At 65.7% G+C, this 115,343-nt stretch carries 110 protein-coding genes and 1 pseudogene (2 of these 111 cut by a window edge); 57 read left to right on the top strand and 54 right to left on the bottom strand.

Annotated features, from left to right (window positions below; translation table 11 throughout):
- Nucleotides 1-759, bottom strand: the 5' portion of a protein-coding gene (locus HCA61_RS10625; protein ID WP_169688159.1) for an SDR family oxidoreductase. It extends 18 nt beyond the left edge of the window; the window shows 759 of its 777 coding nt (coding positions 1-759); its start codon is at nt 757-759; its stop codon lies beyond the left edge, outside the window.
- 174 nt (nt 760-933) lie between these two features.
- Entirely contained in the window at nt 934-1,548 is a 615-nt protein-coding gene (locus tag HCA61_RS10620; protein WP_169688158.1) for a TetR family transcriptional regulator, read from the bottom strand.
- A gap of 238 nt (nt 1,549-1,786) precedes the next feature.
- Here HCA61_RS10620 and HCA61_RS10615 point away from each other — a divergent pair, with 238 nt between their 5' ends.
- Nucleotides 1,787-2,302: a flavin reductase family protein gene (locus tag HCA61_RS10615; RefSeq protein WP_169688157.1), complete on the top strand. Its 516-nt coding sequence runs from the start codon at nt 1,787-1,789 to the stop codon at nt 2,300-2,302.
- A 47-nt stretch (nt 2,303-2,349) separates the two neighbouring features.
- Here HCA61_RS10615 and HCA61_RS10610 read toward each other — a convergent pair whose 3' ends face one another.
- The 6 genes from HCA61_RS10610 to HCA61_RS10585 form a co-directional block, all read right to left on the bottom strand.
- Nucleotides 2,350-3,816: an FAD-dependent oxidoreductase gene (locus HCA61_RS10610; protein ID WP_169688156.1), complete on the bottom strand. Its 1,467-nt coding sequence runs from the start codon at nt 3,814-3,816 to the stop codon at nt 2,350-2,352.
- A gap of 38 nt (nt 3,817-3,854) precedes the next feature.
- Nucleotides 3,855-5,021: a 3-hydroxy-9,10-secoandrosta-1,3,5(10)-triene-9,17-dione monooxygenase oxygenase subunit gene (gene hsaA / locus HCA61_RS10605; RefSeq protein WP_169688155.1), complete on the bottom strand. Its 1,167-nt coding sequence runs from the start codon at nt 5,019-5,021 to the stop codon at nt 3,855-3,857.
- Between the two features lie 85 nt (nt 5,022-5,106).
- Nucleotides 5,107-6,033, bottom strand: a complete 927-nt coding sequence (gene bphC, locus HCA61_RS10600) for a biphenyl-2,3-diol 1,2-dioxygenase (protein ID WP_169688154.1) — start codon at nt 6,031-6,033, stop codon at nt 5,107-5,109.
- A gap of 39 nt (nt 6,034-6,072) precedes the next feature.
- Nucleotides 6,073-7,251 (bottom strand): acyl-CoA dehydrogenase family protein, encoded by a 1,179-nt coding sequence (locus HCA61_RS10595; RefSeq protein WP_169688153.1) that lies wholly within the window; start codon nt 7,249-7,251, stop codon nt 6,073-6,075.
- Nucleotides 7,252-7,420: 169 nt separating this feature from the next.
- On the bottom strand, nt 7,421-8,287 hold the full coding sequence (locus HCA61_RS10590; protein ID WP_169688152.1) for an alpha/beta fold hydrolase: 867 nt from the start codon (nt 8,285-8,287) through the stop codon (nt 7,421-7,423).
- Between the two features lie 85 nt (nt 8,288-8,372).
- Nucleotides 8,373-9,272 (bottom strand): IclR family transcriptional regulator, encoded by a 900-nt coding sequence (locus HCA61_RS10585; protein WP_240959169.1) that lies wholly within the window; start codon nt 9,270-9,272, stop codon nt 8,373-8,375.
- A gap of 321 nt (nt 9,273-9,593) precedes the next feature.
- Between HCA61_RS10585 and HCA61_RS10580 the strand changes: the two genes are divergently transcribed.
- The 3 genes from HCA61_RS10580 (at nt 9,594) to HCA61_RS10570 (ending at nt 12,831) form a co-directional block, all read left to right on the top strand.
- Entirely contained in the window at nt 9,594-10,505 is a 912-nt protein-coding gene (locus HCA61_RS10580; RefSeq protein ID WP_169688151.1) for an LLM class F420-dependent oxidoreductase, read from the top strand.
- The gene (locus tag HCA61_RS10575) at nt 10,502-11,647 is read left to right on the top strand and encodes an NADH:flavin oxidoreductase (protein ID WP_169688150.1); all 1,146 of its coding nucleotides are present in this window, start codon (nt 10,502-10,504) and stop codon (nt 11,645-11,647) included. Before HCA61_RS10580 ends, HCA61_RS10575 begins: the two co-directional genes overlap by 4 nt.
- Nucleotides 11,648-11,781: 134 nt before the next feature.
- Complete coding sequence (locus tag HCA61_RS10570; protein WP_169688149.1) at nt 11,782-12,831, top strand: ferredoxin--NADP reductase; 1,050 nt, start codon at nt 11,782-11,784, stop codon at nt 12,829-12,831.
- Between the two features lie 72 nt (nt 12,832-12,903).
- Here the strand turns inward: HCA61_RS10570 and HCA61_RS10565 are convergent, their stop codons facing one another.
- The 5 genes from HCA61_RS10565 to HCA61_RS10545 form a co-directional block, all read right to left on the bottom strand.
- Complete coding sequence (locus tag HCA61_RS10565; protein WP_169688148.1) at nt 12,904-13,707, bottom strand: SDR family NAD(P)-dependent oxidoreductase; 804 nt, start codon at nt 13,705-13,707, stop codon at nt 12,904-12,906.
- Between the two features lie 48 nt (nt 13,708-13,755).
- Nucleotides 13,756-14,025, bottom strand: coding sequence for a hypothetical protein (locus HCA61_RS10560; protein ID WP_169688147.1), 270 nt, complete (start codon nt 14,023-14,025; stop codon nt 13,756-13,758).
- A complete protein-coding gene (locus tag HCA61_RS10555) occupies nt 14,006-15,187 on the bottom strand; it encodes a Rieske 2Fe-2S domain-containing protein (RefSeq protein ID WP_169688146.1) in 1,182 nt (393 codons plus the stop codon). The genes HCA61_RS10560 and HCA61_RS10555 overlap by 20 nt, the downstream gene beginning before the upstream one ends.
- Before the next feature lie 176 nt (nt 15,188-15,363).
- Entirely contained in the window at nt 15,364-17,037 is a 1,674-nt protein-coding gene (locus HCA61_RS10550; RefSeq protein WP_169688145.1) for an AMP-binding protein, read from the bottom strand.
- A 39-nt stretch (nt 17,038-17,076) separates the two neighbouring features.
- Complete coding sequence (locus tag HCA61_RS10545; protein WP_169688144.1) at nt 17,077-17,889, bottom strand: MaoC/PaaZ C-terminal domain-containing protein; 813 nt, start codon at nt 17,887-17,889, stop codon at nt 17,077-17,079.
- A 151-nt stretch (nt 17,890-18,040) separates the two neighbouring features.
- Between HCA61_RS10545 and HCA61_RS10540 the strand changes: the two genes are divergently transcribed.
- The 5 genes from HCA61_RS10540 to HCA61_RS10520 all read left to right on the top strand — a co-directional run bounded on the left by HCA61_RS10540 (nt 18,041) and on the right by HCA61_RS10520 (nt 23,369).
- On the top strand, nt 18,041-19,723 hold the full coding sequence (locus HCA61_RS10540; RefSeq protein WP_169688143.1) for a class I adenylate-forming enzyme family protein: 1,683 nt from the start codon (nt 18,041-18,043) through the stop codon (nt 19,721-19,723).
- 90 nt (nt 19,724-19,813) lie between these two features.
- Nucleotides 19,814-20,575 carry a (7aS)-7a-methyl-1,5-dioxo-2,3,5,6,7,7a-hexahydro-1H-indene-carboxyl-CoA hydrolase gene (gene echA20 / locus HCA61_RS10535; RefSeq protein ID WP_169688142.1) on the top strand — a complete coding sequence of 254 codons (762 nt, stop codon included), beginning with the start codon at nt 19,814-19,816 and terminating at the stop codon, nt 20,573-20,575.
- Between the two features lie 60 nt (nt 20,576-20,635).
- The gene (gene ipdA, locus HCA61_RS10530) at nt 20,636-21,520 is read left to right on the top strand and encodes a cholesterol ring-cleaving hydrolase subunit IpdA (protein ID WP_206039900.1); all 885 of its coding nucleotides are present in this window, start codon (nt 20,636-20,638) and stop codon (nt 21,518-21,520) included.
- Nucleotides 21,517-22,278 (top strand): CoA-transferase, encoded by a 762-nt coding sequence (locus tag HCA61_RS10525; RefSeq protein WP_169688141.1) that lies wholly within the window; start codon nt 21,517-21,519, stop codon nt 22,276-22,278. The genes ipdA and HCA61_RS10525 overlap by 4 nt, the downstream gene beginning before the upstream one ends.
- Before the next feature lie 20 nt (nt 22,279-22,298).
- Nucleotides 22,299-23,369, top strand: coding sequence for a nitronate monooxygenase (locus HCA61_RS10520; protein WP_169688445.1), 1,071 nt, complete (start codon nt 22,299-22,301; stop codon nt 23,367-23,369).
- A 96-nt stretch (nt 23,370-23,465) separates the two neighbouring features.
- On the opposite strand, the gene HCA61_RS10515 is transcribed toward HCA61_RS10520, so the two are convergent.
- Nucleotides 23,466-24,038 carry a TetR/AcrR family transcriptional regulator gene (locus HCA61_RS10515; RefSeq protein ID WP_169688140.1) on the bottom strand — a complete coding sequence of 191 codons (573 nt, stop codon included), beginning with the start codon at nt 24,036-24,038 and terminating at the stop codon, nt 23,466-23,468.
- Nucleotides 24,039-24,148: 110 nt separating this feature from the next.
- Here HCA61_RS10515 and HCA61_RS10510 point away from each other — a divergent pair, with 110 nt between their 5' ends.
- From HCA61_RS10510 to HCA61_RS10505, 3 genes are read left to right on the top strand one after another with little or no spacing between them, the layout of a single operon-like run.
- Nucleotides 24,149-25,711, top strand: a complete 1,563-nt coding sequence (locus HCA61_RS10510; RefSeq protein WP_169688139.1) for an ABC transporter substrate-binding protein — start codon at nt 24,149-24,151, stop codon at nt 25,709-25,711.
- A 41-nt stretch (nt 25,712-25,752) separates the two neighbouring features.
- Entirely contained in the window at nt 25,753-26,367 is a 615-nt protein-coding gene (locus HCA61_RS26595) for an ABC transporter substrate-binding protein (RefSeq protein WP_277352004.1), read from the top strand.
- Nucleotides 26,368-26,392: 25 nt separating this feature from the next.
- The gene (locus tag HCA61_RS10505) at nt 26,393-27,334 is read left to right on the top strand and encodes an ABC transporter substrate-binding protein (protein WP_277352008.1); all 942 of its coding nucleotides are present in this window, start codon (nt 26,393-26,395) and stop codon (nt 27,332-27,334) included.
- Nucleotides 27,335-27,412: 78 nt separating this feature from the next.
- On the opposite strand, the gene HCA61_RS10500 is transcribed toward HCA61_RS10505, so the two are convergent.
- Nucleotides 27,413-28,159, bottom strand: a complete 747-nt coding sequence (locus HCA61_RS10500) for a class I SAM-dependent methyltransferase (RefSeq protein ID WP_169688138.1) — start codon at nt 28,157-28,159, stop codon at nt 27,413-27,415.
- Between the two features lie 134 nt (nt 28,160-28,293).
- On the opposite strand from HCA61_RS10500, the gene HCA61_RS10495 reads away from it, so the two are divergent.
- Complete coding sequence (locus tag HCA61_RS10495) at nt 28,294-30,270, top strand: CocE/NonD family hydrolase (RefSeq protein ID WP_169688444.1); 1,977 nt, start codon at nt 28,294-28,296, stop codon at nt 30,268-30,270.
- A 16-nt stretch (nt 30,271-30,286) separates the two neighbouring features.
- On the opposite strand, the gene HCA61_RS10490 is transcribed toward HCA61_RS10495, so the two are convergent.
- The 3 genes and pseudogenes from HCA61_RS10490 to HCA61_RS10480 form a co-directional block, all read right to left on the bottom strand.
- Complete coding sequence (locus HCA61_RS10490) at nt 30,287-30,466, bottom strand: YbdD/YjiX family protein (RefSeq protein WP_169688443.1); 180 nt, start codon at nt 30,464-30,466, stop codon at nt 30,287-30,289.
- A pseudogene (locus HCA61_RS10485) lies at nt 30,466-32,781 on the bottom strand (carbon starvation CstA family protein). The gene HCA61_RS10490 and the pseudogene HCA61_RS10485 overlap by 1 nt, the downstream one beginning before the upstream one ends.
- 128 nt (nt 32,782-32,909) lie before the next feature.
- On the bottom strand, nt 32,910-33,179 hold the full coding sequence (locus HCA61_RS10480; RefSeq protein WP_169688442.1) for a DUF2277 domain-containing protein: 270 nt from the start codon (nt 33,177-33,179) through the stop codon (nt 32,910-32,912).
- Nucleotides 33,180-33,302: 123 nt separating this feature from the next.
- Between HCA61_RS10480 and HCA61_RS10475 the strand changes: the two genes are divergently transcribed.
- Nucleotides 33,303-33,707, top strand: coding sequence for a hypothetical protein (locus HCA61_RS10475; RefSeq protein WP_169688137.1), 405 nt, complete (start codon nt 33,303-33,305; stop codon nt 33,705-33,707).
- 65 nt (nt 33,708-33,772) lie between these two features.
- Here the strand turns inward: HCA61_RS10475 and HCA61_RS10470 are convergent, their stop codons facing one another.
- Genes HCA61_RS10470 through HCA61_RS10455 form a run of 4 tightly spaced genes read right to left on the bottom strand, consistent with a single transcriptional unit; the run spans nt 33,773 to nt 37,589 of the window.
- On the bottom strand, nt 33,773-34,927 hold the full coding sequence (locus tag HCA61_RS10470) for an acetyl-CoA C-acetyltransferase (protein ID WP_169688136.1): 1,155 nt from the start codon (nt 34,925-34,927) through the stop codon (nt 33,773-33,775).
- Between the two features lie 9 nt (nt 34,928-34,936).
- Nucleotides 34,937-35,545, bottom strand: a complete 609-nt coding sequence (locus HCA61_RS10465; RefSeq protein ID WP_169688135.1) for a TetR/AcrR family transcriptional regulator — start codon at nt 35,543-35,545, stop codon at nt 34,937-34,939.
- A gap of 38 nt (nt 35,546-35,583) precedes the next feature.
- Complete coding sequence (locus HCA61_RS10460) at nt 35,584-36,384, bottom strand: SDR family oxidoreductase (protein ID WP_346777540.1); 801 nt, start codon at nt 36,382-36,384, stop codon at nt 35,584-35,586.
- The gene (locus HCA61_RS10455; protein WP_169688133.1) at nt 36,381-37,589 is read right to left on the bottom strand and encodes an acyl-CoA dehydrogenase family protein; all 1,209 of its coding nucleotides are present in this window, start codon (nt 37,587-37,589) and stop codon (nt 36,381-36,383) included. Before HCA61_RS10455 ends, HCA61_RS10460 begins: the two co-directional genes overlap by 4 nt.
- A gap of 44 nt (nt 37,590-37,633) precedes the next feature.
- Between HCA61_RS10455 and HCA61_RS10450 the strand changes: the two genes are divergently transcribed.
- The 8 genes from HCA61_RS10450 to HCA61_RS10415 are packed head-to-tail and all read left to right on the top strand — an operon-like array spanning nt 37,634 to nt 45,466.
- Nucleotides 37,634-39,181 (top strand): FadD3 family acyl-CoA ligase, encoded by a 1,548-nt coding sequence (locus HCA61_RS10450; protein WP_169688132.1) that lies wholly within the window; start codon nt 37,634-37,636, stop codon nt 39,179-39,181.
- Nucleotides 39,178-40,047 carry an enoyl-CoA hydratase gene (locus HCA61_RS10445; RefSeq protein WP_169688131.1) on the top strand — a complete coding sequence of 290 codons (870 nt, stop codon included), beginning with the start codon at nt 39,178-39,180 and terminating at the stop codon, nt 40,045-40,047. Before HCA61_RS10450 ends, HCA61_RS10445 begins: the two co-directional genes overlap by 4 nt.
- The gene (locus HCA61_RS10440) at nt 40,047-41,207 is read left to right on the top strand and encodes an acyl-CoA dehydrogenase family protein (protein WP_169688130.1); all 1,161 of its coding nucleotides are present in this window, start codon (nt 40,047-40,049) and stop codon (nt 41,205-41,207) included. The genes HCA61_RS10445 and HCA61_RS10440 overlap by 1 nt, the downstream gene beginning before the upstream one ends.
- Nucleotides 41,204-42,178, top strand: coding sequence for an acyl-CoA dehydrogenase (locus HCA61_RS10435; protein WP_169688129.1), 975 nt, complete (start codon nt 41,204-41,206; stop codon nt 42,176-42,178). Before HCA61_RS10440 ends, HCA61_RS10435 begins: the two co-directional genes overlap by 4 nt.
- On the top strand, nt 42,175-43,224 hold the full coding sequence (locus tag HCA61_RS10430; RefSeq protein WP_169688128.1) for an acyl-CoA dehydrogenase family protein: 1,050 nt from the start codon (nt 42,175-42,177) through the stop codon (nt 43,222-43,224). Before HCA61_RS10435 ends, HCA61_RS10430 begins: the two co-directional genes overlap by 4 nt.
- Nucleotides 43,225-43,244: 20 nt before the next feature.
- On the top strand, nt 43,245-43,796 hold the full coding sequence (locus HCA61_RS10425; protein WP_169688127.1) for an AAA family ATPase: 552 nt from the start codon (nt 43,245-43,247) through the stop codon (nt 43,794-43,796).
- Nucleotides 43,797-43,806: 10 nt separating this feature from the next.
- On the top strand, nt 43,807-44,682 hold the full coding sequence (locus HCA61_RS10420) for an aldo/keto reductase (protein WP_169688126.1): 876 nt from the start codon (nt 43,807-43,809) through the stop codon (nt 44,680-44,682).
- A gap of 55 nt (nt 44,683-44,737) precedes the next feature.
- Nucleotides 44,738-45,466 carry an acetoacetate decarboxylase family protein gene (locus HCA61_RS10415; protein ID WP_169688441.1) on the top strand — a complete coding sequence of 243 codons (729 nt, stop codon included), beginning with the start codon at nt 44,738-44,740 and terminating at the stop codon, nt 45,464-45,466.
- Here HCA61_RS10415 and HCA61_RS10410 read toward each other — a convergent pair.
- The 3 genes from HCA61_RS10410 to HCA61_RS10400 are packed head-to-tail and all read right to left on the bottom strand — an operon-like array spanning nt 45,450 to nt 47,613.
- On the bottom strand, nt 45,450-46,133 hold the full coding sequence (locus tag HCA61_RS10410) for a GntR family transcriptional regulator (protein ID WP_169688125.1): 684 nt from the start codon (nt 46,131-46,133) through the stop codon (nt 45,450-45,452). The two genes, HCA61_RS10415 and HCA61_RS10410, sit on opposite strands and share 17 nt — an antisense overlap.
- Entirely contained in the window at nt 46,120-46,857 is a 738-nt protein-coding gene (locus HCA61_RS10405; protein WP_169688124.1) for a maleate cis-trans isomerase, read from the bottom strand. The genes HCA61_RS10410 and HCA61_RS10405 overlap by 14 nt, the downstream gene beginning before the upstream one ends.
- Before the next feature lie 15 nt (nt 46,858-46,872).
- Nucleotides 46,873-47,613, bottom strand: a complete 741-nt coding sequence (locus HCA61_RS10400) for an Asp/Glu/hydantoin racemase (RefSeq protein WP_169688123.1) — start codon at nt 47,611-47,613, stop codon at nt 46,873-46,875.
- Nucleotides 47,614-47,693: 80 nt separating this feature from the next.
- Here HCA61_RS10400 and HCA61_RS10395 point away from each other — a divergent pair, with 80 nt between their 5' ends.
- On the top strand, nt 47,694-48,668 hold the full coding sequence (locus HCA61_RS10395; RefSeq protein ID WP_169688122.1) for a D-2-hydroxyacid dehydrogenase: 975 nt from the start codon (nt 47,694-47,696) through the stop codon (nt 48,666-48,668).
- Between the two features lie 43 nt (nt 48,669-48,711).
- Nucleotides 48,712-50,085, top strand: a complete 1,374-nt coding sequence (locus HCA61_RS10390) for an amidase (RefSeq protein WP_169688121.1) — start codon at nt 48,712-48,714, stop codon at nt 50,083-50,085.
- A 119-nt stretch (nt 50,086-50,204) separates the two neighbouring features.
- Here the strand turns inward: HCA61_RS10390 and HCA61_RS10385 are convergent, their stop codons facing one another.
- Nucleotides 50,205-50,957, bottom strand: coding sequence for an enoyl-CoA hydratase-related protein (locus HCA61_RS10385; RefSeq protein ID WP_169688120.1), 753 nt, complete (start codon nt 50,955-50,957; stop codon nt 50,205-50,207).
- Between the two features lie 313 nt (nt 50,958-51,270).
- On the opposite strand from HCA61_RS10385, the gene HCA61_RS10380 reads away from it, so the two are divergent.
- The 4 genes from HCA61_RS10380 (at nt 51,271) to HCA61_RS10365 (ending at nt 54,404) form a co-directional block, all read left to right on the top strand.
- The gene (locus tag HCA61_RS10380) at nt 51,271-51,726 is read left to right on the top strand and encodes a tautomerase family protein (RefSeq protein WP_169688119.1); all 456 of its coding nucleotides are present in this window, start codon (nt 51,271-51,273) and stop codon (nt 51,724-51,726) included.
- A 32-nt stretch (nt 51,727-51,758) separates the two neighbouring features.
- A complete protein-coding gene (locus HCA61_RS10375; RefSeq protein ID WP_169688118.1) occupies nt 51,759-52,319 on the top strand; it encodes a TetR/AcrR family transcriptional regulator in 561 nt (186 codons plus the stop codon).
- A gap of 46 nt (nt 52,320-52,365) precedes the next feature.
- On the top strand, nt 52,366-53,259 hold the full coding sequence (locus HCA61_RS10370; protein ID WP_169688117.1) for a thioesterase family protein: 894 nt from the start codon (nt 52,366-52,368) through the stop codon (nt 53,257-53,259).
- A gap of 125 nt (nt 53,260-53,384) precedes the next feature.
- Complete coding sequence (locus tag HCA61_RS10365) at nt 53,385-54,404, top strand: alcohol dehydrogenase catalytic domain-containing protein (RefSeq protein ID WP_169688116.1); 1,020 nt, start codon at nt 53,385-53,387, stop codon at nt 54,402-54,404.
- 73 nt (nt 54,405-54,477) lie between these two features.
- Here HCA61_RS10365 and HCA61_RS10360 read toward each other — a convergent pair whose 3' ends face one another.
- Together HCA61_RS10360 and HCA61_RS10355 are read right to left on the bottom strand one after the other, a co-directional pair.
- Nucleotides 54,478-54,975: a DUF3830 family protein gene (locus HCA61_RS10360; protein WP_169688115.1), complete on the bottom strand. Its 498-nt coding sequence runs from the start codon at nt 54,973-54,975 to the stop codon at nt 54,478-54,480.
- 18 nt (nt 54,976-54,993) lie between these two features.
- Nucleotides 54,994-56,235 (bottom strand): aminotransferase class III-fold pyridoxal phosphate-dependent enzyme, encoded by a 1,242-nt coding sequence (locus HCA61_RS10355; protein WP_169688114.1) that lies wholly within the window; start codon nt 56,233-56,235, stop codon nt 54,994-54,996.
- A gap of 228 nt (nt 56,236-56,463) precedes the next feature.
- Here HCA61_RS10355 and HCA61_RS10350 point away from each other — a divergent pair, with 228 nt between their 5' ends.
- From HCA61_RS10350 to HCA61_RS10335, 4 genes are read left to right on the top strand one after another with little or no spacing between them, the layout of a single operon-like run.
- Complete coding sequence (locus tag HCA61_RS10350; RefSeq protein WP_346777552.1) at nt 56,464-57,834, top strand: NAD-dependent succinate-semialdehyde dehydrogenase; 1,371 nt, start codon at nt 56,464-56,466, stop codon at nt 57,832-57,834.
- Nucleotides 57,835-57,894: 60 nt separating this feature from the next.
- Complete coding sequence (locus HCA61_RS10345) at nt 57,895-58,695, top strand: hypothetical protein (RefSeq protein ID WP_169688112.1); 801 nt, start codon at nt 57,895-57,897, stop codon at nt 58,693-58,695.
- A gap of 4 nt (nt 58,696-58,699) precedes the next feature.
- A complete protein-coding gene (locus HCA61_RS10340; protein WP_346777539.1) occupies nt 58,700-60,013 on the top strand; it encodes an alpha/beta hydrolase-fold protein in 1,314 nt (437 codons plus the stop codon).
- On the top strand, nt 60,010-62,505 hold the full coding sequence (locus HCA61_RS10335) for a DUF2156 domain-containing protein (protein WP_346777538.1): 2,496 nt from the start codon (nt 60,010-60,012) through the stop codon (nt 62,503-62,505). Before HCA61_RS10340 ends, HCA61_RS10335 begins: the two co-directional genes overlap by 4 nt.
- A gap of 44 nt (nt 62,506-62,549) precedes the next feature.
- Here HCA61_RS10335 and HCA61_RS10330 read toward each other — a convergent pair whose 3' ends face one another.
- From HCA61_RS10330 to hsaA (HCA61_RS10305), 6 genes are all read right to left on the bottom strand, one after another.
- Nucleotides 62,550-62,834 (bottom strand): DUF4193 domain-containing protein, encoded by a 285-nt coding sequence (locus HCA61_RS10330; protein ID WP_169688110.1) that lies wholly within the window; start codon nt 62,832-62,834, stop codon nt 62,550-62,552.
- A 186-nt stretch (nt 62,835-63,020) separates the two neighbouring features.
- A complete protein-coding gene (locus HCA61_RS10325) occupies nt 63,021-64,304 on the bottom strand; it encodes an NADH:flavin oxidoreductase (protein ID WP_169688109.1) in 1,284 nt (427 codons plus the stop codon).
- Nucleotides 64,305-64,450: 146 nt separating this feature from the next.
- Nucleotides 64,451-65,059 carry a 3-hydroxy-9,10-secoandrosta-1,3,5(10)-triene-9,17-dione monooxygenase reductase subunit gene (gene hsaB, locus HCA61_RS10320; protein WP_169688108.1) on the bottom strand — a complete coding sequence of 203 codons (609 nt, stop codon included), beginning with the start codon at nt 65,057-65,059 and terminating at the stop codon, nt 64,451-64,453.
- Nucleotides 65,056-65,958: an iron-dependent extradiol dioxygenase HsaC gene (hsaC, locus tag HCA61_RS10315; protein ID WP_169688107.1), complete on the bottom strand. Its 903-nt coding sequence runs from the start codon at nt 65,956-65,958 to the stop codon at nt 65,056-65,058. Before hsaC ends, hsaB begins: the two co-directional genes overlap by 4 nt.
- Nucleotides 65,958-66,830: a 4,5:9,10-diseco-3-hydroxy-5,9,17-trioxoandrosta-1(10),2-diene-4-oate hydrolase gene (gene hsaD / locus HCA61_RS10310; RefSeq protein WP_169688106.1), complete on the bottom strand. Its 873-nt coding sequence runs from the start codon at nt 66,828-66,830 to the stop codon at nt 65,958-65,960. Before hsaD ends, hsaC begins: the two co-directional genes overlap by 1 nt.
- Before the next feature lie 9 nt (nt 66,831-66,839).
- Complete coding sequence (gene hsaA, locus HCA61_RS10305) at nt 66,840-68,015, bottom strand: 3-hydroxy-9,10-secoandrosta-1,3,5(10)-triene-9,17-dione monooxygenase oxygenase subunit (RefSeq protein ID WP_169688105.1); 1,176 nt, start codon at nt 68,013-68,015, stop codon at nt 66,840-66,842.
- Nucleotides 68,016-68,204: 189 nt separating this feature from the next.
- Between hsaA (HCA61_RS10305) and HCA61_RS10300 the strand changes: the two genes are divergently transcribed.
- Both HCA61_RS10300 and HCA61_RS10295 read left to right on the top strand, forming a co-directional pair.
- On the top strand, nt 68,205-69,350 hold the full coding sequence (locus HCA61_RS10300; protein WP_169688104.1) for a Rieske 2Fe-2S domain-containing protein: 1,146 nt from the start codon (nt 68,205-68,207) through the stop codon (nt 69,348-69,350).
- Nucleotides 69,351-69,352: 2 nt separating this feature from the next.
- Nucleotides 69,353-69,691, top strand: a complete 339-nt coding sequence (locus HCA61_RS10295; RefSeq protein WP_169688103.1) for a hypothetical protein — start codon at nt 69,353-69,355, stop codon at nt 69,689-69,691.
- 16 nt (nt 69,692-69,707) lie between these two features.
- Here HCA61_RS10295 and HCA61_RS10290 read toward each other — a convergent pair whose 3' ends face one another.
- Nucleotides 69,708-70,484: an SDR family oxidoreductase gene (locus tag HCA61_RS10290; RefSeq protein WP_169688102.1), complete on the bottom strand. Its 777-nt coding sequence runs from the start codon at nt 70,482-70,484 to the stop codon at nt 69,708-69,710.
- A gap of 138 nt (nt 70,485-70,622) precedes the next feature.
- Between HCA61_RS10290 and HCA61_RS10285 the strand changes: the two genes are divergently transcribed.
- The 5 genes from HCA61_RS10285 to HCA61_RS10265 all read left to right on the top strand — a co-directional run bounded on the left by HCA61_RS10285 (nt 70,623) and on the right by HCA61_RS10265 (nt 77,202).
- Complete coding sequence (locus HCA61_RS10285) at nt 70,623-71,552, top strand: LacI family DNA-binding transcriptional regulator (RefSeq protein WP_169688101.1); 930 nt, start codon at nt 70,623-70,625, stop codon at nt 71,550-71,552.
- 154 nt (nt 71,553-71,706) lie between these two features.
- Nucleotides 71,707-73,422: a 3-oxosteroid 1-dehydrogenase gene (kstD, locus tag HCA61_RS10280; RefSeq protein WP_206039899.1), complete on the top strand. Its 1,716-nt coding sequence runs from the start codon at nt 71,707-71,709 to the stop codon at nt 73,420-73,422.
- Between the two features lie 50 nt (nt 73,423-73,472).
- A complete protein-coding gene (locus HCA61_RS10275) occupies nt 73,473-74,333 on the top strand; it encodes a MaoC/PaaZ C-terminal domain-containing protein (RefSeq protein ID WP_169688099.1) in 861 nt (286 codons plus the stop codon).
- Between the two features lie 30 nt (nt 74,334-74,363).
- Nucleotides 74,364-76,109 (top strand): cholesterol oxidase substrate-binding domain-containing protein, encoded by a 1,746-nt coding sequence (locus tag HCA61_RS10270; protein WP_169688098.1) that lies wholly within the window; start codon nt 74,364-74,366, stop codon nt 76,107-76,109.
- A gap of 28 nt (nt 76,110-76,137) precedes the next feature.
- Entirely contained in the window at nt 76,138-77,202 is a 1,065-nt protein-coding gene (locus HCA61_RS10265) for an alpha/beta fold hydrolase (protein WP_169688097.1), read from the top strand.
- A gap of 22 nt (nt 77,203-77,224) precedes the next feature.
- On the opposite strand, the gene HCA61_RS10260 is transcribed toward HCA61_RS10265, so the two are convergent.
- Together HCA61_RS10260 and HCA61_RS10255 are read right to left on the bottom strand one after the other, a co-directional pair.
- On the bottom strand, nt 77,225-78,028 hold the full coding sequence (locus HCA61_RS10260) for an ABC transporter permease (protein ID WP_169688096.1): 804 nt from the start codon (nt 78,026-78,028) through the stop codon (nt 77,225-77,227).
- Nucleotides 78,025-78,984 carry an ATP-binding cassette domain-containing protein gene (locus tag HCA61_RS10255; protein WP_169688095.1) on the bottom strand — a complete coding sequence of 320 codons (960 nt, stop codon included), beginning with the start codon at nt 78,982-78,984 and terminating at the stop codon, nt 78,025-78,027. Before HCA61_RS10255 ends, HCA61_RS10260 begins: the two co-directional genes overlap by 4 nt.
- Before the next feature lie 156 nt (nt 78,985-79,140).
- Between HCA61_RS10255 and HCA61_RS10250 the strand changes: the two genes are divergently transcribed.
- From HCA61_RS10250 to HCA61_RS10235, 4 genes are read left to right on the top strand one after another with little or no spacing between them, the layout of a single operon-like run.
- Nucleotides 79,141-80,799 (top strand): MFS transporter, encoded by a 1,659-nt coding sequence (locus tag HCA61_RS10250; RefSeq protein WP_169688094.1) that lies wholly within the window; start codon nt 79,141-79,143, stop codon nt 80,797-80,799.
- 51 nt (nt 80,800-80,850) lie between these two features.
- Complete coding sequence (locus HCA61_RS10245; RefSeq protein WP_169688093.1) at nt 80,851-81,759, top strand: DUF2268 domain-containing putative Zn-dependent protease; 909 nt, start codon at nt 80,851-80,853, stop codon at nt 81,757-81,759.
- 29 nt (nt 81,760-81,788) lie between these two features.
- Entirely contained in the window at nt 81,789-82,556 is a 768-nt protein-coding gene (locus tag HCA61_RS10240) for a MerR family transcriptional regulator (RefSeq protein ID WP_169688092.1), read from the top strand.
- Between the two features lie 42 nt (nt 82,557-82,598).
- Nucleotides 82,599-83,585 carry an IS481 family transposase gene (locus HCA61_RS10235; protein WP_169688091.1) on the top strand — a complete coding sequence of 329 codons (987 nt, stop codon included), beginning with the start codon at nt 82,599-82,601 and terminating at the stop codon, nt 83,583-83,585.
- Here HCA61_RS10235 and HCA61_RS10230 read toward each other — a convergent pair.
- From HCA61_RS10230 to HCA61_RS10200, 7 genes are all read right to left on the bottom strand, one after another.
- Nucleotides 83,582-84,418 carry a mycofactocin-coupled SDR family oxidoreductase gene (locus HCA61_RS10230; protein ID WP_169688090.1) on the bottom strand — a complete coding sequence of 279 codons (837 nt, stop codon included), beginning with the start codon at nt 84,416-84,418 and terminating at the stop codon, nt 83,582-83,584. The genes HCA61_RS10235 and HCA61_RS10230 overlap by 4 nt on opposite strands.
- Nucleotides 84,419-84,511: 93 nt before the next feature.
- Nucleotides 84,512-85,684 (bottom strand): lipid-transfer protein, encoded by a 1,173-nt coding sequence (locus HCA61_RS10225; RefSeq protein ID WP_169688089.1) that lies wholly within the window; start codon nt 85,682-85,684, stop codon nt 84,512-84,514.
- On the bottom strand, nt 85,681-86,091 hold the full coding sequence (locus HCA61_RS10220) for a MaoC family dehydratase (protein ID WP_169688439.1): 411 nt from the start codon (nt 86,089-86,091) through the stop codon (nt 85,681-85,683). The genes HCA61_RS10225 and HCA61_RS10220 overlap by 4 nt, the downstream gene beginning before the upstream one ends.
- Nucleotides 86,092-86,102: 11 nt before the next feature.
- The gene (locus HCA61_RS10215) at nt 86,103-87,146 is read right to left on the bottom strand and encodes a bifunctional MaoC family dehydratase N-terminal/OB-fold nucleic acid binding domain-containing protein (protein ID WP_169688088.1); all 1,044 of its coding nucleotides are present in this window, start codon (nt 87,144-87,146) and stop codon (nt 86,103-86,105) included.
- Nucleotides 87,143-88,294 (bottom strand): acyl-CoA dehydrogenase family protein, encoded by a 1,152-nt coding sequence (locus HCA61_RS10210; protein ID WP_169688087.1) that lies wholly within the window; start codon nt 88,292-88,294, stop codon nt 87,143-87,145. The genes HCA61_RS10215 and HCA61_RS10210 overlap by 4 nt, the downstream gene beginning before the upstream one ends.
- Nucleotides 88,279-89,325 (bottom strand): acyl-CoA dehydrogenase family protein, encoded by a 1,047-nt coding sequence (locus HCA61_RS10205; RefSeq protein WP_169688086.1) that lies wholly within the window; start codon nt 89,323-89,325, stop codon nt 88,279-88,281. The genes HCA61_RS10210 and HCA61_RS10205 overlap by 16 nt, the downstream gene beginning before the upstream one ends.
- A gap of 135 nt (nt 89,326-89,460) precedes the next feature.
- A complete protein-coding gene (locus HCA61_RS10200) occupies nt 89,461-91,602 on the bottom strand; it encodes an acyl-CoA dehydrogenase (RefSeq protein WP_169688085.1) in 2,142 nt (713 codons plus the stop codon).
- A gap of 91 nt (nt 91,603-91,693) precedes the next feature.
- Here HCA61_RS10200 and kstR point away from each other — a divergent pair, with 91 nt between their 5' ends.
- Nucleotides 91,694-92,371, top strand: a complete 678-nt coding sequence (gene kstR, locus HCA61_RS10195) for a cholesterol catabolism transcriptional regulator KstR (RefSeq protein ID WP_169688084.1) — start codon at nt 91,694-91,696, stop codon at nt 92,369-92,371.
- Between the two features lie 107 nt (nt 92,372-92,478).
- Complete coding sequence (otsB, locus tag HCA61_RS10190) at nt 92,479-95,037, top strand: trehalose-phosphatase (RefSeq protein WP_169688083.1); 2,559 nt, start codon at nt 92,479-92,481, stop codon at nt 95,035-95,037.
- Nucleotides 95,038-95,043: 6 nt separating this feature from the next.
- Here otsB and HCA61_RS10185 read toward each other — a convergent pair whose 3' ends face one another.
- The gene (locus HCA61_RS10185) at nt 95,044-96,153 is read right to left on the bottom strand and encodes a LacI family DNA-binding transcriptional regulator (RefSeq protein WP_169688082.1); all 1,110 of its coding nucleotides are present in this window, start codon (nt 96,151-96,153) and stop codon (nt 95,044-95,046) included.
- A gap of 157 nt (nt 96,154-96,310) precedes the next feature.
- Here HCA61_RS10185 and HCA61_RS10180 point away from each other — a divergent pair, with 157 nt between their 5' ends.
- The 7 genes from HCA61_RS10180 to HCA61_RS10150 all read left to right on the top strand — a co-directional run bounded on the left by HCA61_RS10180 (nt 96,311) and on the right by HCA61_RS10150 (nt 102,767).
- Complete coding sequence (locus HCA61_RS10180; protein ID WP_169688438.1) at nt 96,311-97,321, top strand: zinc ABC transporter substrate-binding protein; 1,011 nt, start codon at nt 96,311-96,313, stop codon at nt 97,319-97,321.
- Nucleotides 97,322-97,361: 40 nt separating this feature from the next.
- Complete coding sequence (locus HCA61_RS10175; RefSeq protein ID WP_169688081.1) at nt 97,362-98,228, top strand: metal ABC transporter ATP-binding protein; 867 nt, start codon at nt 97,362-97,364, stop codon at nt 98,226-98,228.
- The gene (locus HCA61_RS10170) at nt 98,225-99,112 is read left to right on the top strand and encodes a metal ABC transporter permease (RefSeq protein WP_169688080.1); all 888 of its coding nucleotides are present in this window, start codon (nt 98,225-98,227) and stop codon (nt 99,110-99,112) included. Before HCA61_RS10175 ends, HCA61_RS10170 begins: the two co-directional genes overlap by 4 nt.
- Before the next feature lie 28 nt (nt 99,113-99,140).
- A complete protein-coding gene (locus HCA61_RS10165; protein WP_169688079.1) occupies nt 99,141-99,689 on the top strand; it encodes a TetR/AcrR family transcriptional regulator in 549 nt (182 codons plus the stop codon).
- 82 nt (nt 99,690-99,771) lie between these two features.
- Nucleotides 99,772-101,367: a GMC oxidoreductase gene (locus HCA61_RS10160; protein ID WP_169688078.1), complete on the top strand. Its 1,596-nt coding sequence runs from the start codon at nt 99,772-99,774 to the stop codon at nt 101,365-101,367.
- 22 nt (nt 101,368-101,389) lie between these two features.
- Complete coding sequence (locus HCA61_RS10155; RefSeq protein WP_169688077.1) at nt 101,390-102,148, top strand: 5-oxoprolinase subunit PxpA; 759 nt, start codon at nt 101,390-101,392, stop codon at nt 102,146-102,148.
- A 10-nt stretch (nt 102,149-102,158) separates the two neighbouring features.
- A complete protein-coding gene (locus tag HCA61_RS10150; protein WP_169688076.1) occupies nt 102,159-102,767 on the top strand; it encodes an allophanate hydrolase subunit 1 in 609 nt (202 codons plus the stop codon).
- A gap of 16 nt (nt 102,768-102,783) precedes the next feature.
- On the opposite strand, the gene mgtE is transcribed toward HCA61_RS10150, so the two are convergent.
- Nucleotides 102,784-104,157, bottom strand: a complete 1,374-nt coding sequence (gene mgtE / locus HCA61_RS10145) for a magnesium transporter (protein ID WP_169688075.1) — start codon at nt 104,155-104,157, stop codon at nt 102,784-102,786.
- 98 nt (nt 104,158-104,255) lie between these two features.
- On the opposite strand from mgtE, the gene HCA61_RS10140 reads away from it, so the two are divergent.
- Nucleotides 104,256-105,119: a biotin-dependent carboxyltransferase family protein gene (locus tag HCA61_RS10140; RefSeq protein ID WP_169688074.1), complete on the top strand. Its 864-nt coding sequence runs from the start codon at nt 104,256-104,258 to the stop codon at nt 105,117-105,119.
- On the opposite strand, the gene HCA61_RS10135 is transcribed toward HCA61_RS10140, so the two are convergent.
- From HCA61_RS10135 to carD, 6 genes are all read right to left on the bottom strand, one after another.
- Nucleotides 105,026-105,475: a hypothetical protein gene (locus HCA61_RS10135; protein ID WP_169688073.1), complete on the bottom strand. Its 450-nt coding sequence runs from the start codon at nt 105,473-105,475 to the stop codon at nt 105,026-105,028. The genes HCA61_RS10140 and HCA61_RS10135 overlap by 94 nt on opposite strands.
- Nucleotides 105,476-105,568: 93 nt before the next feature.
- Nucleotides 105,569-106,528, bottom strand: a complete 960-nt coding sequence (rlmB, locus tag HCA61_RS10130; protein ID WP_169688072.1) for a 23S rRNA (guanosine(2251)-2'-O)-methyltransferase RlmB — start codon at nt 106,526-106,528, stop codon at nt 105,569-105,571.
- A complete protein-coding gene (cysS, locus tag HCA61_RS10125; RefSeq protein ID WP_169688071.1) occupies nt 106,528-107,922 on the bottom strand; it encodes a cysteine--tRNA ligase in 1,395 nt (464 codons plus the stop codon). The genes rlmB and cysS overlap by 1 nt, the downstream gene beginning before the upstream one ends.
- 11 nt (nt 107,923-107,933) lie before the next feature.
- The gene (ispF, locus tag HCA61_RS10120; protein WP_169688070.1) at nt 107,934-108,410 is read right to left on the bottom strand and encodes a 2-C-methyl-D-erythritol 2,4-cyclodiphosphate synthase; all 477 of its coding nucleotides are present in this window, start codon (nt 108,408-108,410) and stop codon (nt 107,934-107,936) included.
- Nucleotides 108,411-108,416: 6 nt separating this feature from the next.
- A complete protein-coding gene (gene ispD, locus HCA61_RS10115; RefSeq protein WP_169688437.1) occupies nt 108,417-109,133 on the bottom strand; it encodes a 2-C-methyl-D-erythritol 4-phosphate cytidylyltransferase in 717 nt (238 codons plus the stop codon).
- 39 nt (nt 109,134-109,172) lie between these two features.
- On the bottom strand, nt 109,173-109,661 hold the full coding sequence (carD, locus tag HCA61_RS10110; RefSeq protein ID WP_169688069.1) for an RNA polymerase-binding transcription factor CarD: 489 nt from the start codon (nt 109,659-109,661) through the stop codon (nt 109,173-109,175).
- A gap of 273 nt (nt 109,662-109,934) precedes the next feature.
- Between carD and HCA61_RS10105 the strand changes: the two genes are divergently transcribed.
- Together HCA61_RS10105 and radA are read left to right on the top strand one after the other, a co-directional pair.
- Nucleotides 109,935-110,564 (top strand): hypothetical protein, encoded by a 630-nt coding sequence (locus HCA61_RS10105; RefSeq protein ID WP_169688068.1) that lies wholly within the window; start codon nt 109,935-109,937, stop codon nt 110,562-110,564.
- Between the two features lie 97 nt (nt 110,565-110,661).
- Nucleotides 110,662-112,050, top strand: a complete 1,389-nt coding sequence (gene radA / locus HCA61_RS10100) for a DNA repair protein RadA (RefSeq protein ID WP_169688067.1) — start codon at nt 110,662-110,664, stop codon at nt 112,048-112,050.
- Nucleotides 112,051-112,069: 19 nt separating this feature from the next.
- Here the strand turns inward: radA and HCA61_RS10095 are convergent, their stop codons facing one another.
- The gene (locus HCA61_RS10095) at nt 112,070-112,864 is read right to left on the bottom strand and encodes a crotonase/enoyl-CoA hydratase family protein (protein ID WP_169688066.1); all 795 of its coding nucleotides are present in this window, start codon (nt 112,862-112,864) and stop codon (nt 112,070-112,072) included.
- 68 nt (nt 112,865-112,932) lie between these two features.
- On the opposite strand from HCA61_RS10095, the gene dinB reads away from it, so the two are divergent.
- Entirely contained in the window at nt 112,933-114,180 is a 1,248-nt protein-coding gene (dinB, locus tag HCA61_RS10090) for a DNA polymerase IV (protein WP_169688065.1), read from the top strand.
- A gap of 8 nt (nt 114,181-114,188) precedes the next feature.
- On the opposite strand, the gene HCA61_RS10085 is transcribed toward dinB, so the two are convergent.
- Nucleotides 114,189-114,749 (bottom strand): PaaI family thioesterase, encoded by a 561-nt coding sequence (locus HCA61_RS10085; RefSeq protein WP_169688064.1) that lies wholly within the window; start codon nt 114,747-114,749, stop codon nt 114,189-114,191.
- A gap of 94 nt (nt 114,750-114,843) precedes the next feature.
- On the opposite strand from HCA61_RS10085, the gene disA reads away from it, so the two are divergent.
- A protein-coding gene (gene disA, locus HCA61_RS10080; RefSeq protein ID WP_169688063.1) for a DNA integrity scanning diadenylate cyclase DisA crosses the window boundary here: on the top strand, nt 114,844-115,343 show its start. It continues 583 nt past the right edge of the window; only the first 500 of its 1,083 coding nucleotides appear in the window; it begins with the start codon at nt 114,844-114,846; its stop codon lies off the right edge, out of view.

Raw genomic sequence — 115,343 nt, 5'->3', positions numbered from 1 at the left:
TTGTGCCGCTGCCATGTAGGCAGGGCGTTCGCCGCCGCCGTGGACGGTCAATGTCGATCCGCTGACGTATGCCGACAGCGGTGAGGCGAGAAATGCCGCGCAGTTCCCGATGTCGTCCGGGCTGGCCAGGCGCCCGAGGGGCACGGTCGCGCCGACTGCGGCGATACCGGCATCGTCGCCGTAGAACAGGTGCGACTGCTCGGTGTTCACCATGCCGACCACCACGGAGTTGATGCGCACCCTCGGTGCCCACTCGACCGCGAGAGACGTTCCGAGGCTGTCGATTCCGGCCTTCGCCGCACCATACGCGGCGGTACCGGGCGAGGGCCGCGATCCGCTCACACTCGAGATGTTGACGATCGAGCCGCCGCTGTCCTGGGTCTGCATCACCGCGTTCGCAGCCTGCGCGACGAGCAACGGCGCGAGCAGATTGAGTTCGACGATCTTCGCGTGGAACTTCGGGCTCGCATCGGCTGCGAGGGCGAACGGGGAACCGCCGGCATTGTTGACGAGCGCGTCGAGGCGCCCGTGCCGCTCGACGATGGACGCCACCATGGCGTGGACCTGGTCGGCGTCGCGGACATCGCACGAGAGGAACTCCGCGGTGCGGCCGTCGACCTCGATCGGATTCTCCGGCTCGTTGCGCGCGCACGTCACCACGGTCGCGCCCGCGCGGAGGAACACCCTGGTGATACCCGCGCCGACTCCTCGCACACCGCCTGTGACGAGAACTACTGCGCCGTCGAGTCCGAGATCCATCCTGCCTCCGCATCGAATTCCCGCGGCTCCGGTCGTGAGCCTCACCCGAACTTACCAAGCAATCGCTTGGTTTGGGAATGTGGCCCGACGTTAGCACTCCCGCGGGGCACCGAATCCTTGGCGGGCTTGTTCGAGCGGAACTTCAGTTCGAGGGGGGCTCAGTTCGAGGGGAGCTCAGTTCGAGCGGGGACTCAGTTCGACGAGGAGCAGATCGCAACTGCGCCGGATGTCCGCCTCGGTCTCAGCGATGGTCGACCTGCCGTTGAGGAACGCGGTGATCACTCCGAACCAGAGCATCGACAGCAACCGCAGCAGGTCCTTGTCGCCCTCGGTCGGATCGGCGATACCAGCGGTCGTCAACAGAATTGCCTGGAAGGTCGCTTCGATCTTCACCGTGTCGGGCACCGCAGCCGCCACGGCTGTGCTGTTGGACTGCAGCATCGCCAATGCAAGAGTCGGATACGCGACCATCTCCCGGGTCATCCCGATCAACGCATCACAGATCGCCTCCTGCACCGGCACATCAGGGTCGCTGACCGGTGTGTATCCGCTGAATCGCTCGAGCCGATCGAGCATCACCCCCACGAACAGGTGCGTTTTCGACGGGAAATAGCGATACAGCGTGCCGATCGCGACACCGGCACGTTTGGCGACCTCGGTCATCTGCACCCGAGGAAGGTCGAACTCGGTCGCGATGTGCGCCGCCGCATCGAGAATCCGTTCGTGCCGGTCGCGCTGCTCGGCCGATGTGGGCTCGGCACCGTCGCGCGCCACCCCGATTCTGGGCATCGACAACCTTCCTTTCCGTGACATCGACGATTGTCCCATCGAGCGGTTCCCACCACACCCGCGCCTGCACTCCCGCCCACCGGGACGAACCCGCGGATGAACCCGCGGCGCGACGACAACGGCACGGAAGTCCGCTCAGCGAGAATCCATCGTGGACGGATCACGGGTCGTCCATACATTCATGGCACGCGAACGTCGCCGGAACGAGGCGACCCGAGATGAATCGGAGTTGAGGCGCATGTCCACCCAGACCCTGACGCAGGTCCTCGCAGCAGAACCCGAGCTCCCCGGTCCGCTCGACATGCGCAATGCGATGGGCCGCTTCGCCACCGGCGTCACCGTCGTCACCGGCCTCGACGAGGACGGGCCGATCGGCTTCGCCTGCCAGTCGTTCGCGTCGGTATCGCTCGAGCCGCCGTTGATCCTGTTCTGCGCCGACCATCGTGGTCGCGCCTGGCCGCGGATCCGCCCCACGGGACGCTTCGCCATCAACGTGCTCGGCGAAGAGCAGTCCGACCTCTGCGGCCGGTTCGGATCCTCACGCGGTACGAAGTTCGACGGCCTCGACTGGGAGAGGTCGCGGTGGGACACCCCGTCACTTCCGGGTGTCCTCATGCGTGCGCACTGCGAGATCCACGACGTACACACCGCCGGCGACCACGACGTCGTCATCGGACGGGTCCTGGAACTCGAATGTTTCGAGGACGATCGCCCCATGGTCTTCTACCGGGGTGCGTTCGGGCTCGGCGACTGACAACGGTGCGGGCCGCGCCGACGGCCCGCACCTGCTGCGACCAGGTTCTACGAGGTAGCGGCGTGGATACCGGCGCGACGCCCGAAGAAGCTGCCGTCGCCGAGCGAAATCCCGCTGCAGTAGCCGAATGCGGAGAGTCCCGACGTGCATCGTCCCGCCGCGTACAGGCCCGGGATGGGAGTGCCGTCGACGTGCAGGACCTCCGAGTCGACCGACGTCCGCAGCCCGCCCAGGGTGAAGCCCCCCGTGTTTCCGCGGAGGTCGATCGCCGCCACCGGTGAACCGATCGGCGCGACCCACTCGGGCTTCTTGCCCAGCACCGGATCCGAGCCCTCGACGGCGTGCCGGTTGTACATCTCCACCGTCGACGTGAGAGAACCTGCGGGAAGACCCATTTCGGCTTCCAACTCGTCGATCGTCTCACACACCCATGTCGGCTGACGTTTGAGTTGAGGGCTGGAGCTGGGCGCCGCCATACCGTCCTCGTACGACGCCTGATCGATGATGAGAAACGCCTGATTGTCGTTCTCGAACAACGTGAGCTGCCCGATCCGCCCCGGATAGGTGTCCTCCTGCACGTACCGCTGGCCACGGCCGTTGACCAGGATTCCGCGGGCCATCAATTGCGGGTCGCAGAAGAACGCGACCTCGCACGCATCCATGTGGGCAAGACCCGCGCCGAGGGCCTGTGCGACGAGAATTCCGCGTCCGTCGTGCTCCTCGACCGTCGCGGCGGGCCGCTTGTACAGGCGAGGAGCGTATGCCTGCATCATCTCGTCGTTGTAGGCGAACGATCCGGTCGCGAGGACGACGCCTTTGCGGGCACGCGCAGTGACCTGCTTGCCGAACCGGGTCGTCACAAGCCCCACGACCCTGCCGTCGGCATCGGTGACGAGGCGTTGCATCCGCACATCGGTTTCGACGCGGACGCCGAGCTCTCCGGCCTTCGCGATGAGCGTCGTCATCAGGACGTGGCCTGCGCCCTGCTCACCTGTGCGGGGCATCGGCACCTGCGCGAGGTGCCCGCGCGGCGCCGGCGGGGCGAGCGTCGAGAACGGCGCTGCGTTCTCTCCGCCGCTGTACATCAGCGAATCGTCGTTCGGGATCTCCCAGCCCGGCTGGTTCCAGAACCCGTCCTTGTACGGCACGCCACATGCTTCGAGCCACTCGAAATGCGCGACACTTCCGTCGCAGTAGACGTCGAGTTTCTTCTCGTCGACCCCCGGTCCGAGGGCCGCGGCGAGGAACGTCTTCATGTTCTCGGGCGTGTCGTCTATTCCGCACGCCTTCTGCAGACGGGTGCCGCCGCCGAGGTAGACGATGCCGCCGGACAGTGCCGCCGCGCCTCCCCCGCCGCCGGTGCGCTCGAGGACGAGGACGTCGGCTCCGCTCTCGGCCGCTCCGATCGCCGCGGCGACACCGGCGATGCCGAATCCGGCGATGACGACGTCGGCTTCGTGATCCCACGATTCGATACTGTCGGCCGATACCGGCCGGACATCCGGATGACTCAAGGAGACACTCTCTTTCGTTCGAATTCAGTTCGGTGAAGTCAGAGCAGGTTGTCTTCGACCGGAAGCCCGAACGCGGCCCGACCGTACTGCGCCAGTGCGCGCTCAGGTTCGTTGGCGACGTGCACGCTTCCGGCATGTGCGTCCCGCCAGGCACGTTCGACGATGTTTCCCAGAAACAGCGACGAGCCGCCGGCCGTCTTGAACAACAGGTCGATCGCCTCGACCGCGCGTTCGGTCGCCCGCACCTGATCGCGGCGCGCACGCGCGCGCAACATCATCGGGATCTCCCGGCCGTCGACCGCATGCTCCCACAGTTCGCGCAGGTTACGGGTGGTCTGCAGGATCGCGGCGTCGATCTCGGAGGCGGCACGACCCACCGCGGTCTGTGCGAATGGGTCGTCGACGAATCGCCCACCGCCCAAGCTCAATCGGACACGTTCGCGCATCGCGGCGAGATAGTGCTCGTAACAGCCGTCGACCACTCCGACGACGGGCATACTCACCGTCGTGCCGAACAATGCGCCGAACGGAAGGCGGTACAGGGGGCCGGTGTTGACCTTCTGACCCGGTCCGCGCAGGTTCGCGGTCTCGAAGTTGCTCTTGACCCGGTACTCGGGCACGAATACCCGGTCGACGGTGATCTCGTTACTGCAGGTGCCGCGCATCCCGACCACATTCCACACGTCGCGAATCCCGTAGTCGGTGCGCGGTACGAGCGCGGTCATGAAGCTGACAGGCCGCCCCTCCGGCCCGGTGACGACAGCGCCGAGCAGTGCCCACGAGGCGTATTCGCAGCCGGAGGAGAACATCCACGTGCCGGAAAGCTCGTAACCTCCGTCCACCGGGCTCAGCTGTCCGACCGGTGCGTATGCCGAGCTCACGAGTGTCCCGGGGTCGTCACCCCACACGTCGTACTGGGCGCGGTCATCGAACAACGCCAGGTGCCACGGATGAACGCCGAGCACCGAGGTGACCCAGCCGGTGGAGCCGCACGCCGCAGATACTTCCCGCACCACTTCGTAGAACCGGACCGGGTCGGTCTCGGTGCCGCCGTAGCGGCGCGGCTGCAGCATCCGGAACACGCCGGTCGACGAGAGTGCGTCGACCACGTCGTCCGGGACTCGCCTGGTCTCGTCGATCGTGGCGGCTCGCTCGGCGATGTCCGGAAGCAACGCGCGCACGGCCGTCTGTACGTCGCTGCCCATGTCGAACTCCTGTCGGTGAAAGTGGACGATGCCACGCCGCGCAGCGGTCGTGGCATCGTCGGGTACAGCGTCGGCTCTCGCCGGATCAGTTCTTCTCGGGCGGCGCGAACGCCGCGAGCGGTTCCGATTCGGACCAGTCGTGGCCCCAGTAGCTGTCGGCGGTGATTTCCTCTGCGGTGTAGAAGGTTTCGTCGACGAGCATGCCCTCGGTACCGAACTCGATGTCCCAGCCTCCCGGAGCACGCACGTAGAACGAGACCATCTTGTCGTTCGTGTGCCTACCCAGCGTCGAGGAGATCGAGAAGCCGAGCTTCCGAACGCGGTCGAGCGCCTGTCCGACGGCGTCGAGAGTGTCGACCTCGAGCATCATGTGCACGAGTCCCGGCGCTTCGGTCGGAGGTGCCGGGCACATCGCCAGGCTGTGGTGACGACGGTTGACACCGAGGAACCGCACCCGGCGGTACGGCGGCTTCGCGGCCGGTCCGCCGATGCGGATGGCGCCGCGCGGCAGGAAGCCGAGCACCTCGGTGTAGAAGGAGTACTCCGCGTCGAAGTTCGCGACCGGCAGGACAACGTGCCCGAGTCCTTCTTCGCCGGTGTGGAAGCGGCCGCCGTGCGGAGTCACGACCGGGCTGTGGTCGAGGACCGGCCCGAAGAAGACCTCGACGCGGGTTCCCCCCGGATCGTCGAACGCGATGACCTGTTCGGCGTCGCGGTAGAGCGCCTCGTCTTCCGAGAGCAGTTGCACCTCGATGCCGGCCTTCTCGACAGCCTCGCGCACACGCTGCAGGGCGAACTGGTCTCGCACCTCCCAGCCCACGGCGAGTGCCTTGTCGGTGTCTCCGGGCAGCACGATCAGCCGCGACCGACGTTCGTCGATCCGCAGATAAAGACCGTCTTCCTCAGGCCCGTTGCCGACCGCCATACCGAGCCCGTCGACGACGAGCTCGCGCCACCGAGCGATGTCCGTGGTCTGGATCCTGAGATAGCCCAGGGCCCGGATATCCGTCATGTCCGAATATTCCTTCGCAGTAGTGGGATTCGAGTGGCTCTAGATCATTCCGCGCATCGCGCCCTCGGGCTCGCCACCGAGCTGCGTGAGGGTTGCTGCGTGGAAGATGGATCCGGGTACGTGGATGGCGTGGCTGAGACCCGCGTGTGCATCGCGCCAGAAGCGCTGCAACGGGTTGCTCAGCTGGAGAGCGCCGCCACCTGCGCGAGAGAAGATCTCGTCGACGGCACGCACCGCACGCCACGCGGCGGCGGTCTGGGTCCGTCGACCGATCGCCCGCTGCTCGAACGTGACCTCCTGGCCCTTCTCGGTCATGTCCCAGAAACGATCCACGGTCTCGAGCAGTGCTGCGCGCGACGCCGCGATCTCGGCGGCCGCGTCACCGAGCGCAGAGAGCACGTAGGGATCCTGTTTGATCGCGGTGCCGGAGACGGTCACACGCTCACGCTGAGTCTCGATGTAGCAGTCGAGCGCACCCTGTGCGATGCCCACGAGCGACGAGGTGATGCCGAGGGGGAAGATGCACGAGAACGGGAACTTGTAGAGCGTCTCGTCCCGCCCAGCGTCCTTCCATGCGACGCCACCCATGACGCGTGCTGCCGACACGGTGCGATATTCGGGGAGGAAGGCATCCTTGACGATGAGGTCCTTCGAGCCCGTGCCGCGCAGCCCGACCACGTTCCAACTGTCCTGGTCGATCTCGTAATCCGACCGCGGGAGAAGCACGTGCAGGGACTGCGGCGGATTGAGGCGGTTGCCGTCCTTGTCGCCGATGGCCGCACCGATCATCACCCACTGGCAGTGGTCGGTACCCGAGGAGAACGACCAGCGGCCGTTGAGGATGTATCCGCCGTCGACGGGCGTGGCAACCCCCATCGGGGCGTAGGGAGATGCGATCCAGGTGTCGGGGTCCTCGCCCCAGACCTCCTGCTGCGCCTTGGGATCGAAGAACGCCATCTCCCACGGATGGACACCGACGATGCCGCTGACCCAGCCGGTCGCGCCGTCCATGGCACCGAGCGCCATGGCGGTTTCGGCGAATTCACGCGGGTGCGCTTCGAGGCCGCCGAACTCCTTGGGCTGCAGCATCCGGATGACACCGGCGTCCTTCAGACGCTTGGCACTGCGATCGGTCAGGCGCATGAGCTGGTCGCCTTCTGCACCGTCGGCACGGATCTCGTCGGCAAACGGCGAGATGGAGTCGAGAACCTGTCCCATTGTCTCTCCAGCTTTCTGATGTGACGCCCGGAGGCTGACCGGGCGAGATGTTTGTCAGGCCGCTTACCGTCTCGACCTGGCGATGGTCTCTACCGTGGAGGATCCGCGACCGCCTCGCGGGAATTTTCCGCTCAGCGGGAGTTCGGTGAGCCGCGCGGCGTTCGGCGGATCAGGCGTCGTGCCTCTTCAGGAAGGCGAGGACAGTTGCAAGCCACGCCTCGCGCGCTTCGATCATGGTCCAGTGCCCGCAGTTCGGGAATACGTGTAATTCACCGCGTGCGAGCTCTCGCATCGGCAGCATCGCCATGTCGACCGGGCTGACGCGGTCGTCGCGACCCCAGGTGAGCAGGGTGGGGATCTTGATCTTGCCGAGCTGAGCCCAGTAGGGCGTCTCGTTCGAGGCGGCAGCGGCGCGTGCGCCCGCGGTGAATGCCGCGGTGCTGTACATGCGGCGGGCGATCTCGAGGGTCTTCGGCTCGGTGGCCAGCGACCAACGCTCCTCGATGAGTTCCTCGGTGAGGATCGCGGGGTCGAAGACCATCGAGCGCAGCCAGCGAACCAGCTTCTCGCGGGTCGGATCGTCGGTGAACTCCATGAGCAACCGGATACCCTCGCCCGGCGCGGGTGCGAACACCGAGCGTCCGGCGCCGCCGATCGTGACGAGCTTGTTCACTCGCTCGGGTTCGGCGAGGGCGAACTGGGTTGCGACGATGCCGCCCATCGAATTGCCGATGATCGCGACGTCGGACAGGCCGAGACCGTCGAGGAAGTCCTTGACGGCGAACTTGGCCATCGCCATCGGGTGGCCCTCACACGGATCGCTGACGCCGAAGCCCGGGAATTCGAGGACGAGGCAACGGTAATGCTCCGCGAAGTCGGCGAGGACACCGCGGTAGTTCCGCCACCCCGTCACGCCCGGGCCCGAACCGTGCAGCAGCAGGAGCGGCGGGCCGTCGCCGGCTTCGTGGTAGCGAAGCACTCCGCGATCGGTCGCGAGTTCGCGTGCGGTGCCTTCTTGCGTCAGTTCTGTCGTCATATCCTCGACATTTCCAGTGATGCCGTTCACACTGCGCCAGGGCTCCCATTCATCGAGACGATTTCTCTACATTCCTGGCCTCGGCCTACATCCACTGCCCGGCCTGGGTTGCAACCAAGCGTTCCATCGCCTGCGGCGACCACGACTGTGTGGGCTCGGCCGCGGCGCGGCGGGCGCGTCGCGGGGTACCGAGTTCGGGATGCAGGATGCGGGAGATGTCGCGGGCGGCGTCGGCGACCAGCGGCGCGACACGCTCGAGATGGCCGGGGCGCGCGGGCCCGCACAGGGAGATTCCCGCGACCGGGCCGGACGGGCTACGCACCGCTGCACCGACGCATGCCATGCCGTTCTGGGCTTCGCCGGTTTCGAAGGCCAGGCCGTGGCGCTGCCGGATACGGCCGAGTTCCTGGTGGAGGGTGGCGAGATCGGGGATGGTTCGTTCGGTGCGTCGCACGAGGTGGGTGCCGTAGAACGCGTCGACGTGCTCGGGCTCGAGTCCGGCGAGGATCGCTTTGCCGCACGCGGTGATGTACGCGGGGACGCGGCCGCCGACCCGGGAGGTGAGGGTGGCGGCGAGCTGGCCACCGATCTTGTCGAGGTAGATGCAGTCGCCGCGATCGAGGATGGCGAGGTGCGCGACCATGCCGGTCTGCAGGTGGAGTTCGTGGAGGAGCGGCGCCGCGGCCTCACGGATGCGGCTGTGACCGTTGTCGCTTGCGCCGAGCGACTTCGCGCGGCGCCCGAGGCAGTAGCCGAAGGAGGCGTGGTCGACCCATTCGAGCCGGACCATCTGGTCGAGGATGCGGTGGACGGTCGAGCGGGGCAGGCCGGTGCGGCAGGCCACCTCTTCGAGTGTCAGACGCGAACCGGCACCGTCGAATGCGTCGAGGATCAGCGTCATGCGCTCGACCATCGACGCCGGAAGCTCACGCTTGGACTCCGAGGTGTTCTGCACGGTCGCGTTCTGTACTGCAACGGCCTGCATCTCTGCGGACTGCACCATCGTTTCTTCCTCTCCGAAACTTGCCTCTACCTGGACGAACAAGAAAAACTGAAATTCATTCTTGTGGCGCCGTGACCAGTATCACCCAGCAGGTGCCGATAACACAAGTACGACTGCTGCGCACCTCGTCGTCCACTCACCGAATCCGCTCCACACGACGATGCCGCCACGACCACCCCGGCACATCCCACTGAGCAGGAGATCGCGTGGCCCGCCCCGGTTTGCCGGGTAGAAATACGAACAGGACGAGCATGTGTCCACCCCGCGCTGCCGCGCCCAAGTCGGTTCGAGGTGATCGATCGGATGTACATAGGGATCACGTCACCTGTGGTGATAGGCCACCCTGCCACCCTCGCCGAGTGGGAACGCAATGCCGGCATCTTCGAACTCGCACGTGTTGCGGAGACAGCCGACAGCCTCGGATTCCACCACCTCACCTGCAGCGAACACGTCGCCGTACCGACAGACGTCGCAGCCGAACGCGGCGGCGTCTACTGGGACCCCCTGGCGACGTTCGGTTATCTCGCCGCGCGCACCTCACGGATCCGGTTCAACACCCGCGTGCTCGTCCTCGGCTATCACCACCCACTCGAGATCGCGAAGCGGTACGGCACCCTCGACACCGTCAGCGGCGGCCGACTCGTCCTCGGGTTGGGAGTCGGAAGCCTCGAGGAAGAATTCGACCTCCTCGGTGCACCCTTCGCCGACCGCGGCGCACGCGCCGACGAAGCCCTCACCGCTCTACGCTCCTGCATGTCGACCCCGACACCCGAGTTTCACGGCGCCTACTACGATTTCGCCGACGTCTACGTCGAACCGTGTGCGACCCAGCCGCGTGTTCCGTTCTGGATCGGCGGGCGCACAGCGCGGTCCCTGCGACGCGCGACAACGCTCGGCGACGGCTGGTTACCGTTCGGCCTCACGTTGGAACAGACCGAGACGATGCTGCAGAAAGCAGAGCTCCCCCAAGGGTTCGAGGTCGTGCTCTCCCCCAGCAGATCCCTCGACCCGCTCGGCTCACGCGACCGGACCCTGCGCGCACTCGACCGGCGCAGGCAGGCCGGAGCGACGATCGTGAGCACGGCCGTCTCGGCCACCAGCGTCGAGCACTACTGCGATCAGTTGCATGCGCTGCGCGATCTTGCACCCGAGATCGGCGCCGTGTTCGACACGCCATCTCTGCCCGATACCGACGAAAGAGCACCGCACCGATGACCCGAACGCTGTCTCCCCTGTTCCGTCCCCTGTCGGTCCGATCGCTGGAACTGCCCAACCGCATCGTGATGTCGCCGATGACACGTTCGTACTCCCCCGGCGGAGTACCCGGAGCGGACGTCGCCGAGTACTACCGGCGACGGGCAGCGGGCGGTACCGGGTTGATCATCACCGAGGGCACCGCCATCGGACATCCCACGGCGGTGGACAACCCGCGCGTGCCCCGCATGCACGGCGACGACGCGCTCGAGGGCTGGCAGCGCGTCGTCGATGCGGTACACGCAGAGGGCGGCCGGATCATCCCGCAGCTGTGGCATGTCGGACCGCTCTGGGGTGCGATGACCTCCGCAGTCGACCCCGCCCTCACCCCCATGCGACCGTCCGGCGTGTGGGGCGAGGCCGGTCTGACCTCCTACTCCGACGAGTATGTCGCGCGGGCCGGTGAGCCGTGCCGCGCCATGACCGAGGAGGACATCGCCGACGTCATCGCCGCCTACACCGAGGCCGCCCGTAACGCCCGGGAAGTGGGGTTCGACGGCATTGCCCTGCACGGTGGCCACGGCTATCTGCTCGACTCGTTCCTGTGGGACTCCACCAACCGGCGCGACGACCACTGGGGCGGCGACCTCGAACGGCGCACCCGATTCCCCGCCGCCGTGGTGGCGTCCGTCCGAGACGCGGTCGGCGACGACACACCGATCTTCTTCCGCTTCTCCCAGCACAAGCAGCAGGACTACCACGCACGGATCGCTCAGACACCCGAGGAGCTGCAGGTCATCCTCTCGGCGCTGGCCGAAGCAGGCGTCGACGTCTTCGACGCGAGCATTCGGCGCTTCGACGCGACCGTCTTCGACGGTAGCGATCTGTCGCTTGCCGGGTGGGCCAAGAAGCTGACCGGAGCATTGTCGATGGCCGTGGGCAGTGTCGGTTTGGGGGCGAGTCTGCGCGAGAGCAGGACCTCGGGGGCTACTCCCACCGCCGACAACATCCCCGAGCTCGAACGTCGGCTCTCCGGCGAGGAGTTCGATCTCATCGCCATCGGCCGCCTCCATCTCGCCGATCCCGCGCTGGCTTCCACGCTCCGCGACGGATCTGCACTGCCGGAGTTCGACCGATCGGTGCACGAGGGCACCCTCATCTGAGCGTACCCGGATCATCATTTCTCGACTTCGGCTCTCCTGCTTGGTGTCCCAACCATCGGGAGAGCCGTTCGTCGTGATCGGTGTTCCCGTTACCGTGATCCGTACACCTTTTCCCGCATTTTAAGGAAGCCACGATGACATCCGTTGAGACGCCGGTGAGCACACGCGCGGTGGCGGTCACCGTGGCCGCTGTCGTGCAGGAGACCGCCGACGCGTGTTCGCTGGTCTTCGACATTCCCGCAGATCACGCAGACCGCTTCACCTACAAGCCCGGCCAGTTCCTGACTCTCCGCATTCCGAGCGATCGGACGGGCTCGGTGGCTCGGTGCTACTCTCTCGCGAGCTCACCGCAGAGCGACGAGCAGCTCAAGGTCACGGTCAAGCGTACCGCCGACGGATACGGATCGAACTGGCTGTGCGACAACGTTTCTACCGGTGACGAGCTTGTGGTGCTGCCACCGGCCGGCGTATTCACGCCGCGCAGCCTGGATGAGAAACTGCTGCTGTGTGCAGCGGGCAGCGGAATCACGCCGGTGATGTCGATCCTCAAGTCGGCGCTCGCCGCGGGCAACCGCAACATCGTCGTGTTCTACGCCAACCGCGACGAGAAATCCGTCATCTTCGCGCAGGAACTGCGCGAATTGGCGATCCGCTACCCCGGCGCCTTCACCGTGCTGCACTGGCTCGAGACCGTGCAGGGTCTGCCCGTCACCGGGCAGCTCACGGCGTTGCTGTCGCCGTACACCGAGCATCACGCGTACATGTGCGGTCCGCAGCCGTTCATGGATGCGGTGCGCGAGAGCCTCGGTGCGGCCGGGGTGCCGTCGGACCGGATCCAGGCCGAGGTGTTCACCTCACTGTCGGGCGATCCGTTCGCCGAGATCACCCCGGTGGAGGTGTCCGACGACGAGGACACCTCGTCCGTGCAGGTGAGTCTCGACGGCGACGACCACGAACTGACCTGGCCGCGGTCCGCGACCCTCGTCGACGTCATGCTGTCCAAGGGCCTCGACGTGCCGTACTCGTGCCGAGAAGGCGAATGCGGTTCGTGTGCGTGCACTGTCGTGTCCGGTAAGGTCGACATGCCCGACTCCGCGATCCTGGACGACGAGGACATCGCGAGCGGATACGTGCTCGCGTGCCAGGCGCGTCCGATCAGCGAGCGCATCGAGATCGAGTTCTGATCGGGATCGTCCACCGGCATCAGAAAGGGCCGGCGAGGTCGAAAACCTCGCCGGCCCTTTCTCGATCCGGAACTAGCGGTTCAGCAGTGCCCGCATCGCCTTCGCCGCACCCTGCACCATCTTGTCGCGCGGGAAGCCGCTGCGCTTGATCGCCGCATCGTAGTTGCCGCCGGCAACCCACACCGGCCCGTCCGCCAGATGCTCGAGGCCCTCGCGGGCCACGTCCTCCGGCTCGGACACCAACATGCCGGGCACATCGAAGTTCAGGCCTGCACGCTCCATCGCGGGTGTGCGGGTGACGCCGAGGATCAGCTCGACCACGTGCACGTTGTGCGGCTCGAGTTCGATCCACAGGCTTTCCGCGAATACCCGGCTGAATGCCTTCGACGCGGCGTAGATGCTCTGGTGTTCCGAACCCATGTAGCCGGCAAGCGACCCGAGCAGCATGATGCCGCCGCGACCCATCTCCTTCATCCGCGACCCGAACAGGTGCGACAGTTCGATCTGACGGTGCACGTTCAGGTCGATCACACCGCGGAAGCCGTCGAGGTCGCCGGTGACGAATTCGTGGCCGTAGCTGTTGGCTCCGGCGTTGAAGATGAACAGGCCCACCTCGAGGTCGGCGGTCGCCGACCGGATCGTCTCGACGGCGTCGGCCGTGAGCAGATCCAGCGAGAGCGTGCGGACTTCACCGCCGTGCACACGAACCTTTTCCGCGGTCGCCTCGAGGGGTTCGGGCTTGCGCGCAATGAGCAGCAGGTCGAATCCGGCGCGGGCGAGTTCGTCGGCGAAGGCGGCGCCGACGCCCTCGGAACCACCGGCGATCACCGCCCACTGTCCGTACTGAGCGCGGTCGATCGAAAGGGTGTCGGTCATCAGGTTCCTTCGAAAGGGTTGTGGCGCCAGGCTATCCGGCCACAGGGACTATTGGACGATCGGGGCCGGGACCGGCGCGTCGTCGACGACGTCGATCAGCCCCTCGGCTGCGGCGCGAGTGATGGTGGCGACCATCGACGGGCACGTCGGCCGTGGCGCGCCCGGGCGCCGGGACGGATCCGTCCCGGCCCCGGACTCACTGCGAGACCGGTGACACTGCTGACGCGCCTGCTGGTCCCACTGAATCTCGGTGTGTTCCCAGCTGTTCTTCTTCACCAGCACCTGCGCCATGCAGTCGCTACACCTGACGGGCTGCATTTTCCTGCTCCGCGCCCGCGGCTGCCTCGGCTTCCTTTGCAGCGAGGTTGGCCTCGACTTCCTTCATCCAGGCTGCGACAGGCCGGGTGGTGTCCATCTCGAACTCGAAGCGGTCGGTCATCTCGGGCTTGACGTCCTCGACGTCGACGTAGAACTGCTCGTACCAGCGACGCAGCTGGTAGACCGGCCCGTCCTCCTCGCACAGCAGCGGGTTCTCGATCCGAGTCTTGTTCTTCCAGATCTGGATGTCCTGCTCGAACCCCCGCGCGATGAAGTTGCCGAACTGCTGCGCGGTCTCGAGCGCAGCGTCTCCCTCCAGCCGGTCCGACTTCTTGACGATCATCCCGTACATGAGCACGAACTTGTCGGCGGAAACCGGGTAGTGGCAGTTGAGGAGAACCGATTCGACGTCGTAGCCCTCGTACTGATACTTCAGATCGTCGATCATGAACGACGGGCCGAAATACGACGCTTCGGAGTGGCTGCCGAGCATCTTCGGCTGGCCCTCGGTGTTCGGCCGCATGTCGGTGCGGGCCTGACCCTTCATGATCTGCGTCGCGACGTGTCCCTCGAAGACGTTCTTGAAGTACGTCGGGAACGAGTAGTGCACGTAGAAAAAGTGCGCCATGTCGACGATGTTGTCGATGATCTCGCGGCAGTTGGTGTCGACCTCGGTGGTGTACCAGACCCAGTCGGTCCACTCGTCACTGGTCGCGCCTTCGATCCGCGGGATCGCGGCGTCGTCGGTCGGTGCGTTGCCCTGGGGATCGTGCCAGACGAAGAACAGGCCGTCCTGCTCGAGCGTGTGCCACGAGCGAGTCTTCGCGATCGGGGGCACACGACGGGCGTACGGAATGTCCTTACAACGTCCGTTGCCGCCCCATCGCCAGTCGTGGAAGGGGCACGCGATGTTGTCGCCCTTGACGGTGCCCTGGGTCAGATCGCCACCCATGTGACGGCAGTACCCGTCGAGGACCTTCAAGTCTCCGTTGCTGTCCGCCCAAGCGACGAGCTTCGTGCCGAACGCCTCGATGGAATGCGGCTTGCCGTCCTTGAAGGACTCCGCCAGACCGAGGCAATGCCACCCGCGAGCAAAGCGGGTGGGAGCGGAACCGACGACGATTTCGCGGATTTCGGTGTCACCAGAAGTATCCAGGCTCACGGTCGTCCGTCCTTTCGGAAGTAGTGATCGAGTGAGCGGAACGGCATGTTCCGTTCGCGGCGCGGACTCGTCACGGGCTGCGAGACAAGTCCCATGGGGCTGTATGAAAGTCACCGTAGGTGAGCGATGTCACCGCCGAGCTGCAGGTCCCGCTCGGTGAGACCACCCCGCCGCGGCTAGACAGAGGCGAGCGGAGCAGGCAGCAACGCGGCCCGACCCTGCTCGGTGAAGTCGCGTTCGATCTGTGTGCGCCCCGCGTCGTCGAGCAGAACGTATTCGGGGGTACGGCCCACCCGGACGTAAACCGGATCGGCGGTGCTCCACGCGGCGGCGCGCAGCGGCGCCTTGTCGATCTTGTTGCTGCCGGTGAGCGGGAGGTGATCGGTCACGCGCACGAAGCGCGGCCACCACTTGTCACCCATGTCGGGCTGCTCGGCGAGCGTCCGCCCGAAAACCTGCGGATCGAACGCCGCGCCTGCGTCGAGCTCGACTGCGCACATCACCTGGTCGCCCGTCGCCGGGTCCGGGACCGCGAACACCGGTGCCGACAGGATCCCGGGGATCCGCACCAGGATGCGCTCGACGGGTGCGGCCGAGAAGTTCTCGCTGTCCACGCGCAGCCAATCCGATGCGCGGCCGGCGAAGTAGAAGAAACCGTCGGCATCGCGGTAGGCGAGGTCGCCGGACCAGAAGTCGCCGTCCCTGACCCGCTCGGCGGCCGCTCCCGGATTCTTGTAGTAACCTTCGAACGCTGCGGCGCCGCCGATCGCGACGATCTGCCCCACGGCCTCGGAGTTGAGCAGCCGCCCGGCGTCGTCGAACTGTGCGCGCGGACATTCCTCGCCGGTGTTCTCGTCGAGGATCCGCACGTCGGCGCCGCCCGGTGCCACACCCAGTGACCCGGCGGGGGTCTCCGGGGTGCGGTTGATCCGGAACACGCCCTCGCTCGAGCCGTAGCCCTCGATGACCGTGCACCCGAATCGCTCCGAGAATCGGGCGACATCGACCTCGGATGCTTCGGTGCCGAAGGCGATCTCGAGCGTGCCGGTGCGGTCACGCGGATCTTCGGGCTTGTTGAGCACGTACGACAGCGCACGCCCGACGTAGTTGACGAAGGTCGCGCCGTAACGATGGATATCGTCGGCGAATCGGCTGGCCGAGAACTTCCGGATCAGGCCGACGGTCGCGCCGACGCGCATGGCGGTGCCGAGGTTGAGCATGACGGCGTTGCCGTGGAAGAGCGGCATGCACAGGTACGCCACGGAGTCGCGTCGCATCTGGGTGCGCTCGACGAGGACGTCGAGTAGTCTCCCGAGCCTGCCCTGCGTAACGATGACCGCCTTCGGCCGGCCTGTCGACCCGGAGCTGAACAGCAACAGGGCGATGTCGTCGGGCGAGGGGACGGTGTCGGGCAGGTCGGCGCCGCGATGCGGTTCGAGGAAGCGCAGGTACTCGGGCGAGTCGATGTCAACGATCCGGTCGGCGGGCAGGCCGTGGTCGGTGCCGTCGACCAGGTGCGCGAGGCGCGATTCGGTGATGACGAAGTCCACGTCGGCCTGACGGATGTCGTCGGCGATCTCCGGACCGCTGCGGCTCGCGTTGATGCCCACCACCACGGCACCGGCGAGCGCACCCGCTCCGATCCAGAACACGAAGTCCGGGACATTCTCGAGCAGCACGCCGATGTGTCGACGACGATCGGCCGGTTCCCCGACGGCGGCGGTGAGCGCTGCCGCACGGTCGGCGCTCTCCTGGATCACCTGGTCCCAGGTCCATTGCCGGTCCTCGAACCGCAGACCGATCTTCTCGTCGCCCTTGCGGGAACGCACTACTTCGGCGAACGTGTCCAACTTTTTCCTCCAGAAAGTTCCGGTCCTGTGCGAGAGCGGTCAGGCGAACGTCGCACGGGCACCCGACACCACGGCGTTGTCGCCGGCGCGGACGTCGAATTGCAGGTCGGTGCGCTCACCCCAGATGCGGAGCTGGTGGGCGTCGCCGGGGAACGCGGGAGCAGCGAAGCGTCCGGACAGCGACGTCAAGTCTGCCGGATGCGCACCGACCGCGCGGGCCAGCGGAATCGTCGCCGCGGCGAGTGTGCACAGTCCGTGCATGATCGGGCGGGGCTGCCCGATGTGGGCCGCGGCCTCGGGATCGATGTGGATATGGTGCCGGTCACCAGTCAACCGGTACAGCGCTGCCTGATCCTCGCGAGTGTTCAAGGTGGCGGTCCGGGTGGGATCGCCTTCGGGCGTCGGCTCGGCCGACGGTCCGCGTTCGCCACCGAACCCGCCCGCGCCCGGCGCGAACAGCGACCACGTGGCGACGAAGAACTCGGATTCGACCAGGACCTCGAACACCGCGGCGCGGCCCTTGTCCCACACCTCGCCGACCTTGGCCGACAACGTGAGCTCACCCGCGCGCGGCAGCGGTGCACGCACATCGAGGCTCTGCGACCCGTGCACTGCGGTGCGGGTGTCGAACCCGCCGCGGGCACCGAGCTCATCGGGTGCCCACTGCGCGAGCGTCAGTGCGAAGGTCGGGAGAACTCTGAGCCGCTCTTCGAACACGAGATCGAGGTCGGTGGCGGGTGCACCGACCGCGAGGGCGTACAGAATCGCGTCGCTCTCGTCATAACGGACGGTGCGCGTACCCAGTTCGACGCCGCGCCAGCGAGCGGCCGACGATTCTTCGGTGGTGGTCATCGTGTCGGTCCTTTCTCCACTGTGAGCAGGCTATGTGGACGGGCGACCGGCCCCCTCGGATATCTCACTCACCGGTACATTCGAAGGTCGTGGTCCGGAGCGTGAGAGTCTTTCGCGACACACAAGTGCCGTCGAGGAGGGGAGAGCTCTTGTGACCGTCCCGCCGGACCCGCGGCCGTTCCTGGACCAGCTCATTTCTCGGCTCACCGGCCGGGGCGGCGACTTCGAAATCGTGATGGACGACGTGCTGGGCACCGAGATGCCGGTGATGAAGAACCGAGGGCGGGCCGTCGCCGACCTGCTGTCGCAGTCGCTCGTCTGGGGTGATCGCGAGTATCTCGTCACGTCAGAGCGCAGAATCACGTTCGCGCAGCACGCGCGCGACGCCTACGCACTAGCTGCGGCGCTACGCGAACACTATGGGGTTTCGGTCGGTGATCGGGTCGCGATCCTGTCGGCGAATCGGCCCGAATGGGTCACCGCCTTCTGGGCGACGCAGGCACTGGGTGCGATCGCAGTAGGGATCAACGCGTGGTGGGTGCGACCGGAGATCGAGGTCGGGATCCGGTATTCGCGTCCGCGGGTGGTGTTCGTGGACGAACAACGTGCCGAAACCATTGCCACCATGGGCGCGAGCGACACGATCATCCTCACCATCGAGGATGACATGCCGCGGTTGATCAGGGAGTTCATCGGGGCGCAGCCTCCCCCACCGAGGGTCGATGAGGATGATCCGGCGGTGCTTCTGTTCACCTCCGGTACAAGCGGGGAGCCCAAAGGGGCGTTGCACTCGCAGCGGAATCTGCTGGCCGTTGCCGACTATCATCGCTACGCCGACGCGATCACCGCCGCCTGGACCGGAGAGCAATACGCACGCGGCGTCCCGTCGGACACCCGCCACCTGCTCACCTCCTCCCTGTGCCACATCACAAGCCTGCACAACACCGTGGTGCCCCGCCTCGCGACCGGCAGCACCGTCATCATGAACCAGGGCTGGCTCGGAGTCCGTCCGGTGCTGGAACTGATCGAAAGCGAAGAGATCACCCATTGGAACGCGGTGCCGTCGATGGCGGCGCGGATGCTCGAGGTCGACGATCTCGACCGGTACGATCTCACCTCACTGATCGGGTTCATGTTGTCCTCGGAACCGTCGACCCCCGAGTTCAAACAGCGGATCCGCGAGAAGTTGCCCTTCGGCAGTCACGCCGTGGTCGACAGTTACACGATCACCGAGTGCAGCACGTCGATCACTGCCGCAACTGCTGAGTCACTCGATCGGTATCCGGGCACCGTCGGCGAGCCGGTGATCACAGTGAGCCTCGAGATCCGCGACCAACATGGAGGTTGGCTCCCCGACGGCCAACCCGGCGAGGTCTGTGTGCGAAGCCCGTTCGTGATGCTCGGGTACTGGGACGACGACGAGGCCACCGCGGAGACCATCACCGCCGACCGATGGTTGCGGACGGGCGACTACGGCGTCGTCGAGGGCGGCCGGCTACGACTGCTGGGGCGGCGGGCGGACCTCATCGAACAGAACGGCGAGTCGATCTACCCGTCGGAGGTCGAGCGAGTCCTCGACGGCCACCCCGCGGTACGTGAGTGCTTGGTCAGCGGCGTGTCGCACCCCGAATGGGGGCAGGAGGTGGGCGCGGTCGTGGTCCTGAATCCCGGTTCGTCTGCCACCAAAGAGGAACTGACGGCGTACGTTGCCGATCATCTCGCTTACTTCAAGGTGCCGACCCGCTGGCGGTTCACGCGGGATCTGCTGCCTCGCAACACCACCGGAAAAATTATCCGGCGCCGCTTTCCCGGCGACGACCTGCCCGGGTACTGAGGCCCGACCCCGAGTCACTGTGCCCTCGAACAGGCATGTGCTAACTTACCAAGCAATCGCTTGGTTCGGTACCGACGTTAGGAAAATGCCATGGGCATCACCTCCACCTCCGACGGCGCAGGGATCACCACGGTCACCGTCGACTTCCCGCCCGTGAACGCTCTCCCCTCCGCCGCGTGGTTCGAGCTCGCCGACGCCATCGTGGCCGCGGGCAAGGACATGAGCACGCACGTCGTCGTGCTGCGCGCCGAGGGCCGCGGCTTCAACGCCGGCGTCGACATCAAGGAAATGCAGGCCACCGAAGGCTTCGATGCCCTCATCGCCGCCAACCACGGCTGCGCCGCCGCATTCGCCGCGGTCTACGACTGCGAGGTACCCGTCGTCGTCGCGGTCAACGGCTTCTGCGTCGGAGGCGGCATCGGGCTCGTAGGCAACGCCGACGTGATCGTCGCGTCCGACGACGCCGTATTCGGCCTTCCCGAGGTCGACCGCGGCGCGCTCGGCGCCGCAACCCACCTCGCACGCCTCGTCCCCCAGCACCTCATGCGCACCCTGTACTACACCGCGCAGAACGTCACTGCCCAGCAACTCGAGCATTTCGGGTCTGTCTACAAGGTGGTGCCGCGCGACGAACTCGACGCCGCCGCAAGCGAAGTCGCCGGGATGATCGCCGCCAAGGACACGCGCGTCATTCGCCGTGCCAAGGAAGCGATCAATCGGATCGATCCGGTCGACGTGAAGACCGCCTACCGCATCGAACAGGGCTTCACTTTCGAACTGAACCTTGCCGGTGTCGCCGACGAGCACCGTGACGAGTTCGTTGCGACGGGCAAGCCGCGAAGCAACCACTGAGTTGCACGAGAACTGAGCAGTTACGAGAACTGGGAAGCACCAGAAGGAGCTTGAACACTCATGCGTGACAAGAGGATGTCGCTCGACGAGGTCGTCGGCGAACTGCGCAGCGGAATGACCATCGGCCTCGGCGGCTGGGGATCACGCCGCAAGCCCATGGCCTTCGTCCGCGCAATTCTGCGTTCGGACATCAAGGACCTGACCGTCGTGACCTACGGTGGCCCCGACCTGGGACTGCTGTGCTCTGCCGGCAAGGTCAAGAAGGCGTACTACGGCTTCGTGTCGCTCGACTCGGCACCGTTCTACGACCCGTGGTTCGCCAAGGCCCGCACCTCCGGCGAACTCGTCGCCCGCGAGATGGACGAGGGCATGGTCAAGTGCGGCCTCGAAGCTGCCGCCGCGCGCCTGCCGTTCCTGCCGATCCGGGCAGGCCTCGGCTCCGACGTGCAGACCTTTTGGGGCGACGAACTCCAGACCGTCACCTCGCCCTACGCCGATGAATCCGGTAAGCGCGAGACCCTGATCGCAATGCCCGCGTTGAACCTGGATGCTTCTTTCGTGCACCTGAACATCGGCGACAAGCACGGCAACGCCGGCTACCAGGGCGTCGATCCCTACTTCGACGATCTCTACTGCATGGCCGCAGAGAAGCGGTACGTCTCCGTGGAGAAGATCGTCGAGACCGAGCAGCTGGTCAAGGAAGTTCCCCTGCAGCAGCTGCTGCTCAACCGTCTGATGGTCGACGGTGTCGTCGAGGCACCGAACGGCGCGCACTTCACCCTCGCCGGCGATTCGTACGGGCGCGACGAGAAGTTCCAGCGTCACTACGCCGAGGCCGCCAAGACCCCCGAGTCGTGGCAGGCCTTCGTCGACCGGTTCCTCTCCGGATCCGAAGAGGACTACCAGGCCGCCATCAAGAAGTTCGCAGAGGAGCAGCAGGCATGACCACCACCGACACTGTGACCCGCGCCGAATACTGCGCAATCGCGTGCGCCGAGATCTTCTCCGGTGCAGGCGAAATCGTCGCCAGCCCGATGGCGACGCTCCCGCAGATCGGAGCTCGCCTGGCCAAGCTCACCACCGAACCCGATCTGGTGATCACCGACGGTGAGGCACTCATCCTCGCCGAGGTGCCCGCACTCGGCGCGAAGGCTCCGGTCGAAGGCTGGATGCCGTTCCGCAAGGTGTTCGACGTCGTCGCATCCGGTCGTCGGCACGTGGTGATGGGCGCCAACCAGATCGACCGGCACGGCAACCAGAACCTCTCGGCCTTCGGCGACGACCTGCAGAAGCCGACGCGACAGATGTTCGGTGTGCGCGGCGCCCCGGGGAACACCATCAACCACGCCACCAGCTACTGGGTGGGCAAGCACTCGACCCGCGTCTTCGCCGACAAGGTCGACGTCGTGTGTGGCGTGGGCTACGACAAGATCGACCCCGAGAACCCCGCGTTCCGTTTCCTCGAGATCCCCCGCGTGGTCACCAACCTCGGTGTGTTCGACTTCGGTGGGCCGGACCATTCGTTCCGCGCCGTGACACTACATCCGGGCGTCGACGCGGAGACCGTCGCCGCGAACACGTCGTTCGAGGTCGCCGGCCTCGCCGAGGCAGGCGTCACCCGCGAGCCGACCGCAGAAGAACTGCGACTGATCCGCGAGGTCATCGACCCCAAGGGCCTGCGTGATCGCGAGGTCTCGCTGTGACTTCCGGTGGCGGGAAGGCCTTGCTGCGGACTCCGCTGACCGAACTCGTCGGCATCGAGCACCCCATCGTCCAGACGGGCATGGGGTGGGTGTCGGGTCCGCGTTTGACGGCCGCGACGTCGAATGCGGGCGGTCTGGGCATCCTCGCATCCGCGACGATGACGTACCCGGAACTCGAAGCGGCAGTTGCGAAGACGAAGTCGCTGACCGACAAACCGTTCGGCGTGAACATGCGTGCCGATGCGTCGGATGCGGGCCAGCGCATCGATCTGCTGATCCGCGAGAAGGTCAAGGTCGCGTCGTTCGCGCTGGCTCCCAAGAAGGAACTCATCGCGAAGCTAAAGGATCACGGCATCGTCGTGGTCCCGTCGATCGGCGCAGCCAAGCATGCGGTCAAGGTCGCATCGTGGGGTGCAGACGCAGTGATCGTGCAGGGCGGTGAGGGCGGTGGTCACACCGGTCCCGTCGCCACCACGTTGCTGCTGCCCAGTGTGCTCGACGCCGTCGACATCCCGGTCATCGCCGCAGGTGGATTCTTCGACGGTCGTGGCCTGGCCGCAGCACTGTCGTACGGTGCCGCCGGTGTCGCGATGGGCACCCGTTTCCTGCTCACCAGCGACAGCGCGGTCCCCGACTCGGTCAAGCAGCAGTACCTCGCTCGAGGACTGCAGGACACCACCGTCTCCCTCAAGGTCGACGGGATGCCCCACCGTGTGCTCAACACCGATCTGGTGAACAGCCTCGAGAAGTCCAGTTACGCCAAGGGACTCGTCGCGGCCGCGCGGAACGCGACGAAGTTCAAGTCGATGACCGGCATGAAGTGGTCCACGCTGGCCAAGGACGGACTTGCCATGAAGAAGGCGAGCGACCGCACCTGGCAGCAGATCATCATGGCGGCCAACACACCCATGTTGCTCAAAGCCGGTCTCGTAGAAGGTAATACCGAGGCCGGTGTGCTCGCCTCGGGTCAGGTCGTGGGCATGGTCGACGACCTGCCGAGCTGCGCGGAACTGATCGACCGGATCATGACCGACGCCGTCGCCCGCATCGACGCGCTCGGCGCGCTGCGCGACACCGAGCGCGCCGTCTGACGAAGCTCGCAGCCGCCACATAGAGCTCGCAACCCCAGTGGTGCACCACTGGGGTTGCGAGCTCTACTTTTGTCCTGCCTGATCCGTTTTCCTGCTTCATGGTCGCAGCATTCGCACGAGCATCTCCACCGTGCGCTCGATCGGGTCGGGCCGGGAGTCCGTGATCGGCACGATGATGCGCGTCCACACCGCACCGAGGAGCATGTCGAACACGTCGTTGGGATCGATCGACGGATCGACAGTGCCCGGTGGCGCAGAGTGCAGGATTGCAAAGAATTGGGGCCGCACCGACACCCTCTGGTAGGCCGCACCGTAACCGGCATCCGACCGGCGATAGGCCAGCAGAGGACCCGCCGCCGCGCGTGTCGCCGGATCGCTGAATGTGTCGGCGTACGCGCGGATGAAGCGGCGTAGATCCTCTCGGAGGTCTCCGGTGGGGCTTACCTTCAACGGACTTTCCATGGGGAAGGCGGCGTCCTCGATCAGCTCGATCCGCGATGACCACCTTCGATAGATCGCCGACGCGTGCACGCCCGACCGCACCGCCACGGCCTGGATCGTCGTCGCCTCGAAGCCCTGCTCAGCGAGGAGTTCGCGGGCGGAGGCAAGGGCCCGTTCGTCGATGCTGGTGTCGCGCGGTCTGCCCGGACGACGGGACGTATCCGCCATGCGGCCGATCGTACCCAGGCGGATCGTTTCAGGAGATGGTCTTCTATATTCGTCGTGATCTTGCTAACTTTCCACAATGAAATGTGACACGTCGCACATAGAGGAGTTCGATGATCAGGCGCACTCTTACCACCGTTGCCGCGGCATGCTCGGTGCTGCTGCTCGCGGGAGCTTGCGGCACCCCCGCTTCCGGCGACTCCTCGGACGAACCGGTCGGTGATCCCGTCTCCGGTGGTTCGGCCACCATGATCCAGGTTCGCGAACCGGTATCGCTCGACCCGGCGGCATTGAGCAACAACTGGGTCGGCCAGAGCCTCCTCGGAAACGCGCTCTACGGAACGCTGATGATCGACAATCCCGAAACCCTCGAGATCGAATACCGGATGGCGACAGGCTTCTCGACCACCGACGGGGGCAACACCTTCACCCTCGAGCTTCAGCCGGGACTGACTTTCACCGACGGAACACCCCTCGATGCCCAAGCAGTACACCTCAATTGGTCGCGAATCGCGGATCCCGACACGGGGTCGAGTTCCTTTCCCCAGGCCTCCCAGATCTCCGCAACAGAGGTGGTCGGCGAGACCACGCTGAAGGTTGTCATGGCCGACCCGAACCCGATGTTCGCCTACTCGATCACGAACAGCACGCTGAACTGGATCGCCTCCCCCACGGCCCTGGAGAAAGGCAAGGACGCCTTCAACAACGCCCCGATCGGCGCGGGCCCGTTCGCGCTGACGGAGTGGCGCCGCCAGGACCGCATGGAGCTCACACGCAACCCCGACTACTGGGACGCACCCCGGCCGTACCTCGACAACATCACCCTCCTCAATGTCCCCGACGGAAGTCAGCGGGTGAACATGCTTGCGTCGGGCGGCGCCGATCTCGCGTCGGAAACCAGCTGGACAGCCCTCGCCAGGGCCGAGGATGCCGGGCTCGGCACCGAACTCGCACCCGTCGGCGGTGGGCAGTACTTCGCGATGAACACCCGTCGTGCCCCATTCGACGACCCCCGCGCACGTCGCGCCGTCTCGATGGCACTGAACCTCGACGACATCAACACGGCCGCGTTCGAAGGCACCGGCGATATCCCGGAGACCCTGTTCCCCGAGTCTTCACCGTTCTACAAGGACATAGCGTTGGCCGAGTACAACCCCGAGGAGGCCCAGCGCCTGTTCGATGAGCTCGCCGCGGAAGGAAAGCCCGTCGAATTCTCGTTCCTTGCAACAACGTTGCCGGAGACCAAGGCGACCGCGGAAGTCAGTCAGGCGCAACTTGCCGCGTACGACAATGTGAACATGGACGTCGAGATCGTCGATTTCGCCGCATTCATTCCGCGCAACATCGCCCGCGACTACGACATGATGATCTCGTCGGCGAATGTCCAAGAGCCGGACTCCACCTTGTGGAATGCCTTCCATTCACGGTCGATGGGCAACGTCACCGGGATCTCCGATCCCGAACTCGACGCTGCTCTCGATGCGGGCCGCGTGGGCACCACACCCGAGGAACGCGACGCAGCCTACGAGATCGTGCAGAAACGACTCCACGAGGTTGCTCCCGGCGTCTGGTACACACGGGCGGCGCCGGCCGTCATGACCACCGACAACATCCACGGCATCCGCATGTACTCACTCGGCTCCCCGCTTCCTGCGGAAATGTGGGTCACGGAATAACGACACACCACATCACCGCTACCTGAAGGATAGGTACATTCATGCTCGAATGGGTTGTTCGGCACAGAAACCCGGTCACCGCGCTCGTCTCCATCTGCGCGGCAGCGCTGCTCCTGACGGCATGCGGAGCAGACGGCGGCTCCAGCGCGTCTACGACGTCCGACGGTGAACCGGTTCCTGGCGGTGTCGCACGTATCATCCAGGTGCGCGAACCAGTGTCGCTCGACCCGGCGACCCTCGCCAACAACTGGGTCGGCCAAGGCCTGCTGGGTAATGCGCTCTACGGGACGCTGATGATCGACGACCCGCACACGCTCGAACTCGAACATCGGATGGCCGAGGATTTCGTCACGTCCGACGGCGGCGCCACCTTCCTCCTCACACTGCGGCCGGATCTCGCCTTCACCGACGGAACACCGCTCGACGCCGAAGCAGTGAAGTTCAACTGGGATCGCATTCTCGATCCGTCGCTCGGATCCGGTTCGCTGACACTGGCGTCACAGATCGCAGGGACCGAGGTCATCGACGATGCAACATTGAAGATCACTCTCGTTGCACCCAACCCGAAGTTCGGGAATTCGATCACATCGAGCGGGCTCAACTGGATAGCCTCCCCGTCCGCGCTGGCCGAGGGGAACCGACGCCTTCAACGCTGATCCCGTCGGCGCGGGTCCATTCACACTGACGGAGTGGACACGTCAGGATCGCATGAAACTCGAACGCAACCCAGGCTACTGGGACGCGCCCCGCCCGTACCTCGACGCCATCGAACTCCGCGCTGTCAGTGACGCAAACCAGCGCGTCAACATGATGGTCAGCGGTGGCGCCGATCTGGCGTCCGAATCCAGCTGGGCAGCGCTGGCGAAGGCCGAGCAGGCAGGGTTGGCCACCGACGCCGTACCCGCCGGCGGCGGACAGTACCTGGTCATGAACACCCGACGCGCCCCGTTCGACGACCCCCGAGCCCGGGAGGCGGTGAGCGCGGCGGTGAATCTCGACGACATCAACACCGCCGTGTTCGAGGGGCACGGCGAGGTTCCCGACACACTGTTCCCGGAGTCCTCACCGTTCCATGCGGACATCCCCCTCCGGCAGGATGATCCCGAGCGGGCACAGCAGCTCTTCGACGAACTGGCCGCGGAGGGAAAGCCCGTCGAGTTCACCTTCACCGCGACCTCGCTCGTCGAGATCAGATCCGTCGCCGAGAGTCTTCAGGCGCAGCTCGCCGCCTACGACAACGTCGACGTCCAGGTGGAGGTGCTCGACATCGCGGGGTACATGCCTCGTACCGCCGCCCGTGACTTCGACATGATCATCTGGGCCGCCGACAGCCCAGAACCCGACACCACGTTGTGGAACGCCTTCCATTCCACCTCGTCGGGAAATCACACCGGCATCTCCGACCCCGAATTGGACGCAGCCCTCGACGCCGGACGTACGGGCACCTCGGGCGAGGAACGTGTGGCCGCCTACCGCACGGTGCAGGAACGGCTCGCCGAGCTCGAACCTGGGATCTGGTACATCCGGTCGGCGCCGTCGGTGATCACCGGCCAGAATCTGCACGGCGTGCAGATGTACGCGCTGGGATCGCCGATACCCGACGGAATGTGGCTCACTCCTTAGCTTCGGTCGGCGCCCGGCGTGCAGTTCTCGTCGCAATTTGCGGGTAATTGCGACGAGAACTGCACGCTCACGGGTGATTCAGATCGTTCCCACACGCATGTTGACGGGCGACGTGAACTCCCGTGTTGTCGCGGGATCGCCCCACAGGTCTGCCAGATCTGCTGCGAAGGACTCGAGAACCTCGGACTTACCCGCCTCCGCGGCCTTCCGGACCGCCGACCACGTCGAGATATAGCCCAGCATGCCGTTCAGATCCCACTGTGTGCGGATCTGCATCGGTGGAGCCGGGCGCTCCTCGAACGGAAAGTCGATGTCGGCGTATCCGCTGTCGACGAGCTTGCGTTCCTCCGGCCAGTACGGGCCGATCTCGGTCCGGTAGAAGTGCTGGAACCGTTCGTCGAGGTCTGGGTCGAGCTTGGTCACCCCGTAGCTGACCAGCACGAGAACAGCATCGTCGACCGCGATCCGCCGGACCTCGCGGTAGAACGCCGGGCGGTCGAACCAGTGCGCCGCCTGCGCGGCGGTGATCAGTGCAGCGCTCCGATCCTGCACGGGAAGCGTCTCGGCGGGTGCCTGAAGGTAGCGGACCCGATCATGGAGCCTGGCGTTCGCGATCTGATCTGCACTGGGATCGACTCCGATCACGACATCGAATCGGCTTGCGAGCTGCACCGTCAATTGGCCGTTTCCACATCCGACATCGACCGCCAGATCGGTCGCCGGAGCAAGAGAAACGAAGAACTCCGCGAGCTCCGCCGGATACTCGGGACGAAACTGTGCGTAGGCCTGACCGCCATGATCGAACCAGTTCCTTCCCGCCGCCATGATCCGAAAATACAGCACACCGGTGTGTGCACATCGTTGACCTGGGGATTACCGACGGCTAACGTGCGAGCAAGCTGTTACTGCCGGTACGGGGGGAACCAAAGGTGAAAAGACGTCTCATCAGCGCTGTCGTCATGACGGCGACCGCCGCCATGACGATTGCTCTCGCACCCACGGCCGCGGCCGACCCTGCGGGCGGAGCCGATGCCATCGCATGGCAGGAGGCTGTCGATGCGCCCGATGCGTACCCGAACACCGCAGTCGATTGGGATGTGCCGATCACCCTCAGCGACGGAACTGTGCTCCGTGCCAACGTGTTCCGGCCCGCAAAAGCCGACGGAACACCGATCGACGAGCAGACCCCCGTGGTTCTCAACCTCACGCCGTACACCAAACTCCTGTCGACGCTCGCGTCCGTCGCGATGGAGGATCCGACTCTTCAGCCGCTCGTCGAAGATCTCGGGACGATCCTCAACCTCGGCATCCCCTTCGACGGCATCACGGAGCTTGCCGCTCCCGCGGCGCAGCTGGGACGCGCCTTCGGGCTCAACCGCGACCTCGTGCAGAACGGCTATACGCAGGTCATCGTCGACGTCCGCGGCACCGGATTCTCCCATGGACAGTGGGATGTGCTCGGACCTCGCGAACAACAGGACACCGTCGAGGTCATCGACTGGGTCGCGGCGCAGCCGTGGTCCAACGGGCGTATCGGCACTACCGGTGTCTCGTATTCGGCGATCAATCAGATCCAGGCTGCCGGACACCGGCCCGCCGAACTCGACGCCGTGTTCGCGGTCGAACCCGGCAACGATCTCCTCCGCGACATCGTCGGCACCGGCGGTGCGATCGGCGTCGGATTCATGCCGGCATGGCTCGGCCTCGTCAACGGCCTCAAGTGGGCCCCCGACGTCGAAGCCCTGTTGCAGGGCAGATTCGATGCACAATGGCTCCGCGATCGTATGGCCGATCCGGTCACGAAGATCCCCGAACTCGTCGAAGCGCTCACCGCACCGACCATCGAGGGTGTCTCACCCGAGGCACTCGAAGTCGCGCAGGACGGCCCGTTCTATCAGGAACGACAAGCAGATCTCGACGCCATCGAGGTACCCACCTTCGTGTTCGGCAACTGGCACGACATCTTCGCCAACAGCGAACCCGACATCTACAACTCGATTCCCGTAGCGCCCGGCAACAAACAACTCGTGATGGGCGACGGATACCATGCCGTCCTCGGCGAGGGCTTCGGCACTCCCGGACACCCGCCGACGATGGTGGCATTGCAGCGCGCCTGGTTCGACCACTGGCTCAAGGACATCGACAACGGCATCACCGAGTACGGGCCGGTCACGCTGCTGCAGCAGGGTGACGGTTGGACCACCACCGACCAATTCCCTCGTGCGGGTGTCGAATACCAGCGGATGTACCTGTCGACGACAGCGAGCGGCACTGCCGCGCACTCGGTCCACGATGGCAGCCTGCAGCCCACCCCGCAGGACTCTCCGGCGCGGCTCACCGTCGCACCCGGCCTGCGCGGGGTGTGTTCGAGGGAAGCCGCGCAGGGCACTGCGGGTATCGCGGTCCTCCTCGGATCGAACTGCACTAAGGACGCACGTTTCAACGAGGAAGAGGGCCTGACGTTCACTTCGGAGCCGATGGCAGAGCCGACCGTCCTCTCCGGGCCGATCAACCTGCATCTGAACACGGTGCTCGACACCCCGGACGGCTTCTGGTCGGTGTCGATCAACGATGTTGCACCCGATGGCCGCTCCACGGTGCTCTCCAGCGGATCCCTGGTCGCGTCTTTGCGCGCGATCGATGATTCGAAGAGTACGTTCACCTCGTCGGGCGACTACGCGCGCGCCCATCCGTATCTCACGCTCGACACACATCAACCGGTCGTGCCCGGCCGGCCCACGCAACTCGACATCAGCATGATTCCCACCGACGCGATCCTGCAGCCGGGGCACCGCATCCGGATCGACGTCTACGCGTCCAGCATTCCGCGGTCATTACCGCTCGGTCCGATGCTCCATGACAGCAGGCTCGCACCGCAACATCTCGAACTCGATTCCACCGCACCGAGTTTCGTCACGTTGCCGATCGTGGGCTGAGCAGCCCGCGCCCGCGTCAACAGCACCGTGCCTCGGGATCTGCGTCGCTTGCGGCGTACCGCTGACACCAATACTCACGCTCGGTCATGACCGGGTGGCCGGGGTTCAGCTGCCGCTGCAAGGCGACGTACCGGGCGTAGTCGTGATCGCCCATCAGCGCACCGACCCACCACCATGCCCGACGCACTGCGGTGATCACGGCGTCCCGCTCTCGTGCTGATGCGCGTGATCCGTGTGCGCGTGGGCGGCACCGGGTGCACGCACCTTGCCCGACGCGATGAGTTCATCCCATTGCTTCTGCAGTTCACGCTCGGCCGGTGTGGGTACGAATCCGGCAGGCGCGAAGATCTTCGACGGCACATCCGGCGACTCGGTCGTCGGCATGCCGCCGAGCCGCACCGATCGAATACACACCACGACCCCGGCGACGGCCACGATGAGAACGAGTACCGCGAACACGATCGACAGAGTGCCCTGGATGAAGGTGTTGCGGATGACAGCGTCGATCGCCGCAGGCGACGCGGCCGAACCGAACCGGGTCTCGCCGGCGTTCTTCGCATCGACGAACGCATTGTGCTGTGCCCAGTATCCGACCGCGCGGTCGCTGGAGAAGATCTTCTGCCACGACGCCGTCATCGTCACGATGAGATCCCATGCCAACGGGATACCGGGGATCCACGCCCACTTCACCAGGCCCTTCTTGACCACGATCGTCAGGACGATCGTGAGCGCGATCGCGGCGAGCAACTGGTTGGCGATACCGAACAGCGGGAACAAGGTGTTGATACCACCCAGTGGATCGGTGACACCCATGAGCAGGATCGCACCCCACAACCCGCAGACCACGAACGAGCAGAACCATGCACCTGGACGCCACGACGGGTCCTTGAAACGCTTGGCGGCACCACCGAAGTTGCCGAGCGAATCCGACAACATGAATCGCGCGACACGGGTACCGGCGTCGACGGTCGTGAGAATGAACAACGCCTCGAACATGATCGCGAAGTGATACCAGAACGATTTGAGACTGTCTCCGCCGAACAGATCCGACAGGACATTCGACATGCCGAATGCGAGCGTGGGCGCACCGCCGGTGCGGGAAATGATCGACTCCTCCCCGACCGCGGCCGCCGCACCGGCGATCTGCTCGGGCGTGACGTCCGGCGACGACAGCCCGAGGCTGTTCACATAGGCTGCGGCTGTTTCAGGTGTGCCACCGGTGAGCGCTTCCGGCGCATTGAGCGCGAAATACAGGTGCTGATCGATGATGCACGCGGTGACCGGCCATGATCGCCACGAACGATTCGGTGAGCATCCCGCCGTATCCGATGAGGCGGGTCTGCTTCTCCTTCTCCAGCATCTTCGGAGTGGTGCCGGAGGAGATCAATGCGTGGAAGCCCGACAGCGCGCCACACGCGATGGTGATGAACAGGAACGGGAACAGCGACCCGGCGAAGGCGGGCCCGTCACCGTCGATCGCAAACGACGTGACGTCGGGCATCTGGATCTCGGGGCGGGCGACGAGAATACCGATGGCGAGCAGCGCGATGGTGCCGACCTTCATGAAGGTCGACAGGTAGTCGCGCGGGGCCAGCAGCAACCACACCGGCAGGACCGACGCGGCGAACCCGTAGCCGATCATCAACCACGCAATCGTCACCTTCGAGAGCGTGAACCATTCGACACCCCAATCGGTCTCGGCAACCCATCCACCTGCGACGATCGCCAGGACCAGCAGCACGACGCCGATCGCAGACACTTCGGAGACCTTGCCGGGCCGCAGATACCGCAGATACACACCCATGAACAATGCGATCGGAATGGTCATCGCGATGGAGAACAACCCCCACGGGCTCTCCGCGAGTGCATTGACGACGACGAGTGCGAGCACCGCGATAATAATGATCATGATCACGAAAACCGCGATCAGGGCGGCGATTCCGCCGATCGGGCCGAGCTCGTCGCGTCCCATCTGTCCGAGACTGCGTCCGCGCCGCCGCGACGAAATCCACAGCACCAGGAAATCCTGGACTCCACCGGCCAGGACGACACCGACGATGATCCAGATCGTTCCCGGCAGATAGCCCATCTGAGCAGCGAGGACCGGGCCTACGAGGGGACCGGCCCCGGCAATCGCGGCGAAGTGGTGTCCGAACAGGACCCGCCGGTCGGTCGGCATGTAGTCCTTGCCGTTCTCCAGGACCTCGGCGGGGGTCGCGCGATCGTCGCGCGGTTGCACGATCTTGCGTTCGATGAATTTGGCGTAGAACGGTATGCGACAAGATATGTGCACACTGCCGCGATCACGAACCACACCGCGTTGATGTTCTCGCCGCGCACCACCGCGATCATCGACCAGGCGAAGCCACCGACGAGTGCGAGGACTACGAAGACGATGCGCGCCGTGGCGGACATCGGTGTTCGATCGACGACGCCGACCGGGGGAAGATCCGGGTCCGTGCGCAGGTATTCGACGTTCGCGTCGGTGGGCGGCGTCGGGTCGACGGCCATCTCGGCTCCTCACCGGAGCCGACGCTGAGCGGCAACCGAATGCGCCCGACGGCTCCTCGACAACGTGCACAGTTATGGCCTGCGTCACGCTACCCGCGGATGGGTGCCCGGGAACCGAATTGATGGATTCAGCCGCGCGCGGCGATCCTCGCCTGCACTTCGGGGCGTCGCAGCGGCGGCACCGTCGGTGGTGGTTGCCGTCGCTCGGGAAGGAGCTCGAGCAATCTCGTGGTCGTCGCGGCGACCTCCGCGACGGCTTGCTCGAATGACTCCCGGGTGGCATCGGACAGTTTGTGGATTCCGCTGACCTTACGGACGTACTGCCGAGCGGCCGCCTCGATCTCCTCGGCGGTCGCTACCGGTTCGAGCCCGCGCAGCTCGGTGATGTTCCGGCACATGCCTTCGAGAGTAGTCCCGAACATCATGCGCGACATCCTGTCGAGGAGTACAGATGAGTGCGTTCGCTGCGTAAGGTCGACCAGTTGTCGACCGATCTGTTGTCACCTATGTGAGGGAGCCGGATGCGATTCCGATACGCAAGTGCCGCCGCGGCTGTGTTGTCCACCGCAGCGATCGTCCTGACCACCCCGGGTACAGCGGGAGCCGCCGCGACCGCCGAGGTCGTGCCCGGCAGAGCCCGGATCCTGGTGAACGTCCACGGCGTGCCGGTTCATCCGGAGAGTTGCCGCGTCGACCCCGACGCCGACGGCAACACTCAGAGTTTGCCGCTGGAACCGTCGAGCCGGATGGTCGCGCACCAGGTCGCCCCCGGAAAACGGCACGTCAAGGTGTGGTGCCCGGACGGTGGCATCATCTACGACGGGTTCGTCGACGTCCTGCCCGCCGACCCTGTCGCCGATTTCTTCGACACCGTGTTCCGCACAGCGGGCAGCAGCGACCGCGTCACCGATCCGACGCTGCGCTGACCCAGGGAACCGAATGCCCACGGTGACGGCACTGTGTCCGTCACCGTGGGCATTCCGTTCGGGGACTACTCCGAGATGCGCTCGATGATGGTCACGTTCGCGGTACCGCCGCCCTCGCAGATGGTCAGCAGGCCGTAACGGCCGCCGGTGCGCTCGAGCTCGTTGAGCAGGGTCGCCATGAGCTTGGTGCCGGTCGCGCCGAGCGGGTGACCGAGCGCGATCGCACCACCGTTGACGTTGACCTTGGCCGGGTCGGCGCCGATCTCCTTGATCCATGCGAGCACGACGGGAGCGAACGCCTCGTTGATCTCGATGACGTCGATGTCGTCGATGGTCAGGCCGGTCTTCTCGAGTGCGTGCTGGGTCGCCGGGATCGGCGCCGACAGCATGAAGATCGGGTCGTCGCCGCGGGCACTCATGTGGTGGATCCGCGCGCGCGGCTTCAGACCGTGCTTCTGCACGGCTTCGTCCGAGGCGAGCAGCAGCGCGCTGGCGCCATCGGAGATCTGGCTGGCGACGGCCGCGGTGAGGCGCCCACCGTCGACGAGGACGTTGAGCCCGGCCATCTTCTCGAGGCTGGTCTCACGCGGCCCCTCGTCGGTGGTGAACTCCCCGACCGGGACGATCTCGTTGTCGAAGCGCCCCTCGGCGATGGCAGCCTTGGCGCGCTCGTGGCTCTGCAATGCCCACTTCTCGAGGTCCTCGCGGCTGATGTCCCACTTGTCGGCGATCATCTCGGCGCCGCGGAACTGCGACACCTCCTCGTTGCCGTAGCGCTCGGTCCAACCCGCCGACTCGGCGGTCGGGGTCGTGAAGCCGTACTGCTGGCCGACGATCATCGCGGCGGAGATCGGGACCTGGCTCATGTTCTGCACGCCGCCGGCGATGATGAGGTCGGCCGTACCGGACAGGATCGCCTGCGCCCCGAACTGGATGGCCTGCTGGCTCGAGCCGCACTGACGATCGACGGTGACGCCGGGCACGTGCTGCGGGAGGCCCGCGGCCAGCCACGACATGCGTGCGATGTTGCCGGCCTGGCCACCGATCGCGTCGACGCAGCCGAAGATGACGTCGTCGACGTCCGACGGGTCGATGCCGGTGCGCTCGACGACGGCCTTGATGACGTGCGAGCCGAGGTCGATCGGGTGAATGGGAGCCAGGCTGCCGTTCTTCTTACCGATCGGAGTGCGGATAGCATCGACGATGTACGCCTCGGTCATTGTTGCTCCTTATGCGGGGTTCGGGTTCGACAGTCCGTCGAGAACGATGGAAAGGTACTGCTGCGCAACTTGTTCGACACTGAGCGCTCCGCCAGGCCGATACCAGCGCACCGCGACCCACACCGTGTCGCGGAGAAAACGGAAGACGACGTCGACGTCCACGTCGGGCCGGAACGAGCCTTCGGAGATTCCACGCTCGAGCACCCCCGACCACAGTGTGCGGAACTCGGTGTTGAGTTCGGCGATGTAGGAGAACCTGTCGCCGTCGAGGTGCTTGGCCTCGTCCTGGTAGATCGCGACCGCGGCGTGCGATCGGTCGATCGATTCGTATGAGGTGGTGACGAGGGCTTCGAGCGTCGCGCGGGGGTCGAGGCCTGCGGCCACGATCTTGCGGTACCGGTCGAACAGGTCGTCGAGGAAACCTCGCAGGATCTCGTCGACCATCGACTCCTTCGAGTCGAAGTGGTGGTAGAGGCTCCCGGAGAGGATCCCCGCGGCGTCAGCGATGTCGCGGACCGTCGTGGCGCGGACACCGCGTGACGCGAAGAGGTCGGCCGCGATGTGGAGCAGTTCGGCGCGGCGGCCGGTCTTCGCTGAGTCGTCGCGAGGTGGGGTCATGGAGCAAAAGCCTTTCGAACTTCCGGCCTGTCGAACTACTAGGCCCGCTGCGAGGAGATCGAGACGATCTCGCCGGTCAGGTAGGTGGTGTAGTCGCTCGCCAGCATCGCGATCGTCGCAGCGATCTCCCACACCTCCGCCGCACGACCGTACGCCTCGTCGGACGCCAGCCGGTCGAGCAGTTCCTCGCTGGTCACCTTCGCGAGGAAAGCGTGACGCGCGATGGACGGGGCGACGGCATTGATGCGGACACCGAATTCGGCAGCCTCGATCGCCGAACAGCGGGTGAGCGCCATGACGCCGGCCTTCGCCGCGGCATAGTGTGCCTGCGAGTGCTGGGCACGCCAGCCGAGCACCGACGCGTTGTTGACCAGGACTCCGCCGTGGCCGGCCGACTTGAAGTACCGCAATGCGGCGCGCGTCGCCCGGAATGTGCTCGTGAGAGTGACGTCGAGGACGCGATCCCACTGTTCGTCGGTCATGTCGACGACCGGGGTCTCTCCACCGAGTCCGGCATTGTTGATCAGCGTGTCGATGCGGCCGAGCTTCTCGGCGGCACCGGTGATGAGTGCGTCGACCTGCTCGGTGGACGACACGTCGCACACGATGGAATGCACCTGCTGTTCGGGGAACTCCGCGGCGAGCTTGTCGGCCGCCTCACCGAGGCGACGCTCATGGAAGTCCGAGATCAGGACGTCGGCGCCCTCGAGCAGGGCGCGTCGCGCCGACGAGAAACCGATTCCTGTGCCGGCCGCCGCGGTGACGACGACTTTCTTGCCTGCGAGCAGCCCGTGCCCGGGGGTTTCGACGGGCGGGGTGGACAGCGGGGAGATGGTCACGGGCGAGCCTCTCGGGGAAGGCCGAGCACACGCTCGGCGATGACGTTGCGCTGGACCTCGTTGGATCCGCCATAGATGGTGTCGGCGCGGGTGAACAGGAACAACCGTTGCCATTGGGCGAGCTCGAGGTGTTCCGGGTCGGTGATGTTCGACGGTGTTCCCGCGTGATCGTGATCGGGTGCGACGAGCGACGCCGCGCCTTGCGCTTCCATTGCAAGGACACCGAGGTCGCGGTGCCAGTTTGCCCACAGCAGTTTGGCTACCGAGGCCTGGCCGGGGTCGGCGTCGCCCAGGGTGCGAAGGGCGTGGGCGCGCATCACCCGCAGCCCGATGCGGGCTCGGGCGATCTTCTCGCGGATATTGGGGTCGTCGATCGAGCCGTTGGCCCGCGCAAGGTCGACGACACCGTCGAGTTCGCGGGCGAAGCCGATCTGCTGGCCGAGGGTGGAGACGCCGCGTTCGAAGGTCAGCAGACCCATCGCCACCTTCCACCCGTCGCCGGGCTCCCCGACGACGAGGTCGGCATCTGTCACCGCATCGTCGAAGAAGACCTCGTTGAATTCGGAGGTGCCGGTGAGCTGCTGGATCGGCCGGACGGTGACGCCGGGCTGGTCGAGCGGCACGAGCAGGAAACTCAGACCCTGGTGGCGGGTCGATCCCGGTTCGGTGCGCGCAATCACGAACGCCCACTGGGCGACGTGTGCAAGGGACGTCCACACCTTCTGGCCGTTGATGATCCACTTGCCGTCTTCGAGGCGCGCGGTGGTCGAGACGTTGGCGAGGTCGGATCCGGCACCCGGTTCGGAGTATCCCTGGGCCCACAGTTCGGTGACGTTGCGAATTCCGGGGAGGAATCGCTTCTTCTGCTCCTCTGTACCGAACGCGATGAGGGTGGGTCCGAGCAGCTCCTCGCCCAGGTGGTTCACCCGGGCAGGCGCGTCGGCCTTCGCGTATTCGGTGTGGAAGGTGACCCGCTCCTCCATGGTGGCACCGCGCCCGCCGTATTCGGTGGGCCAGCCGATGCAGGTCCATCCGGCCTCGGCGAGATGGCGATCCCACGCGAGTCGTTGTTCGAAGAACTCGTGCTCGCTGCCGGGCCCGCCTTTGCCCCTGAGGGCGGCGAATTCGCCGGTCAGGTTCTCGTCGAGCCACGTCCGCACGGTGGCCGCGTACTCGGTATTTTCCAGGCTCTCGCTCTCTTGCACGTCTGTACGATAACCTACCAAGCAATTGCTAGGTAGGGAGCTCAGTGAACACACATCCGAGAACCACGCCGGCCGCCCTCGTCCGCTCTGCCGAGACCTGGCCCGACCGGCTCGCGATCGTCGACGGCGAGACCCGACTGACCTTCGCACAATTGCACGCACACGTGCGGGATTTCGCCGCGGCTCTGGTCGCTCGAGGCGTCGAACCTGGTGCGCGCGTCGCGATCTGGTCGCCCAACACGTATCACTGGGAAATCGCTGCTCTCGGTGTGCATTGGGCCGGTGGCATCGTCGTCCCCGTCAACACCCGTTACACCGCCGGTGAAGCAGCCGAGATCATCGAACGCGTCGACGCGTCCGCGCTCGTCATCGTGGGCGACTTCCTCGGCTCCGATCGCTACGCACAACTCCGCGCGGTCGCACCCGATCTCACCGTTCCCACAGTCGTGCGAGTCCCGGTCAGCGGGAACGACAATCCGGTCGACGGCGTCACCGACTGGGACGATTTCCTCGCCGGTGCCACCGACGCGTCGCGTACCGATGCCGACGCTCGCGCCGCGGCCGTCGAGCCCGACGATCTCTCCGACATCCTGTTCACTTCCGGCACCACCGGAAAGAGCAAGGGCGTACTCAGTGCGCACCGCCAGTGCATCGGAGTCGCGCAGGCGTGGTCCGAATGCGCCGAACTGACCGTCGACGACAACTACCTCGTCATCAATCCCTTCTTCCACACCTTCGGATACAAAGCCGGGATCGTCGCGGCGCTGCTCGCAGGGGCAACGGTCATCCCGCTCGCGGTCTTCGACGTCGAGAAGGTCATGACGATGGTCTCGGCCGAACGCATCAGCGTGCTACCGGGCGCACCGACGATCTACCAGAGCATCCTCGACCACCCGCGTCGCGGCGACTACGACCTGAGCAACTTGCGCATCGCGGTCACCGGCGCCGCACCGGTGCCGGTCTCGCTCGTCGAACGCATGCAGACCGAACTGAACTTCGACGCGGTGATCACCGCGTACGGCCAGACCGAGGCCGTGGTCGCCACGATGTGCCGCACCGACGACGACCCCGTCACCGTGTCGACTTCGTCCGGACGCGCGACCGCCGACTTCGAGGTGCGGATCGGCGACAAGGGCGAGATCCTGCTGCGCGGCCCGAACGTGATGCTCGGCTACCTCGACGATCCCGAGGCGACCGCCAAGACCATCGACTCCGACGGCTGGTTGCACACCGGCGACGTCGGCACACTCGACGAGCGCGGGTACCTCGACATCACCGACCGCCTCAAGGACATGTACATCAGCAACGGATTCAATGTGTACCCCGCCGAAATCGAGGCGTCGCTGCTGCGGATCCCCGGTGTCCACGAGGTCGCCGTCATCGGCGTGCCCGACGAACGGGCCGGAGAGGTCGGCTGCGCCTTCGTCGCCACCTTGGACGGAGCGAACCTGACCGAGGATCACGTTCTCGCCTACGCCAAAGAGAATCTGGCCAACTTCAAACGACCCCGGTCGGTGCGCTTCGTCGACCACCTTCCCCGGAATGCGTCCGGCAAGGTCCTGAAAAACGTTCTGCGTGAGGAGAAGTCATGACAGTCCCCTTCGAGCCCGACGTCGTCACCTATGAGGTACGTGACGGCATCGCGATCGTCACCCTCAACCGTCCGGACTACCGGAACGCCCAGAACTCGGTGATGACGTATGCCCTCGACGCGGCCTTCGAGAAGGCCGTCGAGGACGACGAGGTGAAGGTGATCGTACTCGCGGGCAACGGCAAGCACTTCTCCGCCGGCCACGACCTCGGCACCCCCGGTCGCGACCACCACGTGCACTACGACAACAAAGCCGTCATGTGGTGGGATCACGTCGACAAGCCGGGTGGCGACCAGCGGTACGCCCGCGAGATGGAGGTCTACCTCGGGATGTGCCGCCGCTGGCGGGAGATCCCCAAGCCGACCATCGCGATGGTCCAGGGGGCATGCATCGCCGGTGGACTCATGCTCGCGTGGGTGTGCGACCTCATCGTCGCCTCCGACGACGCCTTCTTCTCCGATCCCGTCGTGCGCATGGGCATTCCGGGTGTCGAGTACTTCGCACACCCCTGGATCCTCGGCACCCGGTTCGCCAAGGAGATCCTGTACACCGGCGACCGCTTCACCGCGCAGCGCGCCTACGAGGTCGGCATGGTCAGCCGGGTCGTGACGCGCGACGATCTCGAATCCGAGACCCTCGCCCTGGCCGGACGTATCGCGGAGATGCCGCGATTCGGCCTGGCACTGACCAAGCGTGCCGTGAACCAGTGCGAGGACCAGATGGGTATGCGTAACGGCATGGACTCGGTCTTCGGGCTGCATCACTTCGCACACTCGTACAACGCGGAGGTCGGCACCGACTCCCTCGGCGGCATGGACGCCAAGTCGATGGCTGCCAGCGCTCGCCCGGCGAAGGAGAGCAAGTGATGGATCTGGAACTCGACTCCGCCACTACCGCTTTCCGTGACGAAGTTCGGGCATTTCTCGCCGAGAACGTCCCGAACACCCCACTGAAGTCGATGGACACCGCCGAGGGGTTCGAGGAGCACCGGGCCTGGGAGCGACTGCTTGCCGATGCACGCCTATCCGTCGTCTCGTGGCCCGAATCGCTCGGCGGACGCGACGCGACCCTCGAGCAGTGGGTGGTGTTCGAGGAGGAGTACTACCGCTCGGGTGCACCCGGCCGGGTGAGCCAGAACGGCATCTTCCTGCTCGCCCCCACCCTGTTCGAGCACGCGAAACCCGAACAGCTCGCACGCATCATGCCTCGCATGGCACGCGCCGACGACATCTGGGCCCAGGCCTGGTCGGAACCCGAATCGGGCAGCGACCTCGCGTCACTGCGCTCGACCGCCACGAAGGTCGATGGCGGCTGGCTGCTCAACGGGCAGAAGACCTGGAGTTCGCGGGCATCGTTCGCCGACATGGGCTTCGGCCTGTTCCGGTCCGACCCCGAAGCCCAGCGCCACAAGGGCATCACGTATTTCATGTTCGACCTGCGCGCTGAGGGCGTCACCGTCCGGCCGATCGACCAGCTCGACGGCGAACCCGGCTTCGCAGAGATCTTCCTCGAGAACGTCTTCGTCCCCGACGACCCGTCGAATCCCGCCGAGTCCGGCGTGATCGGTGAGGTCAACGCGGGATGGCGGGTCGCGATGAGCACCGCGTCGAACGAGCGTGGCCTGTCGCTGCGTGCGCCCGGACGGTTCCTCGCCACCACCGATCGTCTGCTGCAGCAGTACGCGCAGTCACCGCTCCACGGCGACACCGCGCTTCGGAACAAGGTCGCCGACGCGTGGATCGGTGCACGCGCCTACGAACTGTCGACGTGGGGCACGGTCACCAGGCTCACGAACGGTGGCCAACTGGGTGCCGAATCGTCGATCAACAAGGTGTTCTGGTCGGAATGGGACATCGCCGCACACGAAACCGCCCTCGACCTGCAGGGTGCGCACGCGGAGGTGGTCGACAACTGGACCGACGGCTACCTCTTCTCGCTGTCGGGCCCGATTTACGCCGGCACCAACGAAATTCAGAAGAACGTCATCGCCGAGCGGTTGCTCGGCCTCCCGAAGGGTGACCGATGAGATTCGCACTCGATGAGTCCCACGAGGACTTCGCGTCGAGCATCGACGCACTCCTCACCAAGTCCGACATGCCCGCTGTCATCCGCGCATGGAACAGCGGAGACACCGCACCCGGCCTGACCGTGTGGCAGCGACTCGCAGAGACCGGCGTGAACGGCCTGCTCATTGCCGAGGAGCACGATGGTCTCGGTGCCGACGCCGTCGACCTCGTCGTGGCCATCGAACAGTTGGGCCGCCACGCGGTTCCGGGCCCGGTAGTCGAAACCGTCGCTGTCGTACCCGCGCTGCTTGCAGCGGTTGCTCCGGATCGTCTCGCGGCGCTGGCCTCCGGGACGCTCGCGACCGTCGCGGCAGCTCCGCACACGCCGTATGCGGTGGATGCCGATACAGCCGCGCTGCTCCTGCAGGTCGACGGTGAGTCGGTCTCGACGGCCACCGCGGGTGTGCAGCACGCGTCGGTGGACCTCGCGCGTCACCTGTTCGAGGTCTCGCCCGCCGACGTGCTCGGCTCGACTCGGTTCGACTCCGCGTTCGACCTCGGTGCACTCGCAACTGCCGCACAATTGCAGGGCCTCGGCCGCACCCTGCTCGACATGTCTGTCGACTACGTGCAGCAGCGTAAGCAGTTCGGCCGGGTCATCGGTTCGTTCCAGGCCATCAAGCATCACCTCGCCGACGTTGCCGTCGCATTGGAGATGGCACGTCCGCTTCTCCACGGTGCAGCGCTCGCGGTCCGCGATGGACTGCCCACCGCGTCGCGCGACGTGTCGGCGGCCAAGGTCGCGTGCGGCGATGCCGCCTACCTCGCGGCACGTACGGCACTGCAGGTGCACGGCGCCATCGGATACACGCAGGAATACGACCTGTCGCTCTGGATCACGAAGGCCCGCGCACTCGTCACCGCGTGGGGCACACCCGATTTCCATCGCGAGCGCGTCGTCGCGGCACTCGAGAACGGGATCGCGTCGTGACATTCGAGACCGAAGATCGCGGCGCACTGCGGGAGTCGGTGCGCAGCCTGCTGGCGAAGCACTCGGATTCCGCTGCCGTCCGCAAGGCGATCGCGTCCCGCGACGGCTACGACGCAGATCTGTGGTCGCGGCTCGTCGAGCAGGTCGGGGTTGCAGCACTCGCCATCCCCGAAGAGTACGACGGTGTGGGCGCGTCCTGGGCCGAAACTCATGTCGTGCTCGAAGAACTCGGTCGCACGCTGACTCCGTCCCCGTTCCTCGGATCGGCCGTACTCGCCTCACGGACGGTGCTGCTCTCGGGCGACACCGACGCCGCATCCAGGCTGCTGCCGGGCATCGCTGCCGGCGAGATCGTCGCGGTGTGCTGGGCATCGGAAGCGGGTTGGCACCGGCCGGGTGTGGTCGCCGACGGCGACCTGCTCACCGGCACAGCGCACTACGTCCTCGGCGGCGACATCGCGACCACACTGCTCGTGATCGCCACCGACGGTGACACCACAGCGCTGTTCGAGGTGGATCCGCAGACCGACGGCGTCGCGCGTCGCAGGGTTCCGACGATGGACCCGACCCGTTCACTGGCCGAGGTGTCGTTCTCCGCTGTCGCAGCCCGCAGGTTGTCGTCGACCGACGACCTGGTGGAGCAGTTGCGAACGGCCGCGGTGATCGCCGTGTCGGCCGAACAGGTGGGCGCTGCCCAGGCGACTCTGGATCTGACGGTCGAGTACACGAAGAACCGCAAACAGTTCGGACGTGTCATCGGTTCGTTCCAGGCGCTCAAGCACCGTATGGCCGATATGTATGCGCTCGTCGAAACTGCGCGATCCATGTCGTACGCGGCGGTGCTGTCGCAGGATCCGCAGGATGCCTACGCGGCGAAGATCTACTGTTCGGAAGCATTCCAGCAGGTCGCATCCGAGGCGGTGCAGCTGCACGGCGGCATCGCGATCACGTGGGAGCACGACGCACAGCTGTTCTTCAAGCGCGCGCACGGCACCTCTCAGTTGTTCGGGCAGCCGCGCGAATATCTGGTCGCAGTCTCTGCCTGACCGCGGGTAGTCTCCCCCGGGTGCCTCTCCTCGATTCGTCGACGCCCCCGCCCGATCGCCCCTGCCGCATCGTCGTGGCGGGGGCATCGGGTTCCGGGAAAACGACACTCGCGGCGAAGATCGGCGATTCCCTCGGGATCGAGCACATCGAAATCGACGGGTTGCATCATGGGCCGAACTGGACGCCGCGGCCGTCGTTCGTCGCCGACGTGGAGGACTTCACCTCACAGCCGTATTGGGTAACCGAGTGGCAGTACACCGTGGTCCGTCCATTGCTTGCGGAGCAGGCCGATCTGATGATCTGGCTCGATCTACCTCGCCCCGTCGTGATGCGGCAGGTGATCCGCCGGACGCTGCGCCGGCGAATCCGGCGTGAGGTGTTGTGGAACGGCAACGTGGAACCGCCGTTCTACACACTTTTCACCCGACGCGAGAACATCATCCGGTGGTCGTGGTCGACGTACGGCTCGTACACGGGGCGTATCCGTGAGGTCCTCGAACGGCATCCCGATCTTCCCGTCGTGCGGCTGACGAGCCGACATGACATCGACGGGTGGACGGCCCGCCTTTAGGCTCGAACGTATGACGACTCCCGAAATCGCGCTGAACTCCGGAACCACCATCCCGCAGCTGGGCCTCGGAGTCTGGCAGGCCACCAACGATGAGACCGAGCACGCCGTCCGATTCGCAATCGACGAAGCCGGCTACCGACATATCGACACCGCCGCCGCGTACGGAAACGAGGAAGGCGTGGGCCGCGCACTCGCGGGCACGTCGGTTCCACGTGAAGACATCTTCGTCACCACCAAGCTCTGGAACTCCGACCAGGGCTACGAATCTGCTCTGAAGGCGTTCGACTCGAGCCTGGCGAAGCTGGGCACCGACTACGTCGACCTGTATCTGATCCACTGGCCGCTACAGAACAACGATCGTCTGCTGCGCACGTGGGACGCACTCGAGAAGATTGTCGAGTCCGGCCGGTCAAAAGCCTTGGGGGTGTGCAACTTCGAGCCGCACCACCTGCAGTTGCTCGTCGACCGCGGTGGCCTGTTGCCCGCCGTCGATCAGGTGGAACTGCACCCGAACCTGCCGCAGCAGGCGATCCGCTCGACCGCTGCAGAGCACGGCATCGCCGTCGAGTCGTGGAGCCCGCTCGGTGGCACCAGCAACTCCGGCTGGGGCCCGAATTCGAAGCCCAACATCCTGCTCACCGACCCCGTCGTCGACCGGATCGCCGATCGTCACAGCAAAAGCGCGGCGCAGGTGCTGATTCGGTGGCATCTGCAGAACGGTCTGATCGTGATCCCGAAGTCGGTGCACGACGAGCGCATCGCCCAGAACATCGACGTGTTCGATTTCGAGCTGTCCGATCTCGATCTCAGCGAGATCGACACCCTCGACAACGGCAATCGTGTGGGCGCGCACCCGGACGAGATGAACGTCGGTGCGCCCAGCTGACCTGTTCCCATAATTTCTGTAACGTGTTCTCATTATTGCCATGAGCGACACTCACATGGTGTTGGGTACACCCGTCGAGATGCCCGTGCAGGTGCGCGCGGCCACGGCATTCATGGCGGTGTTCCCAGTTCCGACGACGCCTGCACAAGCGCTGATCGACCACACCGGTCTGGAGATCCTGCAGTACCGGCCAGGTCGCGGCTTGTGCACGCTCGTGTTCGTCGACTACGTGGACGGCGACCTCGGGCCCTACAACGAGTTCGGAGTCTGCTTCCTCGTGCGCGACCACACGCGGCGAGGCGGTGGCGTGGCGCAGGATCTGCGCGACCTCGCCACCGGCGGCGCGGGCGCACTGATCCACCAGTTGCCGGTCGACGGAGAATTCACGCGCGCGGCGGGTCGCGGGATCTGGGGCTTCCCGAAGATCCTCGCGGATTTCGACGCCGACCATCGCAGTGGGACCAAGCGCGGGAGTGTGAGCTGCGACGGCGCGCTGATCGCGGAGATGTCCGTGGCTCCCGGCGTCCCCGTTCCGGGCAAGGGTATCGCCGCGTCGCTGGCCGCCTACGCACACCTCGATGGCGTCACCCGGCGCACGACGTGGGACATGAATCCCAGCGGCGTCCGCACTCGGCTCGGCGGCGCGACGCTGCGGCTGGGCACCCATCCGATCGCCGAGGAGTTTCGCCGCCTGGGTCTGCCCCGACGTGCACTGGTCACGTCGTCGATCCCCGACCTGCAGATGACCTTCGGCAATGCCGAGGTCGTCACCCCTGGCCTCTGAGGCCCTGATCTCTGAGCCGATCGACGGTGTCGTGCAGGTGCTCGCCGAGAAGCTTGCGCACCACGTCGGGTTCGGCGGTGCGGATCGCCTCCCGCAGCGCGACGTGCTCGTCGACCTGCACGTGCAGATCCGGATAAGTCGTGTGCAGCGCCCCGAGGCACATGCGGGTCTCGACGAGTAGCGTGCGCGCCGACCGGATCAGCCGCGGGCTCGATGCACCGGCGACGAGGATCTCATGGAACATCTGGTCGCCGTCGGAGACACCGCCGGCGTCGCCCCTGTCCGCTGCCGCGCGCATCGCATCGATCGCCGTCCCGAGATTCTGCCACGTCTGCTCACGGCGCCCGTCGAGCACGAGGTCGAGTGCACCGCCCTCGATGACGCGGCGATTGTTGTAGATGTCGACGACGTCGTCGAAGGTCAGTTCGGTGACGAAGATCCCACGGTTACGGATGCTGTAGAGGAGCCCTTCGGACACGAGGCGCTGCATGGCTTCGCGCAACGGTCCGCGCGACACAGCGAAACGTGTCGCGAGTTCGGCTTCTCCGAGTTGCGCTCCCGGCTCGATAGCACCGCGGACGATGGCCGACCGCAGTTGATCAGCGATCAGTTCCGCCGTCGACGGTTGGGCAACGGGTTGCAGATCCCCGAGATCACCGAGCGCCATGATCGACACCTTCCTCGAACAGTGTGCCCAGTTCCGGGCGTCCTAGGTTATATCCCGCGAGCCGGAGCCCTTCCCATACCGTCACCTGGTTGGCGGTGAGGACCGGCTTGCCGACGTGTGCTTCGAGGTCGCGCAGGAAGCGCAGGGTATGCATGGCGGTGTCGGGCACGAGGAGCACCTGCGCGTCGGGGTGATCGTTGGCTGCGGCGAGGTCGAGCACCTCACGGGAGGTGAGGATGCCCACCTGGGCTGCAGTCTCGATGCCCGCACCGGTGAACCCGACGACGTCGATCTCCGCGGCACTCAGGAACTCGACGAAGAGCTCGCTCACGTCGCGCGGGTAGCTTGCGGCAACCGCGACGCGGGTTGCGCCGAGGGCACGCAACGCTTCGACGAACGCGAAGCTCGTGCTCGACGCGGGGATGCCACCGATGGCCGCCGAAAGCTGATCGACCTGGTCACGCGCGCCGTCCCATCCGTACACGAAGCTCCCGGACGTGCAGGCCCAGACGACGGCATCGGGTTGCTCCGGCGTGAGCTTCGCTGCCCCAGCGGCGAGTTTCCCAGGACTGCCGAGCTCGAGAAGTTCGGGCACCGCATGCAGGTCGGTCCCGTAGATGTGAACGACGGGAATCCGCACTCCGAGAAGATCTTCGGCGAACGCGTAGTCTTCCTCGGCCGCGTGATCGGGGTAGATGATTCCGATCGTCGGACTCTCACGCACTTGAAACACCTCGCATCAGAAGACACCTCTCAACCACTGTCCCGGTCCTGTCATCGGCAGCTTCATCCTTCCGAGACACGCCCAGATCGTGAGTTGATTGGCCGTGAGTATCGGTTTGCCCAATTCACGTTCGAGGGGTGCGATCAGGTCGTAGGTCGGCAGATTGGTACAACTGACGAAGACCGCCTCGGAGTCGGACGTATCGGCACCGATGATGCGTTCGGCAATGGTGCGGTAGTTGACCCTCCAGATGCCGCCGCCGAGTCCGAGATATTCGGACCGCAGTACCTCGGTTCCGGCTTCGGCGAGGAAATCGTGCAGCAGGAGGGTGAGCTCCTCGTCGTACGGGGTGAGCACCGAGATCTTGGTCAGGTTCAATCGGTGAAGTGCCTCGAGCAGCGCTCCCGACGTCGTCACCGCCACGGGTGCGCCGGCCTCGCAGATCGCGTCGCACAGGGTCTTTTCGTACGCCACGCCTTTGACGAACGAGCCGGAGCTGCAGAGATAGGCGACCACCTCGGGCTCGACCTGCATGATGTCTCGGGTTGCGGCCATGAGGTGACGACGATCGGAGACGAGTTCGGCCATCTCCTTGCTCACCGCAACGGGTTCGAAAGGTGTGCGCGCAAGGTGCAGGCTCACTTCGAGGGGGGCCCAGCGCCACAGTTCACGTTCGAGTGCGAGATCGAACGGTGCGATGATACCGATGCCCCGCTGCACGAGAGGCCCCTCGAATTCGGGGATGTTCAATTCCATAGGGCCCTCTGCTTCTACCCGCTGACACCACCGTACGAGGATTGTTGACAATAATACGATAGGCTCTTACGGTGTCAATCGTGACAGCGAATCCTGTGGTGGCGGTGCTACATGCCGAGTCCGTGCCGGACGAGACACTCCTTGCCCCGGTCGCCGAGCACGCCGACATTCGCTACACCGACAGCGACGGCCTCGCGACCGCGCTCGCCGGAGCCGAGGTGCTCTTCGTCTACGACTTCCTCACCGATTCACTCCCCCGTGCATGGCATGCCGCCGAGACGCTGCGCTGGGTCCACGTGGCCGCAGCGGGAGTGGATCCGATCATGTTCCCGGCCCTTCGCGACAGCGATGTCACCGTCACCAACTCTCGCGGCGTATTCGATCAGCCGATCGCAGAATACGTTCTGGCGCAGATACTCTCGTTCGCGAAGGATCTACCGGGATCACTCCGGCTCCAGAGCGAGCACACGTGGCGGCACCGCGAATCCGAACGTATCGCCGGACGCACCGCTCTCGTCGTCGGCACCGGCCCCATCGGTCGCGCGATCGCACGCCTCCTCACCGCGGTCGGAATGAGGGTCCGGGGCTCGGGGCGACGCGCACGCGACGACGACCCCGATTTCGGCACTGTCACCGCCACCGAAGTCCTCGCCGAAGCACTCGCCGACGCCGACTTCGTGGTCGTCGCTGCACCCTTGACTGAGCAGACACGTGACATGTTCGATGCCTCCATGTTCCGCGCGATGAAACCGAGCGCACGCTTCATCAACGTCGGACGCGGCGACCTCGTCCGCACCGACGATCTGGTTGACGCCCTGCGTTCGGGGGAGCTTGCGGGCGCTGCACTCGACGTCGTCGACACCGAACCGCTCCCGCCGGAACACGCACTGTGGGATATTCCGAATGTCATGATCACACCGCATAATTCCGGTGACTTCCGCGGATGGAGAGACGCGCTGGTCGACGTGTTCGTCGACAACTTCCAGCGGTGGCGTTCCGGCGGTGAGCTCGAGAACGTCGTCGACAAGCACCTCGGCTACGTGCCGAGCACCTGAGGCCTGACGCCGGGAGCAAGTCCGAACACCAGGGAGGCAACTCATGAAGCCCACCGACATGACCGCGGTCGAGCTGGTGACTGCCTACTCCGCGGGTGAGCTGTCCCCGGTCGAGGCCACTCGAGCAGTTCTCGACGACATCGCCGAGCGCGACCGCGACATCAACGCGTTCTGCCTGGTCGACGAAGATCGAGCCCTGGAGCAGGCCCGCCGATCCGAGGAGCGCTGGCGCACAGGGTATGCAAAGGGACTGCTCGACGGGGTACCCATCTCGATCAAGGACATCTTCCTCACCAAGGACTGGCCGACGTTACGCGGCTCGCAGGCCGTCGACGCCGATCAGGCATGGGATGTCGACAGCCCCGTCACCGCACGACTTCGTGAGGACGGGATGGTGTTCGTCGGCAAGACGACGACACCGGAGATCGCGTGGAAGGCCGTGACAGACTCCGCGTTGTACGGGATCACCCGCAACCCTCACGACACGACGAAGACCGCGGGCGGATCGTCCGGCGGCAGTGCCGCCGCAGTTGCAGCCGGGTTCGGGCCATGTTCGGTGGGCACCGACGGAGGCGGAAGCATCCGCATCCCCGCGGCGTTCTGCGGTGTGGTCGGTTTCAAACCGACGCACGGGCGGATTCCGCTGTTCCCCGCCAGCCCGTTCGGTCCGCTTGCGCATGCCGGGCCCATCACCCGAACGGTGGAGGACGCGGCCTTGCTCACCGACATCCTGTCGCTGCCCGACCCCCGTGACCCGACCGCGCTCGCACCTCCCGTCATGACATTCCGTGGCTCACTGGACCGAGCGGTCGTCGGTCTCGATGTCGCGTACTCGAAAACGCTCGGCTACGTCTCGGTCGACCCCGAGGTTGGCGACATCATCGACCGTGCCGTGCGTCGGCTCGCTGATGCCGGCCTCGCCGTCACCGAAGCCGATCCCGGATTCGGCGACCCGCTCGAAGCCTTCGAAGTGCTGTGGGCCTCCGGCGCCGCCGCGATGCTGAAGAACTTCCCCGACGGCGCACGCGACAAGGTCGATCCGGGCCTGGCCCGAGTGTGGGAGCGCGGCGAAACACTCAGCGCCGTAGAGTATCTCGATGCTCGTGCCGTCGCCGCCGCCGTGGGCATCACCATGGGCACGTTCCACACGACGCACAATGTGCTGCTGACTCCTGCGGTACCGATACCGGCGTTCGAGGCCGGCTACGACGTGCCACCCGGGTCGTCGGCAACCACCTGGCCGCAGTGGACGCCGTTCAGCTACCCGTTCAACCTCTCACAACAGCCGGCGATCAGTATTCCGGCAGGCACTACATCGGCCGGGCTTCCCGTCGGACTCCAGATCGTGGGGCCGCGGCACTCGGACGACCTGGTCCTCGCAGTCGCACGGTTCGCGGAATATGCACTGGCCGCCTGAAGGGTTCATGACGCGCTCGGCGACAAAGGTATTCGAGTTTCCCGTCCTGCACTCAACGCTGTGCGCGATGCATTACCACAGGGGCCACAGTCAGAGGTCCTGACCGACCCCGAATACTCTCACTTTCGCGATACCGGCTGGTACTGCGCGATGGCGTGGCGAGTGACCGGTGACGTGAAAAGATCGGCAAATACCTCGACACTGGCGTCGATTCCGGGCTGGAGGCCACTGTTGAGCCAGATCTCGAACAGTCGCTTCTGCGCGGCCAGGACCTCGCGGGTGCAGCTGGACAATCCCGTAACCAGATCAGCAGTCGCGTCTTCGAGTTCGTGAGGGGCGACGATCCTGTTCACGAAACCGTAGGGCGCCAGGTCTGCGACCGAGTACATATCCGCGGTGAGGATGATCTCCTTGGCCTTGGACAGACCCCCGTAGTGGTGGAGAAGCGCCGCATCGACAACCGATGGGATACCGAGCTTCACCTCGGGCAGCCCGAACTCGACCTCAGGGTGCGCGATCCGGAGGTCCGCGGCGAGAGCCATTTCGAATCCGGCACCGAGGCAGTATCCGTTGATCATTGCGATGACAGGAACCGGGGCGAGTCTGATTGCGCCGACACAGTCGCGGACCTGAGAAATGATGCGGTGTGCTGTTTCCGGCGTTGCGTCCGCGAAGGTCTCGACATGCATGCCGGCGGAGAACGATCGGTCTCCGGAGCCAGTAAGGACGATCGCCCTGATTTCCGGACCGATTGATTCGACCGCTCCGGTAATGACCGGGAGATCTTCGACCTGGAGTGCGTTGAGGATCTCAGGTCGATCGAGAGTGATGCGGCGGGTTCCATCCTTGTCTGTGATGAGTGGCTGTCCCATGAGGACTCCTCCTTCTGTCCGGCGCGAGGGTGGGGTCGAATCGTCGGCCGCCATCCGAACGCGTCCTGCACCGACGCGCGCATGGACTCGAGATCCACCGCTTCTCCAATCCCGACTGGATCGAGCTCACCTCGAGTGAAGCATCAAGACGAGGGGACGACAAAGATCAGGACGTGTTCGGTCGGATCACCGAAACCTATGACGACAGGCCACGATACAAAACTCGATTTCGCACATGCCCTCCATCGACTCAATCGTCCGTCACCGATTATGCTATGTTGCATATAATAATTCCGACGATGAGGATGGGCTGATGCCGCTACTCGAACTGACGTACCCGAAAGGCGCCCTGACCTCCGAGGCACGCACCGGACTGGTCACGAAGCTGACCGAGATCCTGATGCATTGGGAGAGCGTCCCCGACACGCCGTTCTTCCGCGCCGCCACCTGGGTGCAACTACACGAACGCCCGGACTGGGCCGTCAATCAGGGCGGACAACGTGCCGAGCAGCCCCTCTACCTACTTTCGGCAACCGTCCCCGAAGGCGCCCTGAGTCAGCGCCGAAAGGCGGGCATGATCACGGACGCGACAGCGGCAATCCGCGAGGCCGACGGCGGCGATCCCGATCCGTACCGAATCTGGGTACACATCCACGAGATCCCCGACGGCAACTGGGGCGCCGGGGGCCAACCCATAATGTTCGCTGAGCTTCGGGCGGCTGCTGCACAAGCCCGCGCAGACCGGAATGGGAGCATTACGACCGACTGACTCGCGCGACAACAGAGGATGGTAGTGACGTCATGGCCCGTGGAACACGCGACAAGATGGTGGCGAGCGCAACCGAGGTCCTGCGGGAACGCGGACTGACCGGTACATCCTTCGACCGCGTACTGGAGCACTCCGGAGCACCCCGAGGTTCCGTCCGCCACCACTTTCCCGGTGGGAAATCAGAGATGATCCAGGCCGCCGTCGACAGGGCGGGTAACGAAGTGACCGCTCGACTGTCGTCGGCAATCGATCGCGGGGCAACGGCGGCGCAGCTCGTCGAAGGTGTCTGCGACTACTTCGGGAAATGGTTGCTCCGCAGCGACTACCACGCTGGGTGTCCTGTCGCGGCAGTCGCACAGGAAGGATACGGCGACCCCGCGCTCCGGGACAGCACAGCCGCGGCCCTTGGCCGATGGGTCGACATTCTCGCCTCATCACTTCGCGACGAGGACCGGTCCACGGGAGACGCGGACGAACTCGCTGCCATGTGCGTCGCCGCCATTGAAGGCGCGATCATGATGGCACGGGTTCAGCGCTCCCTCACACCTCTCGAAGCCACCAGCAAGCAGCTCCGAATACTACTCCACCGGTGAGCACGCGCTACCGCGTCTCATCGAAACTCGATGTAAGGCAATCAATATGACCGACAGCATGACCGAGGGGCGGCGCACTGCGGCCGCCCCCGACACCATCGACGGCTGCTTCAGACTCGACACCACCGAATTGGCCTCGGATGGCACCACATGGGAGACATTCACGCCCTCTGGGCATGCCGGCAGCCCCTGGGGCCCCGGGATCCAGCACGGAGGCCCGGTGGCGGGTCTGATGGCCCGAGCGATGGAGCGATGTCAACCACGGGACCGAACCCGGATCTCTCGCGTTACCGTCGAGATCTTGGGACCGGTGCCGCTGTCCGAGCTCAGAGTTCATGCATGGGTCGAGCGCCCCGGACGCAGAATCGAACTGGTTGCCGCCGAACTCCACTCGCGAAACTCCGACAACACATTCAGGCCCGTCGCCAAAGCCCGTGGGTGGCGACTCGTCAACACCGACACCCGAGAAGTTGCCCATCATGCCGATTCGGCCCTGCCCCCCACAGAGGACGGCGAGGCAGATGATCCCCGCTCGTTCCCTCTACCGGATTCCTGGCGGGTCGGATTCGTCAATGCCATCGATTGGCGCGTGGTGTCACCGATAGGAGTTCGCAATACCCCGACCTCGGCCTGGCTGCGGATGGCGAAGCCCCTCGTCGAAGGTGAGCCGACCAGCGACCTCACCCATGCGGTCGCACTCGCTGACCTCGCGAACGGGCTCGGCGCGCGTCTCGATCCCCATGAATGGACGTTTCTCAACACCGAGCTGTCCGTCCATCTGTTCGAGCCACCCCGAGGGTCATGGATCGGTCTCGAATGCGAAACCTCGATCGGACACGACGGAATAGCTATGAGCGCAGCCGTCATCCACACCCCCGCCGGACCCGTGGGACGCAGCACGCAGAACGTCCTGGTCGAGAAGCGTCCCGAGCGCGTGTAACCCCGCACCGCACCGGGCTTACAGCCTCAGCGGACCCAGCACCGACAAGAAGCGTGCACTGAATCTCTGGGACCACGCGCCCACATGCGCTAGCGGTACCCCAACCGTCGCGAAAGGCATACACCATGCGAGAACTCATATACACCGGACGCTGGACCGCCGAGTGGCGCGAAGCAGCAGATCCCAAAGTCGACGGCGCCGGTGAAGCGATCGTAGCTCCCATCGCGGCGACCACCTGCGACGTCGACTCTCAGATCCTCGCAGGCCGCGGCTTCATCGAACCACCCTTCGCGATCGGGCACGAATGCGTGGCGCAAGTGATCGACGTCGGAGACGAGGTCACCACGGTCCTGCCCGGCGACATCGTCGTCGTACCCTGGTCGATCAGCTGTGGCACATGCGACCGCTGCCGATCCGGACTCCACGCGCACTGCGCGAACGTACCTCACATGGCGATGTACGGCGCCCCGCTCGGTGGGTCATGGGGTGGGCTCTTCTCCGACCTCGTGAAGGTCCCCTACGCCGACGCCATGCTCGTCCCGCTGCCGCAGGGCCTCGACCCCATTGCGATGGCCTCCGCCAGCGACAATTGGTCCCTCGCCTGGCGACTCGTCGCTCCGCACGTCAGCTCCCGCCCGGACATGTCGGTCCTGGTCATTGCGCGTGGAAGCATCGGCCTCTATGTCTGCGACATAGCCAGAGCACTGGGCGTCGGGGACGTATTGTATGTCGACCCCGACGAAGGGCACCGAGCACTTGCCGAACAGTTCGGCGCGCGTACGCTTGCCGAGACCGCACCGATTCATCAAGGCTTCGATTTCGCCGTCGAGGCCACGGGACGGGTGGACCAGCTCGCGCTCGCGGCACAGTCCCTCAAGCCTGAAGGCTTCTGCGAGAGCGCCGGCAATCACTTCCAGCCCGGTGAACTTCCGTTGATCAACATGTATCTCAACAGCATGACGATGCGCATAGGACGGGACAACGTCCGATCCAACATTCCCGCGGCCCTCGAGCTGGCCGCAACCGGCAAGGTCGACCCCCGTGCCGTGGTCTCCCACGTCTTCGACTGGGAGGAACTTCCCGATCAATTGACCGAGCGGCACTCGAAGCCCGTCTTCGTTCGCAACCCGGATTCCGGCTCATAGGCCGGGCAGCGAGCATACGACCAGGTGGGTGTTCGGCGGCGACCCGGGGCGCTCGCTACGGAGTTTGCCCCGCTCACCTCGCTCGGGCGAAGGTCAGCGTCTCCCCCACCACCCCCTGTATCCACAGGTCGTTACATGCCACCGCGAGCTCGGGTAACCCGTCCTCGATGGCCGCGAACACGTTTCCCGGCACCCACCCGACGTCACCGTTGATCAGCAGGTTGTTGCGGCCATAGAACAGCGCCAGGTCGGTGGCGCCCTGCTCGTGGTGGGCCTCCGATCCCGGTTCGTACCCGTACGCGGGGTTGCCGATCTCCCACGGCTCGAAATCGAACAGGCACACATCACCGGGAATCGGTGTCACCGTAGGATTTTCACGATGCGGCGCGGTCGTGATTCGCGGGACGAGCGTATACAGCTCGTTGCGTGCGTATTTCGCGTGGAACGCGGCGCCGCTCTGCGGTAAGGCGTTCCACACCGCCTCGCATGTCAGCGGCGCCTCTGCGTCGAGGAGTCGTGCGCGGCAGGAGATGCCACGCTTGTCGAGCGTGATCGTGATGAAGCGGGCCACGGAACCTCCTGGACGCGATCAGACTTCGGCGAGCACCTCGGACCAGATGCCGAGGGCGTCCTCGACCTGCTCGGAGGTGACGATGAGCGGCGGAATCATCCGCACGACGTTCATGTATGCCCCGCAGGTCAGGAGCAACAGTCCCTTGCTCGACGCGAGTTTCTGTGCAGCCGCGGCGCGTTCGCGATCGGGAACCCCCTCGCCAGTGACGAACTCACTGCCCACCAGCAAACCGAGTCCCCGCACATCGCCTACTGCGTCGGTGGCACGTGAACGTGCCCCTTCGAGCAGTTCGGTGCCGCGTGCCGCGGCATTGTCGACGAGGCCTTCCTTCTCGATGACCTCGAGAGTGGCGATTGCGGCGGCGCACGCTACAGCGTTGGCGCCGTAGGTCCCGCCCTGGGATCCGGGCCATGCTTTGGCCATGAGCTCTTCGGATGCCGCGATACCGGACAGGGGGAACCCGCTGGCGAGGCCCTTCGCGATTGTGATCACGTCGGGCCGGGTGTCGAAGTGCTGGTGCCCGAAGAACTTTCCGGTGCGCCCGAATCCGGTCTGGATCTCGTCGAAGACGAGAAGGATGCCGTGCCGGTCGGCACGCTCACGCAGGCCTTGGAAGAAGCGGGTGTTGCCCGGAACGTAACCACCTTCGCCGAGAACGGGTTCGACGATGAACGCCGCGGTTTCGGCCGGTGAGGTGACCGTCGCGAAGAGGTAGTCGAGTTCTTTCAGCGCGAAATCGGTGGCTTGCTCCTCGGTCCATCCGTAGCGGTACGCGTTGGGGAACGGCGCGATGTGCACGCCACCCATCAGGGGGCTGAACCCCGCGGAGAATCGTGTACCGGAGGTGGTCATCGACGCGGCGGCGACGGTGCGGCCGTGGAATCCACCGTGGAACACGATCACGTTGGGACGTCCGGTGGCCTGGCGGGCCAGGCGCAGCGCGGCCTCGACCGCCTCACTCCCCGAGTTCGCGAAGAACAGCGAGTCGAGACCTTCGGGCAGGACGGCGCCGAGCCGTTCGGTGAGTTCGAGCAGGGGTTTGTGCATGACGGTCGTGTACTGGCCGTGGATCAGCGAGCCGATCTGTCGCTGTGCCGCTTCTACGACGTGCGGATGGCAGTGACCGGTGCTGGTGACACCGATTCCCGCTGTGAAGTCGAGGTATCTGCGTCCGTCGGTGCCGTAGATGTAGCTGCCGGCGGCGTGGTCGACGGTGACGGGCGTGGCTTGCTGAAGCAGTGGAGACAGTCGAGTCATGACAACCCTCCCGGGTTCGGCGACCGAGTTCGAATCCCAATCCTATTGTTGGATTGTTGACAATATGCATAACATGGGCGGAGACCGAAGGCAACGGACGAAAGGCATGCCATGCCCGATCAGGCGGTCACTCGGAACGACAAGCTCAGCCCTAACGAAGACGCAGCCATCCGCACGGTCCCGACGGGCCTCTTCATAGACGGTCGATGGCAGGACGCCGACCGCACGATGCCCGTCGTCGACCCGTCCACCGAACGGGAGTTGTGCTCGGTCGCCGACGCGAGCCCCGCCGACGGGATGCGCGCCCTCGACGCCGCGGCAGCCGCGCAGGATTCGTGGGCGCAGACGTCACCGCGTGAACGCTCGACGATCCTCGCGGACGCGTATCGGCTCATGATCGAGAATATCGATCGGCTCGCGCTGATCATGACACTCGAGATGGGTAAGCCGCTTGCCGAGGCACGCGGCGAGGTGAACTACGCGGCCGAGTTCTTCCGCTGGTTCGCCGAGGAGGCCGTCCGTATCGACGGCGGCTACATGCAGGCACCCGCGGGCGGATCGAGATTCCTCGTCACCCGACAGCCGGTGGGCCCGACCCTGCTCATCACCCCGTGGAATTTCCCGATGGCGATGGGCACCCGCAAGATCGGCCCGGCCATCGCCGCAGGCTGCACGAGCGTGATCAAGCCGGCGTCGCAGACACCGCTGTCGATACTCGCCCTCGCCGACCTGCTCAGCGAGGCGGGACTTCCGGCCGGGGTCGTCAACGTCGTCACCACGTCGCAGTCCGATGACGTGATGGCGCCGCTGATCCTCGATCCGCGCTCACGCAAGCTGTCGTTCACGGGATCGACCGGAGTCGGCAAACACCTGCTCGAACTGTGTGCGCGCACCGTCATGCGCACCTCGATGGAACTCGGCGGCAACGCGCCGTTCCTCGTCTTCGACGATGCGGATCTCGACTCCGCGGTCGACGGCGCGATGGCCGCGAAGATGCGCAACATCGGACAGGCCTGCACTGCCGCGAACCGTATCCTCGTCCAGCGCGGTGTCGCCGAGGAATTCACGAAGCGCCTCACCGAGCGTATGTCCGAACTGCCGATGGGCCGAGGTGTCGAGGACGGGGTGGTCGTCGGGCCGCTCATCAACCGCGCCGCCGTCGACAAGGTCAGCGAGCTCATCGACGACGCCGTTGCCCGCGGCGCGACCGTCGCCCTCGGCGGTACCCCCGTCGACGGACTCGGATACTTCTATCCGGCATCGGTGCTCACCGACGTCGCCGACGACGCGCAGATGTGCCACACCGAGATCTTCGGCCCGGTCGCGGCGATCAGTACTTTCGAGACCGAGGACGAAGCGATCCGACGTGCCAACGACACCCCGTTCGGGCTCGTGTCCTATGTCTACACCGAGAATCTGCGACGAGGGCTACGCGTGTGCGAAGCGCTCGAAGCCGGCATGGTGGGATTGAATCAGGGCGTGGTCTCCAACCCTGCCGCACCGTTCGGCGGGATCAAGGAGTCCGGTCTCGGGCGCGAAGGCGGCTTCACCGGAATCGACGAGTTCCTCGAAACCAAGTACATCGGTGTGGCGCTGTAACCGTACGGAACTGCGGTCGTTCGGCGCACACGAGGAGCTGCTCCCTGGCAGGATCGCTCCATGCCGGCCACGACGGTGGCGCGCGTCCGCGCCGAGTTGAATACCCACCCGGTGGGCCGCGCCCTCGAGCGCATTCTGGTGGGGCTCGGGCGCATCGAACTCGTCGACCGCTCGATGACGCTCGCTGCGCAGCTGTTCACCTCGGTTCTGCCCGTCATCATGGCCGCGTCGCTCCTCGTCGACACGTCCACAATTCGGGAGACCCTGCTCGCTCCGTTCGGAGTCGATCCCGATGCGCTCGTCCAGGACGGATTCGAGGTGACGTCGGAAGCGGCGGCGTTCGGCGCGGTGGGGCTGTTGATGGTCCTCATCAGTGGCACATCGTTCGCGCGTGCGCTCGGCAGGGTGTACGGCAAGATCTGGGATACGCCCGTGTTGCGCCTGTCCCATGCGTGGCGGTGGTGTGCGGTCCTGTTGCTGGTGGCGACCTCCGCGCTGGTCACCGGACTGATCCACCAACTCGGGTCACCGATCATCGCGCTGATCGCTCAGTGGTGCATGTGGGTCGGTGTCTGGACGACGTGCCCCACACTGCTCACGGCAGGCCTCGTTCCCACTCGAGTGCTGGTCGCCACCGGCCTTCTCACAGCAACACTGCTGACCGCTGTCAGCGTCGGAGGACGAATCGCACTGCCCCATGTCACCGCCAGTTCCGAAGCGCATTTCGGGACACTCGGGATCGTCTTCACCATCGTCGGGTATCTGTTCGTCGTCGCTATCGCGCTCGTTGCGTCACCGGTGATCGTCCAAGCGCTGATCGGCGACAACGACTCCGGAGATGTCGAGGCCGATCCATACTGAGTCGGTGTCCTTGTCCGGGATCACCGACCCTGTGCTGGATCTACCGCTGACCACGAGTGCAGCGGCGATCGTCTTCACCGCGGCTGCGGTCGTCGGGCTCGGCGTACTCGCCGCCAGGCGAACCAGGCGGTGGCTCGTCCTCCTACCTGTGCTCGGGTCATGTGCGCTGGTGGTCACGGTGGCGGCCGCAGTTGTGGTCGAGAAGCTGTGGCGGCCGTTTCCCGATCCCCTCCCGACGACGGTTTACGTGTGGTCGGGGATTGCGATTCTCGCTCTCACCCTCCTCGTGGGCCGTCTGCTGGCCCGCGATCGAGCCCGGCGCCATCTTCCCGTGGCGTGCGGGTTGATCGCGGCATGGCTGGTCGTCACGCTGGCTGCCGCAGGTCATATCAACGCCGTGTACGACGCGTACCCGACCGTCCGCGCGGCCTTGGGTGTGAACAGTTTCCGCACCGTATCGCTCGACTCACTGGAGTCGGCCAGGACGGTCCCGAGCGACACGTGGACGCCACCGCCTCGCCTACCGACGAGCGGCGCGGTGATCACCGCTCCGATACCGGGCGCGACCTCGGGGTTCGAAGCCCGCGCGGCGCACCTCTACCTTCCGCCCGCCTATTTCTCCGACCCCCGTCCGGAGCTACCGGTTCTGGTGCTGTTGGCAGGACAACCCGGCAGTACCGAGGACTGGCTCATCGGCGGCCGGCTCACCCAGACCATGGATGCGTTTGCCTCCGAACACAGCGGACTCGCACCGATCGTGGTGCTCGCCGACGGCACCGGAAGCCAATTCGCCAATCCCTTGTGCGTCGACTCACATCTCGGCAACGTCGCGACCTATCTGTCTGTGGACGTGCCCGCGTGGGTGCGCAACAACCTTCAGGTGGACACCGATCCGAGGGCATGGGCCATCGGTGGCCTGTCGTACGGGGGCACCTGCGCGCTGCAGATGGCGACGCTGCGGCCGGATGTCTACCCCACGTTCCTCGACATGTCGGGGCAGGGTGAGCCTACGCTCGGCGACCGCACCCGCACGGTCGACGAGGTGTTCGGTGGTGACGAAGCCGCCTTCGAGCGCATGAATCCCGCCGACCTGCTGGCCCATGAACGCTTCCCGGAGTCGGCCGGTGCATTCGTCGTCGGAAGTGACGACAGCGAATTCCGTTCCGGCATCGAACAACTCAAAGCCGCCGCGCAGGCTGCGGGTATGGATGTCCATCTCACCGAACTACCCGGCGGGCACAGTTTCGAGGCGTGGTCGGCCGGACTGGAGAAGGAGTTGCCGTGGCTCGGTCAGCGACTCGGCCTGACACACCCGTGACACACGTTCGACCGGTTGTCGCGCGCTACACGTCGATACTGCGAAGCGCTCCTGTCTCGCTCACGCTGCTTGCTGGACTCTGGATTCTCGGCGCGGTCACGGGAAGCATCCTGCGCGGCCCGTCGCGAGGTCTCGCCCACGACGTCTCGCTCGGAGTGTCGAGCTTCTCGGACGGGCATGTGTGGGTGCTCTGGACATCCGGGTTGTTCGCGTCGAGGCTCGCGGATTACCTTCTCGTCACCGCCGCCGTCCTGGCAGTTGCCGTTCCGGTCGAGAATCTCTGCGGTAGCAGGCGGTTCGCGATCGGCGCGGCCGTCACTCAGGGCGTGGGTGCAGCCGCAGCACTGGCGGTAGCACAGCTAGTCTCCACGTTTCCGAACTCGTGGGGAATCGCTCTCCACGGCCATCTGATCGAAGATCCACTTCCCTGGATCATCGGCACGCTCCTGACTGCCACCGCGGCGATGTCGACACTGTGGCGACGACGAATCCGCATGGTCGTGCTCGTCTTCCTGATCACCACCACGCTGTTTGCCGGTCACCTGCAAGACCTGACGCGCCTCGGCGCTGCTGTTGCCGGGTTGGTGCTGGGCCCCCTCCTCTTCCGGGGTCGTCCGCACGTCGCAACACTCGGCGGCACGATCAGAGAACAACGCACACTCGTCGCTCTCGTGGTCGCGGCCAGTGTGCTCGGCCCTGCGCTCGCCGCCTTCTCGCCACACGCCATCGGTCCGCTGTCGGCCCTGCGTGAGTTGTTCGGCCAGGTCCCCTACACGGCGCGCGAACTCGTGGACGTGTGTGACGATCCGGCTCTGGCCGACGAGTGCCGCAAAGGGCACCAGGCCCTCCGACTCTCGGGGTTCGGTCCGCTGGTCGCGAATCTGCTGCCCGCTGCGGTGTTGCTGGTGGGCGCGGAGGGTCTGCGGCGTGGACGCCGCGCCGCGTGGTTGCTCACGGTATGGGGACACCTCGCACTCATCGCTGCAGCGACGGCGAGTGCCGTGGTCCGAGCGACCGAGACGCGTTCGCTGGTGTACGGATATCACCGGCACGGATCGTTGTACCAGGAACTGGCGCCGTTGTCTGTGCTTCTCGCGGTCCTCGTGGTGCTTCTGGCGACGCACCGGTTGTTCCAGGTGCGTGCGCCACGCGGAACCTACCGGCGCGTGTGGCTCGGTACTGCCGCCGTGACCGCGGCGGCACTGGTCGTCTACGTAGCAGCAGGATCGCTTCTCGCCGGGAGCTTCGATCGCGACCCCGGTCCGGTGACGCTGCTACGCGACTTTCCTCGCCGGCTCGTACCGCCGGTGTATCTGCAGCTGTTCGACCCTCCGATATTGCCTGCGACGATTCCCGCGACGGTGCTGTTCGAATGGGTGGGTATCGTGGTCTGGGTCGTCTTCGCTGTGTTGATGTTCCGTAGCTTCACGATTCCCGTGCTCGGGCACTCCGCTACCGACGAGCAGCGGGTTCGTGCACTGTTGCGATCACCAGGAGGCGAATCGCTGTCATGGATGATCACGTGGCCCGGCAACAGCTATTGGTTCAGTGACGACGGTGCCCACACAGTCGCGTATCAGGTTCACTCGGGTATCGCCCTGACCACAGGGGACCCCGTCGGCGATCCGGCGACACGCGCCGACGCCGTCGATGCGTTTGCCTCGTACTGTCTACGTAACGGATGGACGCCATGCTTCTATTCGGTCGGCGAAGATCTCGCAGTCGTTGCGCGCAACCACGGCTGGAGTTGTGTGCAGGTCGCCGAGGAAACACTCCTCGACCTGCCGGAGCTCGCGTTCAAAGGCAAGAAGTTCCAGGACGTACGGACCTCTTTGAATCGCGCGACCAAACAGGGCATCGAGGCGCGCTGGACCACATTCTCCGAGGCTCCCCTGTCGGTGGTTTCACAGATCGTCGAGATCTCGGAAGAGTGGGTCGCCGACAAGGGGCTTCCCGAAATGGGTTTCACACTCGGAGGGCTGGAGGAACTGAAGGACCCGGAGATCCGCCTGCTGGTGGCACTCGACACCGACGGCCATATGCACGGTGTCACCTCGTGGATGCCGGTGTTCCGCGACGGCACGCTCGTGGGGCTCACACTCGATTTCATGCGACGGCATTCCGACGGGTTTCCGCCGGTGATGGAGTTCCTCATCGCGTCGGCTGCGCTGTCTGCCCGCGAGGACGGACTCGAGTTCCTCAGCTTGTCCGGTGCCCCGCTCGCCAGTGCGGCGGACGAGTCCGGTGGCGATGAGCGGGGTGCACTCGACGACCTCCTGAACCTGCTCGGTCAGGTTCTCGAGCCCGTGTACGGGTTCCGGTCGCTCTTGTCGTTCAAAGCCAAGTTCCAGCCCCGCCATCGCCCCATGTACATGGTGTTTCCCGACTCCACGGCATTGCCTCGGATCGGGCTCGCGGTCGGCCACGCGTACCTGCCGAACATGTCGTTCGAGCAGGGACGGCAGCTCATGTCACGGATATTGCAACGCTGACCGCAGTCGTCGAACGGCGTTCGATCGTTGCGAGAACAGCATTCTCAGGCGCAATCCAGGCAGATGTTCTCTTCCTGGTCCGACATGCGATTGCGATGCTGGACGAGAAAGCAACGCGTACAAGTGAATTCGTCTGCCTGGCGAGGAACGACACGGACGGTCAGTTCCTCACCGGACAGATCCGCACCGGGAAGCTCGAACGATTCAGCGGTGTCGGCTTCCTCGACGTCCGCCACCGCCGCCTGTGCGGTGTTGCGGCCGGGACCCAAAATGTCGAGCGGTTCATCATTGTTCTGTTCGACCCTGGGGCGGTCGTAGTCGGTTGCCATGGGCTCCTCCCATTCATGCACGATTGGCGGCTGTACCTGGTCTTGGTTGACCGATGGTAGAGCACAACACGCTCGGGGGAGGATTTATGCCCGATCACATGATGATTTCACAATCGTCAGCTGCCGCCGGAGCAATCCCCCGCCCGACGCCCTGGCCGCCTCCGGTGATCAGCGCCACTCGCCCTCTCAGTCCCGGCATCCGGATCCCCGTGCCGACGCCGCGAGCTCGTCGACGCCTGTGATAACCGCACTGTCGGCTCCACGGGCAGAATCAACAGCTCCGAACGCGGACGCGGGGTCCAGGACACAGTGCGTGCGCCCGTACACGGTGTACATACATCGATTGCAGTGTGTGCAGTACGTCTGCTTGGACCGGTCTGTTCGAATCGCCTCCACCAGATTCGGCTCACGAAGCAGAGCTCGCCCCATAGCGACGAAGTCGAATCCCTCAGCCATCCCAGTGGTCATGTGGTCGAAGTCGGTGATGCCACCCAACAGGATCAGCTTGGTGTTCTTCATCAACGGAACGAACTGTCGCGCGGATTCGAGCATGTAGAGGTCGTGATAGGGGAACTCCCCAAGGATCTTCTTTCCCAGGAGCAGGACACCGGTCTTCCACGGCTGCGGCATCACGGCAGCGAAGTCGTCCACCGGGACATCCCCGCGGAACAGGAACATCTGACGCACCACCGACGACCCCTGGGTCAACTCGAGTGCATCCAGGGTGCCGTCCGCATCGAGCAACTGTGCGGTCCGCAGCGATTCCGACACACCGATTCCACCGCGAATTCCGTCGTCCATGCTGATCTTGGCCGTGACGGCGATGGCGCTACCGACTCGCGTACGCACTGCATCCGCGATCTCCCGGACGAATCGGGATCGGTTGTCGATGTCGCCACCGTATTCATCGCGACGTCGATTGAACAGAGGACTCAGAAACGAGCTGGGTAGATAGTTGTGACCGAAGTGCAGTTCGACGGCGTCGAAGCCGGAGTCGACGGCGATTGCTGCCGCGTCAGCGAAACGCTGTACGACGTCGGTTATTTCACGGCGTGAGATCGCCCGGCAGTACTCCAGCGCGGTCGGGTTGACCATCCTGCTCGGCGCCACCGCGGTGACCCCGGTGATCTTCTTGGATGCGACCGGACCGGCGTGTCCGAGTTGGGCCGAGATCGCGGCGCCTTCGGCGTGGACGGCCTCGGTCAGGCGCTGTAGGCCCGGCACCGCATTCCGTGTCATGAGGATCTGGCCGGGCGCACTGGCGCCCTCCGAACTCACGCAGCAGTAGGCCACTGTTGTCAGGCCCACGCCTCCTCGGGCGTACGCGACATGGAAGTCGATCAGATCCTGCGTGACGAGGCCGTCGGGAGACCGCCCCTCGGACGTGGCCGCCTTGATGATCCTGTTGCGCAGCTGTATCGGCCCCAGCTGTGCTGGGTCGAAGGGGTCCGGCGGGGTAATCGAGGGCATACATTGAACCTTTCGTCGTGACAAGGCTCACCATGTATGCCGCGGGCCACCCGCGACAGAGTGCTCCCGCCCAATGGAAGCGGCGACAGCAGATCAGCGACGGGAGCGGAGTTCGACGATCAGGAGACACCGCTCGCTTCAGGCAATCAGAGCCAGGTGTCCTCGGATGCAGTGGTGAGAAACGCTTCGAGGTCATCGCGCCACGGCGCCGGGGTGGTCTTCTCCGGTTCGATACCCGTGTACTGACCGCGGTAGAAGAGCAACGGCCTGCCCAGCTGCTCTCCCACTTCACTCAATGAGGAGACCCGGCCGAACACCACCCAGTGGTCGCCGCCGTCGTGCACTGTCTCGACGGTGCAGTCGATGTGCGCGAGCGACCCGGCGAGAATGGGCGAGCCGAGCGGCGACGACGCCCACTCGACACCCGCGAACTTGTCCGGTTCCTTCGACCCGAAGCGGGCGCACACGTCCTGCTGGTCTTCTCCGAGCACGTTCACACAGAACCGGCCGCTGCGTTCGATCGCCGACCACGAGCGGGATTGCTTCGTAGGACAGAAGAGGACGAGCGGCGGGTCGAGCGACAAGGCTGCGAACGACTGGCAGGCGAATCCGACGGGCGCGTCGTCGTCGACAGTGGTGATGATGGTGACGCCGGTGCAGAACTGCCCGAGGACGGTGCGGAACGTCCTCGGGTCGAGGGGCGCGACCCCCTGCGGCTCGAACGCACCGGCGCCACCGTCTGTCGGGGCACTCATTGCGTGAACCCCACCGAGAAGTCGTGCCCCCACAGGCTCACAGCAGTCGATTCCCGGGCGATCCAACCCTCGTCTTCGACCTGCAATCCTTCACAACCGAATTCGACGTCGAATCCGCCCGGTGTCTTCATGTAGAACGAGAGCATCTTGTCGTTGACGTGACGGCCGAGGGTCGCCGACATCTTGACCTTCTTGCGCAGTGCCCGGTCGAGCCCGAGACCGACGTCGTCGGAATTCTCGACCTCGATCATCAGGTGCACGATGCCGCTGGGTGTGGGCATCGGCATGAACGCGAGGCTGTGATGACGCGGGTTGCATCCGAAGAATCGCAGCCACGCAGGCTTGCCGTCGGCCGGCCTGCCCACCACCTGTGGAGGCAGACGCATCGAGTCGCGCAGGCGGAAGCCGAGGACATCGCGGTAGAACCGCAGCGACTCCTCGTCGTCGCGGGTGGAGAGCACGACGTGTCCGAGGCCCTGCTCGCCGGTCACGAACTTGTGCCCGTACGGACTGACCACACGACGGTGTTCGAGCGCGGCGCCGTGGAACGCCTCCAACGTATTGCCGGACGGATCCTGGAACACGATCATCTCGTCGACGCGGCGGTCGGCGAGCTGCTCCGCAGTGCCTTCCTTGAACGGGACCCCGGCGGCCGACAGGTTGTCGCGCACCGTCTGCAGGTCGCCGGCATTCGCCGTCTCCCAGCCCGACACCAGCAGGTGGTCGGTGTCGTGCGGCTCGATGACGAGCCGAGCCGGGAAGTCGTCCATGCGCAGATACAGGGCGTCGGGGTTCGTACCCTTGCCTTCGACCATGCCCAGGACCTTGAGACCGTAGTCGCGCCACGCGGCCACGTCGGTCGCGCCGATACGCAGATACGCGAGGGACCGGATCGACATCATTTACCTCCGTCGGTGAGGAAATCCGCCGTGATCCGGTTGAATTCCTCGAACTTCTCGAGTTGCGCCCAATGCCCGCAGCCACCGAAGACGTGCAGTTGTGCGCGCGGGATCATCTTGAGTGCCACGAGCGCGCCGTCGAGTGGATTGACGCGGTCTTCCCGCCCCCAGATGAGCAGGACGCGCTGCCGGAGCTTGTAGGCGTCGCGCCAGAGCATACCGAGTTCGAAGCCGCTGCTGGAGAACGACTTCCCCATCGCTTTGGCGGCGGCGAGTGATTCGGGGGCGCTGGCGGCTTCGAATCGCTCGTCGATCAGTTCGTCGGTGACGAGTGACTGGTCGAACACCATGATCCGAAGGAAGGCTTCGAGGTTCTGACGCGTGGGCTGGTAGCTGAACTTGCCGAGATTGCGGACTCCCTCGGTCGGGTCGGGGGCGAACAGGTTGACGCTGAGCCCGCCCGGACCCATGAGGACCAGCCGACCGGCACGGTCGGGGAAATCGAGAGCGAAACGCACGGCCGCACCGCCGCCGAGGGAGTTACCGAGCAGGTGGACGCGCTCGATACCGAGGTGGTCGAGCAGGGCCTTCAGCGCGGTCGAACTGTGCACGAAGTACTGCGGGTGCTCGGTGGGCTTGTCGGACTTGCCGTATCCCGGCTGATCGACACAGATGACGTGGAACTTCTCCGCGAGCACGGGAATGTTGCGAGAGAAGTTCGACCAGCCCGACGCGCCCGGGCCACCGCCGTGCAACAGCACGATCGTCGTGTCGTTCCCGACGCCTGCCTCGTGGTAGTGCAGGCGCAGATCGTCGCGGACCTGCGCGAAGCGGGACGTCGATTCGTAGGTGATCTCTTGCGTTGCAGTCACGGGCGGTCCTTAAACCATCGTGTCGGTGAGAGGAAGACCGAATTCGGCGCCGCCGAACATGACGTATGCGCGTTCGGCGTCGTTGGCGGCATGCACACGACCGGCGTGAGCGTCGCGCCAGAATCGTTGAATGGGTGTGCCATTGGCGAGCGCGGTGGCGCCCGAGTTCTCGAACAGTCGGTCGATCGAGGCGATGGCGCGGCCGGTCGCGCGCACCTGGTCGCGACGGGCGCGCAGGCGGAGCTCGATCGGAACGTCCTTGCCTTCGAGGAGATAGGCGTACTCGTCCGCGACATTGCCCGAGAGTTGCCGCCACGCGGCGTCGATGTCGCTGGATGCCTCGGCGATGCGGATCTTCGCGAACGGGTCGTCCTTGGCCTTCTCCCCCGCGTAGGCGGCGCGCACCCGCTTGCCCTGGTGCTCGACGTGGGCGTCGTAGGCCCCGTAGGCCATGCCGACGATCGGGGCGGAGATGGTCGTGGGATGGATGGTTCCCCACGGCATCTTGTAGACGGGCGCGGTGTTCCGCTCGAGTCCGGGCGAGGCCAGATCGTTCATCGTCTTGAAGCTCAGGAAGCGGTGTCGCGGAACGAACACGTCCTTGACCACGACGGTGTTGGAGCCCGTTCCACGCAGCCCGACCACGTTCCACACGTCATCGATCTCGTACTCCGAGCGCGGTATCAGGAAGCTACCGAAGTCGACGGGGCGCCCGTCCTTGATGACCGGGCCGCCGACGACGACCCAGGTCGCGTGATCGCTGCCCGACGACCACGCCCAGGCACCGTTGACCTTGTAGCCGCCGTCGACGACCTCGCCGGCGCCCATCGGCGCATACGACGAGGAGATGCGCACATCGGTGTCCTCACCCCAGACGTCTTCCTGCGCCTGCTGGTCGAACAGTGCGAGGTGCCAATTGTGGACACCGATGATTCCGGACACCCAGCCGGTGGATCCGCAGGCACTCGCGATGGTGCGCACCGCGGTGTAGAAGGTGACGGGGTCGGCTTCGTATCCACCCCACTGTGCCGGTTGCAGAAGTTTGAAGAAGCCGGACTCCTGGAGCGCCTTGATCGAACCATCGGGGATGCGGCGAAGATCCTCGGCTTCCTGCGCGCGTTCCCGCAGGCTGGGCAGCAGAGCGTCGATCCGCTGCAGTACCTCGTGGCTGTCGTGGTCACCCACTGGACACTCCCGTCTGTTCAGGAATTGATCGCTTGGTTCGAGACTAGAACATGTTCTTATTTGTGTCGAGACCGGACGAGTTCCGTGGCATCACAGGTTTCACGGGGACCAAAGTCCTCGTTCCCTTTCGATCGCGGGGGAAATTCTATAACGTGTTCTACTAAGAGATCCGGAAGGAAGTGAGCGGACATGGCACAGATTCGCGAGATCGACGTCGGAGAGGCGCGGACCCGGTTCGCGCGGGGTTGGCACTGCCTCGGACTGAGTCGCAGTTTCAAGGACGGCAAGCCGCACTCCGTCGAGGCCTTCGGCACCAAACTCGTGGTCTGGGCCGACAGCAACGGCGAGATCAAGGTGCTCGACGGCTACTGCCGGCACATGGGTGGCGACCTGTCGCAGGGCGAGATCAAGGGCGATTCGATCGCGTGTCCGTTCCACGACTGGCGCTGGGGCGGCAACGGTAAATGCACCGACATCCCCTACGCGCGACGCGTCCCCCCGCTCGCCCGCACTCGCGCGTGGACCACGATGGAGAAGCACGGCCAGCTGTTCGTGTGGAACGATCCGGAGGGCAATGCGCCGCCGGAGAACGTCACGATTCCCGAACTCGAGCAGTACGGGACCGACGAGTGGACCGACTGGACGTGGCATCAGATCCTCATCGAGGGGTCCAATTGCCGCGAGATCATCGACAACGTCGTCGACATGGCGCACTTCTTCTACATCCACTACGCCTTCCCCACGTTCTTCAAGAACGTCTTCGAAGGACACGTCGCGGAGCAGTACCTCAACACCCGCGGACGTCCGGACAAGGGCATGGCCACCCAGTACGGCATGGAATCGAAACTCGAGTCGTACGCGGCGTATTACGGTCCGTCCTACATGATCAATCCGCTGAAGAACAACTACGGCGGATACGAGACCGAATCGGTGCTGATCAACTGTCATTACCCGATCACCCACGACTCATTCATGCTGCAGTACGGCATCATCGTCAAGAAGCCGACGGGCATGAACGCAGAGCAGACCGACATGCTGGCCGCCAAACTCACCGAGGGTGTCGGTGAGGGATTCCTGCAGGACGTCGAGATCTGGAAGAACAAGACCAAGATCGAAAATCCGCTGCTGTGCGAAGAGGACGGCCCGGTGTACCAGCTGCGTCGCTGGTATGAGCAGTTCTACGTCGACGTCGCCGACGTCACCGACAAGATGACCGGACGCTTCGAATTCGAGGTCGACACCGCTAAGGCCAACGAGGCCTGGGAAGCGGAGGTCGCCGAGAACATGGCCCGCAAGGCCGCTGAGGCCGAGAAGAAGCAGGACTCGGAGGTCTGACGATGAGCGCCTCGACCCGACGCAGCACGTGGGCCAAGTCTCCGAGTTTCGCGGACCAGCCGGAACGGGTCGAGGCGATCGCCGCCCAGACCGCCATCGACAAGATCAACTACCTGGATTCGGGCCTGAGCGAGGTCGAATGCCGCAGTTGTGACACCTGTGTCCTGGTGCGCAAGAACAGCTTCCGTCAGACGAGCGTGCAATGGCAGAGCGATCCGAACGTGACATGCCCCGTCTTCCGGGACACCGACCGTGCCAGTGCGCCTCGCGAGGGCTGCCCGAATCTGCGGGCCAGCATCGAGCAGGCCGTGCTCGACGGTTCGCTGAACATCGCCAGGTAACCCCCGCGGCAGCAGGTCACGCTGCGATCCAGCCTCCACCGTCGGCGTTGATCGTCTGACCGGACAGCCAGTGACTGTCGTCGGAAGCGAGGAACACGACGATCGGGGCGACATCCTCGTACGGGTCACCGGGGCGGCCGTACACGTTGTCCTTGAAGGCTTCCATCGCGTACTTCTGCATCTCCGGAAGCTGCTGATCCATCGTCGCGGTGGCGTTGTCCGTGAACCCACCCGGGCAGATCGCGTTCACCCGGATATTGTATTCGCCCCACTCGCGTGCGACCGTACGGGACAGTGCACGGACCGCCTCCTTCGAGGGCGAGTACGTGGCGCTCAGCCGGGGGCTCTCCTGACCCCATCGCGAGCCGAAGTTGATGATGGACGCGCCCGCGCCCGGCTTGTTCTTCATGTTCGGGAAGCACAGCTTCATCATGTGCCACGCGGAGAACACGGAGATCTCGAGTTCCGTCTTGAAGTCCTCGATGTCCAGGTCGAGGAACGGCTTGAGCGTCGTCTTGTGCACATTGTTCACCAGGACGTCGACCGTGCCGAGTTCCTCCACGGTCCGGTCCACGAATGCCTTCAGGCTGTCGTACGAGGTGACGTCACAGCCGACCGCCACCACGCGTGCGCCCTGCTCCTCGCACAGCCGCTTGGTCTCCTGCAGCTTCTCCTCCTGGATGTCGCAGATGGCCACGTCGGCGCCCTCCGCGGCGAGACGGACCGCCTCGTACTTGCCCAGTCCGCTCGCCGCCCCGGTGATGATGGCCACCTTGCCGTCTACCTTGCCCATGCGCTTCCCTTCTCGTGATGTCGACGGGCCGATCCGAGCGGCACCGCCTCTCGGGGGCGAACGTAGGTGCTTAACAGCGTTAAGCCGTACTCTGAGTCGGTGGTCAGAGGGAAACGGACACCCACCGCGCGAACACGCGTGCGAAGAACAACGATCCGGGATGTCGCCGATGCCGCCGGAGTTTCCACGGCCACCGTCAGTTACGTACTCAACGACACACCGAACCAGACGATCACAGCTGCGACACAGGACCGCGTGCGCGCCGCGGCCGACGCGCTGGGTTACCCACCGCGCACCGTGACGTCCCCCTCCGAGGTCGTCGCCTCACCGGTCGTGCTGCTGAACGTCGGCACGGACGTCATCGGCACGAGCATCGGTCGCTTGATCCGCACGATGCAGGAGGAGTTGCGCCGACACGACCGCACCCTCGTCGTGATCTCGGAGGGCCGCGACGCCGCGCAGGACCTTCGGAGAAAACTCGGACCGCTTGCCGTGGTGGATCTCTCCCAGCTACCCGACGATCTCCGTGACGACCACATCTGGGGAGCGTTTCGCGGTCACCAGGCCGGATTCCCGTTCCATACCCGGCTGCAACTGCAGCATCTCGCCGAGCACGGCCACCGGCACGTCGCCCTCGCCATCCCCGCCGAAGGAACCGGCTCGTTCGGCCGTGCCCGCATCGCCGACGCCCACCGCGCCGCTCTCGATCTCGGATTGGCTCCGCTCACCGTCGTTCGGGTGTCGATGGACCCCGATCCCCGGGCGCGCACCGAATCGGTGCGCACTCTCGTGCAGGAGTCGGACGTCACCGCGGTCGCGTCGCTCAACGACGCCGTCGCCCTGTCCGTGCTCTCGGTGATGACGCAACTCGGGTACCGCGCTCCGGAAGACCTCGCAGTCATCGGATTCGACGACGAGCACCAGGAAAGTCTGTGGGAACCCGAACTGACGACGGTCCGGATCGACACCGCCGCCTATGGGCGGCGCGCAGCGCGGCTGGCGGTCGACGCGACCACCCGAGACTGGACCGAAGCGCCGTCCACGATCGTTCGGCGAGCGTCCGCCTGATTCAGCCCGGCGCCCCCGTTCCTCGGCGGCGGGAACCTTCACCCATTTGTGAAACGTGTATCGAGTCGCACCGTGCTCGCGATTCTCCGTCCCGTCCAGACAATCCGGCCGGAAAGGATGGACTCGACAGAACCAATTCTATAACGTGTTCTATATGACTGAGCAGGAGTACGACATCGTCGTCGTCGGCAGCGGCGCCGGCGGAATGACCGCCGCCATCACCGCAGCCAACAAGGGTGCGAGTGTCGTCGTGATCGAGAAGGCCGCCTGCTACGGCGGTTCGAGCGCCCGCTCCGGCGGCGGCGTATGGATCCCCAACAACGACGCCCTGAAGGCGGCCGGTGTCGAGGACACCCCCGAGGCCGCACGCACCTACCTGCACAGCATCATCGGCGACGTCGTTCCCGCCGAGAAGATCGACACGTACATCGACCGCGGCCCTGAGATGCTGTCCTTCGTCCAGAAGCACAGCGCCCTCGAACTGCAGTGGGTCCCCGGATACTCCGACTACTACCCGGAGGCCCCGGGCGGACGCGCCGGTGGCCGTTCGGTCGAGCCGAGCCCGTTCGACGGGCGCCGCCTCGGCGCAGACCTCGCCACCCTCGAACCCGACTATGCGCGGGCGCCGAAGAACTTCGTCATCACCCAGGCCGACTACAAGTGGCTCAACCTGTTGATGCGCAATCCTCGCGGACCGCTGCGCGCCGCGAAGGTCGGCGCGCGCTTCGTGTGGGCGAATCTGACCAAGAAGCACCTGCTCGTCCGCGGTCAGGCGCTCATGGCGGGCTTGCGTATCGGTCTCCGCGACGCGAATGTCCCCTTGCTGCTGAACACCGCCCTGACCGACCTCCTCGTCGAGGACGGCGTGGTGCGCGGCGTCAAGGTGATCTCGGACGGCGAAGAACGGATCATCCGCGCCGGCAAGGGTGTCGTCCTCGCAAGTGGCGGCTTCGATCACAACGACGAGATGCGCAAGGAATACCAGCGCGCACCGATCGGCACGGAGTGGACCGTCGGAGCCAAAGCGAACGAGGGCGACGGCATCCGAGCCGGCCAATCCATCGGCGGTGCAGTCGATTTCATGGACGATTCCTGGTGGGGTCCGTCGTTCCCGCTCACCGGCGGCCCGTGGTTCGCACTGTCGGAACGGAGCCTTCCCGGCTGCATGATGGTCAACAGTGAGGGCAAGCGGTTCGTGAACGAATCCGCCCCGTATGTCGAGGCGACGCATGCCATGTACGGCGGACAGTACGGCCGCGGCGAGGGACCGGGCGAGAACATCCCGGCATGGATGGTTCTCGACCAGCGTTACCGCAACCGGTACACCTTCGCCGGGATCACACCCGGACAACCGTTCCCGAAGCGATGGTTCAAGGCCGGAGTGATGGTCAAGGCCGACACCATCAGTGAGCTCGCCGAGAAGATCGGCGTTCCGGCGTCTGCGCTCTCCGAGACCGTCGAGCGATTCAACGGTTTCGCCCGCTCGGGCAAGGACGAGGACTTCGGTCGCGGCGAGTCGAAATACGACCACTACTACGGCGACCCCCGCAACAAGCCCAACCCCAGCCTCGCGGAGATCGGCAAGGCTCCGTTCTACGCAATCAAGGTCGTTCCGGGCGACCTCGGCACCAAGGGTGGTCTCGTCACCGACGTCGACGCCCGCGTCCTCAAGGAGGACGGCACAGTGATCGACGGCCTCTACGCGACCGGCAACGTCAGCTCCCCCGTGATGGGTCACACCTACGCCGGCCCCGGCGCCACCATCGGACCGGCCATGACCTTCGGCTACCTCGCTGTGCTCGACATCCTCCGCAGGAACGGGAACCATTCAGCGGAAGACGCCGTCGCCGATACCGCCGATCACGCTTAGGCTGCCCACCCGGCGCCGAAGTGCGGCCCGGTCGCGAAGAAAGGACCCCCGTGCCCATCGACCCCTCAGTCGCCCTCGGCGCATCGCTCCCCATCCAGGAATTCTCGTGGAGCAGCAGTGACGTCCAGCTCTACAATCTCGGACTCGGTGCCGGCGCCCGCCCCACCGATGCCGGCGAGCTGCGCTACCTGCGCGACGGTGATCCCCAGGTACTCCCCACATTCGCGACGGTAGCCGCGACATTCCACGACACGGAACCGCCGAAGGTGTCCTTCCCCGGTGTCGAGATCGATCTGGCGAAGGTCGTGCACGGCAGCCAGGAAGTGAAGGTCCACGCGCCCATCCCGGCATCCGGCAAAGGCCGCACCACCACTCGCATCGCCGAGGTGTGGGACAAGGGCAAGGCCGCAGTCATCGTGCAGGAATCCGTCACCGAGGATCTCGACGGAAACCCGCTGTGGACCGCCCGGTCGTCGATCTTTGCACGCGGAGAAGGCGGCTTCGGCGGCGAACGCGGACCGTCGGAGGCCGTCGCATTGCCCGACCGCGCCCCGGATGCCGAGTTCGACGTCCCGACGCTGCCTCAGCAAGCGCTCCTGTACCGCCTCTGCGGTGATCGCAACCCACTCCACTCGGATCCGGAATTCGCGAAGGCCGCCGGGTTCCCGGCGCCGATTCTCCACGGCCTGTGCACCTACGGCACGGTGTGCAAGTCGATCGCCGACCACCTTCTCGATTCCGACGCGACACGTGTCGCCGGGTTCCGTGCCAAGTTCGCCGGCGTCGTGTTCCCCGGTGAGACACTGCGCGTACGCGTGTGGAAGAGCGGGAAACAGCTCCTTGCCACTGTCGCTGTCGCGGACCGAGACCTTGCACCAGCCCTGGCCGATGTGGTGCTCACCATCGCGTGAGTTCCACCCTCCCGGAAAGATGCTCTATACATGACAATTCGAGATTCCGCTCCGCGTCTGTCCCGACGAGGCTTCCTCGCCGCCGGCGCCGGCGCTCTGGCCGCGACCGCTGTCGGCGGCTGGACACCCGCGCACGCGATTCCGTTCGGATCTTCCGACGCGACGCTTCCGGCGCCGCCGTCATTCCCCGAGGGCATCGATCTGTACCAGCAGGCGTACCAGAACTGGTCCAAGGAGATCATGCTGGACTCGATCTGGACGTGTGCACCGAACAATGCCGATGACGTAGTGCGGCTGACGAATTGGGCCCACGAGAACGGATACACCATCCGTCCACGAGGTGCGATGCACGGCTGGACGCCACTCACGATCGTCAACGGCGCTCCGGTCGACCGGGTGATCCTCGCCGACACCATGCTTCATCTGAACTCCGTGAGCGTGAATCCGGGTGGCAACCCGGCGACCGTGACGGCCGGGCCCGGCGCCACACTCGATGCGATCACCTCGGCATTGCAGGATCACGGACTCGGGTTCGCGAACCTGCCCGCACCCGGCGTCCTGACGATCGCAGGATCGCTCGCGGTCAATGCTCACGGAGCAGCTCTTCCGGCCGACGGTGAAAGCAATGTTCCGGGACATACTTTCGGCTCGCTGAGCAACCTCGTCACCGAGCTGACCGCAGTCGTGTGGGACGGCAGCAGGTATGCGTTGCGTACCTTCACCCGCGCAGACCCCGATATCACCGCGCTTCTGACACACCTCGGTAGAACGTTCCTGACGTCGGTCACACTCCAGGCCGGGCCCAACTACAGGATGCGGTGCCAGAGCTACACCGACATCGACTGGCGCGAACTGTTCTCTCCTGCAGGCGCTTCGGGTCGGACATTCGAATCGTTCGTGAGCAGCACAGGCCGAGCCGAGGCAATCTGGTATCCGTTCACCGAGAAGCCGTGGATGAAAGTGTGGTCGCTCGCTCCGGAGAAACCGGCCGAGTCCCGCGAAGTCACCGGACCGTACAACTACCCGTTCTCCGACAACGTTCCTGAGCCGATCACCGATCTGCTCGGGCAACTGACGGGTGGAAACCCCCAGATTGCCCCGCTTTTCGGCCAGACCTACTACGGCGTGACCGTTGCGGGCCTCGCCGCGACGGCCTCGTCGGACATCTGGGGCTGGTCGAAGGACCTGCAGTTCTACATCAAGGCCACCACTCTGCGTCTGACCGAAGGCGGTGGCGCGGTGCTGACCAACCGCGCCAACGTCGCCACCGTCATCCATGATTTCACCCAGTGGTTCAACGAACGGATCGAGCACTATCGCGGTCTCGGCCAGTACCCGCTCAACGGTCCCGTCGAGATTCGTTGCTGCGGTCTCGATCAGTCATCCGACGTGCGCGTGCCGTCTGCGGGCCCGCCGACGATCGCAGCGACACGTCCGCGCCCGGACAAACCCGAGTGGGACACCGCGATCTGGCTGAATGTGCTGGGCGTTCCGGGCACACCCGGCATGTTCGCGTTCTATCGCGAGATGGAGCAGTGGATGCGTCAGCGCTACAACGGCGGTGATTCGACTTTCCGTCCCGAGTGGTCGAAGGGCTGGGCGTTCGGACCCGAACTGCCGTATACGGACGACCACATCATCACCCAGGGCCTGCCCGATACCTATCGCGAAGGTGTTCCGGCCGATGAGAACTGGGACAGTGCGCGGGCGGTGTACAACCGGCTCGATCCGCATCGGGTCTACAGCAACACGTTCATCGACCGTCTGCTGCCCTGATCATTGACCTTTGCTAAGGTTCGCAACCATGCGAAGCTTGCGACCTGTGATCGGTGCTGCAGCGGTTCCACTGCTCGTGGTGGCGGGTGGTGCGACGTTCACAGGTATAGCGTCCGCACTGCCCGACACGGGCTCGGTGGTCGCACCGGCCGGCGCCGACACCGAGGTCACGTTCGACGCTTCCGGAACCACCTTCCACGGCAGCCTGCGCACCCCCGAGGGCGACATCAAGGGCGCGGCACTGCTGTTGCCGGGCAGCGGAGTCACCGACCGCAACGGCAACCAGGCACCGTTGATGGTGGCCGACACCCTGCTTCGCGTCGCCGACTCGCTCGCCGCCCACGGGATCGCGAGCCTACGCTTCGATAAAATCGGCGCGGGTGCCACCGGCCTCGGGTCGTACGCGCCCGAGACCGGAAAGGTGTACGGGTTCACCGATCAGGTCGATCACGCTCAGGCTGCTGCCGAGTTGCTCTCCGAGCGCACCGGATTTGCGGCCGACGACATCCTGGTGCTGGGGCACAGCGAAGGCGGCCTGACCACGCTCGCACTCGCGCAACGCGGGGTCGGCGACGGCTACGGGTTGCTGGCACCGCTGTCGATGCGTTACCTCGACCTTCTGAACGGGCAGCTCGAGGCCGTCGCGAACTCGGGGCAGCTCGACGAGGCCGCCGCCGAGCAACTCCGCAACGACCTGCCCCGCACCATCGAGTCCCTCCGCACCTCCGGCACCGTGCCGGATGGTCTGAGCCCGATCATGGAGCAGTTCGGGTTCAACGACTACAACGCGACGTTCCTCGCCGAGGCCGACGCACTGAATCCACCCGATCTCGCCGCCTCGCTGCCCTCCGGCGTCCCCGTCCTGCTGACGTGCTCCGACAAGGATCTGAACATCAGCTGCGATCAGATCGCGCCGCTGCGTGCATCCCTCGAGCACACCAATCTGCAGTTCGATCACTTCACGACCGCCAATCACACCCTCGAAGAGCTCGGCCCGCTGCCCGCCGGGGTGGCCGACGGCCCGGTGTTGCTGCCCGCATCGACCGAGTTCGCGACTGCGATCAACGGATGGGCCGCCCAGCGCGGAGCGTGATCCTCCTCGGCTCACCGACCCGTTATCGGCTCACTGCCTTCTTGTAGCGACGGATCGCGAACGGCACGAACACGACCAGCATCAACGCAGTCCACAACAGTGACGCAATGACGGGGTTCTGCAACGGCCACACGTCGGGCACCGGCATCATCGGATTCGTGTTGCCGAACAACTCGCGGACGGCCTGGGTCACCGCGGACACCGGGTTCCATTCGGCGAACGTACGCAACACGGTCGGCATCTGCGAGGTGTCGACGAATGTGTTGGCGATGAACGACAGCGGGAAGATCACCATGAAACTGGCGTTGTTGAACACCTCGGGCGTACGGATCCACATTCCGACGACAGCCATCAGCCACGACAAGGCATAGGCGAACAGCAACAACAGGGCGTAACCCGCGAGCGCCTCCAGAGGCGACGAGTTGATACGCCAGCCGACCACCAGACCGGTCAACGACATGACCACCAGACTCACGATGTTGATGAGCACGTCGGTGGAGGTACGGCCGATCAGCACCGCGGACGGGGCCATCGGAAGCGTCCGGAATCGGTCGATGATGCCCTTCTGCAAATCCTCGACCATGCCGAGGCCGGTCCACGTGGCACCGAAGATCACGGTCTGGGTGAACACTCCGGCGATGAGGAACTCCCGGTACGACGTGCCGGGGATCTGGATCGCGCTGCCGAACACGTACGCGAACAGCAACACGAACATGATCGGCGACAGCGTCGTGAAGACGATCAGATCCGGAACGCGCTTGATCTTGATCATGTTGCGTTTGGCGATCGTGAGACCGTCGGATGCGGTCATCTGCAGAGTGTTCATGAGGTCGGCTCCTCGATCCTCTCCTCCGCCTCGTGACCTGTCAGTGTGAGGAACACGTCGTCGAGAGTGGGCCGGCGCAGCGTGACATCGGTGACCCGGACGCCGACCTCCGCGACCCGCCCGAGCGCGGCGACGAGCAGTTCGGTTCCGCCTGTGGCAGGCACGATCACCCTGCCCGATTCGATACGGATATCTCCGGCGGCAAGCTCCGCCAAAGCCTCACGCGCAGTCTCGATCTGTCCAGCATCGGGCACCGACAGCTCGATCCGCTCTCCGCCCACGAGCGACTTGAGCTCGTCGGCGGTCCCCCTGGCGATGATGGTGCCCCGATCGATCACGACGATCCGGTCGGCGAGTCGCTCGGCCTCATCCATGTACTGCGTGGTGAGCAGCAGGGTGGTGCCGCGTTCGACGAGTTTCTCGATGATGCCCCACAGCCCGAGGCGGGCGCGTGGGTCGAGTCCGGTGGTGGGCTCGTCGAGAAACAGCACGGGCGGCTCGGCGACGAGAGCACCGGCGAGATCGAGTCGGCGCCGCATACCGCCCGAATATGTCTTCACAGGACGATCACCTGCATCGACGAGATCGAATTGGTCGAGCAGTTCTCGTGCCCGCTTGCGGCTCCGTTTGGCGCCGAGGTGGTAGAGGCGCCCGACCATTTCGAGGTTCTCGTATCCGGTGAGATATTCGTCGACCGCGGCGTACTGGCCCGAAGCACCGATCTGTGTGCGCAATGCTTCGGCATCGGCAACGACATCGAATCCCGCGACCTCCGCCCGCCCGCCATCGGGGACGAGCAATGTCGTCAGAACACGAACCGCCGTGGTCTTCCCGGCTCCGTTGGGGCCGAGCAACGCGGTGACCGTGCCTTCGGGAACACGGAGGTCTATGCCGTCGAGCGCGGTGAGGCCACCGAACCGCTTGATCAATCCTTCGACAACGATGGCATCAGCCATGAGTTCTCTCCTGGATACGGGTTGCTCGCCCAGTGTGCACCAAGGCACCGACAGAGTGCGATCGGTTTTCCGAGTCCTGCCCTTGCCGTCCGGTTCTGTTGTACTTTGGATTTCTACCTGCGCGGGTCACTTCTGGAATCGGAAGCCGGTTCGGCAATGAGCAAGAGTCGTAGATCAGATCCGGAAGTGCGATCGGGTTCCGCACTCGTCCTGGCAGTGCTGGCATCGGGCCAATTCCTGATGACGCTCGACAGCTCGGTGATGAACGTGTCGATGGCGACCGTCGCGCAGGATCTCGACACGACGATCACCGGAATCCAGACCGCGATCACGCTGTACACGCTGGTGATGGCATCTCTGATGATCACGGGCGGCAAAGTCGGTACCGCGCTCGGACGGCGCCGCGCCTTCGGGGTCGGACTCGTGGTCTACGCGGTCGGCTCGCTCGTCACCGGGTGTGCTCCGAACTTGCCGATCCTTCTGCTGGGCTGGTCGCTCCTCGAAGGCATCGGTGCGGCACTGATCATGCCTGCGATCGTCTCCCTCGTCGCCGCGAACTTCCCACCCGAGCGGCGCGCAGCGGCGTACGGGCTCGTTGCAGCTGCCGGTGCAATGGCGGTCGCCGTCGGCCCGCTACTCGGTGGGGCGGTGACGACGTTCGCGTCGTGGCGCTACGTCTTCTTCGGCGAGGTCGTCGTGGTGGCGCTGATCCTGCTCGTACTACGGCGGGTGCGGGACGTTCCGGCGGCGCCGATGTCGATCGACGTGCCCAGCGCGCTCATGTCGGTGGTGGGGCTGGCGATGATCGTGTACGGCGTGCTGCGGTCGAGCGAATGGGGCTGGGTGATCGCCACATCCGGCGGTCCGGAGGTCATCGGTATGTCGCCCGTGATCTGGCTGATCCTCGTCGGGTTGCTGGTCCTCTACGCCTTCATGCGGCGGCAGCACGCGCTGGTCGCGACGGGTCGCGATCCACTCATCGATCCGGCATTGTTCGAAAGTCGTCAACTCACCGGTGGACTGACGATGTTCTTCGCCCAGTTCGCAGTCCAGGCGGGTGTGTTCTTCTCGGTGCCGCTGTTCCTGTCCGTGGTGCTGGAGTTGAGCGCACTCGAGACGGGTGTGCGGATCCTGCCGCTCTCGCTTGCACTCGTGCTCGCCGCGGCGGGTATCCCGAAACTCTGGCCGCACGCGAACCCCAGGCGGGTTGTGCGACTGGGGCTCGCCTCGATGATCGTCGGGATCGCCGTGCTCACCGCGGGAATGGATCCCGGAGCCACCGCCGCCGTGGTGGCGATCCCGATGCTGTTCCTGGGGGCAGGCCTCGGCGCGTTGTCGTCCCAGTTGGGAGCGATCACCGTGTCGGCGGTGCCGGAGTCGAAGAGCGCCGAGGTCGGCGGCGTGCAGAACACCGCCACCAACCTCGGCGCTTCGCTCGGTACAGCGCTGATCGGCTCGATCCTGATCGCCACCCTCTCCACGTCGGTGAGCGCAGGTATCGAAGACAACCCGGATATCCCGGCAGCCGTCCAGCAGCAGGCAGGGACCCAGATCGCACAGGGCGTGCCATTCCTGTCGAATACCGAACTCGACGGCGCCCTGGTCTCGGCGGGCCTGGACGCACCGACGCGCGACGCCATCGTCGCCGTCAACAGCGATGCGCGACTCAAAGCCTTGCAAGTGGCGTTCGGTGTGACCGCTCTGCTCGCAGTCGCCGCACTGTTCGGGACAGGTCGACTACCGTCGCGTGCCGTCGGTACCGACCCGAGCGGACCGGGCTTCGAAGGCGCTAGCTGTACTGACCGGGGACATTGATCGAGGAAACGGTTGACCTTGTCGTAGCGTCAATGTTTACGGTCGCTTGTCATGACCATTTCAGTGATTGACAGTGCCTCGGGCATGAACCGAGTCCTGACGGCGGACGCGAAGGATCGCGCCGACCTCATCCGTGACATGTGGGCTCCGATGGCCGGGATGTACCACTTCATCCCCGGCGGCGTGGACATGGCGACCGTGCACCAGCAGAACTTCGGCTTCCGTCCGGACTCCGCGATCGAGCAGGTCCGCGAAGGTCTGGAATCCCTTGTCGCGGCCGATGCGTGGACCCGCATCGAGAAGGCCCTCGAGGACGGGGTCGCAGCGTTGACGTCTGCCGATCCGGGTGTGACCATCCCCGACCTGAACGTGCTGCTCGTCCTGGGAGATCCGACCAGCCAGCACTTCGTCGACGAGGTGCAAGGGATGTCCGGGTTCGGCGGCATCAGCGGCTACATCGCCATCACCGTCTGGCCCACCTCGCGCGTTCTCGATCGCCTCGAGGCGATCGCGGTCCACGAACTGCACCACAACGTGCGCTATTCACCCGGCGGGATCGTGTGGGACCCACAGACGGTGATGGTTGGCGAGCACGTTGTGTCCGAAGGGCTCGCCGACGTTTTCGCGTCCGAGTTGTATGGCGACGCCGGCTACACCCACTTCGTGCGCGATGAAACCCACTCCGACGACCAAGTCTTGGCGAAGGTTGCCAGCGGCCTGGGCGTCACAGGAATGGCAGACTTCGCCGCCTGGGTGCTGGGCGACTCCAGCGCACAACTGTTCGGTGCCGAGCCCGTCGGCTTGCCGACCGGGGCCGGTTATGCAGCCGGTGCTCGGCTTGTCCGCGCCTACCTCGACGCCACGGGCACCACGGCCGCCCAAAACGTCCGCACTCCCGCGTCCGAGATCCTGCGCATTGCGCTGCCACGGCTGGGCCTGACCACAGACCCGGCACACTGAGCAGCACGTCGAACGACAGGAGCCCGGTGATGGAATGGACGGTGCACGAGCTCGCTGAACGCGCAGGCATCAGCGGCCGCACGCTGCGCCACTATCACCGCATCGGGCTGCTCGAGCCCGATCGCGTCGGGTCCAACGGCTACCGCTACTACGGTCCCGACGCGGTCGCGCGCCTGCAACGCATCCTTCTGCTCCGCGACACGGGTATGCCACTGGCCGACATCTCCGCAGTGCTCGACGCCCCCGAGACGCCGACCGCCGAGGTCGAAGCGCTCGAGGCCCACCTGACACAGCTCGCCGAGGACCGCGAGGCCCTGGACCGGCGCATCAGCGCGGTCGAACACACCCTGCAGATGCGCCGAGAGGGCCGAGAACCACGCATGGATGTGATGCTCGAAGGCTTCAACGACCGCTACGAGGCCGAGGTCGTACGCCGGTGGGGACGCGAGGCCTTCGCCGCGTCGAACCGGTGGTGGCATGCCAAGTCCGTGGAACAACAACGCGACTGGCAGGCCAACGCCCAGGCCCTGCTCACACGGTGGGCAGAAATCCACGAAGCCGGCCACACACCCGGCTCACCAGTTGCTCGAGCGCACGCTGCCGACCACATGGCCTGGTTCGCTGACATCCCCGGGACACCCACCCACGTCGGCGATGTCGAACGATCCGCCGCAATGGTGCGAGGCATGGCCGACCTCTACGAAACCAATCCCGACTTCCACCAGACCTTCGGCAGCCCAGAGGCCGCGCAGTTCGCCGCGAACGCCCTGCGCATCCACGTGCAGCATCTGGCCTGACAGCGGCGGGTGCCGCGGCGCCGTCCCGGACCGAAAGATGCCATGTCCCATCCCAACGCTGCCCTCACACCGCGTCACCGTCTGAAGGTTGCCCAACTCGTTGTCGAGGAGGGCTGGCCGATCAGTGAGGTCGCCGCCCGATTCCAGGTCTCGTGGCCGACCGTGAAGCGCTGGGTCGGCCGCTACCGCGCCGGCGAGCCCATGCACGACCGGTCCTCGCGCCCGAAGAGCTCGCCGAACAAGACGAGCAAGCCCGTCACGAAGCGGTGCGTCAACCTGCGGATCAGGTTGCGGGAAGGGCCAGTTCAACTATCAGCGAGGCTCGGGATCGCGCCCTCCACCGTCCACCGCATCCTCACCACTGCTCGATTGAATCGGCTGTCGCACGTCGACCGGGCGACCGGCGAACCGATCCGTCGTTACGAGCACCCGCACCCCGGGTCGCTGGTGCACGTGGACGTGAAGAAGCTGGGGAACATCCCCGACGGCGGTGGCTGGCGCTACGTCGGCCGACGCCAAGGCGACCGCAACCGCGTCGCCACGCCGGACAAGCCACGCAATCAGCACGGCGGACCCAAGCTGGGCTACGCCTACGTCCACACCGTGATCGACGATCACTCCCGCGTCGCGTACACCGAGATCCACGACGACGAGACTGCTGTCACTGCCGTTGGCGTCCTGCAACGAGCTGTCGGCTGGTTCGCCGAGCGTGGGGTCACGATCGAGCGAGTACTGTCCGACAACGGCGGTGCCTACCGGTCGCATCTGTGGCGCGGTACCTGCGAGGCGCTGTCGATCCGTCCGAGGTACACGCGCCCATATCGCCCGCAGACGAACGGGAAGGTCGAGCGCTTCCACCGCACAATGGCCGACGGGTGGGCTTACGCCCGCTGCTACCGCTCAGAGGCAGAACGACGCGACGTTCTCGAGTCATGGCTGCATCACTACAACCATCACCGACCCCACACGGCCTGCGCCAACCAGCCACCCTTCACGAGGTTGATCAATGTCCCCGGTCAGTACAGCTAGCCGGTGACGCGCGCTGCGTTCCCCGCATCGATGGGCAGCACGGTTCCGCTGATGTGCGCGGCAGCCTCGTCGCAGAAGAACAACACCGCGCGCGTGATCTCGGCAGGCTCGAGCCACGGCACGGGCTGCGCGTGCAGCGACGTGAAGACCGGAGCGACATCGTCGGCGGTGGGGTTCTCCAGATCGGGCCGGAGCATGCCGTAGAGCGCGTCGTTGTGGATCATCGGCGTGGAGATATTGCCGGGTGCGATGGCGTTGACGGTGATCCCGTTCTGCGCGAGATCCAGCGCGGCGCTCTTGGTCATGCCGATGACACCCCACTTCGATGCACCGTAGGCCACCATGTTGGTGTTTCCGGCGCGCCCGAGCATCGACGAGATCGTCACGATCCGGCCGTATCCGCGCTCGATCATCCCCGGGGCAACGCACGCGATCGTGTTGAACACACCCGTGAGGTTCGACGAGATCGTCTCGTCCCACATGGCCTGCGGCATCGACTGGACCGGTGCTGCCGTCGACACCCCGGCGTTGGCGACCGCGATATCGATACGGCCGAGCTCGTCGTGGGCGCGTGCGACAAGCCGGTCCATCGCGGCGCGATCCGCGGTGTCGAGCTTCTCCGAGACGACCTTCGCACCGGCGGCTTCGGCCAGACGCACCGTTTCCGCGAGGTCGTCCTCGGTGGCGAGAGGGTAGCGCACGACGGGCGAATCCTCGCAGCGGTCGCACAGGACGAGATCTGCTCCCGCCTCAGCGAACGCGAGCGCGTGCGAACGTCCCTGACCACGCGCGGCTCCGGTGACAAATGCGACCTTGCCTTCGAACCTGCTCATGCCGTTCCCTTCTCGAATCCCGTACCTGCCGGACTCGGTCTACACCACGGACCGGCGACATGCCCGGGAATCTCCCGAAGACCGGGAGTCCGGTCAGGACCGTGCCAGCATCAGGCCCGACGTCGGGACACCGGTACCCGCGGTGACGAGCACATTCTCGACGGCCTCCACCTGATTCACGGACGTCCCGCGGATCTGGCGGACGCCCTCGGCGATGCCGTTCATCCCGTGGATGTATGCCTCGCCGAGCTGGCCGCCGTGCGTGTTGAGCGGCAGGTGCCCGCCGAGCTCGATTCCTCCGTCGGCGATGAAGTCCTTCGCTTCGCCGGGCTTACAGAAGCCCAGTTCTTCGAGTTGCATCAGCACGTACGGGGTGAAGTGGTCGTAGAGCACCGCAGTTTGCACGTCCTGCGGGGTCAGGCCCGACTGGCCCCACAACTGGTCGCCGACGATGCCCATCTCGGGCAGCCCCGTCAGTCCGTCGCGGTAGTAGCTCGTCATGATGTACTGATCCGGGCCGCTGCCCTGCGCCGCCGCCGTGATGATCGCCGGCGTCTGCTTCAGGTCCTTGGCGCGCTCAGGTGTCGTGATCACCAGCGCCACACCACCATCCGATTCCTGGCAGCAGTCGAGGAGATGCAGCGGCTCCGCAATCCAGCGTGAGTTCTGATGATCCTCGAGGGTGATCGGCTTACCGTGGAAGAACGCCTTCGGGTTCTTCGCCGCGTGCTTGCGGTCGGCCACCGCGACAGCACCGAAGTCGGCGCTGGTGGCGCCCGTGACATGCATATAGCGCTGCGCGGTCATCGCAACGAACGAAGCCGGGGTGCTCAGTCCGTGCGGGTAGGAGAACGCGTTGTCGGTACCCGACGAATTCACCTGGGTCGCAAGGGCACTGTTGACCTGCCCGAAGCGAGCGCCGGAGCGTTCGTTGAATGCGCGATAGGCGACGACGACATCAGCGACACCGGTCGCGACCGCCATCGCGGCCTGCTGCACCGTCGCGGCCGCGGCCCCGCCGCCGTAGTGGATGCGGGAGAAGAACTTCAGACTCGGGATACCCACAGCACGCGCGACTGCCACCTCGGTGTTGGTGTCCATCGTGAAGGAGACGAGACCGTCGACGTCGGCCGGCGTCAGTCCGGCGTCGTCGAGGGCATCGGCGACTGCTTCGGCGGCGAGACGCAGTTCGCTGCGCCCGGAGTCCTTGGAGAAATCGGTCGCGCCGATTCCGGCGATCGCAGCCTTACGTGACAGCGTGCTCATGCGACTTCCCCTTCGGACGCGCCCTTACCTGCGAGGAACGTGGCTTTCGCGACGATGTGGTTGCCGAGCGAGTTGCTGCCCACGATGTCGAGGGTGATGACACCGTCGTCGTCGATGTCGGCGACGGTGCCGTTCAACGTGAGCGTGTCGTACGCATACCACGGGACGCCGAGGCGCAGTGAGATGGATTTGACGACGGCACGCGGCCCGGCCCAGTCGGTCAGGTACCGCTGGACGAGGCCGGTGTCGGTGAGGATGTTGACGAAGATGTCCTTCGAGCCCCGCTGCTGCGCGAGGTCGCGGTCGTGATGGACGTCCTGGAAATCTCTGGTGGCCAACGCCGTCGAGATCACGAAGGTCGGATCGCCGTGGATGGACAAGGGTGGGAGCTTCTCCCCCACCGTCATCGCGGGTGTGCTCACGCGTCCTCCTCACGGGGCTGCCAGGCGTAGAGAGTCCACGGGCTTCCGCCCGTCTCGTCGTCGCCGGGGAAGTCGAGATACGTTGCCTGGACCGGCATTCCGATCTTCACGTCGGCCGGATCGACACCGCGCAGCTCGCCGAGCATGCGGATACCACCCTCGAGTTCGACCAGGGCCACCACGAACGGGAGTTGCCGTCCGGGGGCTTTCGGCGCGTGGTGCACCACGAAGCTGAACACGGTGCCGCGACCGCTCGAGACCAGGTAGTCGGTGGTCTCGTTCTTGTCGAGCCACAATGCGGGCACCGGCGGATGTTGCAACGACCCATCCGGGCGGCGCTGGATCCGCAATTCGTGTGCCGCAACGCCGTCCCAGAAGAACTTCGTATCGTGCGAGGCGGACGGGCGGAGCATCCGCGTGGGATCGAGATCGTCCGGTACCTGCTGCGCTGTGACCGAAGGTGACGTTGAGTCGGTCGAACTGGCCGAAGGTGACGTTCGGTCATTCTGGGCGGGGGGCGCGAACTTCAGGATTCGGAATATCATCTCGGCGACCGCTTCGTCGCCGACCTTCCAGATGTTGCGGGTGGTGAAGAACCACCCCTCACCGAGTCCGGTCTTCTTGGGTCCGACGACGTCCTCGAGCGTGGACTCGATCGTCACCTCTTCACCCGGGCGAAGGTAGCGGTGGTAGATCTGGTCGCAATTGGTCGCCACCACCGAGGTGTAACCGGCCTCGTCGAGGATGGCGGTCATCCGGCCGAGCGGATCATCCTTCTCCCGTTCGGCGCCCAGGCCGCGCATCGTCCACACCTGCGCCATCGCGGGAGGTGCGACGAGACCTCCGTGACCGGCCGCAATGGCCGCGGCTTCGTCGGTGTAGATGGGGTTGTCGTCGCCCAGCGCCTCCACCCAGTTGCGGATCATCGGCAGGTTCACCGGGTCGCGCCCCCAGCGGGGGGCGGAGGCCCCGTCGGCACGAACAGCGTCGGCTGAGGCGAGGATCTCGTCGGCTGTGCTCATCGTGTTCGCCTCCGTCATCGCGGCACCCGGGGCATCCCGAGACCGGCTGTTGCGATCAGTTCCCGCATCACCTCGTTGACGCCGCCGCCGAAGGTGATGACAACGTTCCGCTTGGCCTGCATGTCGAGCCAGCTGAGCAGCGCACCGGTATCCGCGTCGGCGGGGTCCCCGTAGCGTCCGACGATCTCTTCGGCGAGCATGCCGACACGCTGGATGCGCTCGGTGGCGAAGACCTTGGTGGCCGACGCGTCGGCGATGTCGACGGCGTCGCCGTCGCTCGAGGCCACCTGCCAATTGAGCAGTTCGTTGAGCCGGTACGTCGCGTGGATCTCACCGAGTGCGCGACGCACCTCGGGTTCGTCGGTGAGCTTGTGTTCGCGCACCCACTCGAGGAGGTGCTCGTAGATGCCCGCAACCTTGCCCGCCGGTCCGAGCATGACGCGCTCGTGGTTGAGCTGCGTCGTGATCAGGCGCCAACCCTTGTTCTCTTCGCCGACGAGCATGCTCGCGGGCACTCGCACGTCGCTGTAGTACGTGGCGTTGACGTGGTGGGCGCCATCGGCGGTGATGATCGGGGTCCAGCTGAATCCGGGATCGCTGGTGTCGACGATGAACACCGAGATCCCTCGGTGACGGGAGTCCGCGGAGCCGGTGCGCGCGGCGAGCCAGATGTAGTCGGCGTCGTGACCGCCGGTGGTGAAGATCTTCTGGCCGTTGATCACATACTCGTCGCCGTCGCGGACGGCGGTGGTGCGCAGCGCCGCGAGGTCGGTGCCTGCTTCGGGCTCGGAGTAGCCGATGGCGAAATGGACCTCGCCGGCGAGGATTGCGGGCAGGAACTTCTGTTTCTGCTCGTCGGTGCCGTACACCTGCAGGGTCGGGCCTACGGTCTGCAGAGTGACGCTGGGCAGGGGCACGTCGGCCCGGACGGCTTCATTGGCGAAGATCTGCTGCTCGACATCAGCGAAGCCGTGGCCACCGAACTCCTTGGGCCAGCCGACTCCCAGCCAGCGGTCCTTGCCCATGCGCCGGATCACATCGCGGTAGGTGGGCCCGTGCCGCTCGGTGCGCATGATCTCGGCCTCCTCGGGCGAGATCAGGTTGGAGAAGTAGCCGCGCAGTTCGGTCTGCAGTGCGCGCTGGTCTTCGGTCAGTTCGATGAACACCGGGCCCCCACGAGGTCGAGTCGGTACGAAGCGCCGCCGAGCAGCCGCGCAATATCCTTGGCCAGAGACGAATACCTGTGCATCGGATAGGTTTCGTCGACGCCGATGCCGCCGTGCAGGTGGTGCAGCACGCGCATCGCCGGGAGTAGTTCCGCGGCGATCCAGTACGCGGTGACGTCGAGATCATCTGCAGCGTCGAGATTCTCGGAGATCCGCCAGATGGTCGACAGAGCGGCCACGTGCAGGGTACGGGCGGTGACATAGACGTCGGCGATCTGCTGTGCAACCGCCTGGAAGGCCGCGAGCGGCTTGCCGAATTGGTGGCGTTCGCTCACGTGCTTCGCGGTGAGTTCGGTGGCTCCGGTGAGTAGCCCATCGGAGTACGCGGCGATCCCCGCGGTCGCGAGGCTGTACAGGGTCTGGACGTCGGACGCTGCGTCGCCGTCGCCGAGCCGCGTACCGACTGCGGACTCGAGCCGGACGGAGAATTCGGGGGTGTGCGCCGAGGTGGGACTCTCGAGCAGGGTCACCCCGTCGGCGTCCGGCGCCACCGCGACGACTCCGGCGGTGGTGGGAACGAGGATGCTCTGTGCGCGATCCGCGTAGGGCACCGCGACGAACGAGCCGGTGACCGCGACACCGCCGTCGACCTCGACGACTGCGGCGGCGGGCGCCTGCGGGAAGGGCCGGCCCGGCTCGGCGAGCGCTGCGGTGAGGATTCCTCCGGAGGCGACCTCGCTCAGCAGCGCGTCCTGCTGCTCTTCGCTCGCGAGCGCGAGCACGGGAAGCACGCCGAACCCGACGGTGGGTAGCGCCGGGACCAGTGCCGCAGCGCGGCCGACCTCGGTGAGGACGGTGAGCGCCTCGGCGACTCCGAGTCCGGAACCCCCGAGTCGTTCGGGTAATGCCAGCGAAAGGAGATCCGCACCCGCGAGCGCGGACCACAATTCGTCGGAGTCGAGCCCCCGACCGAGCAGGTCGGCGGCAACTCCGGCCACTTCCTCCTGCGTCTCGTCACGTGCGAAATCCACCGTAACCACCTTCTAGTTAGAACGTGTTCTAGTTGTAGCACCATTCCGGTGTCGGCGAAACCGCCGTCTGCCCGTATCGTGCACGCCGCGGGGAGTCACCGCCGAGCTCGTCCCGACCTTCGGGACTCCGGCCCGTCAGCCCCTGGGTAGCCCCAGAAGGCGTTCAGCGGCGAGGGTGAGCAGAATCTGCTCCGTGCCGCCCGCGATGCTCAGGCAGCGCAGATTGAGGAACTCGCGCGTGAGGGGGCCCTCCACCCACCCGGCCTCCCCCGCAAGATCCATCGCGAGCTCGGCGGTGTCCTGTCGCTGACGCACTCCGATCAGCTTCCGCACGCTCGACGCAGGCCCTGGATCCTGGCCCTCGAGCTGTGCGAGCGTGGTGCGCAGGTCCAGCAGCGAGCCGACCAGTGCCTCACCGATCTGAGCGCCGATGCGGTCGTCCGCCACCGCGTCGCCCGGAGCAGCCAGGGCGAGGAGTTCTTCGATCGCGGGACCGAGCGACGATTTTCCGCCCATCGCGACCCGCTCGTTCGCCAAGGTGGTCCGTGCAAGTTTCCAGCCCCCGCCGAGCGCACCGACAACACAGTCGTCGGGCACGAACACCGAGTCGAGGAACACCTCGTTGAACAACGCGTCGCCGGTGATCTCCCGAAGCGGTGCGACGGTGATGCCGGCAGATTTCATGTCGACAAGGAAGTATGTGATGCCCTTGTGCTTCGGAACGTCCCGGTCGGTGCGAGCCAGGCAGATGGCCCAGTCCGCCTGGTGCGCGAGCGAAGTCCATACCTTCTGCCCCTGCAGTGTCCAACCGCCGTCGACCTTCTCCGCTGTAGTACGCAGGGCCGCGAGGTCCGATCCGGCACCGGGCTCGGAGAACAGCTGGCACCACACGATGTCGCCGCGGAGGGTGGGCATCGCGAAACGTTCGATCTGCTCGGCGGTCCCGTGTTCCAGAATGGTCGGCACCGCCCACCAGCCGATCACGAGGTCGGGACGCGAGACACCTGCGGCAGCGAGCTCCTCCTGAATCAGCAGCTGTTCGGCCGGCCCGGCCCCGCGTCCGTACGGCGCGGGCCAATGCGGTGCGAGACAACCTGATTCAGCAAGCGCTACCCGGTGCTCGGATTCAGGACGCGAAGCGATCGCCGCAACCTCATCGCGGATACGTTCACGATCCGCGGCATGCTCCGACAGGTCGATGCCGAGATGACGGCGCGCACCTCCGCGGGTCAGGTCGGTCAGGCGTGCCCGCCACGTGGTCGAACCCCCGAGCAGCTGCCGCGTGGCGACCGCACGCCGCAGGTAGAGGTGCGCGTCGTGCTCCCACGTGAAACCGATTCCGCCGAGCACCTGGATCGCATCCTTGGCGGTCTCCACGGCCGCGTCCAGCGACACCGCGGCAGCGACGGCAGCCGCAACGGGCAGCTCTGCCGCATCTGCATCCGCGGCGACAGCCGAGTCCCAGGCGAGAGTTCGGATCTTCTCTGTGCGGCACAGCATTTCCGCGCACAGGTGCTTGACGGCCTGGAACGAGCCGATGGGCTTGCCGAACTGCTCGCGGATCTTGGCGTACTCGACGGCGGTGGTCAGTGCCCAGCCTGCGACACCGGCGAGTTCGGCCACCGAGAGCGCAACGGTGAGATCGCGGACGAATCCTGCTGGGGTTTGCACGATTCGCTCGGCGGGAACAACCGTCCCGCCGAGTCGTACCCGCGCGAGGGGTCGCGACTTGTCGATCGTCTCGAGCACATCCAGGTGCATGCCCGGCGCATCGGAGTCCACCAGCGCCCAGCGCTCAGTACCATCGCCACCGGTATCGAGGCGGACGAGGACTGCGACACCGGACTCCGCCGCGATCACGGCACCGGCTCCACCGGTGAGCACAGCCCCGTCGGCAGTGAGTTCTGCGGCAACCGGGTCGAGCGCGACGGCCGTGGGCAGCGCGCCTTCGGCGAGCAGTGCGGCCGTCTTCGCAACCGCGTCCCCACCACGACCGAACACGAGCGCTGCGACAGCGGTGGTGACGACGGGCCCGGGCGCAAGTTCGTGCGCGGCCTGTTCGAGCATCACGGCCAGGTCGACCACAGTGGCACCGAGCCCCCCGGCCTCTTCCGGAACAGCAACAGCGAACAGACCGAGTTCGGCGAGCGATGCCCAGCCCTCGCGCCAGGCATCACCGGGGTCGCGACGTATCCTCGACACCGGCTCCACGCCTCGTGACCAGGCCCGAACAGAAGCCTGAACGGCCCGCTGCTCCTCTGTCATGGCAATACTCACAGCGGGACTCCGACCTTTCGAAATGACATCATTAGCTAGAACGTGTTCTAATATGACATCGGTCCAGAGTCAAGGTGTGAGGAAACGATCTATGGTCACCCCGTCCCGCTCGCGTTCCAACGGCAACGGAACCCTGGCCGCCCTCACCGAGGACGATCTCAGTTCCAACGCCCAGAAGGAACGGCGCAAGCGGATACTCGATGCCACCCTGACGCTCGCGTCGAAGGGCGGATACGAGGCCGTGCAGATGCGCGCCGTGGCGGAACGCGCAGATGTCGCGGTGGGCACGCTGTACCGGTACTTCCCGTCGAAGGTGCACCTGCTGGTCTCGGCACTCGGACGTGAATTCGCCCGCATCGAGGGCAAGGGGAAGATCCCGCCCGGACACAGTCCGCTCGAACGCATGCACCTGATCCTGAGCCTGATCACCAAGGCCATGCAACGCGACCCGCTGCTCACCGAGGCAATGACACGGGCGTTCATGTTCGCCGACGCGTCGGCAGCCGCCGAGGTCGACCAGGTGGGCAAGCTCATGGACCGACTCTTCGCCAGGGCGATGAACGAAGGCGAACCCACCGAGGAAGAACTCGCGATTGCGCGCGTCATCAGCGATGTGTGGCTGTCCAACCTCGTGGCGTGGCTGACCCGCCGGTCCTCGGCAACCGACGTCGCACGTCGCCTGGAACTGACCGTCGACCTGCTACTCGGCGATTCCCCGCGCGAGGTCTACTCCACGCCGGGTAGCGCCGAGTCGCACGGCGATTCCTGAGCAGAACGACCCTTTCGTCCAGCACTTCGTGGGTGTAACGCGAAACACCCCCCGCGATTGCCTCCACACGGGTCGGTGCACCGGCTTTTTCGCCTACCTTGGGACAGGTGAGCGCACTAGACCTCCCCATCGAGCTGCGCCGGGCGCTGGCCGCCGTCGCACGCGCGCCCCGGTTGCTGGTTGCGAGCGACTACGACGGCACGTTGTCTCCCATCGTGTCCGATCCCGACAACGCTCATCCACATGCCGAAGCAGTCCGCGCCATGCGGGACCTCGCGGTCCTGCCTGCGACGTCCGCGGCGGTCATCTCGGGACGCGCGCTCAAGGATCTGGCGGCGCTTTCACGTCTGCCGGTGGAGGTCAAGCTCGTCGGAAGTCACGGCTCCGAATTCGATGTCGGATTCGTGCACGCGATCGACGACGAATCCAAGAGCCGGCTCCGTTACATCGTCACGGGACTCGAGGCCATCGCGAGCCGATTCCCCGGTACCAGGGTGGAGGCGAAACCCGCCAGCGCCGCCCTCCACGTACGCAACGCCGAGCCCGGGGACGCCGAACACGCCCTGACCGCGGTACGCGGCGACCTCGCGTTGCTACCCGGCATCCAGGTCACCGAAGGTAAAGCCGTCATCGAGCTATCCGTCGTCCCGACCGACAAGGGCAGCGCACTCGACATCATCCGACACCAGGAAGCCTCCAGCGCCGCCGTGTTCTTCGGCGACGACGTCACCGACGAGAAGGCATTCGCCTCCTTGCGCGGACCCGACGTCGGCATCAAGGTGGGCGAAGGCGCGACGGTCGCCGAGTACCGGGTGGACCGCTCCGAGGACGTGATCGCGGCGCTGGCATTTCTGCTCGAAGAACGCCGCACGTGGCTCTCGGGTGCGCATGCCAGCCCGATCGAGCGACTCACCATGCTCGCAAGCCCACGGTCGAAGGCGCTGGTCACCCCCGATGGCACCATCACCTGGCTGTGTCATCCCGAGCCCGATTCGGCCGCGATCTTCGCGCATCTCCTCGGCGGCGACGCCGCCGGCCATTTCACCATCGGACCTACGCGCGAAGCACTTCCGCTGAGTCAGCGGTACATCGACTCGACGATGACGGTCGTGACCCGCTGGGCGAGTCTCGCGGTGATCGACTATCTGCCGCACGACGTCGAGGCCGGGCGCACCGACCTGACGCGTGTGATCTCCGGCCGGGCAACGGCGGTCGTGACGTTTGCACCGCGTCCCGAATTCGGCCAGGGCCAGGTGGTCCTCGAAGCCGTCGACGACGGCCTACGGGTGCACGGCTTCAACGAACCGTTCGTTCTGCGGTCGCCGGGAGTCCGCTGGGACATCACCAGCGAGGGCGTCCACCAGACCGCCCACGCTGTCGTCGATCCTTCCGACGGCGATATTGTCTTGGAATTACGTTGCGGTACAGATGATCTCGAGAAGCATCCGACATCGGAGGTGGAACGGCGGGCACACGCGGAAGCGTACTGGTGGCAATGGGCCGCCGAACTCGACCTCCCCACTCTCAAGCCGGATCTCGCCAAGCGGTCGGCGCTGACGTTGCGCGGCCTCGTTCACGAGCCGACCGGGTCGATTCTCGCTGCGGTGACCACCTCACTGCCCGAAGAGATCGGTGGGGTACGCAACTGGGACTACCGGTACTGCTGGCTGCGAGATGCGGCGCTGACGTCGCACGCGCTCGTCGACGTGGGCTCCCTCGCCGAGGCGGAGAACTACCTCGACTGGGTACACGACGTTCTCGAGACCCTGCCCGGCCCCGAGCGCCTGCATCCGCTCTACACGCTTGCCGGTGGCCCGCTGCCCCCGGAGGCCGTTCTCGATTCCCTTCCCGGATACGCCGGTTCACGACCGGTGCGCGTCGGTAACGCGGCCAACCAGCAGGTTCAGCTCGATGTGTTCGGCCCCATCGTGAACCTGATCGCCGCAATCGCTCACCGGCGTGATGCACTCGGCGCCGACCGGGTCACTGCGCTCACCGACCGCGACTGGGAGCTGGTCTGCTCGATGGTCACAGCGGTCGAGCGCCGCTGGTTCGAACCTGATCACGGCATCTGGGAGATCCGCGACAACCCTCGACACCACGTCTATTCGAAGGTGATGGGCTGGCTCACCGTCGACCGGGCCCTCACTCTCGCCGATACGTTCTCCCGCCCCGCCGGTGAAGGGTGGGAATCCCTCCGCGACGAAATCGCGGAGGAGGTCCTCGAGAAGGGCTGGAACGAAGACGTCCGCTCCTACACCGCCGCATACGACGGCACCGACCTCGACGCGGCAACTCTGTTCATCGGGCTGACCGGACTGATCGACCCCACCGACGAGCGGTTCCGCGAGACGGTCCGCGCCACCGAAGCGGAACTGCGAAGCGGTTCGACGGTGTACCGGTACCGCCACGAGGACGGGCTACCGGGCGTCGAAGGTGGCTTCCATCTGTGCGCGGCGTGGCTCGTCGAGGCGTACCTGCTGATCGGGCAGCGCAACGACGCAGAGGCACTGTTCGCACAACTCGTCGCCGCGGCCGGTCCGACCGGACTGCTCAGTGAGGAGTACGACCCGGTCGCTGAGCGGTCGCTGGGCAATCACCCGCAGGCCTACAGCCACATCGGCCTCCTGCGCTGCGCGCAACTGCTCGCCGCCAACCCCGCCTGAGCCGGCCTACTCTGCGTACCAGCCGGTGCTCTCGACCGGCCCAGAGGTCTTGCCGAAGACGAGCCGAGTGTCGAGTGTCTCGATCTCGGGGATACCCGAGTGCGCGGGCGAGGCCAGCAGGAGCTCACCCGCGCGACGTCCCTTGTCCTTCTGAGGCTGGCTCACCGTGGTCAGCCCTTCGCGCAGTGCCTCGTCGACGCCGTCGAACCCGGTGATCGACAGGTGGCCGGGGACGTCGAGCCCCGCCTGGTCGGCCCATGCGAGCGCACCGAGCGCCAGCACATCGGTGGTGCACATCAGCGCAGTGATCCGCGGATTGACGCTCATGATCTGCGCCGCAGCAGACTGCCCGTCAGCGGAGGTGTGGGTGAAACGCTCGACCACGGTGAGCGCGGAATCGTCGAGCCCGGCGTCGCGCATGGCGTCGCGCACGCCGAGTATCCGCTCATGTTGGACGTGGAAGCCCGTGTCTTCCAACGCAGCGAGGTCCACGACACCGTCGTGTCGTTCGCGACCGAGCCGCATGCAGACGATCCCGAACTCGCAGTGACCGAGCTCGATCAGGTGGGCGGCGAGGTCACGCATGGGCGAGCGGTCGTCGATGCCCACGACGGGCGCCGCCCCGATACCGCGAGGCTGATCGCATGCAACGATCGGCAGGTGCCGTTCGAGCACAGCGGCCAGATACGGATCCTCGGGCGGCACGGAATAGACGACGAACCCGTCTACGGACGAGCGATGCACGACCTGCGCGGCCTCGGCGTCGGTGAGGCCCGGCCCCGCGGGAATGAGTAGCAGACCCTGCCCGGCAGCCTCACATGCTTCGGAGAGGCCGGAGAGGAAACTCATCGCGGCCGGGTCGCGGAACGAATAGCTCAGCGCCTCGGTGAGAAGTACTCCGACCGCGCCGGCCTTGCGGGTACGCAGGGATCGGGCCATCGGGTCGGGGCCGGCGTAGCCCCGGCGCTTGGCGACCTCGAAGACTCGTTCGCGCAGTTCAGTAGACAGTTGGTCGGGCCGGTTGTATGCGTTCGAGACCGTGGTACGAGAGATTTTCAGCTCGGCGGCGATCGACGCCAGGGTTGCCTGTCGGCGCGGCTGACGGGACCTGGACATGATCGGACCGTAGTCCTGTGTCGATGCTCACGACCAGGCGGGTTGGGCGGAATGCGCGGAATCGTCCGCTAAAGTGGAACGGTAACGGTTTCCAATAGCGTTAGGGTGGCCTCATCGCCTTCCCCGCGCACCGATTCAGGAGAGAACACCAGTGCGTATGTCCTCCCGCGCCGCACTCGTCGCGGCTACCCTGTCGTGCGCCACCGTCCTCGCAGCGTGTGGCTCCGGCACGACCGGCGACTCGGGCTCGGACGACGAACTGAGCGTGGTCGCGTCGACGAACGTGTGGGGCTCGATCGCCCAGGCCGTCGCGGGCGACCGGATCGAGGTCGAGTCGCTGATCTCCGAACCGAACGCAGACCCACACTCCTACGAGGCCAGTCCACTCGACGCCGCTGCCATCAGCGACGCGTCGCTGGTGGTCTACAACGGCGGCGGATACGACCACTTCGTCGACGACATCCTCGGCTCCGTCGGTGGCGACATCCCCACCGTCGAGGCATTCGCACTGTTCGAGTCGGGTGAATACAGCGACCTGCACGCCGGCCACGACCACGGCACCGACAACGCCACCCCCACCTCCGATGCTCCGACGCCGGACGAGGCCGCCCACGGTCATGACGGCCACGATCACAGCGGCATCAACGAACACGTCTGGTACGACCTCGCGACCGCGGATGCGGTCGCGCACGCTGTCGCCGAGCAACTCGCAGGCCTCGACCCCGACGGCGCGCAGGTGTACCGCGACAACGCCGCGGCATTCCACGAAAGTCTGCACGACATCTCGGACGTCACGACTAGGATCGCGGAGACCCACGCCGACGCACCCATCGCACAGACCGAGACCATCGGTCACTATCTCGTGCTGGCGGCCGGTCTCCACGACGTGACTCCCACCGATTTCACCAACGCGATCGAGAACGGCACCGACCCGTCGCCCGCGAGCATCGCCGAGACTCGGCAACTGCTGCTCGACAAGAAGGTCGGGGTCCTCCTCTACAACCCGCAGACCGAGGACAAGGTGAGCAGGGAGATGCGCTCGGCCGCCGAATCTTCGGGCATTCCCGTCGTCGAAGTTTTCGAGACCCTACCCGAGGGCGTCGATTACATTCAGTGGCAGACCCGGACCGCCGAGTCGCTCGCCACCGGACTCGATTCTGCGTCGTAGTCCCCCATCCCCTGACCACAGCTCGAGAACACGGACCCCGGTGACATCTTCCCTCCCCGACCATCCCCACGCGGTCGAACTGAGCGGCGCCAGATTGGCGTTCGGCGAACGCGTCCTCTGGGACCACCTCGACCTCGCGGTGCACCCCGGAGAGTTCGTCGCAGTCCTCGGGCCGAACGGCGCCGGAAAGACCTCTCTCCTCAAAGTCCTGCTCGGTCAGCTTCCGCTCAGCGCGGGAACGGCCACCATCGCGGGCACACCGGTCCATACCGGCAGCCCTCATGTCGGATACGTACCGCAACAGAAGACGCTCGACGTAGGTGTTCCGTTGCGTGGCCGCGACCTTGTCGGACTCGGTGTGGACGGACACCTGTGGGGCACCGGTATTCGACATTTCAAGCGCCGCAAGGCCGCCGTGGACGCCGCGATCGCCCAGGTCGGGGCGCAGTCGTACGCGAACGCGTTGGTCGGCGACCTGTCCGGAGGTGAACAGCAACGGCTCCGGGTGGCGCAAGCACTCGTGGGTGATCCGCAAGTGCTGCTGTGCGACGAACCGCTGCTCAGCCTCGACCTCGCCAATCAGCATCTCGTGTCGGCGCTCATCGACAAGCGGCGCAAGGACCACGACACCGCCGTGCTGTTCGTCACCCACGAGATCAACCCGATCCTTCCCCTCGTCGACCGGGTGCTCTATCTCGTCGACGGCCAGTTCCGCATCGGCACACCCTCGGAGGTCATGACCTCCGAGGTGCTCTCCGAGCTGTACCGCACAGAGGTCGAGGTGCTCGAGATGCGCGGGCGGCTCGTCGTCGTCGGCACGGGCGACGCCATCGATGCGCTCGGCAGCGCGGGCGGGCTCCGCCCCGGCGAAGGCGTCCACCATCACCACCCGGAGGACCACGCATGAGCAGCAAGTTCTCGGACGCCATGGGACGGCTGTTCGATTTCCAGGCCACCGCAGAACTCCTGCAGTACGACTTCGTGCAGCAGGCCCTGATCTCAGGGGCCATCCTCGGTCTCCTCGCCGGTGTCATCGGCCCCCTGATCATCAGCCGACAGATGGCGTTCTCGGTGCACGGCACCTCCGAGCTGTCGCTCACCGGCGCCGCCGCAGCACTGCTGGTGGGGGTCTCCGTCGGGATCGGCGCGGTCGTCGGTGCCGTGGTCGCCGCGATCCTGTTCGGATTGCTCGGAACGCGCGCCCGCGAACGAGACTCGGTGATCGGCGTCGTCATGGCCTTCGGGCTCGGCCTCGCCGTGTTGCTGCTGTGGGCATACGACGGGCGCACCGGCGCTGCGTTCTCACTGCTGACCGGCCAGATCGTTGCGCCCGGCGGAACCGGTGTCGCGTTGCTCGCCGGCTGCGCGGTCGTGGTGATCGGCGCCCTGGTCCTGATCTACCGCCCGCTGCTGTTCTCGAGCACCGACCCCGAGGTCGCGGCCGCACGCGGCGTGCCGGTACGGGCACTGTCGATGGTCTTCGCGGTACTCGTCGGCATCACCGCCGCGCTCGGTGTGCAGATCGTCGGGGCGCTACTCGTCATGGCCCTGCTCATCACGCCCGCTGCCGCGGCGGCGCGGGTGACCCGTGGTCCGCTCGCCGCGACGATCCTGTCGGTGATCTTCGCCGAGGTCGCGGCTGTCGGGGGCATCCTGCTCGCGCTCGCACCCGGCGTCCCGGTGTCGAGTTTCATCACCGCGATCGCCTTCGTCATCTACCTCGTATGCCGGGCGATCGGGTCGGTGCAGCGCCGCCGGGGCGCGGGGCGGGTTCTCACACCGGCGGCCTGACGTCCATTCGCTGCGGGACAATCAGCGGATGCGCTCCCGTACGAAAGTTCTCGACGCGACACTCGCGCTCATCACGAGCGACGGGTTCGATGCCGTCACCATCGCGGGCGTAGCGAAGGCGGCCGGTGTCTCCCGACAGACCGTGTACTCGATATTCGGGAGTCGGGAAGATCTGGTGTCGCAGGCGGTCGCGAGCGCTGCGCTGGGAAAGCTCGACGATATCCTCACACTGTTGGCCGGAGCGGACACCCCGTGCGAGTACCTCGTCGAACTGCTCGTCGCCGGCCGGGGGGCGGTGCGTGACAATCCGGTACTGGCCGCATTGCATCGTTCGGGCCGCGAGCATCCTTTCTTCGACACGGGCATGGTGAGCCGGGCAAAACCGGTCGTCCTTCGACTGCTCGAGCCATTGGCCCACAAATACCCCGAGATCGTTCCGCAACTCGACGACATCGCCGACATCGCACTCTTCCTCGGATTGTCGGTGGTTCTGTTCGACGATCCCGAGATGCATTCGGATGACGAACTGAGGCGCTTTCTCACCAGATGGCTGGAACCGGCGATGCCGAAACCTTGACACTCGGCACCCATATGTCTAGTTTTGCACGCGGCCCGGAGGTATCCGCCAGGGTCGAGGCAGACTCTTGGGGAGCGAAATCTTGTCGAGCATCAGCAGGCGCACATTTCTCGCAGGGGCCGCCACCGTCGGCGCTGTACTGGCAGGAACATCCGCCGCACACGCGTCCACCGGCATCGCTACCCGAACGAGCAAGGTGCCGCTGACACGCGAAGAACATCGTGTGGTCGTCATCGGCTCCGGGTTCGGCGGCGGCGTGAGCGCACTGCGTCTGGCGGAAGCCGGAGTGCCCGTCACCATCCTCGAGCGGGGAAAACGCTGGCCCACCGGACCCGACTCGACGACCTTCCCGCGAGTCGACGCACCCGACGGGCGCATGCTGTGGTTCCGCTCCGCACCCGAACTCTTCGGCAGGCCCGTCATGGTGGAGCCGCACACCGGCCTGGTCGAGGCAGTTGTCGGACAGAACATGACGGCCCTGTGCGCCGCAGGAGTCGGCGGTGGCTCGCTCGTCTACCAGGGAATGTCGTTGCAGCCCAGCGAGGAAGTGTTCAACGCCCACTTCCCGAACGAGCTCGACTGGGCCACCATGAATCGCGTCCACTACCCGCGTGTGTCGCGGATGCTGAGGCTCGCGACCGCCCCCGACGAACTCGTCTCCCACCCCAACTACGCCGCCGCGCGGATCTTCGCCGAGCGCGTGAAACAGGCCGGACTCCCGCTCGAGAAGATTCCCATGCCGATCGACTGGGACTACGCCCTCGCCGAACTGCGCGGCGAGATGGCTCCGTCGTACACGGACGGCTCCGGGGCGCTCGGTGTCAACAACGGCGGCAAGCATTCCGTCGACGTCACCTATATCGCTGCTGCCGAGGCCACCGGTCTGGTGACCGTGCAGACCCAGCACGAGGTCAGAGACATCGAACGGGCTTCCGACGGCCGGTGGACCGTATACGTCGACCGGATCGACACCTCCGGGAATCTCCTCGAGAACAAGATCCTCACCACCGACACACTCATCCTGGCCGCCGGCAGCCTCAATACGACCCGCTTGCTGGTCCGGGCGTCGCAGAAGGGACAGATCCCGGATCTCCCCGACGATCTCGGACGCAACTGGGGCAGCAACGCCGACCGTATCTACCTCTGGTCCGACATGCGTGAGGACTTCGGCGCGTTGCAGGGCGGCCCGGTCGTCTACGGCAGCAAGAACTGGGACGATCCGAACGCCGCCTTCACAGTGATCCAAGCGTCGATTCCGGCGATCGGCGTCAACACTCGCAGCACCGTGCTCGTGGGCTACGGCATCAGCGACAGCCGCGGTTCGTTCGTCTACGACTCTGCGAAGGACGACGCGATCCTGCACTGGCCGAAAGACGGCGACGCCGCGATCCAGAATGGTCACATCGACCCCACGGTGCGCAAGATCGTCGGCAACACAGGTATCGCCACCGATACCAATGCCATCGTTCCGTCCACGTGGCACCCGCTCGGCGGGGCGAGCATGGGCGGCGTCTGCGACCTCGACGGACGAGTACACGGCCAGCGCGGTCTGTACGTGCTCGACGGTGCGCTGCTTCCGGGCCAGTCCGGTGCGTGCAACCCGTCGATGACCATCGCCGCCGTCGCCGAGCGCGCGCTCGACAACATCGTCGCGAAGGACGTCGGGGTGACGATCTGACACCCGCCCTAGAATCGGACACGTGACCCGCATCGACCTGAACAGCGACCTCGGCGAGAGCTACGGGCAGTGGCGACTCGGCGACGACAAGGCCATGCTCTCGCTTGTCACGAGCGCCAACATCGCGTGCGGGTTCCACGCGGGTGATCCATCGAATCTGCTCGAAACCTGCAGGGGTGCAGTGGATCACACCGTACGCATCGGAGCCCAGGTGGGGTACCACGATCTGGCGGGGTTCGGTCGACGGTTCATCGATGTCGAGCCGGCAGAGCTCACTGCCGAGGTGATCTACCAGATCGGCGCCCTCGACGGCCTCGCCCGGGCTGCGGGCTCAACGGTCGGATACGTCAAACCGCACGGCGCTTTGTACAACGCGATCGTTCACCACCGCGAGCAGGCCCGCGCGGTCGTGGCGGCGATCCGCTCGTACAACGCCTCACTACCTGTTCTCGGGCTTCCCGGATCGGCGTTCCTCGAGGAGGCCGAACGCGCGGGCTTGATCGTGGTGACCGAGGCGTTCGCCGACCGCGCGTACACCCCCGACGGGGCCCTCGTGTCGCGGCGCGAACCGGGTGCCGTGCTGCACGATCCGGATCTGGTGGCCCAGCGCGTGTTGCGTATGGTCACCGAAGGCGTGGTCACAGCGATCGACGGCACCGATGTGCGCGTAGACCCACAGTCCGTGTGCATCCACGGCGACTCCCCTGACGCCACCGCCATGGCCGTGGCCGTCCGGGCCCTGCTGGATGCCGAGAACATCGACGTCCGCGCATTCGTCTAGGCGGCGGCACGTGAGGATCCTGCGCAACGGCGACTCCGCAGTACTCGCGGAGTTCGATTCACTCGACGACGTACTCGCGCATTTCCGCGCACTCGACGCGAATCGGATACACGGTGTCGTCGACCTGGTGCCCGCTGCCCGCACACTGCTGGTCCGCTTCGACACGCGAACGACCCACGCCGACACGGTGCGCCGCTGGCTCGTCGAGACGCAGCCGATGCGCGCAGACACCATCCCGGGGGCCGAAGTGGTGATCCGAGTGCGGTACGACGGTCCCGACCTCGAGGAGGTCGGTGAACGAACCGGACTGGGCGTCAGCGGTGTGATCGCCGCGCACACCGGACGCGCCTGGACGGTGGCGTTCGGCGGCTTCGCTCCCGGCTTCGCCTATCTCACGGGCGGCGACAGCCGCTTGCAGGTACCACGTCGAGACTCCCCGCGGACCTCGGTGCCCGCGGGTGCCGTCGGGTTGGCAGGCGAGTTCTCCGGGATCTATCCGAGAAGCTCTCCGGGAGGCTGGCAGCTGATCGGCACCACCGAACAAGTTCTGTGGCAACCGGATCGGACTCCCCCTGCATTGTTGCACCCCGGTGCCGCAGTACGATTCGAGTCCTACTGAACACCAAGCGGTCTCGTCAAATTCCCAGCACGGCTTTTGCAATGAGAAAATACAGTACCAATCCCGTCGAATCGACGAACGTCGTGATGAACGGATTGGAGAACACTGCGGGATCCACACGGATAGCCTTGGCGACCAACGGCATCGCCCCACCGACAGTGGCTGCGAGTGTGCACACGGTGACCAGCGTCAGCCCGATCACCGCGCCCACCGACATGTCGTAGACGGCAGTTGCGAGGACGAACGCCACGGAACCGAGCAGCACCCCGAGCGAGAACCCCACCCTGAGTTCACGGACGACGACACGGCCGACATCTCGGGGACTCACGTCGTCGAGAGCCAATGCCCGCGTAACGGTGGTCGCCGCCTGATTTCCCGTGTTGCCACCGGTGCCGATGAGCAGCGGCACGAACAACGCCAACGTCACGGCCTGTTCCAAGGTCGATTCGAACACCTCGAGCACCTGCACGGTCAATGTCGCTCCGATCGCCAGCACGAGCAGCCACACGACCCGCGAACGCACCAATTGTCTCGCCGGCGTGGCGAGATAGGGCTGGCGTAGCGGCTCGGTGCCGCCGATCCGGGCCTGGTCCTCGCTCTCGGCCGACTCCAGGATGCGCAACGCATCGTCGACAGTGAGGATGCCCACCAGTCGCGTTTCGCTGTCCACGACGATCAACGCCAGCAACTTCAGCTCGGCACAGCGGCGGGCAGCTTCCTCTGCGTCGTCGGTGGCCCGCGCGAAATACGGTTCGCTCATGATGTCGCCGACTGCGCCGTCCTTCGGGGCGCCCATCAGATCTCGCAACCCCACCACACCCACGAGGATCCGATTCCTGTCGACAACCGGCAAGGTGTAGACCGTCTCGGCATCGTGGAGGCGGCTACGGACCATCGCGAGGGCTCGCTCGATCGGCATGTCTTGGCGCAACGAGACGAACTCCGGGCTCATGCGCCGTCCGAGAGCGCCCTGCCTGTAGCCGAGGATCGTCGCTGTCATCTCACGTTCGTCGTACGGGAGGCCGCGCATGAGCTTCGCCGCAACGGTGGCCGGCAACTCGTCGAGCAGTTCGACTCGATCGTCGGGCTCGAGATCAGCGAAGATCGACGCGACCTGATCGTCTTGCAGGCCGCCGACGAGGGCGCTCTGCAGACTCGGATCCAGCTGCTCGAACACCTCCATCGCCTGATCCTTGGGAAGCAACCGATAGAGCACCGCGCGGTCGGTGTGGTCCAACCGCTCGAGCACGTCGACGAGCAGTTCCACGCTCAGGTCGGCTACTGCGGCGTGCGCCGCAGCCAGATCGCCGTCGTCCAACGCACCCTCGACTGCCCGGGTCGCCTCCACCCGGGTGGCCTCGATACTGGTGGTCGGATCGTTCCGGCTCATCGTGTCTCCCTCGAACTGCGGCACTTCAACCTAACGCGCGCCGGCTGCGCTCACCGAACAGTCCTCACCGCCGCCCCGGATTGCGAGACCATGGATCCATGGCATGGCTCGAGGTGGTCACCCCTGGAATCTTCACGACTGTGCAGGATCACGGACGCATCGGATACGGGGCCGACGGCGTGACCGCATCCGGCGCTGCGGACCGCACGGCGCACGACGCTGCGAATCGCCTCGTCGGCAATCACCCGGACGCCGCGGCCCTCGAGGTGACCGGTGGCGGACTCTCGGTCCGAAGCGTCGGCGACACGATCGTCGCGATCACCGGAGCGCGCGTCGACGTGACGGTAAACGGCCGCTCGGTGGGTGATTACGCGAGGGTGCGTCTCCGCGATCAGGACGTCGTCTCGGTCTCAGTGCCATCCGAGGGATTGCGGTCGTATCTGGCAGTCCGCGGCGGCATCGACGTTCCGGAGGTACTGGGAAGCCGTTCGACCGACACGTTGTCGGGCACGGGCCCAGCGCCGGTGCACACCGGTGACCGGCTGCTTGTCGGCGCACTCGCCGACGAACTCCCCTGCGAAGAGCAGATCCCTCCGCCTGCGCCCGCGGGTGATCCCGTCGAACTCCGTGTGCGAACAGGGCCCCGCGACGACTGGTTCACTCCCGCCTCGGTCCGCGCCTTCCTACACGAATCGTGGACGGTGACTCCGCAACTCGATCGGGTGGGGATCCGGCTCCGGGGCCCCGGACCGCTACACCGCTCACGCCATGACGAACTACCCAGCGAGGGTATGGTTGCCGGGTCCGTCCAGGTGCCGCCGGAGGGTCATCCGGTGCTGTTCCTCGCCGATCACCCCGTCACCGGCGGCTATCCGGTGATCGCGGTGGTGACGACAGCGGACCTTCCCACTGCGGCGCAATTACGTCCGGGGCGGCGTGTGCGGTTCGTCCGACTGATCTGAACTGTGACCTCGTTGTCACGCACAGTGATCAGGCCGTGGTCGCCGGCGCTGGTGCGCACCTCCACCGTCCCCGACACCTCATACCCCCGGGGTGCCAGGAACGCGGCGATCAGGTACTGAAGCCATTCGGAGTACCGGTAGAAGACCGGGTCGCCGTCCCACTCGAGGGCGCATCCGTCACTGCTCGGGGCCCACTGACACCACGACAGCGGCCGCCCCTCTGCCGGCAGACCGTCGCGGCCCGCGTTGTGCGGACCACTCGCGGCACCCGCGAACCCGGTGAGGAAGTCGATGTCGGGCCGACTCAATGGCGGTGTGATCTCGAAACGCCCGTCGAACGCCGTTGTGTACGCCACTGTGTGCCTCCGCTTCCGTCCGGCCCTACCGGTACAGACGCAGCGAGGGCCCGATCGGTTCCCGTCGGTACGCGCTGACCTTCGGAGCGGCCTTCAGGACCTGCGACGCCGCGCGATATCGGCGAGCACGACGCCTGCCGCGACCGACGCGTTGAGCGACTCCACGTCGCCGGCCATCGGGATGGACAGGATCGAATCGCACGTCTCGCGGACGAGCCGCGAGAGTCCCTTGCCCTCGGACCCCACCACCACGACGACGGGATCGGTGCCGTCGAAGGTATCGAGGTCGGTATCACCACCGGCATCGAGACCCACGACGCGGACGCCCTGAGACTGCCAGTCCTTGAGGGTGCGGGTCAGATTGGTTGCGCGTGCTACCGGAAGCCGCGCCGCAGCACCCGCACTGGTGCGCCAGGCCACGGCAGTGACCGACGCGCTCCGACGCTGCGGAATCACAACGCCATGGCCACCGAACGCCGCCACCGACCGGATGATCGCACCGAGGTTGCGGGGATCGGAAATGTTGTCGAGCGCCACCAGCAGGGGTCGCTCGTGCCTCTCCTTGGCGCGCACGATCAGATCGTCGGGGTGCGCGTAGCGGTACGGCGGCACCTGCAGACCGATACCCTGATGCATACCGTTCGCCGTGAGCCGGTCGAGTTCGCTGCGCTGCACTTCGAGAATCGAGATTCCGGCATCAGCGGCGCGCTGCACTGCTTCCTTGAGCCGGTCGTCGGCTTCCGCACCGACCGCGACGTAGAGCGCGGTCGCCGGGACCTCGGCCCGCAAGCACTCGACTACGGGGTTGCGGCCGAGGACCATCTCCGGCCCGTCCTCCGGCTTGCGTCCGCCCGGACGGCGGCCTCGGTTGTCGGCAGCCTTCGCCGCTGCGCGAGCGCGCCGGGCCGCAGGATGGTACGAACGATCCTCGGCCTTCGGGGTAGCGCCGCGGCCTTCGAGACCGCGCCGACGCTGACCGCCCGAACCGACGACCTGGCCTTTCTTCGTTCCGCCCTTGCGAATCGCTCCGCGGCGCTGGGAATTGCCTGCCATCACTGCCCTGCTTTCAGAGACCACTCGGGTCCGTTCGGCGTATCCGTTACTTCGATCCCCGCCGCTGTCAGCCGGTCACGTACTTCGTCGGCGACCGCCCAATTCTTCTCGGCACGGGCGCTCTGTCGACGATCGAGTTCTGCTCCCACCAGCACATCGAGGGCGGCGAGCGCACCCGACTCGTCGCCGGAGCTCTCCTGCCAGTGTGCATCGAGTGGATCGACGCCGAGGACAGAAAGCATCGCACGGATCTGGGAAGCGATGCGCACCGCTTCGGTCAGGTCTCCGTTGTCGAGCGCCTTGTTGCCCTCGCTGCGTCGGCCGTGGATCTCGGCGAGCGCTTTGGGCACCCCGAGATCGTCGTCGAGCGCTTCGGCGAACGCGTCGGTCCACGTTCCGACGGGAACGTCGCCTGCCCGGTCACGGGTCTTGATCACGAACGACTCGAGTCCCCGGTAGGCCGCGGCCGCCTCGGCCAGCGCCGTGTCGGAATATTCGAGCATCGACCGGTAGTGGGCGCTGCCGAGGTAGTAACGCAGTTCCTGGGCCCGCACGCGGGTGAGGACGTTGGGGATGGACAGCACGTTGCCGAGCGACTTGGACATCTTCTCGCCGCCCATGGTGACCCAGCCGTTGTGCAACCAGTAACGGGCGAAGCCGTCACCTGCAGCGCGGGCCTGCGCGATCTCGTTCTCGTGATGCGGAAACACCAGATCCATGCCGCCGCAATGGATGTCGAACGAGGAACCAAGATAGAACTCCGCCATGGCGGAGCATTCGAGATGCCAGCCCGGACGGCCACGACCCCACGGCGTCGGCCACGAGGGCTCCCCGGCCTTCTCGGCCTTCCACAGGGTGAAGTCGCGAGGGTCGCGCTTGCCCTGCCCGGCGCTCTCACCTTGATGGACGTCGTCGAGTTTGTGCCCCGACAACGCGCCGTACTCGGGGAAACTCATCACGTCGAAGTAGACGTTGCCGTCGGAAGCGTAAGCATGACCCGCGTCGATGAGTCGACGCATGAGCTCGACCATCTGAGTGATGTGCCCGGTCGCGCGGGGCTCCACGGAGGGCGGCAACACACCCAGAGCGTCGTAGGCGCGGGTGAAAGCGCGCTCGTAGGTGGTCTTCCATTCCCACCAGGGGCGGCCCGCCTCGCTCGCCTTGCGGAGAATCTTGTCGTCGATATCGGTGACGTTTCTCACAAACGCGACGTCGAGCCCCTTCGCTGCGAGCCATCGTCGCAGAACGTCGAACGCGACGCCGCTGCGCACGTGGCCGATGTGCGGCTCACCCTGAACAGTGGCACCACACAGATACACCGAAGCGTGTCCGGGCACCAGCGGTTCGAAATCCCGCACGGCTCGTGTCTCGGTGTCGAAAAGGCGCAAAGTCACGACAGACCATCTTACCGTTGATCGACGTCAGGTAGTACGAGCGCGGTGGCGATAGCCGCCACACCTTCCCCGCGGCCGGTCAGCCCGAGCCCGTCGGTGGTGGTGGCCGACACCGACACGGGTGCGCCGAGCAGATCGGACAGCACACGCACCGCCTCGTCCCGTCGCGGCCCGATCTTCGGGCGGTTCCCGATCACCTGCACGGCCGCGTTGCCGATGGTCCAGCCTTCTTCGGTCAGCAGCCGCCGTACCTCGGTGAGCATCGAGGCCCCCGACGCTCCCGACATCTCGGGTCGATCGGTCCCGAACACCGAACCCAGGTCGCCGAGGCCGGACGCCGACAACAACGCATCACACAACGCGTGTGCGGCGACGTCGCCGTCGGAGTGCCCCGAACAACCATCTGCGTCGTCGAACAGCAGACCTGCCATCCAGCATGAACGCCCCGGTTCGACCGGGTGCACATCTGTTCCGATTCCGACACGCACGTGTGCTCAGTTCCCCTCTTGTGTCCGTTCGCCGGCGGCGAGCAGAGCTCGGGCCAGCACCAGATCCAGCGGTGTGGTGATCTTGAAGGCGAGCGGGTCGCCCGCCACGGTCTGCACGAACTCGCCGAGCCGTTCCACCAGCCCGGCATCGTCGGTTGCGTCGCCCGTATCGCGATTGGCGCGTTCGAGCAGGTCTGCCTCGAACCCCTGTGGTGTCTGCACCGCGCGCAGGGTCGCCCGCTCAGGGGTGCCGGTGACGACCCCGTCGGAGTCGACGCTCTTGATGGTGTCGGCGACCGGCAGGACGGGAATCACTGCGCGCCGCCCACCCCGGAGCGCCTCGACCACTCGGGTGAACAACTCCGGTGGAGTCAGCGCCCGCGCCGCATCGTGCACGAGCACGAACTGCGCGTCCGACGCCGCCCGGAGACCCGCGCGCACAGAATCGGCGCGTTCCGCACCACCGCCGGTGACCGTGACCCGGTCGGCGTATTCCGCGCGTACGAGCTCCGCCGGAGGTGTCGAGGCGAGCTCGGGCGGCGCCACCACCACGACGCGGTCGACCGCGCCGGAACCCAGCATCGCTTCGACAGCCCGGTCGAGCATGGTGCGCCCATCGAGCTCGACGAACGCCTTGGGTAGTGACTCACCCAGACGGACGCCGCGGCCGGCCGCCGGAATGATTCCGACGACCGGCCCGCTGCGATCGTGTACTTGCTGTATTCGATTCACTTGATGTTGATTCGAGGGTCGCGTCGCCTATCAGGATGCGGCGGCGAGAACCTCGTCGAGCATGCTCTCTGCCCTGACATCGTCGGTTCCCTCGGCGAGCGCGAGCTCACCGACGAGGATCTGCCGAGCCTTCGCCAGCATTCTCTTCTCACCTGCAGAAAGGCCACGGTCCTGTTCCCGGCGCCACAGGTCGCGGACTACCTCTGCGACCTTGTTGACATCTCCGGAGGCCAACTTCTCGATGTTGGCCTTGTACCGCCGTGACCAGTTGGTCGGTTCTTCTGTATGCGGTGCGCGCAGCACCTGGAAAACCTTGTCGAGGCCTTCTTGTCCCACCACGTCGCGAACTCCGACATATTCTGCATTCTCAGCAGGTACCCGCACCGTGAGGTCGCCCTGCGCGACTTTCAGAACCAGATATTCCTTCTGCTCCCCCTTGATGGTGCGTGTTTCGATTGCTTCGATCAGCGCCGCACCGTGATGGGGGTATACGACGGTGTCTCCGACCTTGAAAATCATGTGTCCCGTGCCCCTTTCGATTCTTCGAGTTTAACACGTGACCACATCGGCCTCTCATCAACGGCGCAGGTCAGGGGCACCGACACGTGGGCGTAGGGCTTGACAGGCAACCGGTTACGTGCATCCGGTGACGTGCGACACACCCACCGCGACAGGGCGTTATGCCCCGTTGTGGTGCACAAAATGGCAATATCGATGACCCGACGCGCACTCCATGCGGGACAACTACTACTCTGCCTAGTGGATTGCGAGCCTTACCCGAGTGGAGGAAAAGTGACTGCTCTCAACACGTCGACTCGTCGAGTCGCGACCGCTGTCGCCCTGGCCGCGGGTGCGACGCTGGCGTTGTCCGCGTGCGGCGCCGGTCAGATCACCCAGACCTCCGACCAGGTGGCTGCGATCAACGGCACCAACACGGACGCGGGCAGCCTTGCACTGCGCAACGTGCACATCATCTACCCGGATTCCGAGGAGTACAGCATCGAGCCGGGGGGAACCGCTCTGCTCGGCTTCACCATCGCGAATCTCGACGGCTACCGGGACGACGTCCTCACGGGCATCGAGACCGAGTACGCGGGCTCGGTGACCGGCGCGGACAACATCACGATCCCCGCTCAAGGCTCGGTCATCGCCGGTGTTTCCCCGGAGACCACCGATCTTCTCGAGTCCGTCGACGAATCACCGCAGCCGACCTCGCCGGAGGACACCCCCGTGGTGCCCGCGACGGTCGAGACCATCGAACTCGTCGACCTGAAGGAAGGTGTCCGGCCCGGCCTGACCATCCCCTTCACCTTCTCCTTCGAGGAAGCTGGCGACGTGACCCTGTCCGTACCGGTCGATGCAGGCCCGGTTCTCGATCGCCACGAGTCGGAGATGTCGCCGATCATCGGCGAAGCGCACTGACCCAGCGCGACCGGCAAGACCCTTCCGGAAGGTTCGGACGAGCATTCTCGTCCGGACCTTCCGGCGTTCTGTCACCACGTTCGCATATCCTCCGGCAGTGGCCAGATCCAAAACGATGTACCGCTGCTCCGACTGCTCGCACACCGTCGCCAAGTGGGTCGGACGCTGCCCCGAATGCGGAACGTGGGGCTCGCTGGACGAGGCACCGGTGCAGCCGACAGCTGTCGCATCGCGACCGGGCACCTCGCTCGCGCGTGCGGGCGCCGCGGCAGTCCTCCCCACCACCCCCGCCACTCCTTTGACCCGGATCGACGGGAAGGAAACCGCGGCCAAGACCACCGGAATCTCCGAACTCGACCGGGTTCTCGGCGGGGGGATCGTGCCCGGCTCCGTCGTCCTGCTCGCGGGTGAACCCGGCGTCGGCAAGTCGACACTGCTCCTCGAGGTCGTCCACCGCTGGGCTCAGCGCAGCGCCGACGACAGGTCGCTGTACGTGACGGGCGAGGAATCCGCCGGACAGGTTCGGCTCCGCGCCGACCGCACCGGGTCTGTCCACGAGCGGGTCTACCTCGCTGCCGAGTCCGATCTGGCGACGATCTTCGGCCACGTCGAACAGGTCAAGCCGACATTGCTCGTCGTCGACTCGGTGCAGACGATGCTCGCCGCCGATGTCGACGGAGTGTCCGGCGGTGTCACTCAGGTCAAGGCCGTCACGAGCGCCCTGACCTCGCTCGCGAAGGCGAGCGGTATCCCGGTGTTGCTGATCGGTCACGTCACCAAGGACGGCGCAGTAGCGGGTCCACGCTCGCTCGAGCATCTCGTCGACGTCGTACTGCACTTCGAAGGCGACAAACATTCGACGCTGCGTATGGTCCGCGGGGTCAAGAACCGGTTCGGTGCAGCCGAGGAAGTGGGCTGCTTCGAACTCACCGAAGGCGGCATTGTCGAGGTGAGTGACCCGTCGGGACTGTTCCTGCAGCACCGGAACGAGGAGGTGTCGGGGACGGCGGTCACCGTCACGATGGACGGCAAACGCCCACTGCTCGGCGAAGTTCAAGCGCTTGTCGTCCACACCCAGAATCCGTCACCGCGGCGCGCGGTGAGCGGCCTGGATTCGGCGCGCGTCGCGATGGTGCTCGCCGTACTCGAACGGCGCTGCAACGTCCGCAATCTCGGAAAATGCGACGTATACGCCTCGACGGTCGGCGGCATGCGGATCACCGATCCGTCCGCCGACCTCGCGCTGGCGCTCGCCATCGTCTCAGCGGTGCGAGATCAACCGGTCCCGCCCGGCACCGTGCTGCTCGGCGAGGTCGGGCTCGCAGGCGAAGTCCGGCGCGTGGCCGGAGCAGGCCGACGGCTCACCGAAGCACACCGGCTCGGGTTCACCCGCGCAGTGGTGCCCCGCAACACCGACGGCGCGCCTTCCGGCATGAAGGTCCGCGAGGTGACCAACCTCGGGCAGGCGCTCATGAACATCGGCTGACGCCCGCTTCGAAACACGGCTAGCGGAAGGCGCCGTGTCTTCCTTCTCCCGACGTGAACCGTGAAGCGCCTGCGATGCCCTCCCGCTCGACGATCGGCACACCGTGGGCGCCTTCGGCCCGCAACGCGGTGTCGAGTGGAAGCTCGAACGAGCGGTAGACCGACGCCCGGTCCACCGACATACATTCCTGCGGAAACGTTGCCAGTTGCCGCGCGATCTCCTGCGCTACAGCGAGTGACGTACCCTCGTCGACGACCCGGTTGGCGAGGCCGAACGACAGGGCCTCGGCCGCATCCACCGCGCGGCCGGTGAGGATCATGTCGAGCGCTCTTCCCTGCCCGATGATCCGCGGCAGTCGCACCGTGCCGCCGTCGATGAGCGGTACACCCCAGCGGCGGCAGAACACCCCGAAGACTGCGTCGGATTCGCACACCCGCAGGTCTGCGAGCAGTGCGAGTTCCAGTCCACCTGCGACCGCGTATCCACTCACCGCCGCGATCAGTGGTTTGGACAGCGCCATCCGGGAGGGGCCCATCGGCCCCGTGCCGCCGCCCTGCGGGTCGAGTTCGTGACGTCGCTGCACATCACCCACGGCAGTGAGGTCGGCGCCTGCACAGAAATGGCCACCCGCACCCCAGAGCACCGCGACACGTTGGTCCTCGTCGGCGTCGAATGTCTCGATGGCCTCGCGGAGCTGCGCGGCCATCGGCCCGTCCACGGCGTTTCTGCGGTCTGGGCGGTTGAGCACGATCGTGGTGACGGCACCGTCGCGTTCGAGGACGACATCGGGGACTCCACGGTCGCGGGCAGACATGGATCGTTTCTAACACCGTCCGGCCGGCAATTCTGCCGTATCGGGTTGTCGGACTCGCATGCGAACATATGTTCGTGTCCGCCCGTGCAACGATCCTCCACGCCGACCTCGACGCGTTCTACGCGTCGGTCGAGCAACGCGACGACCCGTGGCTTCGAGGAAAACCAGTGGTGGTCGGCGGTGGGGTCGTCCTCGCCGCGAGCTACGAGGCGAAAGCCTACGGAATCAAGACACCCATGCCTGGCCGTGCAGCGCGCGCTCTGTGCCCGCACGTGATCTCGATACCGCCGCGCATGGACGCGTACTCACAGGCGTCGCGGGAGGTGTTCGCGATCTTCGATCGGGTCTCCCCCGTCGTCGAAGGGGTCTCCATCGACGAGGCCTTCCTCGACGTGTCGGGGCTGCGCCGCATCTCGGGTGAGCCGTCCGACATCGCGGCACACCTGCGCGCGACGGTCATGGCCGAGGTCGGCCTGCCGATCACCGTAGGTGTGGCCCGGACGAAGTTCCTCGCGAAGGTCGCGAGTGGCGTCGCGAAACCGGACGGGCTGCTCGTCGTCCCACCCGAAGGGGAACTCGACTTCCTCCACCCCTTGCCCGTCGAACGACTGTGGGGCGTCGGCAAGGTCACCGCCGCGACTCTGCATGCGCACGGACTTCGATCGGTCGCCGATATTGCGAACGAATCCGAGTCCGACCTCATCTCGCTGCTCGGCCGGGCAACAGGCCGCCACCTGTACGCGCTCGCGACCGGGCACGACCCACGGCCGGTTCACCGTCGACGCCGGCGTTCGATGGGCGCCCAGCACGCACTCGGCCGAGGAGCCCACAGCATCGAGTCGGTCGACGCCACACTGCAGCTACTCGTCGACAAGGTTGCCGCCCGGATGCGCCGCGCCCATCGGATCGGCCGCACAGTGGTGCTCGGACTCCGCTTCGCCGATTACACGCGGGCCACGCGGTCGCGCACGCTCGGCGTCCCCACCGCGCGCACCGACGTCCTCAGCAACACCGCACGTGCCCTGCTCGAATCAGCGCGGCCGCTCATCGCCGACCGCGGGCTCACCCTGATCGGTGTCGCGGTGACGAACTTGGACGGCGAGGGCATCGAACAGCTCGAGCTTCCCTTCGACGAACCGGTGCCGTCGGCCGATCCGGGCTCGAACGAGACCACCGCGACACATCGCCCGATCGACCGGCACGCCCTCGACACGGTCCTCGACCACGTCCACTGCCGGTTCGGAGCCGGGGCACTGACGTCCGCGACACTGCTCGGCCGCGACCACAGCGAGGGCGTACCGATGCTCCCCGATTGAGAAACGCCTCAGATCGACGAGATGTCGTCGGCCCCGGGCAAACCGTCGACGAAATCCTTCCCCTTGTCGAAATGTTCGTGGCCGACGATCACGAACAATCCGTGCGAGCTCCCCACGATCACGTCGGGATCGGCGAGCGGGCCATCGACGATGCGCACCTCGGCGCTCGTGTACACCTTGCGACGCACCGTCCCGTCGACTCGGGCGGTGAATTCGAGGACCGCCCCCAGCGGGATGGGGCGCTTGAAATCGGTCCCCATGTGCCCGGTGACCACAGGCTTTCGGAACACAGCGTTACATGCGAAACCCTGGACTTCGTCGAACGCGGTCATGAGGATGCCTCCGTGAATGAACCCCGGCCCGCCCTGGAAGCGGGTGGCCACCTCGAATCGGCCCTTCACGGACAGCCCCTCGCCGATCGTGCACTGCAGCGCGAGCCCGGTCGGCTGATCGTCACCGCAACCGAGGCACCTGGACCAGTGCTGCGGTATCGGCGCCCCCGGACCGGGATGATCCTCGCGAAGATCAGGAACGACGAGGTCATCGGGCAAGGTCCAGAGACTACTCATGAGCAAGTAATGTAGTTGCGCGCTCGCCAACGACTTTTCCGTGGCCTGCACAAATGTGACGAGAAACGCACGCGCAGCCAGGAGGACTTCGCACATGACCGAGTCGGCCGACGCTGCGACGTTGAACGAGACAATCGCGCGTCTGGCACCCGGTACAGCTCTGCGAGACGGCCTCGAACGCATCCTGCGAGGCCGCACAGGCGGCCTGATCGTGCTCGGCTTCGACGAGCACGTCGCATCGATCTGTGACGGCGGCTTCGAACTCGATGTCGAATTCGCACCTACCCGGTTGCGCGAGTTGTCGAAGATGGACGGCGCGGTCGTGGTGTCCACCGACGGCAGCCGGATCGTGCGCGCCAACGTGCAGCTCGTGCCCGACCATCGCATCCCCACGGTCGAATCCGGTACCCGTCACCGCGCAGCCGAGCGCACCGCCATCGAGACCGGATACCCCGTGGTCTCGGTGAGTCAGTCGATGAGCATCGTGAGCGTGTACGTCGAAGGGCGCAGGCATGTCATCGACGATTCCGCGATGATTCTCTCCAGGGCCAACCAGGCCGTCGCGACGCTCGAGCGGTACAAGGCGCGTCTCGA

The sequence above is a fragment of the Rhodococcus sp. HNM0563 genome, assembly GCF_012726195.1.
In the GTDB taxonomy this organism is placed as follows: Bacteria; Actinomycetota; Actinomycetes; order Mycobacteriales; family Mycobacteriaceae; genus Rhodococcus.
Note: the sequence above shows the minus strand (reverse complement) of the source record. Positions and strands in the feature narration are given on the sequence as shown.

Coding starts and splice junctions, on each gene's coding strand:
- HCA61_RS10180 (WP_169688438.1), top strand. CDS start 96,311: ATGTCCTCCCGCGCCGCACTCGTCGCGGCTACCCTGTCGTGCGCCACC.
- HCA61_RS10420 (WP_169688126.1), top strand. CDS start 43,807: ATGACGACTCCCGAAATCGCGCTGAACTCCGGAACCACCATCCCGCAG.
- kstD (WP_206039899.1), top strand. CDS start 71,707: ATGACTGAGCAGGAGTACGACATCGTCGTCGTCGGCAGCGGCGCCGGC.
- HCA61_RS10355 (WP_169688114.1), bottom strand. CDS start 56,235: ATGACTCGACTGTCTCCACTGCTTCAGCAAGCCACGCCCGTCACCGTC.
- HCA61_RS10235 (WP_169688091.1), top strand. CDS start 82,599: ATGTCCCATCCCAACGCTGCCCTCACACCGCGTCACCGTCTGAAGGTT.
- HCA61_RS10385 (WP_169688120.1), bottom strand. CDS start 50,957: ATGGGACAGCCACTCATCACAGACAAGGATGGAACCCGCCGCATCACT.
- HCA61_RS10220 (WP_169688439.1), bottom strand. CDS start 86,091: ATGACGGTGGGGGAGAAGCTCCCACCCTTGTCCATCCACGGCGATCCG.
- kstR (WP_169688084.1), top strand. CDS start 91,694: ATGGTCACCCCGTCCCGCTCGCGTTCCAACGGCAACGGAACCCTGGCC.
- HCA61_RS10475 (WP_169688137.1), top strand. CDS start 33,303: ATGCGATTCCGATACGCAAGTGCCGCCGCGGCTGTGTTGTCCACCGCA.
- HCA61_RS10595 (WP_169688153.1), bottom strand. CDS start 7,251: ATGGGACAGGTTCTCGACTCCATCTCGCCGTTTGCCGACGAGATCCGT.
- HCA61_RS10375 (WP_169688118.1), top strand. CDS start 51,759: ATGGCCCGTGGAACACGCGACAAGATGGTGGCGAGCGCAACCGAGGTC.
- HCA61_RS26595 (WP_277352004.1), top strand. CDS start 25,753: ATGCTCGAATGGGTTGTTCGGCACAGAAACCCGGTCACCGCGCTCGTC.
- HCA61_RS10525 (WP_169688141.1), top strand. CDS start 21,517: ATGACCACCACCGACACTGTGACCCGCGCCGAATACTGCGCAATCGCG.
- HCA61_RS10085 (WP_169688064.1), bottom strand. CDS start 114,749: ATGAGTAGTCTCTGGACCTTGCCCGATGACCTCGTCGTTCCTGATCTT.
- HCA61_RS10225 (WP_169688089.1), bottom strand. CDS start 85,684: ATGAGCACGCTGTCACGTAAGGCTGCGATCGCCGGAATCGGCGCGACC.
- HCA61_RS10615 (WP_169688157.1), top strand. CDS start 1,787: ATGTCCACCCAGACCCTGACGCAGGTCCTCGCAGCAGAACCCGAGCTC.
- HCA61_RS10495 (WP_169688444.1), top strand. CDS start 28,294: ATGACGGCGACCGCCGCCATGACGATTGCTCTCGCACCCACGGCCGCG.
- HCA61_RS10585 (WP_240959169.1), bottom strand. CDS start 9,272: ATGCAGGCCGTTGCAGTACAGAACGCGACCGTGCAGAACACCTCGGAG.
- bphC (WP_169688154.1), bottom strand. CDS start 6,033: ATGACGGATATCCGGGCCCTGGGCTATCTCAGGATCCAGACCACGGAC.
- ipdA (WP_206039900.1), top strand. CDS start 20,636: ATGCGTGACAAGAGGATGTCGCTCGACGAGGTCGTCGGCGAACTGCGC.
- HCA61_RS10465 (WP_169688135.1), bottom strand. CDS start 35,545: ATGACCCCACCTCGCGACGACTCAGCGAAGACCGGCCGCCGCGCCGAA.
- HCA61_RS10265 (WP_169688097.1), top strand. CDS start 76,138: ATGCGAAGCTTGCGACCTGTGATCGGTGCTGCAGCGGTTCCACTGCTC.
- dinB (WP_169688065.1), top strand. CDS start 112,933: ATGTTCGTGTCCGCCCGTGCAACGATCCTCCACGCCGACCTCGACGCG.
- HCA61_RS10500 (WP_169688138.1), bottom strand. CDS start 28,159: ATGGCGGCGGGAAGGAACTGGTTCGATCATGGCGGTCAGGCCTACGCA.
- HCA61_RS10510 (WP_169688139.1), top strand. CDS start 24,149: ATGATCAGGCGCACTCTTACCACCGTTGCCGCGGCATGCTCGGTGCTG.
- HCA61_RS10215 (WP_169688088.1), bottom strand. CDS start 87,146: ATGACGGAGGCGAACACGATGAGCACAGCCGACGAGATCCTCGCCTCA.
- HCA61_RS10230 (WP_169688090.1), bottom strand. CDS start 84,418: ATGAGCAGGTTCGAAGGCAAGGTCGCATTTGTCACCGGAGCCGCGCGT.
- HCA61_RS10295 (WP_169688103.1), top strand. CDS start 69,353: ATGAGCGCCTCGACCCGACGCAGCACGTGGGCCAAGTCTCCGAGTTTC.
- HCA61_RS10435 (WP_169688129.1), top strand. CDS start 41,204: ATGAGATTCGCACTCGATGAGTCCCACGAGGACTTCGCGTCGAGCATC.
- HCA61_RS10185 (WP_169688082.1), bottom strand. CDS start 96,153: ATGTCCAGGTCCCGTCAGCCGCGCCGACAGGCAACCCTGGCGTCGATC.
- HCA61_RS10270 (WP_169688098.1), top strand. CDS start 74,364: ATGACAATTCGAGATTCCGCTCCGCGTCTGTCCCGACGAGGCTTCCTC.
- HCA61_RS10390 (WP_169688121.1), top strand. CDS start 48,712: ATGAAGCCCACCGACATGACCGCGGTCGAGCTGGTGACTGCCTACTCC.
- HCA61_RS10445 (WP_169688131.1), top strand. CDS start 39,178: ATGACAGTCCCCTTCGAGCCCGACGTCGTCACCTATGAGGTACGTGAC.
- HCA61_RS10515 (WP_169688140.1), bottom strand. CDS start 24,038: ATGGCGGATACGTCCCGTCGTCCGGGCAGACCGCGCGACACCAGCATC.
- HCA61_RS10415 (WP_169688441.1), top strand. CDS start 44,738: ATGGTGTTGGGTACACCCGTCGAGATGCCCGTGCAGGTGCGCGCGGCC.
- HCA61_RS10565 (WP_169688148.1), bottom strand. CDS start 13,707: ATGACCGACACCCTTTCGATCGACCGCGCTCAGTACGGACAGTGGGCG.
- carD (WP_169688069.1), bottom strand. CDS start 109,661: ATGATTTTCAAGGTCGGAGACACCGTCGTATACCCCCATCACGGTGCG.
- HCA61_RS10240 (WP_169688092.1), top strand. CDS start 81,789: ATGGAATGGACGGTGCACGAGCTCGCTGAACGCGCAGGCATCAGCGGC.
- HCA61_RS10250 (WP_169688094.1), top strand. CDS start 79,141: ATGAGCAAGAGTCGTAGATCAGATCCGGAAGTGCGATCGGGTTCCGCA.
- HCA61_RS10345 (WP_169688112.1), top strand. CDS start 57,895: ATGCCGGCCACGACGGTGGCGCGCGTCCGCGCCGAGTTGAATACCCAC.
- HCA61_RS10170 (WP_169688080.1), top strand. CDS start 98,225: ATGAGCAGCAAGTTCTCGGACGCCATGGGACGGCTGTTCGATTTCCAG.
- HCA61_RS10620 (WP_169688158.1), bottom strand. CDS start 1,548: ATGCCCAGAATCGGGGTGGCGCGCGACGGTGCCGAGCCCACATCGGCC.
- HCA61_RS10140 (WP_169688074.1), top strand. CDS start 104,256: ATGGCATGGCTCGAGGTGGTCACCCCTGGAATCTTCACGACTGTGCAG.
- HCA61_RS10410 (WP_169688125.1), bottom strand. CDS start 46,133: ATGGCGCTCGGTGATCTCGGGGATCTGCAACCCGTTGCCCAACCGTCG.
- HCA61_RS10545 (WP_169688144.1), bottom strand. CDS start 17,889: ATGACCACCACCGAAGAATCGTCGGCCGCTCGCTGGCGCGGCGTCGAA.
- HCA61_RS10560 (WP_169688147.1), bottom strand. CDS start 14,025: ATGCAGCCCGTCAGGTGTAGCGACTGCATGGCGCAGGTGCTGGTGAAG.
- HCA61_RS10290 (WP_169688102.1), bottom strand. CDS start 70,484: ATGGGCAAGGTAGACGGCAAGGTGGCCATCATCACCGGGGCGGCGAGC.
- HCA61_RS10350 (WP_346777552.1), top strand. CDS start 56,464: ATGCCCGTCGTCGACCCGTCCACCGAACGGGAGTTGTGCTCGGTCGCC.
- HCA61_RS10300 (WP_169688104.1), top strand. CDS start 68,205: ATGGCACAGATTCGCGAGATCGACGTCGGAGAGGCGCGGACCCGGTTC.
- HCA61_RS10165 (WP_169688079.1), top strand. CDS start 99,141: ATGCGCTCCCGTACGAAAGTTCTCGACGCGACACTCGCGCTCATCACG.
- HCA61_RS10480 (WP_169688442.1), bottom strand. CDS start 33,179: ATGTGCCGGAACATCACCGAGCTGCGCGGGCTCGAACCGGTAGCGACC.
- hsaB (WP_169688108.1), bottom strand. CDS start 65,059: ATGAGTGCCCCGACAGACGGTGGCGCCGGTGCGTTCGAGCCGCAGGGG.
- HCA61_RS10400 (WP_169688123.1), bottom strand. CDS start 47,613: ATGGAATTGAACATCCCCGAATTCGAGGGGCCTCTCGTGCAGCGGGGC.
- echA20 (WP_169688142.1), top strand. CDS start 19,814: ATGGGCATCACCTCCACCTCCGACGGCGCAGGGATCACCACGGTCACC.
- HCA61_RS10365 (WP_169688116.1), top strand. CDS start 53,385: ATGCGAGAACTCATATACACCGGACGCTGGACCGCCGAGTGGCGCGAA.
- HCA61_RS10370 (WP_169688117.1), top strand. CDS start 52,366: ATGACCGACAGCATGACCGAGGGGCGGCGCACTGCGGCCGCCCCCGAC.
- HCA61_RS10330 (WP_169688110.1), bottom strand. CDS start 62,834: ATGGCAACCGACTACGACCGCCCCAGGGTCGAACAGAACAATGATGAA.
- HCA61_RS10325 (WP_169688109.1), bottom strand. CDS start 64,304: ATGCCCTCGATTACCCCGCCGGACCCCTTCGACCCAGCACAGCTGGGG.
- HCA61_RS10570 (WP_169688149.1), top strand. CDS start 11,782: ATGACATCCGTTGAGACGCCGGTGAGCACACGCGCGGTGGCGGTCACC.
- HCA61_RS10580 (WP_169688151.1), top strand. CDS start 9,594: ATGTACATAGGGATCACGTCACCTGTGGTGATAGGCCACCCTGCCACC.
- HCA61_RS10440 (WP_169688130.1), top strand. CDS start 40,047: ATGGATCTGGAACTCGACTCCGCCACTACCGCTTTCCGTGACGAAGTT.
- rlmB (WP_169688072.1), bottom strand. CDS start 106,528: ATGGCAGGCAATTCCCAGCGCCGCGGAGCGATTCGCAAGGGCGGAACG.
- HCA61_RS10260 (WP_169688096.1), bottom strand. CDS start 78,028: ATGAACACTCTGCAGATGACCGCATCCGACGGTCTCACGATCGCCAAA.
- HCA61_RS10470 (WP_169688136.1), bottom strand. CDS start 34,927: ATGACCGAGGCGTACATCGTCGATGCTATCCGCACTCCGATCGGTAAG.
- HCA61_RS10095 (WP_169688066.1), bottom strand. CDS start 112,864: ATGTCTGCCCGCGACCGTGGAGTCCCCGATGTCGTCCTCGAACGCGAC.
- HCA61_RS10575 (WP_169688150.1), top strand. CDS start 10,502: ATGACCCGAACGCTGTCTCCCCTGTTCCGTCCCCTGTCGGTCCGATCG.
- HCA61_RS10255 (WP_169688095.1), bottom strand. CDS start 78,984: ATGGCTGATGCCATCGTTGTCGAAGGATTGATCAAGCGGTTCGGTGGC.
- hsaC (WP_169688107.1), bottom strand. CDS start 65,958: ATGTCGATCCGGTCCCTCGCGTATCTGCGTATCGGCGCGACCGACGTG.
- HCA61_RS10590 (WP_169688152.1), bottom strand. CDS start 8,287: ATGACGACAGAACTGACGCAAGAAGGCACCGCACGCGAACTCGCGACC.
- hsaA (WP_169688155.1), bottom strand. CDS start 5,021: ATGGGCAGCGACGTACAGACGGCCGTGCGCGCGTTGCTTCCGGACATC.
- HCA61_RS10380 (WP_169688119.1), top strand. CDS start 51,271: ATGCCGCTACTCGAACTGACGTACCCGAAAGGCGCCCTGACCTCCGAG.
- HCA61_RS10245 (WP_169688093.1), top strand. CDS start 80,851: ATGACCATTTCAGTGATTGACAGTGCCTCGGGCATGAACCGAGTCCTG.
- mgtE (WP_169688075.1), bottom strand. CDS start 104,157: ATGAGCCGGAACGATCCGACCACCAGTATCGAGGCCACCCGGGTGGAG.